Genomic DNA, 113213 nt, shown 5'->3' with positions numbered 1-113213 from the left:
GAGGCGGTGTACTTCGACAAGGTGCTCCGGCACAACACGTACGGGCTCAGCAACGGCACGCTGTACCGCTGGACCGTCAGCAACGGTGTGTGGCGGAACAAGGTGTCCGCACCCGGGTTCGCGTCGGTGAAGTCGATGGCGCTGATCAGCTCGACCAAGACCTACGACACGTTCCTCGCGAACACCCGTGGCGGGGCGCTGTACACGATCCACATCCCGACCACCGCGCCGATGAAACCGATCGTCAAACAGGTCCGCAGCGCCACCTGGCAGGGCTTCGAGACGCTGCTCGCGTCGCAGTGCGGCCAGTACGGCACGCTCCTGCTCGGCATCGACCGCGATACCCACACCGGCTACGTGTACGCCGTCGGCCACGCCACTGGGACCACCACGGTCATCCAGTCCTTCGGCAAGGTCGCCGGCACCTTCACCGACCCGGTCTACTTCCACTGGACCGACGGCAACCCCACCTTCAAGCCACCCTTCGGAGAGTGACCCCCTCAGACAGCTTCGACCCCGTCGACCAGCCAGTGGCCGGCCACTGACTGCAGCGTGAGGACTACCCGGGTCCGCTGCACGCTCGGCGTCTTCAAAGATTTGGTCGTCGTGGTGGTGTCGACGAACAGGAGAACGTGCGCCGTGGTTGCGTTGGCGTCCTGAACCGCGGCCTCCTTGACGGTGGCCTTGGCCACGGCCTGCTGGCTCAATTGCTGTGCGCGGATCGCGGCCACGGTCTGGGCGAACTCGGATCCGAACTTGTCCGTCGTCACCTTCCGCGTCGCTGCCGCGTAGTCATCGAGCTTGCGGTAGTCGTAGCTGAACAGGACGCCCACGTTCGTCTGCGCGGCCGCGAGTACGTCCTTGCGCAACTGCTCGCCCGGTGCGGCCTCGTCGAGCTTCTGCTGCAGGTCGTCGGCGCGCTTCTGCTGGGTGTTGGCGTCAGCCCGCACGACGGCGACAGCGGCGATCCCGGAGCCTACGGCGACTACGAGCAGTACGGCGAGAACGATGCTGATCACAACCGCCGGCCGCTGAGGCGATGAAGGATTGCTCATCCGGCCGGCCCGCGGTCAGCGGACGACGGGCAGATCGCCGGTGTTCTCGTTGTCGAGATCGGCCGGGGAGTCCGGTGCCGGGGTGTGCTCGACCTCGTCGAGTTCGATCTCTTCCTTGAACACGAACTTCCGGTACGACCAGAAGCGGAACAGGGTGCCGAGGCCGAGGCCGATGAAGTTCGCGGCGATGTTGTCGGACAGCCAGGTGTGCAGGTCCAGCACGTACCGCGAGAAGGCCAGACAGCCGGCCGCGATCAGCAGACCGATCCCGTTCAGCACGAAGAACAGCACGTACTCACGGTGCAGACCGCTGCGCTCGCGGTGCCGCCACGTCCAGTAGCGGTTCCCGAAGTACGTCACGACGGTGGCGACCGTGGTCGAGATCAGCTTCGCGGTCAGCGGCTTGTGGTGCAGCATGCCCTCGCCGGAGTCGGCGAGCACCAGCGGGTTGTTGAACACGAGCCAGTTGTAGATCGGCAGGTCGACGAACAGACCGAGCAGACCGACCAGACCGAACTTGGCCACTTCGTGCACCAGATGCTGGAACTGGCGGTACAGCGTGGTGACGAGTTTCAACGGTCTTCGGAACCTTCTGTGATCACAGGGCGACGGGAGGGTCAGCTTCCCACGGTACCCGGCGACCGGTCCCACGCCGAAATCGGCAGAGTGGCCCGGGTGTGGCGCGGTGGCCGCCGACGGACTCCTGTTGTATGGACATTAGGCTCCCGGTGTGAAGTTCGATCGAAAAGACCTCCCCGTCGGCACCCCGGTGGTCGGCATGGTCGGCGGCGGCCAATTGGCCCGGATGACGCAGGAAACGGCCGTCGCCCTCGGCATCCAGCTCCGTGTGCTCGCCGAAGGCCCCGCCGTGTCGGCCGCCCAGGCGGTCGCGGACGCGCCGGTCGGCGACTACAAGGACCTCGAGACGGTACGGCGGTTTGCCGCGGAATGTGACGTGGTGACGTTCGACCACGAGCACGTGCCGACCGAGATCCTGCACACCCTCGAGGCGGACGGGCTGAAGGTCCACCCGGGCCCGGACGCGCTCGTGCACGCCCAGGACAAGGCCGTGATGCGCGCCCGGCTCGACACCTTCGACGCCCCGTCGCCGGCGCACCAGGTGGTCGTCACTCCGGCCGAGGTCGAGGACTTCGCCAAGCGGGTCGGCGGGTTCCCGATCATCCTCAAGACCACCCGCGGCGGGTACGACGGCAAGGGCGTCTGGTTCGTCGACGGGCCGGACGACGAGGACATCGCCACCGCCTTCGCCAGCGGCGTACCGATCCTGGCCGAGGAGAAGGTGGACTTCGTCCGCGAGCTGTCCGCGATCGTGGCGCGCTCGCCGCACGGGCAGGCGGTCGCGTACCCGATCGTCGAGTCGGTGCAGAAGAACGGCATCTGCGTCGAGGTCACCGCACCGGCGCCCGGCCTGGCGCCGGAGCGGGCCGCGCAGGCACAGCAGACCGCGCTGCGGATCGCCGGTGAGCTCGGCGTGGTCGGCGTACTCGCGGTGGAGATGTTCGAGGCACGTGACGGTCGGCTGCTGGTGAACGAGCTGGCGATGCGCCCGCACAACACCGGGCACTGGTCGATCGACGGCGCGGTCACGTCGCAGTTCGAGAACCACCTGCGCGCAGTACTCGACCTGCCGCTCGGATCGCCGGCCGCGCGAGCGCCGTACACCGTGATGGTCAACGTGCTCGGCGGCGATGTCGAGGACATGCACCGCGGTCTGCTGCACTGCATGGCCCGCGACCCGGGGCTGAAGGTCCACTTCTACGGGAAGTCGGTGAAGCCGGGCCGCAAGATCGGTCACGTCACTGCGTACGGCGACGACCTCGAAGAGACCCGCGAACGCGCGCGGCACGCGGCGGCGTACCTGACCGGCACCATCGACGAATAGGACAGGACAGACAGTGATTGGCATCGTGATGGGGTCGGACAGCGACTGGCCGACGATGAAAGCCGCGGCCGAGGTGTGTGTCGAGTTCGACGTGCCCTTTGAGGCAGACGTCGTGTCCGCGCACCGGATGCCGACCGAGATGATCGACTACGGACGGTCAGCCCACGAACGAGGGCTGAAGGTGCTGATCGCGGGCGCCGGCGGCGCCGCGCATCTGCCCGGCATGCTCGCGTCGGTGACGCCGTTGCCGGTCATCGGCGTACCCGTTCCGCTGAAATACCTCGACGGAATGGACTCCCTGCTGTCGATCGTGCAGATGCCGGCCGGAGTCCCGGTTGCAACGGTGTCAATCGGGAACGCTCGGAATGCGGGGCTGCTCGCGGTCCGGATCCTGGCCGCGACGGACGAGAAGTTGCGGGACAAGATGCTGGCATTCCAGGAATCGCTGGCCGAAGTGGCACGAGGGAAGGGCAGTACGGTGCGTGACGGGGCGGCAGAGTTGCGTAAAGCCTGAGGTGGTCGCTGGTTTCCACAGGATGGGGGCGGGTAGTCGTGAGATCCCATTGGTTGTCGTCTAAGGTCGTCGATCGTGACTCCGCCCACTGATTCGGACACGCAGCGCATACCGGTCCGCTATTGGATCTGGTTGTTCGGCGCGCTCGTCTCCTTGCTCGGTGACTTGACGATGACGTTTGCCATCGGCTGGTCCGCCACCCGTCACGGCGGCGGTGTCGCCGGGCTGATCCTGCTTCTCGCGGCGGCCCCACGAGCCGTGCTCCTTCTGATCGGCGGTGCGGTCGGCGACCGGTACGGCGCTCCGCGGGTGTTGCTGGTGAGCTGCGTGGCGATGTTCCTGGTGACTGCGGCTCTGGTTCCCGCGACCCGTGCCGTGGGGGAGCCGATCTGGCTCCTGGTCGTCCTGGCCCCGGTGGTCGGCATCATCGACGCGTTCTTCCTGCCCTCGTCCCGGTCGATGCCGCGCCTGCTCGTGCCGCCGGAGCAGGTGCCGCGGGCGCTGGCGAGTTTCCAGGTGGCGGGAGTCGTCTTCGCCGTCTCCGGTACTGCGGTCGGCGGCGTGCTGGTCAACTGGGCCGGCTTGTCCGCGGCGGCGGGCTTCGACGCGATCACCTTCGGCGTCATGATCGTCGTGCTCTACCTGCTGCGCGGCACCACTGCCCCGCACGGGTCGAGGACAACCACCATGTTCCGCTCGATCGTCGACGGCGTCCGGGCGGCGTTCGTACGGCCGCTCACGCGGGCGCTGCTGATCACGATGACGATCGCCGCGGGCCTGCTCATGCCGATGGATGCGCTGCTCCTGCCGCTGCTGGCCCGCGACCATCACTGGGACGCGAAGACGGCGGCCATCCTGATCGCGAGCCGCAGCATCGGAGTCGGCGTCGTGTCGATCCGGATCCTGATGCGCGGCGCCTTCCAGCGCCCGGGTGTCGTCGCGATGCTCGGGTTGTTGCTCGCCGCGGTCGGATTCATCGGCCTGTCCCAGGTCACTCCGCTCCCGCTGACCATTGCCGCCGCTGTCATCAGCGGCATCGGGGTCGGCACCTTCACCGGACATGTCCTGCCGCTGCTGATGAACTCGGTCGAGCGCGAGTATCAGTCCCGGCTGCAGTCGGTCATCGTGCTCTGCCAGAGCCTCGCGCTGGTCGTGATGAACCCGATACTCGGCAGCCTCGCCGACGTCGAGAGCATCCGGATCACCGGCGTCTGCCTCGGCATCGGCGTCGCCATCGCGCTCATCGGCCTGGTGGCACTCAGCCGCCCCGTCATCCGCAGCGCGCGGGTCGCGTAGCTACGGCCTTCCCGGCGCTCGGTACGTCCAGCCGGCGGCGCGCCAGGCTTCGGCGTTCAGGTTGAGGCGGGCGTCGATGACGACCGGGTGGGTGACGAGGCCGCGCAGTGCGGCTGGGTCGAGTTCGCGGAACTCGGGCCACTCGGTGAGGTGCAGTACGGCGTGGGCGTCGCGGCAGGCCTCGACCGCGGTCGGGGCGTAGCGCAGGGTCGGGCGGACGCGGCGGGCGTTCTCCATCGCCTCCGGGTCGTAGACGGTGACGTTCGCGCCGTGCAGCTGGATCCGGCCGGCCACGTCGAGCGCGGGCGAGTCGCGGACGTCGTCCGTACCGGCCTTGAATGCGGCGCCGAGGACGGTCACGTTCTTGCCGACCCATTCGCCGCCGAGCATCTCGTGGGTCAGGTCCACGATCCCGGCGCGGCGGTGCTGGTTGATGTCGTCGACCTCACGCAGGAACGTGATGACCTCTTCGACGCCGAGCTCGCCGGCGCGGTGCATGAACGCGCGCAGGTCCTTCGGCAGGCAGCCGCCGCCGTACCCCGGGCCGGCGTTCAGCATGCCGCGGCCGATCCGCTTGTCGTACCCGAGCGCGTCGGCGAGCAGCGTCACGTCGGCGCCGCTCGCGTCGGCCATCTCGGCGAGCGCGTTGATGAACGAGATCTTCGTGGCCAGGAAGGCGTTCGCGCCGCCCTTCACCAGCTCCGCAGTCGGCAGGTTGCACACGACAACTGGCGTACCTTCGCCGATCGGGGTGGCGAACACCTCGCGCAGCCGCGTCTCGGCGGCCTCGGACTGTACGCCGAACACCAGCCGATCCGGGTGCAGCGTGTCGTCGACGCCGTGCGCCTCGCGGAGGAACTCGGGCTGCCAGGCGATCTCGACGCTGGTGCCGGCCGGTGCCTCGGCGTGGAAGCGGGCCTCGACGATCTTCGACGTACCGACCGGGACCGTGGAGCGGCCGACGACCAGCGTCGGCTTGGTCAGCAGCGGCGCGAGCATGGTGACGACCGAGTGCACCTGGGCCAGGTCGGCCGCCTCGCTGCCCTCGAGCTGCGGCGTGCCGACGCAGATGAAGTGCACGTCGGCCCAGTCCGCGATCTCGCGGTAATCCTTGGTGAACCGCAGCCGGCCGGAGTCCACGTGCTTCTTCAGCAGCGGGTCCAGACCGGGCTCGTACAGCGGCGCCTTGCCGTCGTTCAGCAGCTTCAGCCGGTGCTCGTCGATCTCGACCCCGATGACGTCGAAACCGAACTCGGCCATCCCGGCGGCGGTGTTCGCGCCGAGGTAGTTCGTGCCGATGACGGCGATCCGCAGGGGGCGGGAGGTCGCTTCACTCATGTCGGGGACTCTACCCATCGTGGTTATCAGACGGTGACCGGCTCATGTCTGTGGAGTGCGCTCTTGCTCACTTTCGGGGTACGACGCCCTGTCCCGGCGAGTTGTTCGTCGTACTGTGTGACTCGTGAGTAACTCATTCGAGCTGTACGCGCTGTCGGAGGAGCACCAGGCGATCCGGGAGGCGGTCCGGGACGTCTGCGACGCCAAGGTCGCCCCGCACGCCGGGGACGTGGATGAGCTGGCCGAGTTCCCCAAGGCGTCGTACGACGCGCTGAAGGCCTCGGACTTCCACGCGCCGCACATCCCGGAGCAGTACGGCGGTGCCGGCGCGGACGCCCTCGCGACGGTGATCGTGATCGAGGAGGTCGCCCGGGCATGCGCCTCGACCTCGCTGATCCCGGCCGTGAACAAGCTCGGCTCGCTTCCGCTGTTGCTGTCCGCCTCGGACGAGGTCAAGCAGCGCTACCTGCCGCCGGTCGCCGCGGGTGACTCGATGTTCTCGTACTGCCTGTCGGAGCCCGAGGCGGGATCGGACGCGGCCTCGATGAAGACGCGGGCGGTTGCCGACGGTGATTCGTACGTGCTGAACGGCGTGAAGCGATGGATCACGAACGCCGGGGTGTCGGACTTCTACACGGTCTTCGCGGTGACGGATCCCGACGCGCGCTCGCGGGGGATCTCGGCGTTCGTGGTCGAGAAGTCCGACGACGGAGTTTCCTTCGGCGCGCCGGAGAAGAAGCTCGGCATCAAGGGCTCGCCGACACGCGAGGTGTACTTCGACAACGTGCGGATCCCCGCCTCGCGGATGATCGGCGACCCCGGCACCGGGTTCTCGACCGCGATGGCGACGCTGGACCACACGCGGGTGACGATCGCCGCGCAGGCGCTCGGGATCGCGCAGGGGGCGCTGGACTACGCGCTCGGGTACGTGAAGGAGCGCAAGCAGTTCGGCAAGGCGATCGCGGAGTTCCAGGGCCTGCAGTTCATGCTCGCCGACATGGGCATGAAGATCGAAGCCGCCCGACAGCTCACGTACGCCGCGGCCGCGCGCTCCGAGCGCGGCGACGCCGACCTCACGTACTTCGGTGCCGCCGCCAAGTGCTTCGCGTCCGACGTGGCGATGGCGGTAACCACCGACGCCGTACAACTCCTCGGCGGCTACGGCTACACCCATGACTACCCGGTCGAACGCATGATGCGCGACGCCAAAATCACCCAAATCTACGAAGGCACCAACCAGGTCCAACGCATCGTCATGGCCCGCCAACTCCTGAAGGGCCTGTAAACCGCTGGCTGAGTCGCGGGTTACGGGAGGACGTGGCCGGCGGCGGTGTAGAGGTGGTACCACTCCTCGCGGGTGAGCTTGAGGGTGGCGCCGGTGGCGGATTCCTTCACGCGGGATGGGTTGGTGGTGCCGATGACGATCTGCATGTTGGCGGGGTGGCGGGCTATCCAGGCGATGGCGATGGCGTCGGGAGTCACGTTGTACGCGGCCGCCAGATCGTCCAGCGCGTCGTTCAGAGGGCCGTAGTTTTCGCGGTCGCCGATGAAGACGCCTCCGGGTGGCGGCTTCTGGACGGAGCCCCAGGTCTGGATCGTCATGTTGTTCAGGCGGCTGCAGTCGAGGATGCCGAGGTCGCGGTCGGCGGACTGGTCGAGGCCCATGATGTTGGCGGCCAGGCCCTGCGCGACCAGGGCGGCGTTCGCGATGCTGAACTGCAGCTGGTTGGCGACCAGCGGCTGACGGACGGATCGGGCGAGCAGCTCGATCTGGCCCGGAGTGTGGTTCGAGACGCCGAACGCCGCGACCTTGCCGGCCGAGTGCAGTTCGTCGAAGGCCTTGGCGACCTCGTCGGGCTCCATCAGGGTGTCCGGGCGGTGCAGCAGCAGAATGTCGAGGTGGTCGGTCCGGAGCGCGGTCAGCGACTGCTCGACGCTCGAGACGATGTGCTCATAGGAGAAGTCGAAGTACCCGGAGCGGATGCCGACCTTGGACTGGAGCGTGATCTGGTCGCGCTCGGATGCAGGCACTGCTTGCGCGTCGCCGTACCGCTGTTCGCAGCCGTGAGAGCCGCCGTAGATGTCGGCGTGGTCGAACATCGTCACGCCGGCATCGCGCGCCGTCCCGACCAGCTCGCGGATCTCGGCGTCGCTGAGGTTCTTAATCCGCATCAGGCCCAGCACGACCCGCGACACGGACATCCCGGCTTTCGTCAACTCAACCGTCTCCATGACAGCTGGTTGTATCACCTACCGCCGAACACGGCGCGGACCATCTCGAGGAAGCCGTAGCCGTTGTGGCTGTCGGCAAGCAGCGCCGAGCCTTCCGTCCACTCGTTCCACGCGTTCACCGTGATGATCGGGTGCGGCTGACCGTGGCGTTCGAGGAACGACCGGGCCATCAGCAGCCCCTCCTTGAACTCCTCCGGCGACGGATCGAACGTCGTCGTCCACGGGTACCGTCCGCGGACGAACTCGCGATCCTGCGCGGTCCGCGGCGACGCGTCCCACCCGACCGTCACATTCGGATAGAACGGTACGTCGAGCTCCGCGGCGTACCGCTCGTACTCCGCGAACGCGGCCGCGCGCAGCGGGCGGATATCGGCGTGCGGGAACTCGAACCTGCCGAGGTCGGCGTGGTGGACCCAGACGTACGACGTCGCGGACCGGAACCCGAGCTTCCGTACCAGCTCGGCGGGATCGTCGAGCGTGATCGCCGCCGGGAGGACGCCGATACCCCACACCACCGCATCCAGATGAAGTCCCGCAAAGCCGGCCTCCCGCGTCTGCTCGTCGAACCACTGCAGCGCGTCAGCCGTCTCCTCGACGCCACCGAGCCCGACGATGAGGTTGCCGAGTTCGTAGATCGTCAGCCAGGGCCGGCCGTCGACAGTCAGGTAGTTCGGGCGCGCGAAGTACGCGTCGATGACATGCCTGGCCAGCCGCTCGAAGGCGGCCCGATCGATCGCGCCGTTCTTGAGCCGTTGCGGCGACTCGTTGGCGGGATCGTCGTGCGGGAAGATGTTGACGAGTTCGTGGTTCGCCCACATCAGCGCGAACGTGATGTCGTCACTGTTCCGCGCGGCGAGCAGGCCGTCGTCGAGCGCGCCCTGGAGATAGGGCCCGTCGTCGTACCAGTAGTAGTCGACGAGAAAGCCGTCGACGCCGTACTCCTTGGCGAGGCGGATCTGCTGTTCGGCCGCGGCCGGGGTTGCCTCGTCGAAGCGCCCGTCACGGGGAATGCGTGGCTGCCGGTGCCCGTCGAAGCGTGGCTTCGCGGCCTCGAGCAGCCTCCACTCGTCCCAGCCCTCGCCGAACCACTGCGCATTCCGCGGATCGGCGTGCCAATCGGGGAAGTAGTACGCGAGGACCTTCGGCCGCTCAGCCACGCTGCGGATCCGCACCGGCTTCCTTGCTCACCCGGTCGCCTACTTCGAGCTGTTTCCACAGCTCCCGGGGCACCTTGACCTTCTGCTTCTCGCCGCTCTCGAGCTCGACCTCGAGCCTGCGGTACAGATTCGAGCCGTCGAACATCGCCCGCGACTTCTTCACGACGACCCCGCTCCAGGCATCCTCGTTGGCCATAAGTACTCCTCCGATCACGGCGAGTGGTCGAGTCGAGCCTAGCCCGCGGCGAGGTTCAGCAGTCGGTCCGGCCAGCCGGGGTCAGTGGTCCCGATGCGACGTTCACGCGTTCTCCTGGTGGTCGGCGCCGGGTGGGTTGTTCGTGAAGTGCTCCGGACGGATCAGCACCGCCGTACGCCGGTCCGCGACCATCTCGCGGTCGTACTCCTCGAGGTCCGGATGAACGCCGCCCGCCGCCGCGTAGATGTCGCGCAGCAACACCCGCAGACGCTCCGCGTCGATCCCGGCGAGCGGATCGTCCGGGCCGGCCAGCTCGACCGATCCGCTGACGCCGATCCACTCCCAGCCCGCGCGGAACACCAACGTCGCATGCGGGGTCCGCCGCAGATGAGTGAGCTTCGCCGTGTGTCCGCGCGCGACGAACGCCACGACCGGTTCACCCGTCAGGGGATGGTCGAGGACACCGGCATTGACCACCGAGGCGGCCGGCTCGCCGGACCGGCGCTGCGTGATCGCCACCGCCAGGAAATGATCCCGCCGCCCGAGTTCGTTGATCCGCTCAAGTCCTTGCATGCCACGAAGCTAACGGACCGTGGTCCGGTTATCAAGTGGCCAGAGCGTCGGCTGGATCGCCGGGTCCGTGTAATCCGGGTCGGGGTTCTGCCGGACGAGGGTGTCGTTGGGATGAGCCGAGCCGGGACGCCATCGGTTGTTCGCCGGCTGCAGATGAATCGCGATCGATCGGCGCGGCGCCGTACTCAGGTTCGCCGAGCTCCCGTGCACAGTCCGGCAGTGATGGAAGCTGACCTGTCCGCGCTTCATCCGCGGTACGACGGGCGTCGGGTCGAACCCCTGCGCCGCGATCGACGCCTCCAGCCCGGCATTGTCCTGCGAGAAGAAGTCCAGCCCGGTCACGGACCACCGATGGCTGCCGGGCAGGAACCCGACCGCCCCGTTCACCTCATCCACGTCGTGGAACCCGACCCAGGCGGTGAGCATGTCGTCCGACGTACACGACTGCCAGTACTGCCGATCGGTGTGCCACCCGACCTTTGCCGAGCCACCGGGCGGCTTGAACAACAACTGGTCGTGCCACAACCGGATCCCGTCCGCGCCGGACAACGCGGCCGCCGTCGCACCGATCGCCGGGTGCCGTACCAACGCGGCCAACTCGTCGACCCGCAAGGACGAGTAGTCGTTCTTCCGCAGTACGTCGCCGTCCGCCGCCTGCCACCCTCGCGTCGCGGGCAGATCGGGCAGCGTGTGGTCGTGGTCGCCGGCGTAGAACCGCTCCATCCCGCGCTCGGCCGCATCGAGTACGTCGGACGGCACGATGACCGGCGAGATCCAGTAACCGTGCTCGCGGTAGAAGGCGATGTCTTCTGCTCCAGGTAGCTCCATGCGGACCAACCTAGGAATCGAGAGACCGGTACGGCGTTGCCGATGTTCAGGCAACTGGACACAATCTTCAGGTGTCGTTGCATCGACCCAGCGGGCTCCGTGCCGGATTCCACGCCGAGGGATTCGCGGGGGAGAGCGGTCTGCTGCATGCCGGCGAGCAGTGGGTGCCCGAGGAGTTCCTGATCGAGCCGCACCAGCATCCGGTTTGGGAGATCTACCTGCAGCAACACGGCAGCACGCACTGGGCCGCCGGAGGCGAGAGCTACGTCCTCCACCCGGGCCATCTCTTCGCCGTACCTCCCGGTGTCACTCATCACCTGGCCGGCCGTTCCGGCAACCACCATTTCTACTTCGCCGCGATCGACCGCGAACTCGTCGTACGACGCCGGCCCGCGCTCGCGCTGCCCTGGCCGAAGACCGTCGTACATCGTGAAGCGGGTGAGCTCGCGCACGCCTTCGCGCAACTGGTCCGCGAGGTCACCACCCGCTACGAGTACGCCGACACGGGGTTGACGCTCGCGGTCGACCACCTGATGTTGGCGGTATCCCGGTGCTTGGCCCCGGCTGCTGTACCGCAGCTTGCGATGCATCCGGCGGTGCGGGCCGTGAAACGCCTGCTGGACCAGGAGTTTCACGAGCGGTGGACCCTGCGGGAGTTGGGTGACCGAACCGGGCTCGCACCGGCATACCTGGCCGAGCTGTTCACCGCCGAACTCGGCCAGCCGCCGCACCGGTACCTCAACGAACGCCGGATCGAGCGCGCCCGGCAACTCCTCGAGACCAGCGACATCACCATCACCGCGCTGGCCGTCAGCCTCGGATTCAGTTCCAGCCAGCACTTCGCCCGGGTGTTCCGTCAGCTCACCGGGACCACCCCGACGGCGTTCAGATCGTCACCAGCGCGGTGACGCCCAGCGCGACCCCGACGAGATAGGTGCCCATGGCACCGACATCGCGGAGCGGGCCGTGGGTGGCCAGAGAACGAGACGTCAGCATGCCGGCCGCGTGCACGGTCCGGACGAACACGGCCGCGATCGCGAGGACGTCGACCACCCAGCTGTCGGACAGGACCGAGCAGACCAGCAGCAGCACGATCATCGTCGGGATGTACTCGGCCGCGTTGCCGTGCGCGCGGACCGCGATCAGCAGCTTGTCGGACGGATCGGTCGGCATCTGATTGCCGCCTCCGCGCAAAGCTCGGTTGCGAGTGACGTTGGCGCCGAGCAGGAACAGCAGGATGCCCAGCAGGGCGATGCAGACAATGGTGACGGTGTCGAGATTCATACGAGTACTCCTTCGAACAAACGGCTCACAATGGTGTGACTGAGTTGGGTGCCGAGCAGGGCGTCGGTCTTGTGCATGCCGCCCGGGCAGGTGACGTTGACCTCGATCAGCCGGCCGCCGATCACATCGAGACCGGCGATGGCGAGACCGTGCTTGCGCAGGACGGGTCCGAGAGCGGCGACGATCGCGTGGTCGTCCTCGTCGAGTTCGGCCGGTGCGATCGGTGGCCCGATCCGGAAGTCGTCGACGGCCGGCCGGCGAAGTACTGCGCCGACGATGTCGCCGTCGAGCAGGAACAACCGTTTGTTGCCATGCGCAACAGCCGGCAGGTACTGCTGGGCGATAACCTGCCGCCGGCCGCCGTGGCTGGCGGACTCCAGGAGTGCGACCGCGCCCTGGTCGTCGTGCACGAGCCAGACGTCGAGTCCCGCGAACCCGTCGACCGGCTTGACCACCGCCGTTCCGACGCGGGCGACGAACGATCGCAGCTCCGAGGGATCCGCACCGACATAAGTGGCCGGACAGAGCTCGGGGAAATGCAGCGCGATCAGCTTCTCGTGCATCGCCCGGATGCCTTCCGGCCGGTTGATCACCCGCGTGCCGGCCCGCTCCACCAGATCCAGCAGGTACGTCGTGTGCAGGTACCGCGCATCGACCGGCGGATCGATCCGCAGATGCACGAGGTCGAGCGACGCAACGTCGACAACGGCGGTCTCGAGCTCGTCCCACCAGGTCGCATCGACGATCCACCGGTGGTCACCACCGACCGCATGCCGCGGCCGCAGCCGGATCCGTCGGGCACGAGCCCGCACCCGCCCGTCGACAACCGCGAGCTCCTCCGGCCCGCAACACCAGACGTCGGACCCCAGCTCCTGCGTCGCGCTCATCAAGCCAACGCTCGCGTCGATATCTCCGACCAGCCCGACCAGCGGATCCGTGATGAATAGCACGCCACTCATGCCGCCACCTCCTGCCGCGCAGCAGCCAGGCCGCTCGCCGCGGCCCTCCAGTGTTCGGCCAGGCGTGTCCGCTCGGGTTCCAGAGCGCGAAGGACGCTTCGCCGGTGCGCGTCGTCGTACATCAAACCGGCGAGTACGGCGATCGCGCGCTCAACGCCTACCGAGTCCTGGGCGTCGAGGAGCCGGACCTCCAGGTACCTGCCGCGTGGACGCACCGGCGGAAACAGCGTGCTCAGGTGCGCCGCCGCTCCATCCAAGAACCTCGTCGCCCCGGCCGCGAAGGCGGTGTAGGAGCTGACCGGATCGCCACGAAGTACAAGGTCGTCGAAGCCGGTGCGCGTCGGATCGACGTCCAGCCACGTGCTCAACCGCTCGCCATCGCGTGCAAACGCCGTCGCCAGGAACGGCGCGGCGAGATTCAGTACCCGCCACTGCTCGATCCCCGCCGCGCCCGGCCACCAATCCAGGCAGATCTGCGTCGACGCGGTCCGCCGCATCATCCGCCGCCCCGCCGGCCCGATCGTGTCGAAGTGCCGCTGCATCGCGACGTACCGCGAAGAGGTCAGCTGCAGCGGCACATCGGTGCGCGGATCCACCGGGATCGTCAGCAACGTGATGCCGTCGCGGCTCAACCGATTCCGCAGGTCCGCCGTCAGCGCACCGAGATCCCCGACCGGATCGAGCGACGGCGGCAGGCTCAGTTCGAGTTGGCCGCCCGGTTCGAAGCTGATGTACGGCGCCGCGACCGCGCCGGCCGCGGCCCGGCGTACCCGCTCGATCGGGACCACGCCGCCGTCCACGTCGGCGACCACGTACTCCTGCTCGACCGCGACCCGGACCGTCCGCCGGCGCCCCCGCGCGAATAGGCCCGCAACCACTGGGTGAAGCTCCATGGCATCCATCGGGCCCTCCCTGATACTGTAAGGATTCCTGTCGAAATATTGGAAGGTATCCTTACGACATGTCAAGGGGTTATGGCGAACCACATCTCGATCGCAAGCCGTTGATCGCTCTGGTCGACCGGGCCAACCGGGCGATGCAGACCGACATGGTCCGCCGTGCCCACGCCGACGGGCATGCCGAGGTGAAGATGGCGCACAACTCCGTCTTCGGCACGTTGCACGCCGAGGGCGCCCGGGCCGCCGATATGGCGGTGCGCGCCGGGATCACGCGGCAGTCGATGGGCGAGATCATCCGCGAGATGGTCGGGCTCGACTTGCTGGAGATGCAGTCCGACCCCGCCGACGGCCGGGCCAAGATCGTCAGGTACTCCGAGCACGGTCTGGCCGTGGCCGGTGACGGCTTCCGGTACCTGGGTCAGCTCGAGCGTCGCTTCGCCGAGGAGTTCGGTGAGCAGGAGTACGAGATCGCCCGGGACGTGCTGGCCCGCCTGGTCGACGTACTCGACCGGTTCGCCGCCGAGGAGTCTCAGGCCTCGTCGTCGGTCGGAGGCAAGGTCGGGTAGTCGACGATCGGGTAGAGACCGACGGTGAAGCCGTACGTCGTGTCGCCGGACCGGGGGAGCTGGTCGAAGCTGTGGATCAGCCGATCCACCTGCTGCCAGAACTCCGCCGCGCGCTCCTCCGGGATCCGGGCATGCCGGATGAACGAGCGCATCTCGCCCGCGTCGTACGCCGGTTTGGACTCCTCGGCCGCGACCTCGAAGTCGTTGAAATCATGGGGCAGCATCCCGTCCGGCCCCTGCCGGCCGAGTCCGACGTAGAACATCCGCGCCGCGCGGCCGTAGAACCGCTCCTCGATCGCCCGCACCCGCCGGGTCCGGACCACCCGCAGGATGCCCGCGTCGGTCAGCACCTTCACGTGGTGCGCGACCGTGCTCTTCGGCCGGCCGACCGCGGTGGCCAGCTCGGTCACCGTCGCGGCCCGCTCGTGCAGCAGCCCGAGAATCGTCGTCCGCAACGGGTCGCTGATCGCCCGCACCTGCTCCGCGGTGGTCAGCTCGACGGTGTCCGCGAGCTCGTAATCGGGGACCGAACTGTTGATCGGCATAGTCTGAATAGACTAACATCGCGGTTTGTTCGAGATATCTGGATCATTGGAGCCGACAATGGCTGAGATCGTTCTGTACCACCACTCGCAGGGCCTGACCGATGGGGTGAAGGCGTTCGCGGAGGAGCTTCGGCAGGCGGGTCACACCGTCCACACGCCCGACCTGTACGAGGGCAACACGTACGCGACCATCGAAGAGGGCATGGAGTACGCGCGTGCGACGGGCTTCGGGACGATCGCCGAGCGCGGTGTCGAGGCGGCGCAGAAGCTGCCGGCGAATGTCGTGTACGCCGGCTTCTCGCTCGGCGTCGTGCCTGCCCAGCAGCTGGCGCAGACCCGGCCGGGGGCGGTCGGGGCGTTGTTCTACTACTCGTGCCTGCCGGCGGAGGAGTTCGGCGCCTGGCCGGAGGGCCTGCCGGCGCAGGTGCACGCGATGGAGGAGGACCCGTTCTTCGCCGAGGAAGGCGGCGACATCGACGCCGCGCGCGCCCTGGTCGCCGCCAACAGCTCCGTGGAGCTGTTCCTGTACCCCGGCAAGGAGCACCTCTTCGCAGACTCGTCGCTCCCCGGCTACGACGAGCCCGCGGCCAAGCTCCTGATGCAGCGCACCCTCGACTTCCTGGGCTAGTGCCGATGGCGGGTTGTTTCGCCAATGACGCGTAACAACCCGCCATCCGCGCAAAAAGCCGCTAGCCGGCGACGGCCCGGGAAACCGGGCATAGGCGGCTAAAGTGCTGTAGATGATCAACGGAGCGCATGTGATCATCTACAGCACTGACGCCGAGGCGGATCGGGCGTTCTTCGCCGACGTGCTGGAGTATCCGTCGGTGGACGCGGGATCCGGCTGGCTGATCTTCAAGCTGCCGCCCGCCGAGGTGGCGGTGCATCCGGCGGAGGCCGCGTCGCACGAGCTGCTGTTGATGTGCGACGACCTCGAGCAGACGACGGCCGACCTGACCGGCCGCGGGGTGGAGTTCGAGCCGGTCGAGCGGATGCGCTGGGGTGTGCTGACGTCGTTCCGGCTGCCCGGTGGTGGCCGGGTCGGATTGTACGAGCCGTTGCATCCGCAGGCGCATGATCTCTGAGTTCCGGATCGCGGTACCGGACGCGGAGGTCGTCGCGCTGCGGGAGCGGCTCCGGCAAACTCGTTGGCCTCGGCAACTACCTGGACAAGGGTGGGAGCGCGGCGTCCCGGTCGATTACCTGCAACGGGTCGCGGAGCGATGGGCGGCGTACGACTGGCGGGTCTGGGAAGCGCGGCTGAACGAGTATCCGCAGTACACGACCGAGATCGACGGGCAGACGATCCATTTCCTGCACGTGCGATCACCGGAGCTGGATGCGTTGCCGCTGGTGCTGACCCATGGCTGGCCGGGATCGGTGGCGGAGTTCCTCGAAGTGCTCGGGCCGCTGACCGATCCGTCGGCGTACGGCGGGAATCCGCGGGACGCGTTTCATGTCGTCGCGCCGTCCGTGCCGGGGCACGGCTTCTCGCTCCCGTTGCAGGACGGTTGGAACCACGGGCGGATCGCGCGTGCCTGGGCGGAGTTGATGAGTCGGCTCGGCTTCGAGCGGTACGGCGCGCAAGGTGGCGACACGGGATCGGTCGTCTCGCCGCTCCTCGGACAACTCGATCCGGAGCACGTGGTCGGCGTACATATCAACGGCGGCCTGGCGTTCCCGGAGGTCGAGCCAGGTGATGTCCGGACCGAAGTCGAGCGAGAGCGGTTGGCCGCGGCTGAGCGGTTGCGTGCGGTCGGGACCGGGTACGCCGACCTGCAGGGGACGCGGCCACAGACCGTCTCGTACGGGTTGAGCGATTCGCCGGTCGGGCAGCTGGCGTGGATCCTGGAGAAGTTCTGGGAGTGGACCGATCCGGAGCGCGCGCTGCCGGAGAAGGCAGTCGACCTGGATCACCTGCTCACGGATGTGTCGATCTACTGGTTCACCAACAGCAGCGCGACGTCCGCCAACCTGTACTACGAGAACCGCCGCGCCGCCGACGCCATCCGGCCGAGTGTGCCGACGGGCGTCGCGGTCTTCCCGACGGATCCGGCCATCCGCCGCGTGCTAGATCGCCGGCACCACATCGTCCATTGGTCGGAGTTCAGCCGTGGCGGGCACTTCGCTGCCCTCGAGGCTCCCGATCTGCTCGTCGACGACATCCGGGCGTTCTTCCGGCTGGTCCGGTAGGCGGGCCGGCGCGACGAACGTGAGCAGCGTGCCGTCGCGCTCCACGCTCGCGTCCGGCCACCGACGACGGACCATCCGGATCGACCGTTCGTTGGCCGCACTCACGACGAACAGAAAATACTTCGCGCCGGCTGCGATCGCGTCCGCGGCGGCGATCGCCAGCATCCGGATCCCCAGCCCGCGGCGCTGATCGTCCTCACCGATGACAGCTGCGAGCTCGGCCGTCGACTCACCGGGCCCCCAGGCCCACATCGCGTGGCCGACGATCATGTCCTCGCGCGTTGCCACGAAGGCCGCGCCGGTCGGGCACAGCAGGCGGAGCAGCAGCGCCGCGCGCGGCGGAGAACCGATCGCGGTCTGGAAGCGGAAGTAGCGGCTGAGGTCGGTCAGCCCCGACAGCATCGTGGCCAGCCCGTCCGCGTCGGGTTCGCCGGCGCGACGGACGAGTGGCGGTCTCGCCTGAGTCTGGTTCACGGATTCAGCGTTACCTGCTTGGCTGAGTCTGTCAAGCGGACTTATCATGAACCCATGAGTGAACGAAGTGAACTCATCATCAAGCACAGCGTGCTTCGTGCCTCATCGGCGCCCGGAGCGAAGCGAGGACGTCGATGAGCCTGGCGGTCAGTGAGCAGATGCCCGAGGCGATGGCCTGGTCCACGGAGAACTGCACGATCTCGCGGGTGATGGAGATCCTCGGTGACAAGTGGACTTTTCACGTCCTCCGCGAGATCTTCGTCGGCGTGCGGCGGTTCGAGGACATCCGCGCCCGGGCCGGCATCCCGCGCCAGGTCCTCACCGAGCGCCTTGCCGCCCTGATCGAGCGCGGCCTGATCCGCCGGCATCCGTACCGGTTGCCCGGACAGCGCGAGCGGTCGGAGTACCGGCTGACCGAGGCCGGGATGGACCTTTACCCGGTGCTGGTGGCAATGATCCAGTGGGGCGATCAGTACCTTCCGCTCGCCGCCGGCGCACCGATCGAGCCGCGCCACCGCGGCGACTGCGGGGAACGTGTCACCGTGACCATGCACTGCGAGGCCGGCCACGAGCCGGCCCCCAGGGAAGTTGCCTTCCGCCCCGGGCCGGGCGCCCAGCGGCGCTAGGGCAGTCGGTCGATCGCCTGACGGATCAGGTTTTCGGTTTCACGGGGCTGCGCGGCAGTGATCGAGACGGCGTCCATCGTGACGACGTACGTGTCGAGTTCCTCGCGCTTGTCGAGGTAGACCGCGCTGGTCAAGTGTTCGATGTAGACGATGTCCGGAAGGTCGGCGTCGTTGAAGCGGAGCAGGGTGAACGCGCCGCCGGTCGCCGTGTAGCCGCCCTTGGAGAACGGGATGATCTGCAGCGTGACGTTGTGCCGTCGCGACGCGTCGATCAAATGCTCGAGTTGGGCTTTGAGGATCGCCGGGCTGCCGATCGGACGTCGGAGCACCGCCTCGTCGATGACTGCCCACAACCGCGCGGGACGTTGCCGCGTCAGCACGTCCTGGCGGCTCATCCGCAACGAAACAAGGCGATCCTGCTCGGCCCGCGACAACGGAAGGTCCTGCCGGCCGAGCTGTACGACGGCCCGCGCGTACTCCGGTGTCTGCAGCAACCCGGGCACGAACTGCAACTCGAACGTACGAATGAGGTCCGCCGCCATCTCCAGGCCGAGATACGAGTGGAACCACTGCGGCGTGAGGTCGTCGTACCGTTGCCACCAGCCAGGGTTGTTGGCCTCGCGGGCCAACGTCAGCAGGCGATCGCGCTCCTGTTCGTCCTCGACCTTGTAGAGCGTCAGCAGGTCGTCGACGTCGCGCACCTTGAACCCGACCCGGCCGAGCTCGAGCCGGCTGATCTTGGACTCCGAGCCGCGGATCGCCCAGCCCGCGTCGGTGCGGCTGATCTGGGCTTCCTCGCGGAGACGACGCAGATGCACGCCAAGCATGATGCGCAGGGCGGTCGGACCGCCGTACGCCCCCGGCTCGGTCACCTGATGCCTCCCAGCCGCTGTCCCCGTGGTGTCCCGGTGCAACAGCTGATCATTTCACAACAGATAGTGACCTCGTCCAGCCCGACGCGCAGATACGGTGTGTCCAACGGGCCCTACGGTCAGTAGAGTCGGCCTCACAGATTTCCGACCACTCTCTGCGAGGTCCACCCGATGCCCGATGCCAAACAGGCACCCAGCTCCATCCCGGTCGGCGTCGACACCAGCCGGGCCAGCATCGCCCGGGTGTACGACGCCTTCTTGGGCGGCAAGGACAACTTCGAGGTCGACCGCGAGGTACTGCGCGGGGTCCAGGCCGCGGCGCCGCAGGCCCAGGACCTGGCCTGGTCGAACCGGAACTTCCTGATCCGCGCCTGCCGGTTCCTGGCCGGCCAGGCCGGTATCACGCAGTACCTCGACTGCGGGTCCGGTCTGCCGACCGCCGAGAACACCCACCAGGTCGTGCAGCGGATCCAGCCCGAGGCCAGGGTGCTCTACATCGACAACGACCCGGTGGTGCTCGCGCACGGCCGCGCGCTGCTCGAGGAGAACGAGAACACGCTGTTCGTCAGCGCCGACATCTTCGATCCGGACGAGGTGCTGAGCAAGCCCGAGGTGCGTGACTTCCTCGACTTCAGCCAGCCGATCGCCGTGGTGCAGGCCGGCACGCTGCACCACTACATCGGCACCGAGGGCGCGCAGATCATGCAGAAGTACGTCGACGCGGTGGTGCCCGGGTCGTACACGGTGATTTCACACTTCTACAACCCGGAGACTCCGGAGCACTCCGAGGTCGCCCGTAAGATGGAGGAGAAGTTCATCCACAGCCCGATGGGCAGCGGCCGGTTCCGCACCCGCAAGGAGCTGATGGAGTTCTTCCCCGATCAGGAGCTCGTCGCGCCAGGCCTGGTGCTCTGCGACGACTGGTGGCCGGACGGCCCCCGGCTCAAGCCGCTGAACCAGGTCGAAGAGTGCATCGTCGGCGGGGTCGGCCGCAAGGGCTAGTACGCCGTGACGCCCGGGACCGTTCGCCGGTCCCGGGCGTCGTGCTGTGTCAGAAGGTCCAGCGCTGCGCGGCCGAGTTGTTGCAGGCGGCAACGGTCACCGGGTTGCCGAGGGCAACTGGTGCGGTCAGGCAGAGGCCTGCCGCACGGATGGTGCCGTCGCCGGGTTGCGTCCATTGCTGATTGGCGCCGCCGTGGCAGCTGTAGAGGATCACGGCACCGGCCTGGGTCGCGCTCGAGTCGAGGCAGCTGAACTGGGCGTGGAAGGTCTTGTTCTCCGCATGTACCCAGTTCTGGTTGTCGCCGCCGGTGCAGCTGTACAGCAAGATCGTCGTGCCGTCGGAGCCGGAGACGTCCAGGCAGCCGCCGCTGCCGCGGATGTCGCCGGAGGCCGAGTTGCCGATGCCGTTCTCCTGGACGGCGGTCGATCCGTTCAGCGTGACTTGGCTGTCCGCCGCACAGCCGGTGCTCTCCGAGCTGCCGGTGAAGTGCGCGGTGAGACTGCCGCTGGTCGGCAGGTTCATCGTCAGCTTCGAGTACGGCTCGTCGTCGCAGGTGGCCTTGTCGTTGTTCCAGTCGAAGTACTCGGTCCAGCTCACCATTCCCGACGTACTGATCGTGTTGCCGGAACCGGTTTGCAGGCTGCCGAGTTTGAACGACGTACCGGCGGTCAGGTCGCGGACGGTCACGCCGTACCAGCCGCTGCCTTCGCTGGCGACGGCGAACGCGTAGGTGTGGCCGGGTGCCGGAGCGCGGTCGAGGCGGCAACTACCGCCGGTGCCGTCCTCCTGGAACTTGATGCAGTACGTGCCGGCGTCGCCGGCGCGCATGTCGGTGGAGTTCCAGAGCGAGTAGAGGAACATGCCGCCGCCGTCACGGTGGGTCTGCATGCCCGTGTATCCGCCGACGTCACCGCCGGTGAAGTCGAACTGGTTGGACCAGTAGACGTTCGCGCGCCCGGGCGAGTTGTTGATCGTCATCCGGAACTCGGCCTGCGTGAGCGACGCGGTGTCGAACGTGTAGTTGACGTAGGTGCCGGGCGTGACACCGATCGCCGACGCACTACCCGGGACCAACGCGGCAGCAAGACCGAGAAGGGCGCACAACAGTAAGGATTTGAGTCTCATCGGGGGGACTACCTCCAAGCGAAGCGGGGCGGACTTCGACCAGAGAGCTCTCTCGACTTGATGATGCGCAGATGTGCGCGGAGATGTCCAGAGGTGAGCGGTTAACGTTACACATGCTCGGAAACGAGCGTCGCTGCTGTGCCTTCCTCCAGGGCTTGGAAGATGTGCGGGAGGTCGCCGGGGTACGCGATGTAGTCGCCGGGGAAGAGTTCGATCGGGTCGTCGGTGGGGCCGACGAGGGCTCGGCCGGAGCCCAGGACGACGTGCTCGACGACGCCGGGCATGTGGGGTTCGGACTTCCGGCCGGGGCCGGGGGAGGCGACGATGCGGTAGATGTCGCGGCGCGCGTTCGGTGGGCTGGAGGCGACCAGGGTGGCGCTGTAGTCGGCCTGGTCGGAGTAGATGGCGGGGCCTTCTCCGGCGCGGATGATCTGGACCTTCGGGCGCGGCGGATCGAGCAGTGCCGCGAACGGCGTGTCGAGCGCAACGGCCAGCGCCCACAGGGTTTCGACGCTGGGGTTGCCGGTGCCGGACTCCAGTTGCGACAGCGTGGACTTGGCGACCCCGGCGCGTTTCGCCACCTCGGTCAGGGAGAGCCCGGTGCGGGCCCGGTGCCGGCGCAGGGACGCGGCGATCACGTCCAGTGGTGCCCTGTTGTCCATCGCGTGTTCGCTCCATCGGTCTACCCGTTCGGCTTGACGAACGGCGTGTTGTTGTTCATCATAATGCTCATGCGTTCGATCTGGCGAACACTCGACCGGGGACTCGCCCGCGACATCGGCCTGGTCTGCCTGGCCGACGGCGTCGTGGGCCTCTCGTACGGCGCGATCAGCGTCGGTGGCGGCCTGCCGTTGTGGGTGCCGATCCTGCTGTCGATCGTCGTCTTCGCGGGCGCGTCGCAGTTCCTGTTCGTCGGGATCGTCGCGGCCGGTGGGAGTCCGATCGCGGCGATGATCGCGGGGCTGCTGGTCAACACCCGGCACATCCCGTTCGGCCTGGCGGTCAGCGACGTGATCGGCAGCGGGTGGCGGCGGTTCGCGGGCAGTCACGTGATGACCGACGAGAACGTTGCCTTCGCGATGGGGCAGGACGAGCTGGAGCAGAAGCGGGCGGCGTACTGGGCCGGCGGCATCGGCATCTTCGTCTGCTGGAACATCGGGGTCGTCGTGGGCGGGTTAGCGGGTTCGGTCATCACCGACACGGACGCGTTCGGGCTGGATGCGGCGTTCCCGGCGGTGTTGCTCGCGTTGGTGCTGCCCGCTCTGCGCGACCGCTCGACGCGGACGGCGGCTCTTGTCGGTGTCATGGTCGCCTTGGCCGGAACGCCGTTCCTGCCGGCCGGCCTTCCGGTGCTGTGTGCGTTGGTGGGGTTGTTGTTCTACCGGGCGCCCAAGGGTGCGTTGGAGGTGAGTCGATGAATACCCCGGTGCTGTTGGTGGGGATCATGGTGCTTGCTATCGGCACCTTTTCGCTCAGGGTCGCGGGGCCCGCGCTGCGGAGCCGGTTCGAGGTGCCCGAGCGGGCGCAGCAGGTGCTGGCGGTGGCTGCGATTGTGTTGCTGACCGCGCTGGTTGCGACCTCGGCGTTGATGGATGGGCACGGGCCGGCGGGCGTTGCACGGCCCGCGGGAGTGCTGGTCGGAGGCGTGCTCGCCTGGCGGAAGGCACCGTTCGTGTTGGTGGTGGTGGCGGCCGCCGCGACTGCGGCGGGGCTGCGGTTGCTCGGCGTGCCGTAGGTGGGCCGAGCCGGCACGCGGCAGTCCGCCGAACAGGTACCGTGCGGGCATGACCATGCAGCCCGGCCTGCCGATGCCAGCGCCGAAGAAGTCGGTACTTCCGATGATCGCCATCGCCTGTTTCGTCGTCGGTGCGGTGCTGGTCGGGTTCTTCGTCTGGCGGATCGTGGTCACGGCGCCGCAGACGCCGCAGCCGATCGAGTCCGGGCGGGTCGAGCTGAAGGAGGAGGGGCTGACGATCTACTCGTCCGTCCCGGTGCTGACGCCGCCGTGCAAGGCCCAAGACGCCGACGGCAACGACGTACCGCTCCAGCGGGAGACCGGCTCGGAGACGATCACGATCAACGGCAACAGCTGGTACGTCGTCGCCCGGTCGGAGCATCCCGTGCCGGCCGGGGTCTACAGCATCTCGTGCACTGACGACCAGACCAGCGCGACGTACGCCGCCGGCCCGAAGTCGTCGGTCGTGGCGTTCGTGCTGTCGATCCTCGGCGCGGTCTTCTCGTTCCTGATCTTCGCCGGCCTCGGCATCGTGTTCCTGATCATCTGGGCCGTCCGCAAGTCGCGCCGCAACCGCCCCACCCAACCAGGTGCCCCAGGCAACTACCCGCCCCCCGGCAACTACCCGACCCCGGGCTACCCCTATTCCGGCCATCCCCAACCGGGCTATCCACAACAGCCGAGCCCGACCTTCCCGCCGCCCCCGCCGTACAACCCCGGCCCGAACCCCGACCGCCCCCAGGACCGGTGACCGCGATGGATCTGGAGTGGGCGGGGTGTCGGAATGTTCGTGATGTGGGTGGGTTGCGGGCTGCTGACGGGCGGGTCGTGCGTGCGGGCGTGCTGATTCGGGCCGACAGTCTGCAGTACCTCACCGACGACGGTGTCGACGCCGTACGGCGGGCCGGGGTGGGGCGGATCCTTGATCTGCGGGGCGATGGCGAGGTCGCGGAGTACCCGACGCCTTTCACCGGTACGCCGTTGGCGGTGCGGCAGGCGTTGCAGGATCCGGCGGATCCCGATCACGGGCAGCCGACGATCGTCGAGGCGTGCACGTGGATGCTCGATCGGCGGCCGGAGCTGTTCGCGGCCGCGGTGAAGGCGATCGCGGACGAGGAGGACGGCGCGGTCGTCGTGCACTGTCACGGCGGGAAGGACCGGACCGGGATGGTCGTCGCGCTGGCGCTCAGCGTGGCCGGCGTACCCGAGGAAGAGATCGTTGCCGACTACTTCCTGACCCAGGAGCGGCTCGCGCCATGGCTGGAGGAGCAGTTGGCCGCCGAGCCCGACGTCTCCAAGCATCCGGAGATGATCGAGTTCCGGGACACCCGGGCCGAGTCGATCGTCGCGATCCTGCGCCACCTCGACACGAAGTACGGCGGACCGGAGGCATACCTGCGGCACGGTGGTCTCACCGACGAGGATCTGAGCAAGCTGAGAGCCCGCTTAGTGAGCTGACCTGCGTCACAGCGGGATCACACAGCGCAGTACATTGGCGCAATGCCGACCGCCGCAGAGCCGACCGGGATGACAAGCCCGGCCGAGCTGGCCGAACGCTACGGACTCTCCAAGAGCTCGATCCGTCCCCCGCTCAGCTCGTATCTCCGTGAGCTGTGGAGCCGTCGCCAGTTCGTCCTCAGCTACGCCACCGCACGCACCTACGCCATGTACGCCGGAGCGCGCCTCGGCTCGATCTGGCAGGTGCTGACGCCGCTGCTCAACGCCGGGGTGTACTACCTCGCCTTCGGTGTCCTGCTCGGCACCAAGAACGGGATCGACAACTACGTCGCGTTCCTGCTCAGCGGGATCTTCGTGTTCACGTTCACGCAGCGCTGCATGACCGAGGGCTCGCGCTCACTCGCGCTGAACCTGTCGCTGATCCGCACGCTGCACTTCCCTCGCGCGACGCTCCCGCTCGCCTACGTGCTGAACGAGCTGAACCAGATGCTGGTCTCGCTCGCGATCCTGTTCGTGGTGGTCGGGTTCACCGACGGCCCGGCGTGGCGCTGGTTCCTGATCGTGCCCGCGATGGTGCTGCAGATGATGTTCAACATCGGCATCACGCTGGTCTTCGCGCGGATCGGGACGTTCGTCTCCGACATCACCCAGCTGCTGCCGTTCGTCACCCGCACCTGGCTGTACGCGTCCGGCATCTTCTTCTCGCTGCCGTCCAAGCTGGAGCAGCTGAACGCCCCGAGCTGGGTGGTCCAGGTGCTCGCGTTCAACCCGATCTCGGCGTACATCGACATCGTCCGGCGATCGCTGCTCCAGGAGCACAAGCAGAACGAGCTGCCGCACGCCTGGACCATCGCGATCGTCTGGTCGTTCGTGATGCTGGCCGGCGGCTTCTGGTACTTCTGGCGGGCGGAGGATCGTTATGGCCGTGGCTGATTCGATGTCTAGTTCAACGGCCGAGCCCACTGTCATCGCCGACCGCCTGGACATCATCTACAAGGTGATCGCCGGCCAGGGCGGCAAGGGTACGGCGGCCACCGCGCTCCGGCGGATCCTGAAACGTCAGGACCGGCCGACGATCCGCGAAGTCCACGCGGTCAAGAGCGTGAGCTTCACCGCGAACAAGGGCGATGCGATCGGCGTGATCGGCCGCAACGGCTCCGGGAAGTCGACGCTGCTGCGCGCGATCGCCGGCCTGCTGCCGCCCGCGTCCGGCGCCGTCTACACCGGCGGGCGGCCGTCGCTGCTGGGCGTGAACGCGGCGATGATGAACGACCTCACCGGCGACCGCAACGTGGTCCTGGGCTGCCTCGCGATGGGCATGTCCCCGGCCGAGGTCCAGCGCCGGTACGACGAGATCGTCGAGTTCTCCGGAATCGGCGATTTCATCGACCTGCCGATGTCGACGTACTCCTCGGGGATGGCGGCGCGGCTGAAGTTCGCGATCGCGTCCGCGAAGACGCACGACATCCTGCTCGTCGACGAAGCGCTGGCCACCGGCGACGCCGAGTTCCGGGTGCGGTCCGAGCGCAAGATCAAGGAACTCCGCGACCAGGCCGGCACGGTCTTCCTGGTCAGTCACAGCCTCGAGGTGGTCCAGGAGACGTGCAACCGCGCAATCTGGCTGGACGCGGGCGTACTCCGCCTCGACGGCCCGGTCAAAGAGGTCGTCGAGGCCTACATCGCGTCGACTCGGGCCGGCTAGACGGCGTTCGGTTTCTCGCGGAGGCCGATCAGGAAGCCGAGGCCCCACGAGATGTGCATGGTCGCGCAGACCAGCGGCATCCAGAAGAGGGCTTTCCAGGGCAGGTAGCGGCCTTCCATGGCCGAGCCGAAGATCAGTAGCAGCGCGTAGCCCAGCGGAGCGATGAAGCCGAGGTCGAGCCAGCTGACGCCGGTGGCCAGGCCGATGATGCCGAGGATCGTGCCGACGGCCAGCAGGATGACGGCGACCGGCGGTGCGAGGTACCGCTTGTTGGCGGTCTCCGGGTGCCGGCGGATGACCTCGCGGCGCCACTGGCCGGTGTGGAAGAACTGCTTCGCCACCGCGGACAGCGACGAGCGCGGCCGGTAGGTGACCGAGAGGTCCGGGGTGAACCAGATCAGCCCGCCGGTCTTGCGAATCCGGTAGTTCAGCTCCCAGTCCTGGGCCCGGTGCATGGTCTCGTCGAAGCCGCCGACGCGCTCCAGCGCGGCCCGCCGGAACACGCCGAGGTACACGGTGTCGGCCGGTCCGGCCTTGCCGCCCTGGTGGAACGTGGACGCGCCCAGACCCAGCCGGGAGCGGTACGCGCAGGCGACCGCCATCTCCGTCGGGGTCCGGCCCTCGGCCGCCATCACGCCGCCGACGTTGTCCGCGCCGCTCTCCTCCAGCACCTCGACCGCGCGGGTGATGTACCCGTCGGTCAGCGCGCCGTGCCCGTCGACCCGGACCAGGATGTCGTGCTTGGCGTGGGCGATGCCGACGTTCAGCGCGGCCGGGGTCTTGCCGGTCGGGTTCGGGACGATGGTGATCCGGTGGTCCTTCTCGGCCAGCTTGTCCGCGATCTCCTGGGTCCGGTCCTTGCTCGGGCCGATCGCGAGGACGACCTCCAGCTCACCGGGGTAGTCCTGCTCCAGGACGCGACCGGCCGCCTCCTCGAGATGGCGTTCCTCGTTCAGCACGGGCATCACGACGGATACGGGTGGCCAGTGGGACAGCGGCATATCAGGTCAGGCCTTACAGATCGATGCGACGTCGTCGACGCCGGTGGCGGGTGTGGTCGGTGAGGTGGTGGGTTTCTTCGTGGAGCTCGGCTTCTTCGTCGTACTGCTACTCGGGTTGCTCGTGGTACTACGCGGAGTGGTCGAAGTCTTACCGTCTCCTCCTGAGCCGCCCTTGTCCAGCGATTCGGACTTGGCGATCGCCTCGGCGACCTTCGTCCGGATCAGCGCGAAGTCCGGGTCGCCGGTGTGGATCAACGGCGGGACCGCGGAGAAGCTTGACACCGGGAGCTTCTTCGCGTCCAGCGCGAGATCGGTGAACGTTCCGAGCTCACCGGCCGGAATGTCGGTCTTGACCACCTGTTTGCTGGCCGAGGCGATGCCCTGGAACTTGGTCAGCACGGTCTGCGGCGACAGCTGGTTCAGCATCGCGGACATCACACATTTCTGCCGCGCCATCCGCTCGTAGTCCGACGACTCGGCCCGGGACCGGGCGAACCACAGCGCGTGGTAGCCGTCCAGGTGCTGGTTCTTGCCGGGCTCGATGTAGCCCTTGATCGGGGAGCTGCCGCCGCCGATCGGGACCCGCTTGCCGATGTCCAGCGTGATCCCGCCGACTGCGTTGAGCAGGTCGCGGAACCCGGCCAGGTCGATCAGCACGAAGTAGTTGATCTTCAGCCCGGTGACGGCCTCGATCGCCTGTGTGGTGGCGGTTTCGCCCGGGTTCGGGTCGCCGGGGAACAGGGCCTTGTGGTTGGCGGCGTACGTGTAGACGGCGTTGAGCAGGCACTCGGCCGCGCACTTGTCCCACTTGAAGCCGTCGGGGAACTGCTTCGCCATCGCCGTACCGGCCGGGAACGGCACCTTGGCCAGGTTCCGCGGGAGGCCGATCAGGACGGTCCGGCCGGTGTCCGCGTCGATGCTGGCCACCGTCATGCTGTCCGGCCGGGTGCCGATCCGGTCCGCGCCGGAGTCGCCGCCCATCATCAGAACGTTGTAGCGGCCCTTCTCTGCCTTCGAGGACTTCCCGCTGCCGAACACACTGGCGACGAAGTCGCGCTGGGTGTTCACGATCACACTCGCGTAGATCAGAGCGCCGACGACGACGAAGATCAGCGCGCCGTCGAGGATGCTCGTGATCAGGCGGTGATTGCGCTCCAGCGTGAGCGGCTGCGCGATCCGGTACGCGTCGATGAACAGCGCCGCCCAGCCGACCGCGAGCACGATCAGGGTGATCTGCACCAGCCGCAGCGTCCCGGGCCGGGCCAGGAAGTTGATCGTCCCCGAGCGCCAGATCAGGCCGAGGAGGATCAGGAACACGATGATCGCGATCAGGCCGAAGACCACCCGCCAGGCCCAGCGGCCGGCCCGCCGGCTGCCTGCGACGATCTGCGCCGATCCGGGCAGGATCAGCGTCATCAACAACAGGGTCAGCGCCCGCTTGAACCGGACCGGTTCGCGGAGATTGCGCAGGTCTGGCTTCTCCTGCGGCATGACGTCCTTCCGTTCTCCAACCGGTCTGATTCCGACCGTACCTTGTCCCTCACTGTCACTTTGGTATGACGTGCCGCAGTACGCGCTGGTTCGGGCGGAGGCGGATCCGGAGACGAAGAGTAGCAGCCCCTTCACTCAGCGCAGGAAAACCCGTGCGCTCACCCTCCTTCACACAGTTGTGATGGTCGGCGACGGATCGATGCGTTACGAAGTCCTCCAAGTACAACCAGTGAGGAAACCGCCCCATGAACCCGATGAAACTGTTCCGCTCCGTCCTGGCCGTCACAGCGGTCGCGACCACCACCCTGCTCGGTACGACGTCCGCACACGCCGCGGCGCCCGGTACCGACTTCACCGGCATCGCCGCGCTGAGCAACTGCTCGGCATCCCTCGTCCGGTACGCCGAATCGGTCAGCACCGACAAGGCGCTCGTGCTCACCAACGGGCACTGCTACGAGGGCGGGTTCCTGCAACCCGGCCAGGTCCTGGTGAACAAGGCGTCGACGCGTTCGATCACGCTGCTGAAGCCGGACTCCAGCCGCGCGGGCACGGTCCGCGCCGACAAGATCCTGTTCGGCACGATGACCAAGACCGACATGATCGTGTACGAGGTCAACGAGACCTACGCGTCGATCAGGAGCCGGCTGAACGTCACCCCGCTAACCCTGGCCAAGCAGGGACCGGCCGACGGCGCCGGGATGGCGGTCGTCTCCGGTTACTGGAAGCGCATCTACACCTGCTCGGTGCAGGCGACGATCCCGCAACTGCGCGAGGGCGACTGGACCTGGCAGAACTCGATCAAGTACCAGCAGCCCGGTTGCGAGACGATCGGCGGTACGTCGGGATCACCCGTGGTCAGCACCACGACCGGCGAGCTGATCGGCATCAACAACACCGGTAACGAGGACGGCGAGCGCTGCACGGTGAACAACCCGTGCGAGGTCGACGCCAACGGCAACGTCACGGTCGACCAGGGCGCGGCGTACGGCCAGCAGACCTGGTGGCTCTACACCTGCCTGACCGCGAACCGCACGATCGACCTGAACCGGTCCGGCTGCGAACTTCCGAAGCCGGCCCGTCGCCGCTGACTGTCCGTCATCAGGACGTGCGGGGTGACGCAGACCACTCCGATATCCGGTAACGTCGCCCCGCATGGCAGTCGACTCCTCCACTGACCACGTCACGACCACCAACTGGCCGAGCCCGTTCGGAGTGCGGACACGGCTGGTTGCGGCCAGTGCGCTGATGCTCTTCACCGAGCTTGCGCTGATCCGGTGGACCGGCTCGAACGTGGTCCACCTCAGCTACTTCTCGAACTTCGTGCTGCTCGGCTCGTTCCTGGGCATCGGGATCGGCGTCCTGCGATCCGGCCGCGCGAAACGGCTGCCGTACTACTCGCCGATCATGCTCGGCCTGCTGGTCCTGGTGATCGCCTGGAAGCCGGTGACGGTCAACCGGGGCAGCTCGTCGAGCGTCATCTACTTCACCAGCCTGAACACCACCGGCCCGCCGGTCTGGGTGATCCTGCCGATCGTCTTCATCGCGGCTGCGGTGGTGCTGGCCGGTCCGGCGGAGTTGGTCGGCCGCTGTTTCGCCGAGCTGCCGCGGCTGACGGCGTACCGCTTCGATCTGATCGGCAGCCTGGCCGGCATCGTCAGCTTCACCGCGCTGTCGTTCCTGGGCGCGCCGCCGATCTGGTGGGGCCTGATCGTCACCGTCGTCTTCGCGGTGCTGATGATCCCGCGGTCGGCCGGATCGGGTCGCCGGGCGGTTGCCACCGGGTTGAGCGCCGCGATGGTGCTCGTGCCGCTGCTGGTGATGCTCGGCGTGCTCTTCCACGAGTCGACCCGCTCGGACCTCAGCTGGTCGCCGTACTACAAGGTGAAGACCAAGCAGTACACCTACGAAGGCGTCCCGCTGCTGACGATCACGGTGAACGGCGTACCGCACCAGCAGGCGATCCCGGCCGACGCGCGGTTGCAGTGGGAGCCGCAGTACGGGCTGCCGTACGAGCGGGCGAACGTCGGGAAGACGCCGAAGAACGTGCTGATCATCGGCGCCGGTTCGGGGTCGGATGTCGCGATCGCGTTGAAGAAGGGCGCCACGCACGTCGACGCGGTCGAGATCGACCCGCGGATCCGCGACCTCGGCAAGGCGCTGCACCCGGACCGTCCGTACCAGGACCCGCGGGTGACGTCGCACATCGACGACGGGCGCGCGTACCTGTCGCGGACCGACAAGAAGTACGACCTGATCCTGCTGGCACTGCCGGACTCGTTGACGCTGGTGAACGGCGCGAGCTCGCTGCGGCTGGAGAGCTACCTGTTCACCAAGCAGGCGTTCGAGAGCGCGAAGGACCACCTGAACCCGGGCGGGGCCTTTGCCATGTACAACTACTACCGCGAGACGTGGCTGATCGACCGGCTCGCATCCACGGCGCAGGAGGCCTTCGGGCACAAGCCGTGCGTGGACAAGATCGGTGACGGCCTGCAGCAAGCCGTGGTGACGGTCGGCCTGACCGAGCAGGACCAGACGTGCGCCGCCGAGTGGCCCGGCCCGTCCGCGATCACCCCGCCGCCGGCTACGGACAACCGGCCGTTCCTGTACCTCTTCACGGACCGGATTCCGTCGCTGTATCTGGTCACGCTCGGACTAATCCTGGTCGCGGGCCTCGTCGGCGTCGGCATCGCGGGCGGCGGGTCGTCGTACCGGCGGATGCGGCCGTACGCGGATCTGTTCCTGCTCGGCGCCGGCTTCATGTTGCTGGAGACGAAGAGCATCACCGGGTTCGCGTTGCTGTTCGGTACGACGTGGGTCGTGAACGCGATCGTGTTCGCGGGCGTGCTGGTGGCGGTGCTGGCCGCGGTCGAAGTCACCAGACGGTTCAGGACACCACCGATCAAGGTGATGTTCGCCGTGCTGTTCGGCGGGCTCGCGTTGTCGTGGGTCTTCCCGGACAGCTGGCTGCTCAGCATGCCGGTCGGGTTGCGGGTGATCGTCGCGGTCCTGATCGCGTTCACGCCGATCTTCGCCGCGAACGTGATCTTCGCGAAACGCTTCACCGACACGGCGGACGGCACGGCCTCCTTCGGCGCGAACCTCCTGGGCGCGATGCTCGGCGGCTGCCTGGAGTACGCCGCGCTGATCATCGGCTTCCACGGCCTGCTGATCATCGCCGCGTTGCTGTACGCCGGCGCCTTCCTGCTCACCCCCAAAGCCCGCTCACTCGCCCGATCCAGCTGACGTGGTGTCGTTGATTGGTACGGGTTCGGCCCGTTTGCGGGGGTCCTGGTGGGTCCGGATGGCAGGATCTGAGACATGACGTGGCTTGTGACTGGTGGTGCCGGGTACATCGGAGCGCATGTGGTGCGTGCGTTCCGCAACGACGGGATCGACGTGGTCGTCATCGACGACCTGTCGAGCGGGAAGGCGGAGTTCGTACCCGACGGTGTGCCGTTCGTCAAGGCGAACCTGCTGGACGGTACGGCGGTGCGGGAGGCGCTCGACGGCGTCGACGGCGTCGTACATCTCGCCGGGTTCAAGTACGCCGGGGTGTCGGTGGAGCGCCCGCTGCACACGTACACGCAGAACGTGACGGCGATGGTGTCGCTGCTCGAAGCGATGGCGGAGAAGTCGGTGCACAACATCGTCTTCTCGTCCAGCGCCGGGGTGTACGGGACGCCGAAGGACGAGGTGGTGACCGAGGACACCGAGCCCGACCCGCAGTCGCCGTACGGCGAGTCGAAGCTGATCGGCGAGTGGCTGCTGCGCGACCAGGCCGCCGCCGCGGAGTTGCACCACACCTCGCTGCGCTACTTCAACGTGGTCGGGTCGGGCGATCCGACGGTGTACGACGCCAGCCCGTACAACCTGTTCCCGATCGTCTGCAACCTGCTGACGCAGGGCAAGGTGCCGCAGATCTATGGCACCGACCACCCGACCCCGGACGGCACGTCGGTCAAGGACTACGTGCACGTCGCCGACCTCGCCCGTGCCCATGTCGCAGCCGCCCGCGCGCTCGAGTCCGGCAAGACGCTCGAGTCCGTCTACAACCTGGGCAGCGGCACGGGGACGTCGGTGCGCGAGATCATGGACGCCGCCCGCCGGGTGACCGGCATCGACTTCACCCCGACCGAGGGCCCGCGCCGGCCGGGCGACCCGTCCCGCGTGGTCGCGAACGGCGATCTCGCCGCCCGCGACCTCGCGTGGAAGAACACCTACACGGTCGACGAGATGTTCGCGACCGCCTGGGAAGCCTGGCCGAAGGGCTAGTAGCTCTTCTTGTAGGCGCCGTTCGTCGACAGGTCGATCATGCCCGGTCCGGTGAGTACGCCGCCTTCGACCGGCAGGGTGTGACCGGTGATCCAGGACGCGTCGTCGGAGGCCAGGAACGCGACCGCGGCGGCGATGTCCTCGGGCTCGCCGACGCGGCCGAGCGGGTACATCTTCTCGAAGCGCTCGAGCGTGTCGGGCTGGTTGTCCCAGTTCGGCGTCCGGATGGTGCCGGGGGCAACGACGTTGAAGCGGACGCCGAGGTCGCCGTACCGCGCTGCGTAGTTGACCGTCATCGCGATCTGGCCGGCCTTTGCTGCGGCGTACTCGATGTTGCCGAAGGCAGCCAGTCCGTTGACCGAGCTGATCGTGACGACGTTGCCGCGGTTCTTGACGAGCTGCGGGAGCGCCGCCTGGATGCACCGCGACGCACCGACCAGAGTCAGGTCGAGCTGTGCGTGCCACTCCTCGGAGGTCGAGTCCTCCGGCGCGGTTGACACGATGCAGCCGCCGGCGTTGTTCACCACCACGTCGAGCCGGCCGAACCGCTCGACCGCGGCAGCGACGGCTGCGTCGACGTCGTCGCGGTTGGTCACGTCGACTCGCAGCGGGAGCGCCTGCTCGCCGATCGAGGCCGCGACCCCGCCGACCCGCTCCTCCTGGAGATCGGTCACCACCACCGACGCGCCTTCGTCGGCCAGCCGCCGCGCGACCGCGGACCCGATGCCCTGCGCCGCCGCCGTGACCAGCGCGACCTTTCCTTCGAACCGACGCACGCTACCCCTCCGTTGTCACTCGAGAACCCGGTCGACCTTCTCGTCCGCGACCCGGCGCTCCAGCTTGGCGGCGTCTAGGTTGCGGCAGAGGACGATCGAACCACCTCCGGCGATCACGCCGACGAGCAGTCCCAGGCCGTCCCGGTCCGTGAGCGTCCGCTGAACCAGAATGCGATCGCCGATCGGTTCCGCCGTACTGATCAGATCCTCGTGCGTGAGGTCGTCGTACGCCGGGGAAGCGGGCGTCGGCGGGTCGAACGGGACGAAGACGTCGGGGTGGTTGTAGACCTCCGCGCCGTAGTCCTGGATGCCGTTCGGGAGGGGTTCGCGGAAGCGGCCGCCGAGCGGGAGGAGCGCGGAGGCAACGGTCTCGCGGTCGCCGCGGACGGCGAAGTCGGGGCCGGTGATCGCGAGGGTGCCGGTCTTGCTGGTCAGCGAGGCGCCGACCGACCACGTGGAGAGCGCCCAGACGACGCCGAGCCAGTGCGGCGGGAGGCCGATCGCGACGGTCTCGCCGGCCTCCAGGTCGTACTCGTCGACCAGCAGGTTCGCGGTCTTCGCGACCCAGTTCGCGGTGGTGACCGCGCTCAGCTCGATCCGCTCGCCGGTCGCGTCGTCGTAGTAGGTGAGGAACGGGGCGCCGCCGTCCCGGCGGACCGCGGCCGCGAACAGCTCGGGGAGGACTCGTGACATATGGCCCACCCTACGGTTCGTACCCCGGCGTACCGTGGTGGGGGATTTTCTCGAAAGAAGGCTTGTCATGGTGCCACTGCTCGCGCTGCCCGAAGGCGGCGAATGGATCGTCATCCTGGTCATTGTGGTCCTGCTCTTCGGCGCGAAGAAGCTGCCGGAGCTGACCAAGAACGCCGCCCGCGCAATGAAAGAATTCGAAAAGGCCCGCCACGGCGACGACGACGACGAAACCCCAGCTCAGGTAGCCCCTACCCAAGCCCAGCCCCAGGCGGTCCAGGCAGCCCAGGCAGCGCCCGTCCAGGCGACCCAGGCACCGCCGGCCCAGGCGACCCAGGCAGCACCCACTCAGGCGCCCCAGGCACCGCCTGCTCAGACGGCGCAGACGCAGCCGGCTCAGCCCCAGCCAGCCCCTACCCAGCCGCCTGCAGGCGACCAGCCGGCTCGTCCCACCGACGTCGAGGGCGGCACCGCCCAGTAGCAGCCCGGACTCACGTCGGCGCCGTCAGGTTGGTGGGTTGAGGTCGAGGGCGGCGGTTCGGAGGGCGGCGGCCAGGTGGGCGGCTGGTTCTGGCAGTCGGCCGGGTAGCCGGGCGATGATCGTCCGGCGGAGTTCTTGCGGGCCGCCGCGGACTGTGACTACTCGAACACCGGGTGGTACGGCGGATGCCATTGACGCGGAGACCGTGGTCAGACCGGCGCCGGCGGCGACCAACTGGAGTTTGGCCAGCCAGTCGCGGACCGTGTGAGCGATGACCGGACGCTCGTCCAGGCCTGGCCAGACCCCCATCCACAGTTCGCTGGATGACGTGGGTCCGGCGATCCAGCGCTGGCCACGGAGGTCGGCGACGTCGACCGAGTCGTGTGCCGCCAGTGGGTGCCCGGTCGGGACGGCCAGTCGCAGGCTCCGCTCGGCGAGCGTCTCCAGCTTCAACGCGGGCGACTCGGCATCCGGCGGGCGGAACGGCGGGGCGGACGCGATCAGCGCGAGGTCGATCGTCCCGGCCCGGAGCGCCCGGACCAGGTTCGGTGTGGACCCTTCCCTGGTCGTCACGGTGATCGCCGGGTGCGTACGCCGTACCGCGCTGATTGCCCGCGGCAACAGAACCGCGCCGGCACTCGGGAACCAGCCGAGCCGCACGGTCCCGCCGTCGACCGGTAGACCGGCGAGCTCGCGTGCGGTGGCGTCGAGCTGGTCGAGCACGGCGGCGGCATTCCGCAGTACGACCTGACCGGCCGCGGTCAACGCGACACCTTCGCGGCGGCGTTCCAGTAGCTGGTTACCCGCGGCCCGTTCGAGGCTTGCGATCTGACGGGAGATCGCGGACTGCGTGTAGCCGAGCGCCGATGCCGCAGCGGTGAACGTACCCCGCTCCGCCACCTCCCGGAACACGCGCAACGCAACGAGCGAGACGTCGGTGAAGTCCATGACATCTACGCATACCACCTGTGCCGAACTTTCGCTGGAGTCATACGACCCTCAGACCTACGTTGGCCTCATGACACAACCACGCATCGCCCTGGTCACCGGAGCCAACCAAGGCATCGGCTATGCCCTCGTCGAAGAACTCGCCACCCGCATCAACCCAGAAGACCTCGTCCTCCTCACCGGCAGAAACCCAGACCGAGTCGCCGCCGCCGTCGATCAGCTCAACCACCGCGCACTCCGGGCCCGGGTTGAAGGGCGGGTGCTGGATGTGACGGATGAGGGGGCGGTGCGGCGGTTGGCGGAGGAGTTGGGGGTGGTGGACATTGTGGTGTCCAACGCGGTGGGGCCGTTGGAGCCGGGGAAGACGCCGGGGGAGCAGGTGGACGGGTTTGTGGATGTGGCGAATCTGGGGGCGCAGTACATCTTGCGGGCGTTCGGGCCCAGGTTGCGGGCTGGTGGGCGGTTGATTGTGGTGGCTAGTTCGTTGGGGACGTTGGAGCAGCTGCCGCAGGAGTTGTGGGGGCGGTTCGACGGGGTCGCCTTGGAGGATGTGGAGAAGGTTGTGGAGGAGTGGCGGGCGGCGGTGCACCACGGTACGGCGGCGGCGCAGGGCTGGCCGGAGTGGATCAACCTCCCGTCGAAGGTCGCTCAGGTCGCGGCGGTCCGCGCCGTGGCGGCCGAGCGGCGCGAGCAGGATCTTGCCGACGACACCCTGGTCGCGTCCGTTTGTCCGGGACTTGTGGATACCCGCGCATCGCGGCCGTGGTTCGACGACTTCAGCCAAGCGAAGTCACCCAAGGACGCCGTTCAGCCGATCGTGGACCTGATCCTGGCCGACCACGTCGACCCGGCGCTGTACGGCGAGCTGGTTCGCGACGGCAAGGTCGTCGCCTGGAAGCCGTCAATCTCTCAGTAGGACATCGCGCACGGAGAGTAGTTGAGGCCGCACGGACCCCGCAGTACTGCAATCGTGGGAGTTCTCATAAAGTCGTCTCATGCTGATCCTGGCCGGCCTGGGCCTGATCCTGGTGCTGACCGTTGCCACCGGCTACTTCGTCTCCCAGGAATTCGCGTACGTCGCCGTCGACCGGAGCCGCCTGCGCACGCTGGCCGAGGACGGTGACGCGTCGGCCGCACGCGCACTGAAAGTCACATCGCGGCTGTCGTTCGTCCTGTCCGGCGCCCAGGTCGGCATCACGATCACCGCACTACTGGCCGGGTACTTCGCGGAGCCGTATCTCGGCGCGGGCCTGGAGGACCTGCTCGGTTCGGGCGGCGTACCGGATGCCGTGAGCACGTCGATCTCGGTGATCCTGGCGTTGCTGTTGGCAACGATCATCCAGATGGTGCTCGGCGAGCTGGCGCCGAAGAACCTCGCGATCGCGAAGGCCGAGGCGATCGCGCTGCGGCTGTCCCGGTCGACCCTGTGGTACCTGCGCCTTGCCGGCCCGGTGATCCACCTGTTCGACTCGGCGTCGAACCGGATCCTCCGCCGGGTCGGCATCGAACCGGTCGAGGAGCTGCCGCAGGGTGCGACCCCGAAGGAGCTCGACCGGATCATCGAGACGTCGTACGAGCAGGGGCTGCTGGACCAGGACACCATGCGACTGCTCGATCGCGGCCTCGACTTCCGCGGCCGGACGGCGGGCGAGGCGATGGTCCCGCGCGTCGACGTGGTGACCATGCATCGCGACGAGCCGCTGACCCGCGTGGTCGAACTGCAGGACACCGGGCACAGCAGGTTCCCGGTGATCGGCGACTCGGTCGACGAAGTGGTCGGCGTGGTCGCGATCGGCGACGTGGTCGAGCTGGAGCCGGCCGACCGGGCCGCGATCGCCGTCGGTTCGTTGGCCTCGCCCGCGGTCGCCGTACCCACCACGCTGCCGCTGCCCGGCGTACTCGAGCGGCTGCGGGTCGCGCGCCGCCAGCTCGCCATCGTGGTCGACGAGTACGGCGGGTTCGCGGGGATCGTGTCGCTCGAGGACATCGCGGAAGAGCTGGTCGGCGAGATCCGCGACGAGGACGATCTGCCCGAGACCGGACTGGTGCAGGGCAGCGACGGGTCGTGGGTTGTGCCCGCTCGCTGGCGGCTCGATCAGGTCGAGGAGATGACCGGCGTACAACTGCCTGAGAGCGACGACTACGAGACGGTGTCCGGCCTGGTGATGGCGCGGCTCGGTCGCATCCCGCTGGTCGGCGACGAGATCACGGTAGAGCTGCCGCAGCGGATCGACCACGACGGCCGGCCGATCCCGGCCGAGTTCGTCCGGCTAACCGTGCAAACCATCGAACGCCGGGTGCCCGGCATCGTGGTGATGGAGCGGACGGCATGAGTACGACGTGGGCCCTCATCATCTCCGCCGTACTGCTGGCACTGAACGGGTTCTTCGTCGCCGCCGAGTTCTCGCTGGTCGCCTCGAAGCGCCACCGGCTCGAGGAAGCGGCGGCGTCCGGCAGCCTGGCCGCCCGGGCCGCGCTCGCCGGGGTCAGCGAGTTGTCGCTGATGCTGGCCGGCGCCCAGCTCGGAATCACGTTGTGCACCTTGGGACTCGGGTCGTTGAGCGAGCCGGCGGTCGCGCACCTGCTGCACCCGCTGTTCGAGCTGGCGCACGTCCCCGAGGGTGTCGGACATGTGATCGCGTTGATCATCGCCGTCGGCGGGATCGGTCTGCTGCACGTCCTGCTCGGCGAGATGGCGCCCAAGTCGTGGGCGATCAGCAATCCCGAGCGGTCGGCGTTGGTACTGGCGATGCCGTTCCGCGCGTTCACGTGGATCTTCCGCCCGCTGCTGATCGCCCTCAACTGGCTCGCGAACCTGTGTCTGCGGCTGGTGAAGGTCACGCCGCAGAACGAGATCGCCAACGCGCACGGCCCGGACGAACTCCGGCTGCTGATCGAGTCGTCGCGTGAACACGGCACGCTCGGAGAGCCCGAGCACGAACTGCTGACCGCGATGCTCGCATTGCAGAACACCACGGTCGGTCAGGTGATGACGCCGATCGCCGACCTGTCGACGGTGCCCGCGACCGCATCAGCCCGCGAGGTCGAGCTGACCAGCCGGCGCGAGGGCCACTCGCGGCTCGCGGTCGTCAGCTCCGGTACGACGATCTGCGGCATCGTGCACGTCCGCGACGCGGCCCGCGCGACCACCGCCGGCGACACGAACGCGCGCGCCTCCGACCTGATGATGGCGGCGCTCGAGCTCGGCGACCGGACGCCGGTTGCGAAGGCGATCCGCACGATGCGCGACGAACGCGCCCAGCTCGCCGTGGTCTGCGGCGGCGACGTGGCGATCGGCGTGGTGGCCTTGGAGGACCTCCTGGAAGAGGTCATCGGCGAGTTCGACGACGAGACCGACCCGATCGTCAGCGCATCCAAGCGTGACTAGCCCGGCTACCTTGTAGGCAGAAACCGACACGGAGGAGGGGTGGCGTGGCGATCAGCCGGATTGGGCTTGTGGTCCACCAGGGGCGGCCGGTTGCGGTGCAGACCGCGGAGACCGTGCGGAAGTGGGCGGCCGACCACGGCATCGGCTGCACCGACATCGACGTCTGGAAGGACCACAAGGAACGTCGCAGCGGGACCGACGAGCTGCATCACGCCGGCGACCCGGACCTGGTCGTCACGCTCGGCGGCGACGGCACGTTCCTGCGTGGGGCCCGGATCGCGGCGAAGAACAACGCGGCCGTGCTCGGGGTCGATCTGGGCAAGGTCGGGTTCCTGACCGAGGTGGCGTGCCGCGACGTCGAGCCCGCGCTGGAGGCGGTGCATCACGGCGGAGCGACGTACGAGGAACGGATGACGCTGACCATGCGGGCGTCGCGACCGCTGGAGATCCCGCACGGGATCGAGTCCTTGCTGCGGTACGGGCACGGCCCGGCGCTGCCGCCACCGCCGGTACGGCACGAGATGGCCGAGGGCGACGGGTGGGGCATGGCGCTCGACGTCACCGCGCTGAACGACGTGGTGGTGGAAAAGCTGGCGCGCGATCACCAGGTCGCGCTCGGCGTGTACCTGTCGGGCCGGCTGCTGGCGTCGTACTCCGCCGATGCCGTGATCGTGGCGACGCCGACCGGATCGACGGCGTACAGCTTCGCGGCCGGTGGACCGATCCTGTCGCCGAACACCGAGGCGATCGTGTTCACTCCGGTTGCTCCGCACATGACCTTCAACCGAACGGTCGTCGCGGCGCCGGACGAGCCGATCGCGCTGCGCGTACTGCCGCATTCGGGGCAGGCCGCGGTGAGTATCGACGGGCAGTTGCGCGGCGTACTCGATCCGGGGGACTGGATCGGTGTGTACGGGTCGCCGCAGCGGTTGCGGCTCGTGCGGCTGCGGCCGACGGACTTCTACGGACGCTTGCGCGACCGCTTCAAGCTCACCGACGCACCGGCGACGGCGCTCGACGGCGAACCCGAACTGTTCTGGCAACCGGCCGATTCGCCGATCCCGCCGGACCTCAAGCACCTCCGGATTCCGCAACCACCTGGTGACGACCGGTAGGGTCTCTCCTCATGCGAAACGTGGTGATCCTGGCGGGTGGTTCGGGGACGCGCTTGTGGCCGATGTCGAGAGACGACAGGCCGAAGCAGGTGCTGCCGCTGGCGGCGGGACAATCGCTGCTGCGGGTGGCGTTCAACCGGCTCCGCGGACTGGTCGAGCCGGAGAACATCTACGTCTGCACGGTCGGTGCGTACACGGACGTCGTACGCAAGGAACTGCCTGAGCTCGGCGAGCACAACATCATCGGCGAGCCGGCTCGGCGCGACACCGCGAACGCGGTCGGGCTCGCGTCTGCTGTCGTGGCGCGGAACGATCCCGACGCGGTGGTCGCCTTCGTCGGATCGGATCACCTGATCAGCCCGGAGGACGAGTTCCGGGCGGCGATCGAGCACGGGTTCGAGGTTGTCGAGGCTCGCGGGCGGTCGCTGGTCACGTTCGGCATCGAGCCGACGCATCCGCACACCGGGCTCGGGTACATCGAGCGTGGCGACGCGATCGACGGCACGCGGGCCTTCGTCGTGGACCGGTTCCGGGAGAAGCCGGACCGGGAGACAGCGGAGGAGTACCTGGCCACGGGGCGCTTCTGGTGGAACTCCGGGATGTTCGTCTGGCAGGCGTCGACGGTGCTTTCGGTGCTCGACTCGCTGCTGCCTGAGTCGGCGGCCAAGCTGCGCGAGGTCGCGTCGGTGTGGGACACGTCTGAGCGGGAGGCGACTCTCGCGGAGATCTACCCGAACCTGCAGAAGATCTCGGTCGACTACGCGGTGATGGAGCCGGCCTCGCAGGGCAAGGTCGATGCGGACGTGGTCGTCGTACCGATGCCGGTGCACTGGCTGGACGTGGGTTCCTGGGCGGCGCTGGCCGACACGTACGCCGCGGACGCCAACGGCAACCGCACCGACAGCATCACGCTGAGCTGCCTACTCGACTCCCACGACAACATCATCGTCACCGACGACCCGGACCACCTGGTGGCTGCGGTGGGGCTCCGCAGCCACATCATCGTCCACACCCAGGACGTCACGATGGTCTGCCCGCTGTCCGACGGCGAGCGCGTGAAGGATCTCGTGGCCCGAGTCCAGTCGGACCACGCGAACTACATCTAGCCGCCGTTGGGCTCCTGGGCGTCCGTGGCCGGGTACTTCTCCAGGAACTGCTTCAGTGCGTCGCCGCTGACCGAGCCGCAGAACTGGCGGTGACCGAAGGACTTCTGGTCGGCGCCGGGGCCGCTCCAGTGGGCGAACGCGAGGTTCTTGCCCTCCGGCCAGCCCTTGCCCTCGGACTGCTTGTACGGCGCGGCGATGAACTTGCCGGACGAGCTGTCGGGGAGCTTGGACTTGGAGAGCTTCTCGATCTCGTCGATCTGGTTCTTCGGCAGGGTGTCGCGGTACCAGAGGATCGTGTAGCCGTGCTCCAGGTTGTGGACCAGGTTCTCCACCGGCGGGCGGTCGCTCGTCGAGTAGAACTTCTTGTCGAAGGGCGCCCAGACCGCGTAGTGCGGGCCGGAGGAGGGCGGGGAGACGGAGTAGAGGATCTTCTCGCCGTCGGGGCGGTGGTCCTGGCTGCCGCCGGCCGCGTCGTTGGTGGCCGGGTCGCAGGAAGCCGCCGAGGCGGCCACGCCGAAGTCGGTCAGGGCCTGGTTCTTGGTCCGTGAATCCTGCACCAGCTTGATCGCCGGGTAGGCGATGATCGCCAGGCCGACCACGATCGAGCACACCACGATGATGATGGTGCGGCGGCGGTCCGACCGGGACTGCTCGCGCTGCATCCTCTCGATCATCTCGCGGCGCGACTGCTTCTGCGACGACGCTTTACCCACAGTGTTGGTCTTCCCGGCTAAGGGCGGCCACCGCGCCGCCATGCGAAGGCAGTGTACGAGGCAACCCTAAGAAGTTGCCTAGAAAACTACCGCGACCGTGAGCCGAACGTGACCGTCGCCTCAGCGCCCGGTCCCGGCCGCACCGTCACGCCGTACCCCTCAGCGTGCAGCAGTACGGCGAGCTTCTCGGCGATCACCCCGACGGTCACCGGCTCCACACCGAACACCGTGACAGCGTTGTCGCCCAACTCGAGCCGTACGTCGTCCACGTCGCGCAGCAACCCGGCCCACACGGCCGGATCCACCTCGCGCGGACCGGACGGCTCCTTCCGCGACAGCACGGCGGCCCGCGCGGCCTCCCGCGTGCCCAGGCTGAACATGTCGAACTCGGCGTCCCGCACCAGAGCCCGTGCACCCGGTCCGTGCTCGCCGACGGGAAGTACGGCGTCCTGCAGCCCACGCAGTACTGCGACGGGCACTCCATCGGCCTTGCCCTTCACCAGCTCACCCGCACTGGCGATCTCGTCCGCCAGAGCAGGCTCCGTCACGGCAAGGACGTTCCCATGGCTGTCCGTCGTACCCCGCAGGTCCTCGATGACGCGCACTCCGGCCGCACCGATGGCCAGATCGGTCTGACCGTTGCGCCACGGGCGGCCCAGTGTGTCGGTCACCACGATGCCGACGTTGACGTCGTACCGCTCGTTCAGCGCGGTCCGCAGCACCCGCGCCGACTCGTCCGGGTCGACCGGCAGCAACAGAACCGTGCCAGGCGCCGTGTTGGACGTGTCGGTGCCGGCAGCAGCCATCACCAGGCCGTGCCGCGTCTGCACGATCCGGGTCTCACCGCGCTGCGCGACGACCCGCACCAGCTCGGCGTCGATAGCCTCCTGCCGGGTGCCGTACGTGAGCCGGCCCTCCGCTTTGCTGACGATCTTCGACGTGACCGCGACGACGTCTCCGTCGCGCAGGTCGGTGCCGTCCGCGATCAACGCGGCCAGGTCCGCCCCGGCCGCCACCTCGGGCAGTCCGGTCACCGGGAAGATCTCCAGGTGCTTCCTCATCGCCGCACGGCCTCCGCGAGGTTGAGTGCCGCGTCAGCCATCGCGGCGGTCTTGGTCTCGTCCGTCATCCACAACGGGACGGCCTGGACGTGAATTCCGGCGCCGGCGATCGAGTCCGCCTGCATCGCGTCCGACGTGTCGATCAGCCACCCGTCGAGTACTCCGCCGGTCGCACGCGAACCGTAGTACCGCGCGACTGCCGACGCTGTGGACGCTACACCGACCGTGGCGAGCACCTTGTCGGCCATTCCGCGGACCGGACCGCTGCCGATGATGGGCGACAACCCGATGACCGGAGCCTTCGTCTCCCGGACCGCATCCCGTACGCCGGGGACGCCGAGGATCGTTCCGACCGACACGACCGGGTTGGACGGCGGGATGATCAGTACGTCGCAGTCCGCGATCGCCTCGAGTACGCCGGGAGCCGGCTTGGCCTTGTCCTGGCCGACGGCGACGATCTGGTGCGCGGTGATCTCGGCGTGCCAGCGGACCCAGTACTCCTGGAAGTGGATGGCCTTGCGCCGCCCCGGCTGATCCGGGTCCTCCACCACGACGTGCGTCTCGATCCGGTCGTCACTCATCGGCAGCAGCCGCACCGGGAGCTTCCAGCGCGTGCAGAGCGCCTCCGTCACCGCACTGAGGGTGTAGCCGGCGTCGAGCATCTGCGTGCGCACCAGGTGCGTCGCGACGTCCCGGTCTCCGAGCCCGAACCAGGTGGGCTCCACGCCGTACGCCGCGAGCTCCTCCTTGATCACCCAGGTCTCGTCCTCGCGGCCCCACTTACGTTCCTCCGAGATGCCGCCGCCGAGTGTGTACATCACTGTGTCGAGGTCGGGGCAGACCCGCAGCCCGAACAGGGTGATGTCGTCCGCGGTGTTCCCCACGACGGTGATCTCGGCGTCCGGGCGGGCCTGGAGCAGCCCGCGCAGGAAGGTGGAACCGCCGATGCCACCGGCCAGCACTGTCAATCGCATGGGAAGAGTCTGCACGAGTCGTCAATGCGTCGAACCACCGCGGGACTATGCTGCGGTGGGTCCGAACCATCCGCACAGCTCAGTTGTACGGCCCCCCAACATCCGAGGAGCCCTCGTGGTCACCGACGCAACCAAGAAGCTCAGAGAGCCGGTCGCGTACATCCTGCTCGCATTCGCCGGCCTGCTCGCGCTGGCCTCGCTGATCCGGCTGTTCGTCGGCGGAGCCGGCTTCACGGCCGCCGCAGGCACAGTGCAAGGCGTAGTCACCCCACCCTCGATCTCCGGGCTGGTGATTCTCCTTGTCCTGGTCGGTGCCGTCTGGCTGGTCAACGAAGATGAGCGGACCCCGAACGCGCGCACCGTCGCCCTCGCAGCGCTCGTCATCATCGGCGTCACCGGCCTGATCGGCCTGATCACCGCGTTCGCCGGTTTCAACGAGACCAGCACGGCCGGCATGAAGATCGTCGGCTTCATCTACGCGCTCGGCGGCCTCGCGCTGTACGGCGCTGCCGGTCTCTACATCCTGAAGACCTTCCAGTCGCTGCCCGCGCCGGTGCGCGCGCCGAAGCCGGGTCAGTTCCAGCAGCAGGGCCAGCAGTACGGCCAGACCGCTCCGTACGGTCAGCCGGGCTACCCGCAGCAGGGCCAGCAGGGTTACGGCCAGCCAGGCCCGCAGGGCCAGCAGTACGGCGGCCAGTACGACCAGGGTCAGGGCCAGTACGGCGGCTACGCGGCGGCCGGTGCGGCCGGCGGGTACGTCGCGGGCCAGGGCGAGCAGCAGCAGTGGCCGCAGGAGCAGGGCTGGAACCAGGGCGAGCAGCAGGCCTGGTCGGCCGGTGAGGCCGAGACACAGCACTCCGCACAGCACTCTGCCGGTCAGCCGCAGGGTGACCAGGCCTGGACCGCCGAGGGCCAGGGCGCCGAGCCGACCCAGCCGTGGAGCTCCGAAGGCCAGCAGCAGTGGGGCGGACAGGACGCGGCCCAGGGCCAGCAGTGGCCGCAGGAGCAGCAGTGGGGCGGCGCAGACGCCGGCCAGCAGCAGTGGGCCGGTCAGGAGTACGGGCAGGCCCAGCCGGCTCAGCCTGGTCAGCAGGAGTGGGCCCAGCAGGAGCACCCGGTGACGGAGGAGGGCTCGCACGAGCAGTCCGACGCCGCGCCGCAGGCATGGCAGCAGGAGCAGGCCTGGCAGGCCGACGAGACGCCGGCCGCCGAGCAGCAGCCGAGTGCCTCGGAGCCCGCGCCGACCGAGCCCGCCGACGAGACCCGGGTCGACCCGCGCGTCGAGCCGGACAAGAACGACCCGAACCAGCAGGGTCAGGGACAGCAGGGCTGGTGGTCCCAGCCTTCCTGACAGGGCAGCGTTCCTGACAGGGCAGCTTTTCCCAGCAGGGCAAGGGGTCCGGATCGGCAAGCCCTTGCCCGAGCTAGCGGGAAAATCCCGGCAGAATGAGGTTTGAGCCCGGGTACCCAGCGCGAGAGGCCTGTATCTGCAGGCCTCTCGTTCTTTTGCGGGCATGTTGCGGATGATCCCAATAGCAGAGCACGGCTTGACTTTCGTGGATTGCAGGAATGTAATTTCAACCGTGTCGTTCGTTGGACACTCGGTATCGGGGACCGTTGCAGAGCGCAGGACGGACGAGGTCAGGCATGTGGACCGCAAACCCACATGTACAGGGGAACGAACAGGGTCGAGGAGGTCGTACCGTGACAGAGCTGATGGCGATTGTCGACGGTGAGGCGATCGAGGAGGAGCCGAACTGGCAGGAAAGGGCGTTGTGCGCCCAGACCGATCCAGAGGCTTTCTTCCCGGAGAAGGGCGGTTCCACCCGCGAAGCCAAGAAGGTGTGCCTCGGCTGCGACGTCCGGGGCGAGTGCCTCGAGTACGCGCTGCAGAACGACGAGCGCTTCGGGATCTGGGGCGGCCTGTCGGAGCGGGAGCGCCGCAAGCTGAAGAAGAAGGCCGTCTGACCGTAGGTAACCAGAGCACCACAACATCAGGACTTCCGCGAGGCCCCGGGCGAACGTCGCCCGGGGCCCGCGGCTTTCCATGCGCTCGGCGGGCGGCTGTATGGTGAGTCCTCGCCGGGACCTGCGGTCACGGTGACCGTCCGCAAGCATCGAGGTGTCACAGCTCCGCATGGAACAAGAAGCTCCGGCCGGCTGGGAATTCTTCGACTCCGTCGATTTCCCGACCGATCACATCGACGACCCGATGGGTCGTCCGCGGGTCCGGCATGTCGTCACCGCGGTGGTGGTGGGTCACGAGGGTGCGGCCTGGCTGCCGCGCCTGTCCGAGGCACTGTGGGCGCTGAACCCACGGCCGGACCGGCTGATCGCGGTCGACACCGGATCCACCGACGAGACCGCCGAACTGCTCGCCGCGATGCCTGGCGTCGAGCCTGTGGTCAGCGTCTCGGCCCGCACCGGTTTCGGTATGGCGGTCGCCCGCGGCCTCGAGGCACACGGTTTCGCGCCGATCCCGAGCGCCGTCGGTCCGTACGGCGATGACGGGCACATGCCCGTGGTCGAGTGGCTGTGGCTGCTGCACGACGACTGCGCACCGGCGCCGAAGGCCCTGGAGAAATTGTTGCTTCAGGCCACTATGTCGCCGGCGACCGGCGTCTGGGGCCCGAAGCTGCGGCTGTGGCCGCGTGATCGCGAGCTGCTCGAGGTCGGCGTCACGACGTCGCTCGGCGGCCGCCGCGACACCGGGATCGAGAACGGTGAGCTCGACCAGGGCCAGCACGACCAACCGCGGAACGTCCTCGCGGTCAGCTCGGCCGGCATGCTCGTACGTCGCGACGTCTGGGAGGCGCTGCACGGTTTCGACCCGCGGCTGCCGATGTTCCGCGACGATATCGACTTCGGCTGGCGTGCCAGCCGTGCGGGGTACCAGGTCGGTGTCGCACCCGACGCGGTCATCTACCACGCACAGGCCGCCGCGACCGGCGAGCGGGCGCTGGCCGGCACGAGACGGCACGCGTACCAACTGGACCGCGCGCATGCCTACTACACGGTTCTCGCGAACGCGCCGGGCAAGCTGCTGCCGCTGCTGATCCTGCGGTTCCTTTTCGGCACAGTGCTCCGCTCGATCTGGTTCTTGATCGGCAAGACGCCATCAGGTGCCGTCGACGAGTGGACTGCCTTGCTGGGCACGCTGCTGGCCGGTGGCTGGACACAGGCCCGCAAGAACAGACGCAATCTCGACCAGGTTCCGTACGACCACATCAAGGGCCTGTTCTCCCGGTCGGTGCACGCACTGCGGCACAACCTGGAGGAGACGACCGGCACGATCTCCGAGCGGATCCGTGAAGCTTGGGCGGACGAGCCGGAAGAGCAGGTCGTCACCACTGCACGGCGAGCGAAGTCCACTGCCCGCGTGGCGGTCGACCAGCCGCGGTGGCGCCGTCAGCTGATCCGCCGGCCGTTCCTCGGCGCCTGGGTGGTGCTGGCGATCGGTGCGCTGATTGCTGCGCGCGATCTGATCGGCGGCGGGTTCCTCCGGTCCAACCTGTTGCTCCCGGCGCACGAGAACATCGCGGCTCTGTGGCACGCAGCGGCTTCCGCTCCGCCCGGTGTGACTCCGCCTGCTTGGCTGGCGCAGCTCTGGGCGTTCTCGACGGTGATGTTCGGTCCATCCGGTGCGACGAACATCCTCCTGCTGGGCGCCGTGCCGCTGGCCGCTCTGGCTGCCTGGGCGATGCTGCGTTCGTTCGTCGTCGACCGCGTCGCGCGGGCGTGGGGCGCAGCGGCGTACGGGCTGGCAGTGTTCACGAACGGCGCTATCTCCCAGGGGCGGCTCGGGACATGCGTGGCAGCGATCGTCCTGCCCCTGCTCGGTGCGGCCGTACACACTGTCGCTCGGCGTCGGCGCGTCTACGTTCAGGGCAGTTGGCGGGCCGCGTGGTTCGCCGGCATCTGTCTGGCCGTGCTGTTCGCGTTCACGCCGGCCCTTGGTCTGCTGATCGCGGTCATCCTGGTGCTGGGTGCAGTGTTCGGGCTCGGCTGGCGTCGACAGGGCCGGCAGTTGGTGTTCTCCGTCGTGCTGGGTCTGCTGCTCGTCCTGCCGTGGACCATCGACCTGGTGCAGCATCCGTCCAAGCTCGGCCAGGAGGCGGGCGGTCCGCCGACCGCTGCGGTCGGTCCGGGCAACAGCCTGCAACATCTGCTGACCGGTACGCCGATTGGTGCGCCGGCGCCGTGGTGGTTCGCAGTACCGCTGATTCTGGTCGCGTTGGTCAGTCTGCTGCGCGAATCTCGCCAGCGGTACGAACTGCTCGGCTGGTTCGCCGCACTGGCTGGTCTGGCGGGCACGCTGGTTGCCAGCCGGCTGGGTGGTGGCAGTGGGCCGTTGATGTTCCTGATGACCGCCGGCTGGATCATCGCCGTCACGGTTGCGTGGGACTCGGTCGGCAAGTCCACCGAGATCATCGTGCAGGGCGTGCTCGGCATCGTCTTGCTGACAACCGTCGTGACGGCGGGCTTCTGGCTGGTGCGTGGCACCGACGGTCCGTTGTGGAGCGGGCCTGCGCAGGACCTCCCGGCGTACCTGGTGTCTTCCCAGGATCCGCCGGACAACCAGTCGATCCTGGTCGTGCGGAAGGCGCCGGCCGGCCAGATGCGGTTCTCGCTGGTCAAGGACGGCGGACCGCGGATGGGTGCGTTGGAGGCGGCGCCGACCCCGGCGCAGACCAAGCCGATCACTGATGTGCTCGCGACCCTGGGTGGTGGCGGTAGCGGCGAGGAAGGCCGGCAGTTGGCCGCTCTTGCGATCGACTACGTGTACCTGCCCGGCCCGGTGGACCCGACGTTGGCGTCCACGCTCGACTCCTTGCCCGGCCTGACCAGGGCCAGCGCGAACGACGGCGATGCCGCGTGGCTGGTGGACCGGTCGAAGATCGACGGCAAGACGCCCTTGCACGACCAGACACACACGATGTGGCGCATCCTCGGCCTGATCGGCTGGATCATCGCGCTGGTGTTCTGCCTGCCGACAGTTCGCCGCACGGTCGCAGTACCGCATGGCACCCACGCCAGGAGGGACCCGCGGTGAGCCCGTTGTTGTCCGACCCGCGTCTCCGGCTCGGGGCCGTCATCGCTGCCATGGCTGTGCTGGCCGGGCTCGGCGTCGTCACGCATCCGAAGAAACCCGACACGAGCCCTGCAGCCGCGACCGAGCCGGCTCGCACAGTGGTGAACCGTACGGCGCTGTCGTGCCCGGTGCTCGCAGCCGGCGGCAAGCTGGCCAGCGTGGTGAACGGAGTGTCGCCGACACTGCCCGAAGGTACGCCGACAGCAACGGGGAGTGCCCAGCCCCTGACGATCGCTCCACTGCCGGCCACGTCCAATCCGGTCGGTTCGATCCTGAAGCGTGGCTTCATCGGTTCGAGCCCAGTGGTCGTGAAGCCGGAGCCGCTGTCCATCGAAGGCACCGGACCACTCGCCGCCGGGACAGTCGGCACGAGTACGACGACCGCTGAGGAGGGTGTGAACTCCGGTATGGCGAGCGTGCCGTGCCAGCAGCCCGGATCGGACTTCTGGTTCGTCGGCGCATCCGGTGCGAGTGATCGGCGCGACGTACTGGTTCTCACGAACCTGGACAGCATCAACGCCGAGGTGAACGTCACCGTGTACGCGCGGACCGGTCAGCAGGACCTGCCCGCCGCACGAGGCATCGTCGTACCGGCCCGTGGCACGGCCTTTCTGTTCCTCAAGCAGGTTGCTCCGAACTTGCGGGACATCGCCATGCACGTGGAGTCGACCGGTGGTCGCGTGGCGGCCGCTGTGCGCTCCAACGCGTCCACCGGCAACAGCGTGCCTGCTGGAGTGGACTGGCTGAACACCTCGGCGGCGCCTGCCACCAAGGTCTTCGTCCCCGCGGCTGCGCCGGGTGGTGGACTGCGGATCCTGTCGATCGCGAACCCGTCGGACCTGCAAGCGAGCGTGAGCCTCACGATCAACGGGCCGAACGGGTCGTTCAAACCGGCTGGTTACGAGACTGTGCCGGTCGCGGCCGGCTCGGTGAAGACGATCATGCTCGACCCGGTGCTGCACGGTGATCCCAGTGCGATCACTCTGACCTCGGATCAGCCCGTGACCGCGTCGATGCGGATGACGGACGCGGCCCGGTCCGAGTTCGCGTCGATCGGGTCGGCTGATGCGCTGACCGGCCCGGCGTACCTGGTCCTGCCGGCGCACAAGCAGCCGGTCGTGCTGCAGGTGACCGCGCCCGGGAAGACCGGCAGCGTCAAGTTCGAGCTGCGCGACCTGGCCGGGCGGGCGTTGATCACGCGTGCGCTCGACGTGGTCGGTGGTGCGACGTCGCAGGTCTCGCTCCCGGCGCAGCCGCGACCGACGTACCTGATGGTGCAGCAGACGCGCGGGACCGTTGTCGCCGGCGTCACGCTGATGCCGGCGGCGAAGCCTGCCAAGGACGACGTGGCGCAGGTGGCTGCGTGGCCGTTGACCACGTCGCTGGTGTTCCGTGCGCAGCTGGGTGCCCAGCCGGACGTGAGCGCCGCTCTGCGGTAGCTCAGCCTTCGGAGGTGTTGGCGCCGGGGTCCTGGAGCATCCGCAGGTGGCGACGGCGAGCGATCTCGACAGGAGCCCCCGGAGCACCCGCTCCGGGCTCACGGCGCGGCAACGGGCGCGCTGCTTCGCGGACTGCGTTTGCCAGGGCTTCGAGGTCGTCGGAGGACGGACCGGCCGCTGCGGGGTCCGGAGCGAGCCGGATGACTTCCCAGCCGTTCGGAGCGGTCAGCCGGTCGGCGTGGTCGGCGCACAGGTCGTAGCAGTGCGGCTCGGCGTACGTCGCGAGTGGACCGAGGACACAGGTCGAGTCGGCATAGACGTAGGTGAGCGTCGATACGGCAGGCTTCTGACATCCGGCGCGCGAACAGATCCTGGCGATGCTCACGCACAGACGTTACCCCCACTAGGCTGAGCGCGTGACCGAGGCTCGCCGTCATCGCAGGCACATCGACCGCCACGGCCGCGGCATGCTCGGCCCGATCAGCCGGCCGAGCAAGTTCGCGCCGCGCGGTCTGCCGTTGCAGCGGTCCGCCGCCGCCCAGTTCGACGAGGTGGTCGCGATCGAGGTGACCCGGCTCGAGAAGCGGCTGCCGCAGGTCGTCGCGCGGGTCGAGTTCGCGATCGAGGACGTGCCGAACCTCGACCTGGACGCCACCGAGATCCCGCTCACCCACGCCACCGGCGGCACCTCGCACGAGCCGTACCGGATCGTCGTCTTCCGCCGCCCGATCGAGCTCCGCGCCGAACGCTCCGGCGCCGGCCTGTCCTGGCTGGTCCGCAGCGCCCTCGTGCTGGAACTGGCCGACGTCCTGGCCCTCTCCCCGGAGCAGATCGACCCCGACTTCGACGCCGACGACGACTGACACGCCCCCTCTCCCACCCCTGTTCGATTGTGTTCCGTAGTGTGGGAAGGGGTTTGTGTCCAACGTTGTCATCGGGAGAGGATCGTAGGTGTGAACGATCAAAGACTGCGGGTCGGAGTTGTCGGGCTGGGTTTCGCCGGGCGGACGGCGCTGGAGGCGTTCTCCGAGCTGCCCGACGTCGAGGTGGTCGCGCTGGCGGGCCTGGAGAAGGACATCCTGACCAGCCTGGGCGAGAAGCACGGCGTACCGCATCTCTACGAGAAGTGGGAGGACCTGCTCGAGACCGAGGGCCTGGAGGCAGTCAGCATCGGTACGCCGACGCAGCTGCACGCCCCGATCGCGCTCAAGGCGCTGGAGAAGGGCCTGCACGTGCTGTCCGAGAAGCCGCTGGCGCGGACCGTCGCCGAGGGTACGGCGATGGTCGAGGCGTCCAAGGCGGCCGGCCGGGTGCTGAAGGTGGTGTTCAACCACCGCGAGCGCGGTGACGTCATCGCGCTCAAGCATCAGATCGACGAGGGTCAGCTCGGCCGGATCTACTACGCGAAAGCGCACTGGATGCGCCGCAACGGCATCCCCGGGATGGGTGGCTGGTTCACCAACCGGGAGCTGTCCGGCGGCGGTCCGCTGATCGACCTCGGCGTGCACATCCTCGACATGGCGCTGCACCTGCTCGGCGAGCCGCAGGTGACGACGGTCTCGGCGAACACGTTCGCGGAGCTGGGGCCGCGCGGCCGCGGCAGTTCGAGTACGCCGGATCGCCCGACCGTGGACACGCTCGGCTCGAAGTTCGAGGTCGAGGACCTGGCCACGGCGTACCTGCGGCTGCAGGGCGGCGGAGCGCTGCAGCTCGAGACCAGCTGGGCGACGTACCGGGCGCCGGGGGACAACTTCGGCATCGAGCTGTTCGGCACCGAGGGCGGCGCCAAGATCGAGGTGCAGAACTACACCACCGAGGACACGCTGCGGATCTTCACCGATGTCGCCGGCGTCGCCGCCGAGGTGAAGCCCGCGACCGGCGCGGGGCTCGGTCACCGCGGCGTGGTGCGGGAGTTCGTCCGGATCGTGAAGTCCGGCGAGTGGGAAGGGCAGAACGGGTCCGAAGCGCTGCTGCGGACCGAGGTCATCGACGCCTGCTACGCCTCGGCGAAGGCGGGACGAGAGGTTGTGCTGCATGACTAGGACAGCTCAAGGTCCGATCCGCGTCACCGTCTGGGGCGAGAACGTCCACGAGAGTCGCGACGAGTCGGTACGCAAGGTCTACCCCGACACCATGCACGGCACCATCGCGGCCGCGCTGCGCGCCAAGCTGGGCGCGGACGTCGTCGTACGGACCGCAACGCTGCAGGATCCGGAGCACGGTCTGACCGAGGAGGTGCTCGCGGACACCGACGTACTCACCTGGTGGGGGCACGCCGCGCACGGCGACGTCGACGACGCGATCGTCGAGCGGGTCCAGCAGCACGTGCTGTCCGGCATGGGCCTGATCGCGCTGCACTCCGCGCACTTCAGCAAGATCTTCATCAAGCTGATGGGTACGACGTGCTCGCTCGACTGGCGCGCCGAGAACGACCGCGAGCTGATCTGGACGGTCGCGGCCGGCCACCCGATCGCGCAGGGCATCCCGCACCCGCTGGTGATCGAGCGCGAGGAGATGTACGGCGAGCTGTTCGACATCCCGCAGCCGGACGAGCTGGTCTTCGTCAGCTCGTTCACCGGCGGTGAGGTGTTCCGCTCCGGCTGCTGCTACCGGCGCGGCCAGGGCCGGGTGTTCTACTTCCGTCCCGGTGACCAGGAGTACCCGACGTACCACCAGGACGAGGTCCAGCAGATCCTCGCCAACGCGGCCAGGTGGGCGGCCCCGGTCGTTCCGCGCCAGCTGCCGACGGTGCACCACCGCAAGGACATCGGCTGGTTCGAGAAGGCCTGAAATGCAGGTTCGTGTGTGGGCCGGATAGGGTCCACGCATGGCTGACGTTGCGGCGATCTTCAAGGCGTACGACGTGCGTGGGGTCGTCCCGGACCAGTTGGACGAAGCGGTGGCCCGGGCGACCGGCGCCGCGTTCGTCGAGGTCCTGGACGTCCTCGCGGGTCCGGGGGCGGTCGTGATCGGGTACGACATGCGACCGTCCAGCCCGGCCCTGGCGGCGGCATTCGCCGAGGGGGTGACCAGCACCGGCGCGGATGTGATCGACATCGGCCTGGCCTCCACCGACCAGCTGTACTTCGCGTCCGGCCGGCTCGACCTGCCCGGGGCGATGTTCACGGCGAGCCACAACCCGGCGAAGTACAACGGCATCAAGATGTGCCGCGCGGGCGCCGCTCCGGTCGGCGCCGACTCGGGTCTGCGCGACATCGCCGACCTGGTCGCGAAGGCCCTGACCGAGGGCCCGGCGACGGCCCCCGCAGCGGGACATGTCACGCACAAGGACCTGCTGACGGCGTACGCCGATCACCTGCACGACCTGGTCGACCTGAGCGGCATCCGCCCGCTGACCGTGGTCGTCGACGCGGGCAACGGCATGGGCGGCCACACCGTGCCGGCGGTGTTCGCCAAGGGGCCGGTGACGATCATCCCGCTGTACTTCGAGCTCGACGGCAACTTCCCGAACCACGAGGCGAACCCGCTCGACCCGAAGAACCTGGTCGACCTGCAGGCCAAGGTCCGTGAGACGGGCGCCGACCTCGGGCTCGCGTTCGACGGCGACGCCGACCGCTGCTTCGTGGTCGACGAGAAGGGCGACCCGATCTCGCCCAGCGCGATCACCGGCGCGGTCGCCGTCCGGGAGCTGGCCAAGCACCCGGGCTCGACGATCCTGCACAACCTGATCACCTCCAGGGCCGTTCCGGAGCTGATCGCCGAGCACGGCGGCGTTCCGGTCCGGACCCGGGTCGGGCATTCGAACATCAAGCAGAAGATGGCCGAGACCGACGCGGTGTTCGGCGGCGAGCACTCCGCGCACTACTACTTCCGCGACTTCTGGCGGGCCGACACCGGCATGCTGGCCGCGCTGCACGTGCTGGCCGCGCTGGGGGAGCAGGACAAGCCGGCCAGCGAGCTGTTCGCGGAGTACGAGCGGTACGTCGCGTCCGGCGAGATCAACAACAAGGTCGCGGACGCGGCGGCGACGGTCGCGGCGATCGAAGATACGTATTCTGGCCTCGACGGCGTGACCGTCGACCATCTGGACGGGTTGACCGTGTCGGCGGGACAGTGGTGGTTCAACGTCCGTGCGTCGAACACGGAACCGTTGCTGCGGCTGAACGTCGAGGCCTCGGACCGGTCCGAGATGGAACGTGTCCGTGACGAAGTACTGGCCCTGATCACCGGCGCATCGGTGGAGGAGAACTGAATGGCAGTCAATCTGGACCCGGACCTGCTGAGCATCCTGGTCTGCCCGAAGTGCCGCTCGGAGTTCCGCGTGGACGACGAGGCCAACGAGCTCGTCTGCACGAACGCGTCGTGCGCGCTGGCCTACCCGGTGCGTGACGACATCCCGGTGCTGCTGATCGACGAAGCCCGGGACACCAGGGAAACCGCCGCGACAGAGAGCTGACGGGAAGCTGATGAGCGTCTTCGACGACACCCGACTGGACGACCCGGCCGCCCTCGAGGCGGCAGACCACCTGCTCCGCCGGCTGGCGATGGCCGGGGCCCGGATCCGGGCCGAGCTGGAGGCGTCCTCCGACGTGCTGTCCGCGCTCCAGTCCGACGGCTTCCGGCCGCGGGCCGTGGTAGCGGCCGGCCGCGACGCGCGGCTGGTGCGGGCTGTGCTCGAGCCGGTCTGCCCGGTGCCCTTCCTGGCGTGGCCTGGTCCGGGGCTGCCGGGTTGGGCCGGTCCGTTGGACCTGGTGGTCGTGCTGGGCGGTGCCGCCGAGGACCTCGACGCGGTGTCGGCCGCCGGCGAAGCGGTACGCCGGGGTTGCGGGCTGATGGTGGCTGCGCCGGAGGACTCCCCGGTGGCGATCGCGTCCGCCGGACTCCGGCACGCGATCCGGCTGCCGTCCCAGTCGGACGACCAGCTGGCTGCTGCCGTCGCCGTACTGCAGGCGCTGCACCAGATGGAGCTGGGGCCGGAGGTGGACCACAAGGCCGTGGCGGCGCTGCTCGACGATGTAGCGATCGAGTGCTCGCCAAACAACGACGTGGCATCCAACCCGGCGAAGGATCTCGCTCTGGTGCTGGCGGACGCGTTGCCGCTGGTCTGGGGTGGCTCGGTGCTGGCTGCGCGTGCTGCCCGCCGCGTGGTCGAGGCGCTGCGGCTGGCCAGTGGCCGGCCGGCGCTGGCTGCTGATGCGGGTCATCTCCTGCCGGTGCTCAATCAGCCGCCGCGGGACCTGTTCGCGGACCCGTTCGACAAGCCGGCCGAGCTCCGGCCGGCGCTGATCATCCTCGACGACGGTATCGAGGAGGCCGGTGTCGCCGAGCACCGCCGCAAGCTGGAGTCCAAGGCGGAGGCACACGACGTTCGCGTGCACACGATCACGCAGGCCAACGGCACAGATGTCGCCCGGTACGCCGCTCTGACCCAGCAGGGCCGGTACGCCGCGGCGTACCTCGGGATCGGCCTCGGCCGGCACGGTATGGCGACCGTGGACGACCCGGCCGGGTCGGGGAACCCTTCGGAGGACCTGGCGTGGTAGTGCGGCTGCAGAACACCATCCGGGACTACGCCTGGGGCTCGCTGACCGCGATCCCCGAGTTGCTCGGCGTGGAGCCGGACGGGACCCCGCAGGCCGAGATGTGGATGGGCGCGCACGAGTCCGCGCCGTCGGTGCTGCCGAACGGCGACACCCTGTACGACGTGGTGTCGGACGACCCGGCCGCGGTGCTGGGCGAGGAGACGGCCGAGCGGTTCGAGGGCCGGTTCCCGTTCCTGGCCAAGCTGCTGGCGGCGGGGCAGCCGTTGTCGATCCAGGCGCATCCCTCCCGGGACCAGGCGATCGACGGGTACGAGCGGGACGAGGCGGCCGGGATTCCCCGCGATGCCGCGGACCGGAACTACAAGGACGCCTGGCCGAAGCCGGAGATCCTGATCGCGCTCGGGCCGTTCGACGCGCTGGTGGGCTTCCGTCCGCTGGACCGGACGATCGCTCTGCTCGAGGCGCTGGCGCCGACCGGGTTCGGTGAGCTCACGGACCGGCTGCGCGACGGGAAGCTCCGCGAGGCGTTCACCGAATTCATGAGTGCCGACCGGGACGCGATCCGTCCGCTGGTCGGCGCGCTCGGCGAGGCCGTAGTGCAGTACGTCGGGGACGCGTTCGAGCTGGAGCGCGAGACGCTGTCGAAGTTGTGTGCCGACTTCCCGGACGATCCCGGCGTACTCGCGGCATTGCTGCTGAACCGCGTCCGACTGGAGCGGTTCGACGCGGTGTACCTGCCGGCGGGGAACGTGCACGCGTACTTGCACGGCCTCGGGTTCGAGGTGATGGCGAACTCCGACAACGTGTTGCGTGGTGGCCTGACGCACAAGCACATCGACGTACCGGAGCTGGTCTCGGTGGTCGACTTCGAGCCGCTCGAGGACCCGGTGCTGACGGCCGATGACGAGGGTATCTACGAGACCGGCTGCCCGTACTTCGCCATCCAGCGGGTCGATCTGGACGGTAGCGAGCGGACCGTCGACGGAGTCGGACCGCGGATCATCTGCTGTGTCGCGGGCACGATCGATGCTGCGGGCAAAGAGTCTTCGGTGACGTTGTCCACAGGCCAGTCCGCGTTCGCCGCGGGACCCGAAGGACCCTGTATCTTGCGTGGTTCCGGCACGGCGTTCGTCGTGTCCGCACGCTGATCCCTGACGGAGGACCTGAACAACCATGGCTGGTGGCGGAAACAAGGCCGTTATTGCGGCTTTGCTGGCGAACACCGGGATCGCGGTCACCAAGTTCGCCGCCTGGGCACTGACCCAGTCGGCGTCGATGCTGGCCGAGGCGATCCACTCGCTCGCCGACGCGGGCAACCAGGTGCTGTTGCTGGTCGGCAGCCAGCGGGCCAAGCGGTCCGCGGACGAGCTGCACCAGTTCGGGTTCGGCCGGGAGCGGTATGTCTACTCGTTCATCGTGTCGATCGTGCTGTTCAGCGTCGGCGGTCTGTTCGCGCTGTACGAGGGCTATCACAAGGTGCACGACCCGCACGGGATCGACAACTGGAAGTGGGTTCCGGTCGCGGTGCTGGTGCTCGCGATCCTGATGGAGGGCTTCTCGTTCCGGACCGCGATCCACGAGGCGAACAAGATCCGCGGACACGTGCCCTGGGTCCGTTTCGTCCGCAACGCCCGCGCCCCGGAGCTGCCCGTCATCCTGCTGGAGGACTTCGCCGCGCTCACCGGTCTGGTGCTGGCGCTGATCGGCGTCGTGCTGACGCTTGCCACCGGCAACGGTGTGTTCGACGGTCTGGGGTCGATGGCGATCGGCGCGCTGCTGGTCTGCGTGGCGATCTTCCTGGCGATCGAGATGAAGTCGCTGCTGCTCGGCGAGTCCGCGACCCGCGAGTCCCAGGACCGCATCGTGGCCGCTATCGAGAACACGCCCGGTGTCCAGCGCCTGATCCACATCAAGACTCTGCACCTCGGTCCGGAGGAGGTGCTCGTCGCAGCCAAGGTCGGTGTCGAGCCGACCACCGATGCGGCCGTCGTCGCCGAGACCATCGACGCGGCCGAACGCGCCATCCGCGCGGCCGAGCCGATGAGCCAGCACATCTACCTCGAGCCCGACGTCTACGTCGAGAACCACGTCCCCGACGAACGCCCCGCCGTCCCCGAAGCCCCGTCCCACTGACCCCCCTCGCGTCTGGTGGGTACACCCACCGCCCTGTGGGTTGGCCAACCGGAATCCGGTTGGCCAACCCACGCTCTGGTGGGTATACCCACCAGACGGGAGGGGGTCAGCGGGGACGGGGTGGGAGGACGCCGGAGCGGCCTAGCCAGCGCAGCGCGCGGTCGCGGTCGATCTGGGCCTGGGTCGGGGGTGCGGTGAGGCGGCCGGTGCGGTAGCCGAGGTTGCGGATGTCGGCGGCCACGGAAGGCTCGGCGAGCGCCCGGAGCGCGAACGCGAGCGCGGCCGGCGTCACGTCGTACCGGCGTTCGAGGTCGAGTGCGAGCTGGACGGCGGCCAGGTCGCGGTCGTCGTACTGGCGCTGGGCGGTGTGCTCGGACCGGGATCGCGGGAGCAACCCGAGCGCCTCCCGGTAGCGCAGCATGCGTGGAGTGGTACCCAGCTGGCGAGCGGCCTCGGTGATGCGCATATCTCAATCTTGACATTTCGGTGTCAAAATCGCGCCCGGAGCGATCAAACCGCGTGGCTCGCCCCTCTAGGCTCATGCGAGTACCAATCACAGTCTTCAGGGGAGCGGCATGACCTTCGACTACAAGGTGGCGGATCTCGGCCTGGCCGAGTTCGGGCGCAAGGAGATCCGGCTGGCCGAGCACGAGATGCCCGGCTTGATGGCGATGCGCAAGCAGTACGGCGACAGCAAGCCGCTGTCCGGGGCCCGGATCATGGGTTCGTTGCACATGACGATCCAGACCGCGGTGCTGATCGAGACGCTGGTGGCGCTCGGCGCCGAGGTGCGCTGGGTCTCCTGCAACATCTTCTCCACCCAGGACCACGCTGCGGCCGCGGTCGTCGTCGGGCCCGAGGGTTCGGCCGACGCCCCCGCCGGCGTCCCGGTGTTCGCCTGGAAGGGCGAGACACTGGAGGAGTACTGGTGGTGCACCGAGCAGGCGCTGACCTGGCCGGGTGACGAGGGCCCGAACATGATCCTCGACGACGGCGGCGACGCCACGATGCTCGTCCACAAGGGCACCGAGTTCGAGAAGGCCGGCGCCGTACCGGACCCGTCGACCGCGGACTCCGAGGAGTACGGCGTCGTCCTGAAGCTGCTGACCCGCACGCTGGCCGAGTCGCCGTCGAAGTGGACCACCATCGGTCAGGGCATCAAGGGTGTCACCGAGGAGACCACCACCGGCGTGCACCGGCTGTACGAGATGCACAAGGCCGGCGCGCTGCTGTTCCCGGCGATCAACGTCAACGACTCGGTCACCAAGTCGAAGTTCGACAACAAGTACGGCTGCCGGCACTCGCTGATCGACGGCATCAACCGCGCCACCGACGTGCTGATCGGCGGCAAGGTCGCGGTCGTCTGCGGGTACGGCGACGTCGGCAAGGGCTGCTCGGAGTCGCTGCGCGGCCAGGGCGCCCGGGTGATCGTGACCGAGATCGACCCGATCTGCGCGCTGCAGGCCGCGATGGACGGCTACCAGGTGAGCACGATGGACGACGTCGTCGGGATCGGCGACATCTTCGTCACTACCACCGGCAACAAGGACGTCATCACCGCCGACCACATGGCGGCGATGAAGCACCAGGCGATCGTCGGCAACATCGGCCACTTCGACAACGAGATCGACATGGCCGGCCTGTACAAGACCCCCGGTGTCGAGCGGGTCAACATCAAGCCGCAGGTCGACGAGTTCCGGTTCCCGGACGGCCACACGATCATCATTCTGTCCGAGGGCCGCCTGCTGAACCTGGGCAACGCCACCGGCCACCCGTCGTTCGTGATGTCGAACTCGTTCACCAACCAGGTCCTGGCCCAGATCGAGCTCTTCGTGAAGACCGCGGAGTACCCGACCGACGTCTACGTGCTCCCGAAGCACCTGGACGAGATGGTCGCCCGCCTCCACCTGGACGCGCTCGGGGTGAAGCTGACCGAGCTCTCCAAGGAGCAGGCGGCGTACCTCGGTGTACCGGTCGAAGGCCCGTACAAGTCGGAGCACTACCGCTACTGATTCCCCCCACGGCAAGCGCCCCACAGGTCTTCCTGTGGGGCGCTTCGCTTTGTGTCAGGACCACCCGGCTTCGTTGCTGCCCGGAGTGGCCCAGCCTTGGGCGTTCACGGTGACCGGGCGGGGGCCAGGAGGCGGCGGGGGCGGGATGAAGGGAGTCGGTGCGGGCATGGGTGGCTGTGCGCCGTACGGGCTGGGTGGGGCGAAGGGGCCGGCGGGGACGGCGTACGACGGGTTCGTGAACGGGCCGGTCTGCGCCGGGCGGTGGGTGGAGAGGCGGATGAGCTCGCGGCGGCGGCGTTCGGCCAGGACCGCGGAGAGGTACGCGGGGGCGATGATCGGGACTGGTGGAGCCGGAGCCGTTACGGCGGCCATGCGGGCGGCCAGTGCGTCGCCGAGCGCGATCTGTGCGCCGGGCAGGAGATCCGTGTAGCGGGCGAGGTAGTCGCGGGCCGAGTTGGCCAGGTCGTCGGACAGGCGCGAGAGCTCCAGCGACTGCGCCCACTGGACCAGGTGGCCGGGGACGAACAGCGGCGGTGACGCCATCGGCTGGTGGCGTTCGCGGATGACGACCGTACCGGCGACCATGTCACCGATCCGCTTGCCCTGCTTGTTCATCAGACTCGACACGATCCCCGGACAGGCCGCGAACCACGGCGCGAAGTCGACGAAGAACCACATCAGCGTCCGCACCAGTGCGTGGCGGAACCGGATCGAGCTGCCGTCGTCACGGACCACCTTCAGTCCGAGCACCATCTTGCCGATGGTCCGCCCGCGGGTCAGCGTCTCCATCAGGACCCGATAGCCGACCGCCACGAGCAGTACGACGATGAAGATCAGCGCGACCGCCAGAGCCTCGCTGGACTCGCTCCCGAGCAGGAACCCGGCCAGCAACGAGACAAGCACCACCAGGACGACGCCCTGCAGCGCCACGTCGATCGCACACGCCAGCGCCCGCGTCGGCATCCTGGCGATCCGCACCTGGAGGACGACCGCTTCGCCGGTGACCAGCTGAGACACGTCGTCGCCCCCTCCTGCCTAGACACTGCGTCCGGCTAGTCTGCCAGCAGTCGGGTGGAGGAAGGGGGTAGCTGTGGACGTCGAAGCGTTCGTATCGGTGCACCAGCCGCAGTGGGACCGCCTGGCCCACCTGACCCGTCGCCAGCGCCGCCTGTCCGGTGCGGAGGCCGAGGAGCTGGTCATTCTCTACCAGCGCGTCGGCACCCACCTGGCCGCGCTCCGGGCCGCCGGCGCGGATCCGGTGTCGATCGGTCGCCTGTCCGGCCTCATTGCCGACGCCCGCGGTGCGGTGACCGGTGCGCAGGCTCCTGTCTGGCGGGACATCTCGAAGTACTTTCTGGTGAGCTTCCCGGCCGCGCTGTACGCCTCCAGACGCTGGTGGCTCACCATCGGTCTGCTGTTCTACCTGGTGGCGGCCTGGACCGCCTGGCGAGTGCTGGCCCACCCAGAGGTGATCGACTCCATCGGCACGCCGGACCAGATCAAGCAGTTCGTCGAGCACGATTTCCAGTCGTACTACTCGGACAACCCGGCGCAGGACTTCGCTCTCCGTGTCTGGATCAACAACGCGACTCTTAGTGCCGCCGCACTCGCCCTGGGCATCCTCCTGGTCCCGTCCGTCCTCATCCTGTGGGACAACGCGATCAACCTCGGTCTGAGCGCCGGTCTGATGATCGGCCACGACGAGGGCGGCCTGTTCTTCAGCCTGATCGCACCGCACGGTCTGCTCGAGTTGACCGCGGTGTTCGTCGCGACGGCGGCCGGACTGCGTCTCGGCTGGTCCTGGGTCGCTCCCGGCCCCCGCACTCGAATGCAGGCGGTTGCCCAGACAGGACGCGCGACGATCGGTATGGCGATCGGTCTGGCCGCAGTACTCCTCGTCACCGGTCTGATCGAGGGCTTCGTGACACCGTTCCTGCCGGCCCCGGTCCGCGTGACGATCGGCATCCTCGCCGAGTTGGCCTTCTTCACCTACGTCTGGACCCTTGGTCGTCGCGCCTATCGTCACGGTGAGTACGGCGATATCGACGAAGCAGACCGGGAAGCCAGCGCACCTGTCTCCGCCTGATCGTTTCGCGCAGGGCACCGGGAGGGGTATGAGCACCGCCCAGGAAGTCAGATACAGCCGGACGTACGACGTCGGGATCACCGTCGGTCTGATCGCGTACGGCGTCGTACACATCCTGATCGCATGGATCGCACTGCAACTCGCGTGGGGCAAGTCCTCCAAGGAGGCCTCGCAACAAGGCGCGCTGCAGGAACTGGCCGCACAGCCGCTCGGTGGAGTCCTGCTGTGGGTCGTCGCCATCGGCATGTTCGCGCTGGTCGTGTGGCGGGTGCTCGAGCTCGTCTGGGGTCATCTCGACACCCAGAAGAAGGTCTCGTCCGTGGGGCGGGCGATCGTCTACCTGGTGCTGGGCATCAGTGCGGTGAAGGTCGCCGTCGGTTCTGGCGGGTCGAGCACCGGCGGACAGCAGACGCTTTCCGCCCGGATCATGGCTCACGGTGCGGGGCGGTTCCTGATCGTCGCGGTCGGCGTCGCGATCATCGGGATCGGCTGCTACCAGATCTACAAGGCGATCACGAAGAAGTTCATGGAGGACCTGGTCGGCGGGGTCTCCGAGGTGACCATCCTGCTCGGCCGCATCGGGTACGCCGCGAAGGGCGTCGCGTTCGTGGTCGTCGGCATACTGTTCGGCTGGGCCGCGATCAGCTACGACCCGAAGAAGGCCGGTGGTCTCGACACGGCGCTGCACACGATCAAGGACCAGCCGTTCGGATCCGTGCTGCTGACGGTGCTCGCGATCGGTATCGCCGCGTTCGGGTTCTACGCGTTCAGTTGGTCGAGGAACGCCCGGAAGTGAGCTCGTCGGAGCGCCCGCTCGCGATCCGCGACCACTGCGAGATCGGCCGTCCGTCGATGGTCTTCGGCAGCACCGGGTTCTCGGTTGCCCACTGTTTGGGCCAGCCGTCCGGCGAGTCCTCGAACGGCTCCTGGCGTCCGTACACCGTCAGGTCCATCAGCGCGTAGTTGTTGTCCATCACCTCGACGCCGCGCATGGTCGTCCAGTACGTCTCGAAGACGCGGTCGCCCTGGCGCACGTACGAGATCAGGTACATCTGCCCGATGTTCCGCCCGACCAGCAGCCGCTCCAGCGAGCCGACAGCGGAGTACCACGGCATCGTCCAGGCCATGAAGTCGCGGTACGCACGGCTCTCGGCGTACGGGCCTTGGGCGAAGACGGCGAACGTGATGTCGCGCGAGTGCAGGTACGAGATCTCCTGCACTTGTCCTGTGCACCAGGTGCAGCCTTGGCACTGTTCTTCAGCCGGATGGCCTGTGTGCCACATGAAGTAGTAGGCGAGGAGTTGCTTGCGGCCTTCGAATGCTTCGAGCAGGGTGACCGGACCGTTCGGTCCGGTCACCGTGATGGTCGCGTCGACCTCGACCATCGGGAGCCTGCGTCGTTGGGCTGCAATCGCGTCTGCTTCTCGCGTGTGGGCCTTCTCCCTGGCGCGCAACTGGTCGAGGTCCGCGTCGAACGTTGCCCGATCCACCACCGGCGGGAGTGCCGTGCTGTCGTGAACTGCTCGTTCGTGTTCTCTCATACTGGCCACGTCGGAGCCGCTACCCGGTTCTCGACGCGGTCAGGCCGGAAGATCGCGCCGACGCAGTCCGACCAGACCCGCGAAGCCCACGACGACAGCGATCGCGAGCAGAGTGATCAGTGGACCTGCGGACACAGTTCCACCCGGTAGCGACGGGAGGTGGGTGAACGGCGAGATGTTGCGGATCCAGCCGGCTGTGGCGACACCCGCGCTCACGAGGCCGATCAGAATGCAGACAGCTGGTCCGGCCCACGAGATCATCGACGCCTGCGGGAAGAACCCGAAGATCGCGATGGCAATCGCGGCCAGCACCCACACGGCGGGGAGTTGTGCGAGCGCCGCGCCGATCAGTCGCGGGAGTTGCCCGCCGACGTCGCCGATCGCGACGCCGTACGCAAGGCCTTCGGCCACACCTGCCGCCAGCAACGCGACCGCCGGCCCGAGCAGGCTGAAGACGAGATGACTCGCGGCCCACTGCCAGCGACTCGTCGCGGTCGCCAGCACGGGCTCGGCCCGTCCGCTGCTCTCCTCGACGCGCAGTCGCAGCGTTGCCTGCACGGCGTACGCCGACGCGATCAACCCGACCAGCGTCATCACTCCAGCCAGGAACGAGTCGATCAATCCGGCCGAGCCGCCCATCCGCTGGAACATCTCCTGGATGGTCGGATCGTCCTTCATCATGTCGCCGACACCCTTGGCGACACCGCCGAACAACAAGCCCAGCAAGGCGAACCCGACCGTCCAGGCCGCGAGGAGACCGCGGTGCAGTCGCCAGGCGAGCGCGAGTGGGGAGCCGAGGGTGCCGTCTGCGGGGCCGAGCTTGTCCGGCAACAGTCCGGCGCCGATGTCCCGTCTGGTGGCGAGAACGACGGCTGTCGTTGTGAGTGCGATGGTTGCCACGAGCATCAGTGCTCCCAACCACCAACGGTTCTCGGCGTACGGGTGGATCCGCTGTGCCCAGGCGATCGGCGACAGGTACGACAACCAGGCGAGCGGCCCGTCCGTGTGCGCGCTGGTGTCGCCGGCTGCCCGCAGTACGTAGGCGCCGCCGAGCACGCCGATCGCGATGCCACGCGCCGTACCAGCACTGGCCGTCAACTGCGCAGCCACGGCACCAACGGCCGCGAAGAACCAACCGGTGCCGGCGTAAACGATGCCGATGGCAACTGATCCTGCCAGTGGCAGGTCCTGACTGTGCATGCCCAAGGCAAGTAGCACGCCGAGGGTAAGGTTTGCGCCGAAGACTGTGATCAGCGCCGCCGCCAGTTGTGCGTGCCGTCCGATGACGGTTGCCCCGAGCAACTCACGACGACCGGTCTCCTCCTCGACCCGGGTGTGCCGGATCACCGTGAGCAGGCTGATCAGTCCGACCATCACCGGGACGAATCCGAGGCGCCAGGTGACGAATTCGCCGAGGCTGGGCCCGGACAGTTCGCCGTACAAGGTGATGAAGCCGGCGTTGCTCGCGTACTTGATGCGGGAGTCCGGCGTCGGGAACAGATCGCCGTACTCCTTCACGTAGCTGACCGAGATCGCCACGAGCAGCACGATCCACAACGGCAGGATGATCCGGTCGCGGCGCAGGATCAGCCGGATCAGCCCGCCGGTGCCCGCCAGGCTTTTCATTGCACGGCCTCGGGTTCGTACAGCCGCAGGAACAGCTCCTCCAGCGAGGGCGGCTGGCTCACGAGACTCCGTACGCCGATCTCCGTCAAACGTCGCAGTACCGTGTTGATCTCGTCCGTGTCGACGTCGAACTGGACGCGTCCCTCGGTCTCCTTGAGGTCATGTACGCCGGCCAGCTGGGCCAAGCCGTTCATCGGTCCGACCAGCTCGGCCTGGATCGACGTACGCGTCAGGTGTCGCAGCTCGGACAGGGTGCCGCTCTCGACCGCGCGGCCGGCCCGGATGATCGTGACCCGATCGCAGAGCGCCTCGACCTCGGACAGGATGTGGCTGGACAGCAGCACCGTCCGACCGGTCTCCTTCACGACTTCGCGGAACACTTCCTCCATCAACGGATCCAGGCCGCTCGTCGGCTCGTCGAGCAGCAGAAGCTCGACGTCGGACGCTAATGCGGCGACCAGCGCGACCTTCTGGCGGTTGCCCTTGGAGTACGCGCGGGCCTTCTTCCGCGGGTCGAGGTCGAAGCGCTCGAGCAACTCGGCCTTGCGCTTCTTGTCGATGCCGCCGCGCATGCGACCGAGCAGGTCGATCGCCTCGCCACCTGACAGGTTCGGCCAGAGCGTCACGTCACCGGGAACGTAGGCCAGGCGGCGATGCAAGTCGGTCGCGTCCGACCAAGGGTCGCCGTCGAGGACCCGCGCGGTCCCCTCGTCCGCGCGGGTCATGCCCAGCAGGATGCGAATGGTGGTTGTCTTCCCCGCGCCGTTCGGGCCGAGGAACCCATGCACCTCACCGGTTCGCACCGTGAGGTCGAGACCGTCCAGGGCAAAGGTCTGCCCGAACGACTTGACCAGACCTTCCGTGCTGATCGCAGCCGGCATGATCACTTCTCCTGTTTCCGAATCTTCTCGACTTGTTCCGGAGTGAGTAGCGGGATCGTGAAGACCTCCATCAGGGCCTGACCGATCCGGTTGTAGCCCGCCGGGGTGGTGATGTCCTCGCCGAGCGCCTTCGAGACCTGATCGCGCAGGATGAGGACGCTGAGCTTGATCGCAGCCAGCGCGGCGGCGTACCCGCGGGGATCCTTCGGGGTGATGCCGTACCCGGCGGCCCAGGCCTCGACCGCGTCGACCCCTTCGAGGAACAGCGCGGTCGCGGTCTCGGAGCCGTCCATCATCGAGCGAACGAGGTACAACTGCAGCGGAAACGCGATCGGATGCAGCGCGAGCGGATCCAGCCCGGTCAGGTCACCGTCCTGCGTGAGCTCCGCGCCGATCTGGATCATGCGCTCTTTCGCGTACCGGTCACAGGCGTCCCGCAACGCTTCCTTCGACCCGAAGTGATGCCTGACGAGCCCGGACGACACCCCCGCCTCCGCGGCGATATCCCGGATCGAGGCGCCTTCGATCCCTCGCTCCCCGAACAACGTGATCGCCGCATCCCGAATCCGAGCCCGCGCCGTCAGATCCTCCGCCGCCCGATCCACAGCCCACTCCTCTCCCTACACACAAAAGCAAACTACTACACGATCGTGTAGTCAAGCCGAACGTGTCTCTCTTGGGTGTTTCCCCGCGTGCTCCACAGGCGCTTTCTTCGTCGCTTCGCTCCTCAGCGCACCCGCTCCACGCCCCGCCAGCTCCCGGCTCAGCGCCGTACACCCTTTCCGGCCACCCCCCGGGTCTAGCGGCCAACGCCGGACTTGCCGGCTGTCGCCGGCCGATGCGAGCTGCCGCTCGCGGTGAAGGTGGTTCCCTGGGCGTGCCGCGAGTCGTGAGGACTGGCTGGTGAAATGCAGCCAATCGTCACGACTCGCGCTTGGGGAGGCGGACCAATCGCCACGACTCGACTCGAGTCGGCCTGCTCAGGGGTGATGCCGAAGGGGCGGTCCGGCTGTTGAGGGGATCGCGCAGGCCTACCGCGGTGGCTGGAAGCCGCCGAGCTTTGGTTCGAGTAGTTCGGCGAGTCTCAGTGGGGTGCGGTCCTCGAACAGTGGGCCGATGAGTTGCACGCCGACCGGCAGACCCTCGGGGGACGGGCCTGTTGGGATGGCGGTGGCGGGGAGGCCGGGCATGGTGGGGACGCCGGCCCAGACGAGTTGGTTGAAGTACGGGTGGTCGACGCCGTCGATGTCGATCCGGCGTTCCAGTGGGTTGGGGTTGTGGTCGTGCGGGAACGCGGGGGTCGGCGTGATCGGGCACACCACGACATCGAACTCGGCGAAGAGCTCCCGCCAACCCTGACGGTGGATCTCACGGCGGTTGTTGGTCTCGATCCAGTCGCGGTGGCTGAACACCATCGCGCGCAGCTGCGCCGCGTCGAGACTCTGGTCGTCCGGGCTCAGTGCGGCGGCGCGGGTCCGCAGCTCCGCATAGGCGTCGACGGGAAAACGTGCGACAGATCCCGAGAACAGCAACTGCATGTAAATCAAGGCGCCTTCGGTCAGATCGGGTAGCAGCGGAGTATGCCGTTCGACACGGGCGCCGCCGTTGGCAAGCGCGTCGGCCACCCGGTTCACGCCGGCCCGTACGGCGGACCCGGTCGGGATGAGCGGGTGCTCGTCGACGACCAGGACCCGGAAGTCGCTCAGCCGCTCGTGACGTGCGGGCGGCAGCTTCACGTCGTACGCAAGGCCGTGCGTCAGCGGGTCCGGTCCGGCCATGACGTCGAGCAGGAGCGTGAGGTCGCGGGCAGAGCGCGCCATCGGACCGACGACGGCGAGGTCGAGGTCGATCGGCCAGGGCGGTGCCGGCGGCGCGACCATGCCGCGGGTTGCCGCCAGTCCGAGGGTCGGCTTGTGCGCATAGATGCCGCAGAAATGCGCCGGGGTACGCAGCGAACCGGCAAGGTCGGAGCCGATGGACAGCGCGCCGAAGCCGGACGCGAGGGCCGCCGCTGATCCGCCGGACGAACCTCCCGACGTACGCTCGTGATCCCACGGATTGTTGGTGGTGCCGTAGAGCTCGTTGAAGCTCTGGATGTCTTGCAGCCCCAATGGCACGTTGGTTTTACCCAGCACGACCGCGCCCGCCGCCTTGAGCCGCGACACCTGTTCGGCGTCCTCGGCCGGCACATAGTCCCGGTGTTGCGGCATACCCCAGGTCGTGGGCAGCCCAGCCACGTTGTACGACTCCTTGACCGTCACCGGAACACCGAGCAGCGGGCGGTCCTCGCCGCGGGCGCGCGCCTCGTCGGCATCACGCGCCGCGGCCCGCGCACGCTCGAAGTCCGGCACGCAGATCGCGTTGATCGCCTTGTCCTCGCGCTCGATCCGCGCAATCGCCTCATCGGTCAGTTCCGCCGAACTCACTTCACCGGCTCGCAGTGCGGCCAGCAACTCTTCGGCCGTCCGAAAAATCCACTCCATGAATTGGACGCTAACCAGCCCCGATCGAAGCCACGAAATACCACTTCACGCAACGGGACAGAACGCGTCTTTCCTGACCGAACCAGCTCCGCCCCGCGCACAGTCACCCGATAGACGACCTTGTGGCCTTCACGCAGCCCGACGATCAGCCCGGCGTCACGCAGGATCCGCAGATGCCGGCCGACCGTACCCAGCGACAGCCCAAGCTCTCGAGCCAATTCACTCGCCGTCCCCGGACGAGTCAGCCGTGACAGCAGCTCCGCACGCCCACGTCCGATCAGCCGTTCGAGCGCGACCCGACCCTCGGTCGGCAACTCGACTGCCGCGCGCCGGGCTTCCGCATGGTTCTGGTGGTTGACAATAGTTAACAAATGGTAGAACTATTGCGATATGGCGGAAGATGCTGTGGATCGGTTTTTCGAGGTGTTAGCGGATCCGACGCGGCGGCAGGTTGTGCGGTTGCTGGGGGAGGGGCCGCGGCGGGCGGGGCAGTTGGCGGTGGCGACGGGGGCGTCTTCGCCGGCGATGAGCCGGCATCTGCGGATCCTGCTGGAGGCCGGACTGGTGGCCGATGAGCGGGTGCCGGACGATGCCCGCGTTCGTGTCTTCCGGCTCAATCCGGAGCCCGTGGTCGCCGTCCAGGCCTGGCTGGATCAGGTCCAGGCGCATTGGCGTGACCAGTTGGGCTCGTTCAAGCGCCACGTCGAGCAGAAGGAGTCCTGATGACCGAGCAGTCCGTCGAGGTCGCGGTCGAGGTACCCGTCGCGCCGCCGGCCGCGTTCAAGATCTTCACCGAGGAGATCGACCTGTGGTGGGTACGCGGGCCGATCAACTTCTGGGATTCGGCCCGCGCGATCGAAGTACGCATCGAGCCGGGCGTCGGCGGCCGCATCCTCGAGGTGTACGCCGATGACGCGCTGGAACGTGGCGTGATCACGGCCTGGGAGCCGGGTGAACGCCTGGAGTACCGCAGTTCGGTCGACGACACCGAGACCACCATCACCTTCGCTCCGATCGACGGCGGCACGCGGGTCACCGTGGTCGAAGCGCTGGTCGAGGGCGGCACCAGGGCCGACTACTCGTGGCAGAACGTCCTGTACTGGTTCCCGGCCTGGGTCACGCGCCGCGACACCGCGCCGTCGACGCCCCGCGAGGTCGGACGGCTTGCAATCGCCTTGTCGTACGACGATCCCGCCGCCGCGGCACGCTGGCTGCACACCGTCTTCGGCTTGGAGACGTGGGACCGCATCCCCGACGAAGGCCGCCAACCGAGCTGGATCGAGCTCCACGCCGGAGCCTGCTCGATCATCCTCCTCAAACGAACCGAACCTGGCCCGCCGGCCGCGGATCATGCCGCGTGGGTGTACGTCGACGACCTCGACGCGCACTTCACGCACAGCCAGGAGAACGGCGCCACGATCGTCCAGGAGATCCATCAGTACGGCTTCCGTTCGTACGAAGCCGAGGACCTCGACGGCCATCGCTGGACCTTCCTCCAAGCCCGCCCGACCCAACCCTGAAACGAGTCCTGATGACCGAAGCATCAGCCACCGCGTCCATCGAGGTCGGCGTCGATCCGGCGACCGCGTTCAAGGTGTTCACCGAGGACATCGACCTGTGGTGGGTCCGCGGCCCGATCAACTTCTTCGATGCGGCGCGCGCGACCGCAATGCAGATCGAACCGGGTGTCGGCGGACGCATCCTCGAGGTGTACTCGCCGCCGGACGACGTCCTCGAACTCGGCAAGATCACCGACTGGGAGCCCGGCGCGCTCTTCGCGTACCGCAGCTCGGTCGACGACACCGAGACCCGGATCGACTTCGAAGCGATCGATGAAGGTTGCCGCGTCACCGTCGTACAGTCGCTGCTCCCGGGTGGCGAGAAGGCGTTCTACTTCTGGCGCAACGTCATCCACTGGATCCCGGAGTGGCTCGAGCGGCGGCACGACGTGCCGCGTGAGGCCGATCGACTCGCAATCGCCTTGTACTACGAGGATCCGCCCGCAGCCGCCCGCTGGCTGCACAACGCCTTCGGCCTCGAACCCTGGAACGGCAGCGACCCGTCGTGGATCGAGCTGCAGGTCGGGTCGCGCTCGATCATGCTGTTCAAGCTGACGGAGAAGCGTGTCGCCCAGCTGGACCATGCTGTCTGGGTGTACGTCGACGACCTCGACGCCCACTTCGCCCACAGCCAGGAGAACGGCGCCAAGATCCTGTCGGAGATCCACCAGCACGGCTACCGCTCCTACGACGCCGAGGACCTCGAAGGCCACCACTGGACCTTCACCCAAGCCCGCCCCGCCATGCCATGACCGAAGAGCCACTGGCCGGTGGACGGATGACGCCAGGCGTCGTGCGCGTCGGTCGCACCGTACGCCGCCCTGCCGGTCCGCTGACCGCAGAACTCCTGCATTTGCTGGAAGAACGAGGCTTCACCGCCGCCCCGAAGCACCTCGGCGTCGACGAGTCCGGCCGCGAGATACTCACGTACCTAGACGGTTGGGTACCCGCCCGCTTCCAACGCTGGTCCGACGAGCAGGTCGCCGGAGCGGGCTCGTTGTTGCGCGCCTTCCACGACGCCACCCGCAACAGCCGCTTGGCAGCCACGCACCCCGTCATCTGCCACCACGACCCAGGCCCCAACAACTTCGTCTTCCAGAACGATCTCCCAGCCGCCCTCATCGACTTCGACTTGGCCGCTCCCGGCGACCCGCTCGAAGACGTCGGGTACGCCGCCTGGACCTGGTGCATAGCCTCCAAACACGGCGACCCCGTGCGCCAGGCTCACCAGGTCCGCGTCCTGGCAGACGCCTACGGCCTACCCGCCGCCGACCGTGCACACCTCATCCACGCCACCCTCACCCGCCAACTCCAGAACGCCGACTTCTGGACTCGAACCCCCTGTGACCCAGCCGATGCAGCCGAACGCATCGCCTGGTCCCACCGCGAACACAACTTCACAGCCGCCAACCGCGACACCTTCGAAGCGGCGCTGGCGACAAGCCTGCCCGCGTAGCACGCCGGGGGCGTTTACAGGCGGCCGGCCTTCTTCAGCGACAGGTAGGTGTCGGCGAGGGTGGGGGCTATGTGGTCGGGGTTTTCGTCGACTACCGTGACGCCGGCGCGGGTGAGGGTGGCGGTGAGGCGGTCTCGGTCGAGGCGGGTGCGGGCGGCGGATGCTGCGGCGTAGACCTCAGGTAGGTCGGTGCGGGCGGACTCGAGTTCGGTCAGGCGCGGGTCGGCCACCGACGCCAGTACTACGACGTGCCGCCGTAGGAGCGGGCCGATGACAGGCAGCAAGGACTCCTCGATGACGGCAGGGTCCAGACCGGTCAGCAACACCACGAGCGACCGCTGACCCAACCGCTCCAGCACCTGCGACACAACAATGCGGAAGTCCGTCTGCACGAGCTCGGCCTGGACGTTCGCCAGCGCGTTCACGAACGACGGCAGCACATCCTGCGGTGCGGGACGCCGTACGTCGGCACGCACCGCGCTGTCGCATGCCAGCAACGAAACCCGGTCCCCGGCCCGCGTGGCCAACGCGGCCAGGAGCAACGCGGCGTCCATCGCATGGTCCAGCCGCGGCGCATCCCCGACCCGCCCCGCAGACAACCGACCGGAGTCGATCACGATGACGACCTGCCGATCCCGCTCCGGCCGCCAGGTCCGCAGTACGACGTTCCCGCGCCGAGCCGTGGCCCGCCAGTCGATGCTGCGTACGTCGTCCCCAGGCACATAGTCGCGCAGCGAATCGAACTCCGTCCCCTGCCCGCGCACCAACAACGCAGTACGCCCGTCCAGCTCCCGCAACCGCGCCAACCGCGAAGGCAGATGCTTCCGGCTCTTGTACGGCGGCAAAGCACGCACCGTCCACGGCACCTCGTGCGATCCCTGCCGCCCCGCGAACCCCATCGGCCCGAACGCCCGCACAGTCACCCGCACCGCATGCCGATCGCCCCGCCGAGTCGGCACCAGATGCGTCACCAACCGCCGACGCTCGCCAGACGGCAGGTCCAGCTTGTGCGGCGGGTCCTGTACGCCGGCCGAAGGCGGCCAGGCGTCCCGCAACCACCCGCGCACCCGCCGACCCGGGTTCGTCACCAGCAACTGCACAACGGCCTGCTCACCAAGCCGTACGGCGTTGTCCCCGTTCCGGCTGAACTGCAGCCGCCGTGGCGAACCGGCCAGCAGCATGTCGACCCCACACACCACCAGCACAACGGCAACGACCAGACCGACCCCAGTCCACGACGGCATCACCAGGGCAACGAACACCACGCCGGCCGCAGCCAGCACCCCAGCCCGCCCGGTGAGCACCATCAGCGCGGCACCGGCACCGTGGCGAGAACGCTCTCCAGTACGGCGTCCGCGCTCACACCCTCGAGCTCGGCCTCAGGGCGGACCTGGACTCGATGCCGAAGGCAAGGACGCGCCATCGCCTTCACATCATCCGGAATCACGTAGTCCCGCCCGGACAGCCACGCCCACGCCCGCGACACCGCCAGCAACGCAGTAGCGCCACGCGGCGACACCCCGAGCTGCAGCGACGGAGACTGCCGCGTCGCACGGCACAGGTCCACCACATAGGCCAGTACGTCGTCCCGCACCGCAACCCGCCGTACTGCGTTCTGTCCGGCCAGCAAATCCTCCGGTCCGGCCACCGGGCGTAGCCCAGCCGCCTCCAGGTCCCGCGGATCGAACCCCTGTGCATGACGGGCGAGTACTGCGATCTCCGCATCGCGCGGCGGGATGTCCAGCGTCACCTTGAGCAGGAACCGGTCCAGCTGGGCCTCCGGTAACGGATAGGTGCCCTCGTACTCGACGGGGTTCTGCGTCGCGGCCACGACGAACGGCATGGGCAGCTTGCGCGGCTCACCGTCCACGGTGACCTGTCGCTCTTCCATTGCCTCCAGCAACGCCGCCTGCGTCTTCGGCGGTGTCCGGTTGATCTCGTCCGCCAGCAGGATGTTCGTGAACACCGGCCCGGGACGGAACTCGAACTCCGAGGTCTTCGCGTCGTACACCAGCGAACCGGTGACATCACCCGGCATCAGGTCCGGGGTGAACTGCACGCGCTTGGTGTTCAGCCGCATTGCCATCGACAGTGCTCGCACCATCAGCGTCTTCGCCGTACCAGGCACGCCCTCCAGCAGCACGTGGCCGCGGCAGAGCAGGGCGAGCACCAGTGCGGTCACCGCAGTGTCCTGGCCGACCACCGCCTTGCCGATCTCGGTCCGCAGCGCGACCAGCGCCAGCCGGGCCTGTTCGGCGGTGACTTCGGTAGTCGTCACGGTTTCCGTACCTCCTGCGTCAGTACGTCGAGTTCATGGGACAAAGACATCAGAGCAGCGTCAGAGAGCGGCGGCAGGCCGTAGAGCAGTTCGTACAGCATGATTGGGTCCCGCCCCGTCCGCGCGGCCACTGTCGCCACGACTGCCGACGGATCGGCCCGCCGTGGGATGCCGTGCGCCTTGTGCAGCTGGCCGAGCGCTGACTCGCGCAGTGCCGCCGCAGCGCGGTCCCGAGCCCGTGAGCGTCGATAGAGCCGGGCCCGGCCCTCCGTCGTCTCCGCCGCGTGCACGATCACCGGCAGCCGCTCAGCCACGACCGGACCGAGCCGCCGTCCACGCCAGATCGCCACGACCAGTACTGCGAACGCCAACGCCCATGCGATGTAGCGAACATCCGGCGGAATCAGCGGCGCACCACCGGAGTCACCGGTGCCGGTGCCCGTCGACTCGAACTGCGGCAGGTACCAGGTCAGGTCCTGGTGCGTGCCGATCAGGTCGAGCGCCAGTGCGGCGTTGCCATCGTCGGCCAGCTGAGCGTTGGTGAACGACGTCGGCGTACCGACAACATCGACAATCCGGTCGCCGACCTCCAATCGGACCACGGTGTTGTTGATGCCATCGCCGTAGCAGGCGACGGCCGCTGGGGGTGCGCTGTACGTCGGCCCGCTGACAGTGACCGTGCCTGCTCGAACGGCGGCCGGCAGGTCGCACCCAGCCTCTCGACTGCGTGACGACAACACATCGCCCGTCTGCTGCACACCCGGCGCCAGGATCTCCAGCGCTCGGCTACCGGGCCGAATGAGCACCAGGTGGCTCCAGCGAGCCTGAGCGATCCGCTCTAGGTCAGGGCGACCGAGCGAGCCGGCCGGGCCGATGATGAGCGCCTTGCCCTCACCTGGCTGTACGGCGTCGTCCAGCGTCTCGGTGCTGTGGACGTCGACGCCGTGGTTCTTCAGCAATGCAGCCAGCGCCCGCGCCCCGTCCGAGTCCGTGGAATCCGGACTGAACGGCCCTGACGTCCGTGCCGAGGTAGCGATCAGGACGACGATCGCAGCGAGCACAATCAGCCCAGTCACAAGCAGTGGCGTCCTCAGCACTCGCCAGCTCTCACCGGCGCTCCGCCCGAGCGGCGTGCTCATACACTCACCCGAGCAGTCCGTGCCGCGTCGTCAGCAGCGACAACAGCGGCGTACCGCTCCGGCGTCCCCGGACGGTTGCCGTAGACAACTTCTGTGAAGACGAGCGCGGCCGGCTGCAGCGGTTCCCGCAGTACGGGCGCGATCCGCGAGGCATCGGCAACCACCTCGTACGCCGTACGTCCTGCCCGCTCGTCGAGCACGGTCCGCTCGGTCAGCTCCGCGACGCAGGCGCGGAACCGGCTGCGGATCGCCTGCGCGTAGTCCCCGGACGCAACCTCCCGCTCCGCCAGCGCGCGGTACTCCGCCGCGCTGGCGGCCCGGGCTGTGTCGAAAACGGCCTGCGACTTCACTCTGCGGCTGGTGCGCAGTACTCCGGCTCGCCAGAGGACTACGAGCACCACCAGCACGAGCAAAGCGATCAGCATGGCCAGACCGGCGTGCCCGTTAGGAGATGAGCCGGTCAGGCTGTTCAGCAGGTCGCCGATCCAGTCCAGCACCTTGCCAATCGCCCTCTGGATCAGCGAACCGCCGGAGTCCCGGTACGTCGACTTGGACAGCTCCTCGGCCGCCTCGCGCGCGGCGCGCTCCCTGTCGATGTCGACGGGCGGCTCGTGCAGGAAAAGGATCACGCAGTCTCCTCGACGCGCAGGGCCGGACGCATCCACAGGTCGAGACCTTCCCGCCGTACCCGAAGATCCAGGTAGATCAGGGCCTGTACGGCGGACATGAAGGCCAGGCTCGCGATCAGCGTCATCAGCGTGAGGATCCCCACGGCCACACTGACGACAACGGCCACCACCGTCGCCCCGGAGCTGTCGGCCCACGAGCCGAGCGTGAGAACCAGGGCCGTGATCCCGAACTGCAGCGCGTAGCCGATGATCTGCACGACCAGCCCGCCGAACAGCAGAATCCCGAACACCCTCCAGAACTTGCCCTTCACCAGCTGCCAGGACCGCCGCAGCGCTCCCCAGACACCGACCCGGACGGGAATGTAGAGGCCGATGTCCGGCGCGTGCCGGCCCTCCATCAGTACGACGGTCCCGGCCAGCACCAGCCTGATCCCGAAGACCAGCACGAGGACGCCGCCGACCAGCATCATCACGACGGCCACCGCACCGGCCGCGTCGGACGAGATGGCCGCGTCCGCGCCGGCACCGATCCCGAGTACTGCGAGGCCCCAGCCGCCGATCAGCAGCATGAACGACAGCGACTGCATCAGACCGACAACAGCCAGTGCCGGCAGCGCTGGTCGCACCAGCCGCATCAGTTCACGCGGACCGACCCGGTGCGCCAGCTGACTCCGCACCGCGGCCAGAGCGATGATTCCGGACAGCATGCTCGACACGACCGAGAACAGGACCACCTGGACGCCGTACGTGAGCAGAAGGGCCGCACCGGCCTGTCCGAACGGGTCGTCGGAGCCGAAGAACCCGGGAAGCCCACCCGGTACGGCGACCTCGGTCAGCACGGCCTGCACCGCGACCAGTGCGATCCCGGCGAGCACCGGAAGGCCGAGCATGATCGTCTTGTTGTCGGAGATCGTCCGGGCGGCGTTGTCGAGCAGATCCGCCGGCAACCACGGCCGCAGCGGCTCGGTGGCCACGTCGTCGTGCAGGTGCATGTTCTGCTCGGCCACTGCGTCCCTCCTCCCCGGATGAAGCCCCTGAACCGTCCTACGGCCCGGCACGTGAGTTGTGGTGAACCCCGGCCGTGCACCATGATCCCGGATGATCACAGCCCAACTCGGGGGTCACACGGCGATCCGGCGTGTGCACTACCAGGGGAATGGGACACTATCCGTAGTGCGTACGGCCTGGCACCCCGCCGGGCGCACACCGATCGGTCGGGACCGGACGGCAAACGGATCGGCAAACGGAGCGGCAAGGAGTAGGGCGTGGCAGACGGTAACCGGACGATGCGGGGCCGCATCCTCATCGTCGACGACGACACCGCGTTGTCGGAGATGCTCAGCATCGTGCTGCGCAACGAAGGCTACGACACCTATCTGGTCGCAACCGGTGACAAGGCGGTACCGGCATTCCGGGAGTTCAAGCCCGATCTGCTGCTGCTCGACCTGATGCTGCCCGGGATGGACGGGATCGACGTCTGCCGGGCGATCCGGGCCGAGTCCGGCGTGCCGATCGTGATGCTGACCGCCAAGAGCGACACCGTGGACGTGGTGCTCGGCCTGGAGTCCGGCGCCGACGACTACGTCGTGAAGCCGTTCAAGCCGAAGGAGCTGGTGGCCCGGATCCGGGCCCGGCTGCGCCGGATGGACGAGCCCGGTCCGGAGTCGCTGACGATCGGCGACCTCACCATCGACGTGGCCGGCCACTCGGTGAAGCGGGCCGGCGAGACGATCCAGCTGACGCCGCTGGAGTTCGACCTGCTGGTCTGCCTGGCGTCGAAGCCCTGGCAGGTGTTCACCCGCGAGGTGCTGCTGGAGCAGGTCTGGGGCTACCGCCACGCGGCCGACACCCGGCTGGTGAACGTGCATGTCCAGCGGCTGCGCTCCAAGATCGAGAAGGACCCTGAGCACCCGGAGATCGTGGTCACGGTCCGCGGGGTCGGATACAAGGCGGGTGCGGACTGATCGAGTACGGACGCGGCCAAGAGTCGCAGGCTGCCACTGGTGACCCGGCAACCGACCCGGTAGCCGAGCAGCACACCGGACAACACACCGGGCAGCACGCTGGTCCACAGCAGGCGCAGTCGACGGCACCTCAGGAGCAGGAGGCGCCGGGGTCCCGCGGGACGGAGCTCGAACTGACCGTCACCGCGGCGGACTGGTCTGCCCAGCCGCAGCCGATCTGGCGGACGCATCCCAAGCACTGGCCCGACATCTGGCGCCGCTCCATCCAGGCCCGGATCGTCACCGGCACCTTGCTGATGTCGACGCTGGTCCTGATCCTGGTCGGCTGGGTGATGATGAGCCAGGTGACCGACGGCGTCCTCGAGTCACGTCGCACCAGCGCCCAGGCCGAAGTCCGGGCGCAGCTGGCACAGCTGTCGATCACGATCGACGCCGCGAACCGCAACACCATCAACCAGCAGTTGTCCGAGCTGGTCCTCGGCTCCAACCGCCCTGGTCTGTACGACGTTCTGCTGGTCCCGACCGACCAGGCGGCCTCCAACGCGATCCGCTACACCGGCCTGGTCGACAGCGACTCGATCCCGGAGGCCCTGGCGTCCTCGGTGATGAGCGACGACTCGAAGCTGTGGGACACCTACACCGAGATCAACTACCGCGATGCGCCCAGCGTGCCAGGGCTGGTGATCGGCTCGCAGATCCGGATCAACTCCACCGGCGACCGGTACGCGATCTACTTCCTCTTCCCGCTCACCGCGCAGCAGGAGACGCTCGACGTCGTACAGCGCGCTCTGGTGACCGCAGGTCTGCTCCTGATCGTTCTGCTCGGTGCTATCGCCTGGCTGGTCACCCGGCAGGTCGTCACGCCGGTCCGGATGGCACGGCGGATCGCTGAGCGGCTCGCGGCAGGCAAGCTCGAGGAGCGGATGCAGGTCCGGGGGACGGACGACCTCGCTCGCCTGGCGGTGTCGTTCAACAAGATGGCCTCCAACCTGCAGCGGCAGATCCGCCGGCTGGAGGAGCTGTCCCGGCTGCAGCGCCGGTTCGTCTCCGACGTCTCCCACGAGCTGCGGACCCCGCTGACCACCGTCCGCATGGCCGCCGACCTGCTGCACGAGACCCGCGACCAGTTCGACCCGATCAGCCGTCGCTCGGTCGAACTGCTGCAGAACGAGCTCAACCGGTTCGAGGAGCTGCTCGCCGACCTGCTGGAGATCAGCAGGTTCGACGCGGGCGCTGCTGCCCTCGACCTGGAGGACGTCGACCTGCGCGACATCGTCAGCCGGGTACTGGAGAACCACGAGACCCTGCTGCACCGCAAGGGCTGCGAGGTCCAGCTGGACATGCGGGAGCCGTGCCGCGCCAAGGTGGACTCGCGCCGGATCGAGCGGATCTTGCGCAACCTGATCGGCAACGCCATCGAGCACAGCGAAGGCCTGCCGATCCGGATCAGCACGGCGTACGACGAGGACGCTGCCGCCGTGGCCGTCCGCGACCACGGTGTCGGGTTCCGCCCCGAGGAAGCGGAGATGGTGTTCAGCCGGTTCTGGCGGGCCGACCCGGCCCGTGCCCGGACCACCGGAGGCACCGGCCTCGGACTGTCGATCGCACTCGAGGACGCCCGGCTGCACGGCGGTCGGCTCGACGCCTGGGGTTCACCGGGCGACGGTGCGTACTTCCGGCTCACGCTGCCGCGCCGGCCGGATACGGCGCTCACCGGTTCGCCGCTGCCGCCCCGGCCGCCTGACGCCACCCGCGTCGTGACCGAGCTCGTCGACGTCGGAGCGCCGTACCAGAAGCTGAACGGCGGTGAGGACCGGTGAGGCACAGGTTGCTCGTGGTCCTGCTGGCCGCCATAGCACTGCTCGCGGGCTGCGCCGCCGTACCCACCAAGGGCACTATCCGCAGCGGGGAACGGCAGGGACGCGCACAGGACCTCGGCGGTGTCGGTGTCGAGGCGAAGCCGCCGCGGGCGAACGTCAGCGAGATGGCGATCGTCAGCGGGTTCCTGGAGGCCATGTCGGACTCGCAGGCCTTCGACGTCGCCCGGCAGTACATGACGCCGGAAGCGGCGGCGAAGTGGCAACCCGAAGCGCAGACCGTGGTCTACGACCAGAGTCCCGAGTCGCTCACGCGCGTGGGTGACGGGGTCAAGCTGACCGCCTTGAAGATCGCCACCATCGGCGAGCGCGGTGAGTGGATCCCCGCGGCGGCTACCGACCGGGCCGACTTCTTCTTCAAGCTGAAGAAGATCGACGGGCAGTTCCGCGTCGACTCGGTCCCGCCGGGTGCGTACCTCGGCAGCAACCAGGTCGACCTGAAGCTAGCGCCTCGCGACCTGTACTTCTTCAATCCGAGCCTCAAGATCCTGGTGCCCGACCCGGTCTACCTGCCGCAGAACCTCTCACCCGGCCAGGGCGCGACGCAGCTGATCCAGGAGCTGCTGAAAGGCCCGACCAGCCGGCTCGGCAACGGCGTGGTCACCCTGGCCCCGCCGGGTACCGAGGTGCAGGTGTCTGTGCCAGTCGACTTCGGCGTGGCCACTGTGGCGCTCAACGACACCGCGGGCGCGTTGCGAGACCAGGACCGCCGGCTGCTGGCCGCTCAGATCGTCTGGACGCTGAACCAGCTCAACCTCCGGGCCAAGATCACCGTCGGCGGTGCACCGCTGCTCCCGGACGACCCGGACGTGCTGCCGTTCGCCAACTTCAACCAGTTCGACCCGCAGGTGTCGGCCGGGTCCCAGACCAAGCTGTACGGCTTGCAGCGCCAGAAGGTGCAGCGGATCGTCGGCATGGACGGGGCCTCCGACATCGCCGCCCAGCCGCTCAATTCCAGTCCGCTGTGGGCGCACAAGGCCCAGTCGTTCGCGGTCAGCTTGCGCGGTGAAGCCGGGGCGATCGTCACCGCGGCCGGGAACGAGGTCCTGTACGGGCCGCTGGACACCACCGACAAGGACGCCAACGCCATCCCGATCAAGGTCGAGGGCCAGACGCTGCAGCCGAGCTTCGACAACCAGGACAGCCTGTGGATCCTGGACCGGGCCACCGCGCCGCACCCGCGGCTGCGGGTCCGCGATCACGACGGCCGGCTGACCTCGGTGGCGGTCGACTTCAAGGGCGACATCCCGCTCGACCTGCGGATGGCGCCTGACGGTGTCCGGGCCCTCCTGGTGATGAAACCGAAGTCCGGCGGCCAGAACTACGTGCAGACCGGCACGATCCAGACCACCGGCAGTGGCAAGCAGCTGGTGCTCACACAGCTCCGTCAGCTGCGGCTGGCGCTCAACAACATCACCGACGCGGCCTGGAACAAGCAGGGCATCGTGGTCATCGGAGCCAGCAACCTGACCAGCAACTCGGTCCGGCAGGCCTGGCTGGTCAACACCGACGGCTCCAGCCTGCAGCTGCTGCCCGGTTCGACGCCGGACTTCAGGCCGCAGTACGTCGCCTCGAACCCGAACAAGGACACCCTGCCGGTGATCGAGGACGACGTCGGCCGGATCCACTGGCTCAGCCGGGACCTGATCTGGGTCTCGCCCGACTCCGTCGGCGGCGGCCCGGCGGCGATCACCCCGACGTACCCCGGCTGACAGTTGTCCACAGGCCGGCGGCCGGGTGGTTGCGGTCGGCGGCCGGTTCGCGGATGGTGGTGCGGTGCCGGTCCGGGACGCGTTCGTGGATCTCGTCCTGGGCGGCCGGTGCGCGGGCTGCGATCGGCCCGGTGTAACTCTCTGTGATGGTTGCCGGGGGCTACTGACGACGCTGACTCCGTTCCGTGCATGGCCCGATCCGCCCCCGCCCGGACTCCGTACGCCGACCGCCGCCGCGCCGTACGCCGGGGAGCTGCGCGCGCTGATCTTGGCCCACAAGGAGCACGCCCGGTACGCCCTCGCGAAGCCGCTCGGCCGGTTGCTGGCGAGCGTCGTCCGGACCGCACTGGGGGACCGGCAGGCGACCTGGTTGTGCCCGGTGCCGTCGTCACCGGCAACGGTCCGGCAGCGCGGGCACGATCCGCTCCGGCGGATTACGAAGGCTGCCGTCAGATCCCTGCGGAGACAGGGAATCGACGCCCGCCCGGCCGACGCGCTGCGCGTCGTACGGCGGCCCGAGGACCAGGCCGGGCTGTCCGCGGAACGCCGTACCGCCAACCTGGACGGGGCTTTCGGGCTGCGTTCGCGCTGGGCTGAAACGCTGATCGATCAACCGGTCTTGCTGGTCGACGACGTGATCACCACCGGTTCCACGCTCAGCGAAGCCTGCCGTGCCTTGGAATCCCGGGGAATCCCGGTCCTCGGCTGCGCCGTTCTGGCCGCGACCCAACGGCTGCCGCCGTCTGGTTCATGAGAACTTCCCTACCGGTTTTCGCCGAAGCCGACTAGCGTTGGCCTATGACACCCGCAGGGGCTTGTCGGGCAGTGGAGTGGCGCAGGACCGGATCAGCCGGATTCCTGGCCGCGGAGTCCGACCGGCTCGACCGCGGGTGTTCTCGTTTCGGGCGCCCCAATCGCCACCGACAGAGCGAGGACACGAAAGATGGGGGCCCGCTGACGTAACAGAGAGTCGCCGATCGATGGAGGTTTCCGTGGACGTCGTTGTCAAGGGTCATCACTGCGAGGTCAGTGACCGCTTCCGGCAGTACGTCGAGGAAAAACTCGAACGGATCGAGAAGGTCGATCACCGGGTACTGCGTTGCGAGGTGGAAGTCAGCCAGGAAAAGAACCCGCGACAGCACGATCGGGCGATGCGTGTCGAGCTCACCATGTACACCAAGGGACCCGTGGTCCGCGCAGAAGCCTGCGGCGAGACCAAGCAGGCGGCATTCGACGTCTGTCTGGACCGGCTCCGGTCCCAGGTCCGCAAGGCGGCCGATCGCCGCCGGGTGCACCGCGGTGAGCGCGGCCCGGAGGGCCTGCGGCACGTGAACGCGAAGCAGCCGCTCAACGGCGCTGCACCGGTAGTGGAGGAACCAGTCGCCGAGGACGAAGTGGCGACACACAAGTACGGATCTGTCCTGGTCACCGGCGAAGGACCGCTGGTGATGCGGGAGAAGACCCACACCGCCAAGCCGATGACCCTGGACCAGGCGCTCTACGAGCTCGAACTGGTCGGGCACGACTTCTACCTGTTCGTCGACGCCGACGAGAACCAGCCCTGCGTCGTCTACCGTCGCCGCGGCTACGACTACGGCGTGATCCGCCTGGCCGTCTAGAGTCGCTCGCGAGCGGCAGGAAAACGGGAGGAATTACCCAGGATCGCGGGCCGGGCAAACCCGGCCCGCGGTCTTTTTCACGCCGCTTTGACGGTTGTTCCGAGAATGACGAATCAGTCATCGGCGGCACCCGCGCAGCCCTTTCCCGAGGTGTGCGTGGCGGCGTAGTTTCCCAGCGTCCGGAAGGATTCCTGGTACCTGGGAGCCGGTTGTCATGTCTCGCCACACCGTCTCGGCGCGCGTCCACGGGCCGCTGTCCAGGTTCGCGTGGTTCGTGCTCTACCTGGACATCCTGCTGATCCCGCTGGCGCTCGCCTGGGGCGCAATCGGACCGGTGGAGTCGAGTGTGGGCGGTGCGGTCGAGCTCAGCGCCGGGCTGGTCGCCTTCTCGGCCCTCGTGGTGGCCGTCGTGCTGCCCGCGCGGCTACCCATGCTGATTTCGGCGTTCGGGATCGAGACCATCCTGACCGTGCACCGGTTCATCGCGCTGGTCGCCGTGGTGCTCGTGTTCGTGCATCTGGTCGCGGTGCTGATCTTCGATCCGCGCCACCTGTCGATCCTCGCGGTCTGGCACACGACCAGGGCGGCGCGGGCGGCGGTGACGTCGACGGTGGCGCTGGTGCTGATCGTCGTACTGGCCATGCGGCGGGCCCGGCTGCAGCCGCGGTACGAAGGCTGGCGATTGGTGCACAACGGGCTGGTCGCGGTGGTTCTGGCCACCGCCTGGCTCCATGTCTGGTGGTTGCGGCATCTCGTCTCGCACACCCTGCTGGCCGTCTGGTTCGTCCTTTCCGGCGTGCTGGTGGCAGGGCTGGCCGCGCGCCGGTGGATCTGGCTTCCGATCCGTGCCCGCCGCTACGCGTACGTCGTGGTCTCGGTGCGGCCGGTGCCGGGCGACGGCGTCACGCTGGTGATCCAGGCGGACCGCCACCCCGGGCTGCCGTTCGTCGCCGGGCAGTTCGTCTGGCTGAAGATCGGTTCGACCCCCTTCGTGTTCGAGGAACATCCGTTCAGCATCGCGTCGACGGCCGAGCACCCGGACCGGATGGAGTTCACCATCAAGGCGCTCGGGGACTTCACCGAGCTGCTGGTCGGGCTGCGACCGGGCCGTCGTGTCTACCTGGACGGCCCGTACGGCGGATTCACCATGAGCGGTCTCGACAGCGTGCCGGGATTCGTGCTGATCGCGGCCGGTGTCGGCATCACCCCGCTGCTGAGCATGCTCCGGACGATGGCCGACCGGGAGGATCGACGCCCGGTCCGGCTGATCGTCTCAGCGCGTCGGCCGCAGGACCTGATGCTGCTCCCGGAGGTGGAAGAGGTCCGGGCTCGGCTGAACCTCAAGGTGGTCGAGGTGGTCAGCGAACCCGGACCGGGGTGGACCGGTGAGACCGGGCGGATCAACCACGGCGTACTCAGCCGCTGTCTCCCGCGCCGGCCACACCGGCTGCACTACTTCCTGTGCGGCCCGCAACCGATGGTCACCTCGGTCAGCCACGACCTCGCCGCCCTGGGTGTCCCGCTGCGCCGCATCCACACCGAACGCTTCGGTGCGGTCTAGCTGTCGATCTGTGCCTGCAGCTCGGCCGCGTACGTCGCGACCTCGGCGTACACGCCCGGGTTGCCGGCGTCCGCGCAGCCGACGCCCCAGGAGACGACGCCGAACAGACGGCCGTTCAGGACCAGCGGGCCGCCGGAATCGCCCTGGCAGGAGTCCTTGCCGCCTTCCTCGTAGCCGGCGCAGATCTCGCCGTCGGCGGTGTAGCCCTCGCTGGCGTACGCCTTCCCGCAGTACGCGTCACCCAGCACCGGCACGTCGACCTTCTGGAAAGTGTCCTCAGGTCCGGTGCCCTCCGTGGAGCCCCAGCCGTAGACGACTGAGGCCGCACCGGCCGCGTCGGCTGTCTTGTCGGTGTTCAGCGGCAGCGTGTCCACGCCGTCGAACGGGGTCGCCAGCGTCATCACGGCGACGTCGTGAGCCGGAGACTTGCCGTACTCCGGGTCCACCGAGATGCTGGCGATCCTGGACGTCTTGCCGGCGGACTGGGTCAGCACGTCGCGGCCCTGGATCGCTGTGTACGTGCTGACTGCCTCCTGCGCGCAGTGCGCGGCGGTGACGATCTTGTCTGCCTTGACCAGCGTCGAGCCGCACCACTGGCCGCTCGGGGACGGTGAGCCGCTGTTGTTCAGGGCGACGGCCCAGGGTGTGTCCGCGGTGTGCGCGACGGTGCCGCCGACGATCCGGGTCGTGGGTCGGTCGGGCGACTGCGCGGCCGACGCGGAGCCGGCTACAGCCACCGCACCGAGGGACGCCGCGGTCAGTACGCCGGCCGCCAGGGCAGCGCGGACCACCTGCTTGTTTCCTGTCATGCCTCACTCCAGGGAGATAGGGGCCACGCGGGCGGGTGGCCTCCTCGCAGGCTCTCCCGAACACCGTCCGTAGCGCACCTCCCACTTTCGGTAACTCCGGAGTTATGTCCGACGCGCAGGAGCCGACTTTGAGCACCCACCAACCGTTCCGGCGCCGCGGAAACGGTTGGTGGGTGCTCAAAGTCGGGGTGGCGGGGAATGTCGGTGGTGCCGGGCAGAATTCGGTACATGACGACGCAGCTCCAGCTCTCGACGGCTCAGGCGCGCCGGGTGGCGCTCGCGGCTCAGGGGTTCACGGATCCCAGGCCCAAGGGCACTCCGGACATGCGAGCCCTGGGCCGGGTGCTGAGCCGCATCGGGCTGATCCAGATCGACTCGGTCAACGTGCTGAGCCGCACGCAGTACCTGCCGCTCTACTCCCGTCTCGGTCCGTATCCGCGCGACCTGCTCGATCGGGCCGCCGGCAAGGCGCCGCGACGACTGGTGGAGTACTGGGCGCACGAGGCGTCGCTGATCCCGGTCGACACACATCCGCTGATGCGCTGGCGGATGGCGCGGGCGACGACCGAGGCCTGGGGTGGTCCGCGGTCGATCGCGAAGGAACGGCCGGATCTGGTGAAGCAGGTGCTGGCCGACGTCCGCGACCACGGTCCGTTGACCGCCCGGGAGATCGACGACGACGTCGAGCGCACCAAGGACAACTGGGGCTGGAACTGGTCCGACGTGAAGCGGGCGCTCGAGTTCCTGTTCTTCGCCGGTGACATCACGGTGGCCCGCCGCAACCAGCAGTTCGAGCGGCTGTACGACGTACCGGAGCGGGTGCTGCCCCGCGATGTCGTGGAGACGCCGACCCCGACGCTCGACGAAGCGCACCGTGGCCTGGTCTCGATCGCGGCGCGGGCTCACGGGGTCGCGACGGCGCAGTGTCTGCGGGACTACTTCCGGACCGCGCCGGGGCCGACGCTGCAGGCGATCGCAGAGCTGGTCGAGGAGGGCGAGCTGGTCCCCGTCCGGATCGACGGCTGGAAGCGCCCGGCGTACTTGCACAAGGACGCCCGGCTGCCGCGCCGGGTGAACACGCGAGCCCTGGTCAGCCCGTTCGACTCGCTGGTGTTCGAGCGCACGCGGACCGAGGTGCTGTTCGACTTCCGGTACCGGATCGAGATCTACGTCCCGGCGGAGAAGCGCATCTACGGGTACTACGTGCTGCCCTTCCTGCTGGGTGATCGGCTGGTCGCCCGGGTGGACCTCAAGGCCGACCGCGCCGGCGGCGTGCTGCTGGTCCAGTCGGCGCACGCCGAGCCGAAGGCGCCGGTGGAGACCGCCGAGGAGCTGGCCGCGGAGCTGGTCCAGCTGGCCGGCTGGCTCGGGCTGGACCAGGTCAGGGTGGCCGGTGGCGGTGACCTGTCGCCAGCGCTCAGTGACGCCCTGCGAGGATTCTGAGAGCCTGCTGGGAACTTTCCGGCCCGCTTGAGCGTGGGTCGGATAACCCTGTGACAGTCGCGGGGGCACGCTGCGGGCGTGGCTTGGCACACCCGGCCCCGTACGATGGGGGACGCACGCCTTCCCGCTGGGTCGGCCGTGCCATGCGGCGTCGCCCGCTTCCAGGCAGCAGCAGCAAGGAGAGAACTCCCCACCATGAAGGTTGTCGACAAGGTCCTGCGGATCGGCGAGGGCAAGATCCTCCGCCAGCTCCAGGGCATCGCGAAGATGGTCAACTCCATCGAGGACGACTTCGTCGCCATGTCCGACGAGGAGCTGCGCGGCCAGACCGCCGACTTCAAGCAACGTCACGAGAACGGGGAGTCCCTCGACGCGCTGCTTCCGGAGGCCTTCGCGGTGGTCCGGGAGGCCGCGAAGCGGACCCTGCACCAGCGCCCGTACGACGTGCAGATCATGGGTGGCGCGGCGCTGCACCTGGGCAACATCGCCGAGATGAAGACCGGTGAGGGCAAGACCCTGGTCGGCACCCTCCCGACGTACCTGAACGCGCTGTCCGGCAAGGGCGTGCACGTCGTCACGGTGAACGACTACCTGGCCAAGTACCAGGCCGAGTGGATGGGCCGGGTGTACCACTTCCTCGGCCTCGACTACGGCGTGATCCTGCCCGAGATGTCCCCGGCCGAGCGCCGGATCGCCTACAGCAAGGACATCACCTACGGCACCAACAACGAGTTCGGCTTCGACTACCTGCGCGACAACATGGCGGGCAGCATCGAGGACTGCGTCCAGCGCGAGCACAACTACGCGATCGTGGACGAGGTGGACTCGATCCTGGTCGACGAGGCCCGGACCCCGCTGATCATCTCCGGCCCGGCCGAGGACTCCCAGCGCTGGTACGTCGAGATGGCCCGGATCGCGAACGTGCTGAAGGCCTGGACGCTGGCCGACGAGGCGGAGCTGAAGCGGACGAACCCGCGCGTCACCGACCTCGAGATCGACGAGACCAAGCGCCGGGTCGCCGACTACGACGTCGACGAGAAGAAGCGCACGGTGGCGATCCTCGAGCGCGGGATCGAGAAGGTCGAGGACCGGCTCGGCATCGACAACCTGTACGAGTCGGCCAACACCCCGCTGATCAGCTACCTGAACAACGCGCTGAAGGCCAAGGACCTGTTCCACCGGGACAAGGACTACGTGGTCGTCGGCAGCCCGGGCCAGGAAGAGGTCCTGATCGTCGACGAGCACACCGGCCGCACGCTGCACGGCCGGCGCTACAACGAGGGTCTCCACCAGGCGATCGAGGCCAAGGAAGGCGTCGAGATCAAGGAGGAGTACCAGACCCTCGCGACGATCACGCTGCAGAACTACTTCCGCCTGTACACCAAGCTGGCCGGCATGACCGGTACGGCGATGACCGAGGCGAACGAGTTCTCCAAGGTCTACAAGCTCGGCGTGGTCCCGATCCCGACCAACAAGCCGATGATCCGGGTCGAGGAGCGGGACCTGATCTACCGCACCGAGGACGCCAAGTTCGACGCGGTGGTCAAGGACATCGTCGAGGTGCACGCGACCGGACAGCCGATCCTGGTCGGCACCACCTCGGTGGAGAAGTCCGAGCGGCTGTCCCGGCAGCTGCTCAAGGAGAACATCCCGCACGAGGTGCTGAACGCGAAGCAGCACGCCCGTGAGGCCGCGATCGTCGCCGAGGCAGGCCGGAAGGGCGCGGTCACGGTGGCCACCAACATGGCCGGTCGTGGTACCGACATCATCCTCGGCGGCAACCCGGAGTTCCTGGCCGACAAGGAGCTGCGAGCCCGCGGCCTGGACCCGGCGGAGGACGCCGAGGAGTACGAGGCGGAGTACCCGAACCTCCTCGAGCAGTTCGAGAAGCAGGTGAAGGAGGAGCAGGAGGAGGTCCGCGCACTCGGCGGCCTCTATGTCCTCGGCACCGAGCGGCACGAGTCCCGCCGGATCGACAACCAGTTGCGCGGTCGCGCCGGCCGTCAGGGTGACCCGGGCAAGTCCCGGTTCTACTTGTCGCTGGAGGACGACCTGATGCGGCTGTTCAAGCGCGAGATGGTCGACTGGGCGATGTCGCGCAACAACGACGACACCCAGCCGCTGGAGAACAAGGTCGTCACCAAGGCGATCGCGTCGGCGCAGGCCCAGGTCGAGGCGCAGAACTTCGAGACGCGGAAGAACATCCTCAAGTACGACGACGTGATGAACCGCCAGCGCCACGTCGTGTACGACGAGCGCCGCCGCGTGCTCGAGGGCGCCGACATGCGCGACCAGGTGCAGGACATGCTCGAGGAGACCGTCACCGGGTACGTGCAGGGTGCGACCGCGGACGGGTTCGCCGAGGACTGGGACCTGGACGCGCTGTTCACCGCGATGCGGACGCTGTACCAGACCGAGCTGACCGAGGAAGACCTGATCGAGGAGGCCGGCGGCGAGAAGGCCGGCCTGACCCAGGACTTCCTGATCGAGCGGTTCATCGAGGACGCGACTGCGGCGTACGAGCGGCGCGAGGAGCTGCTCGGCGAGGAGGCGATGCGCGAGCTGGAGCGGCGCGTCGTGCTGAGCGTGCTGGACCGCAAGTGGCGCGAGCACCTGTACGAGATGGACTACCTGCGCGAGGGCATCGGCCTGCGCGCGATGGCGCAGCGCGACCCGCTGGTCGAGTACCAGCGCGAGGGTTACGACATGTTCGCGTCGATGATGGAATCGATCAAGGAAGAGTCGGTCGGCTTCATCTTCAACGTCGAGGTCGACATCGAGGCGATGCGGGCCGAGATGGAGCTGGCCTCCGAGGCGGCGCTGGCCGACGAGGACAACCTGGCCGGCCGCCGGATCGAGGACATCCTCACCCCGGGTGCGCCGGTCGCGGAGTTCCCCGGCCGGACCGAGGGCGGCGACGACGAGCGGCTCCAGGAGACGCCGCGGCCGCGGGACACGCCGCGTCTGCGCGCCAAGGGCCTGAGCACCGAGAGCCGCCCGCAGCGGCTGTCGTACTCCGCGCCGACCATCGACGGTGACGACGAGGTCGCGCGGCACGAGGACGCGGTCGAGGACGGCAAGCTCGAGTACGCCGGGACTCCGCGCAACGCGGCCTGCCCGTGCGGCTCCGGCAAGAAGTACAAGCGCTGCCACGGCGACCCGCAGTCGGACGTCTACAAGTTCTGAGCAGCACGTAACGAAAGGGCCGGTCCAGGCGGACCGGCCCTTTCGCTGTGCTCAGAGGGTTTTGAGGTCGACGGCGTCGGCCATCACCCGGTAGCCGGCCGCGTTGGGGTGCAGGTGGTCGCCGCTGTCGTACTTCGGCGCCAGCCGGGTCGGATCGGCCGGGTCGGCGAGAGCGCTCGCGAAGTCGGCGACGGCGTCGAACTCGCCGCTCGTGGTGATCCAGGCGTTGACCGCCGTCCGGAGCTGCGCGCTGTGGGCGGTGTAGACCGAGGCGCCGCGGAAGGGAGTCAGGGTCACTCCGACGACGCGGATGCCGCGGGAGTGCGCATCCTCGATCAGCGTGCGGTAGCCGGCGATGAGCTGCGCGGGAGTGATCGCCGGGTTCGGCGTCGTACAGGACGTCGCCGCGATCTCGGGGTACCCGAGGTCGTTGATGCCGATCAGGACCATCGCGGTCGTCGTACCGGGCTGGTCGAGTACGTCGCGGTGGAACCGGGCCAGACCCTTCTCGCCGTAGCAGGCGGAATCGGTCAGCAGCCGGTTGCCGCCAAGTCCGGCGTTGAGGACAGGCATCGGCCGGCCCGCGGCGGAAAGGCGCGCGGCCAGCAGGTCCGGGTACCGCGTACCTGGTGCGCTGGTGTAGCCGTTCGTGATCGAGTCCCCGAACGCAACCACCGAACCGCCGCCCGTTGGGGTCACGTCGACGCCGGCCAGGAAATACCAGCCTCCGCTTGTCTCCCGGTACGCCGTCCCGCTGGTCTCCATGAGCTTGTCGCCCGCCGCCCGGTACGACGCTCCCGTCGCGCCGAACTCGTGGAAGGTGGCCGGACCGGTCGCCCGGGCGAAGTACAGGGTGATCGCGAGCTGACTTCCGCTGGTCAGGCCGGACAGTGCCACGGCGTCGCCGACGACCTGACCGCCGGCCGGGATGCTGACCGACTCCGCGCCTCCGAACCGCACCGGGCGCACCGAGCCAGACACGACCGCCGCGCCCTTTGCTGCCTTGGCCACGGTCGCACCTGCCAGCTTGAGCGGCTGTACGCCGTACTGATTGCTGATCCTGATCCGTACGTCGGAACCACCCGAGCTCAGCCGGATCACCTGGCGCACCGACTGGTTGGCGAAACCCTGCTTGGACCAGTTCTGGTTCGCATTGGGCTGCTGTAGCGCGGTCATCCACGCAGTCCTCCACGCTGGTGCTGCCACAGGCGGTGTCTGTCGCGCCGTGGCCGGCACCAGCGACGTATGAGCTGCCACGACCAACAGGACAGCCAACGCTCCCGCGAGCGCGCACCAACTCCGCATCAACCGCACGTCAGGGTTCCTTTCGTCACTCTCACGATGCGCAGGGGCCCGCCGAGGTTGTGATGGGTGATGATGAGCACATGTGGCTGACGGAGAGGTTCGGGCTGTCCGTGCCGGTGGTCGGTGCGCCGATGGCGAATGTGAGTGGCGGCCGGCTGACCGCAGCGATCTCGGCGGCCGGTGGACTGGGGATGCTCGGCGCCGGCTCCGCGGTGACGGCTGACTGGATCCGGACCGAAGGCGCCATCGCCGCGGAGAGCGGGAAGCCGTACGGGATCGGGCTGATGGCGTGGTCGGTGCAGGAGCGCCCCGAACATCTCGAGGCCATGCTGGAACTGAAGCCCGCGCTGGTCTCGCTCAGCTTCGGCGACTACACGCCGTACGTCGGGACGCTGCAGGCCGCCGGGATCGTCGTCGCGACCCAGGCAGGGACGGTCGCGGATGCGCGCGCGGCGATCGATGCGGGCGTGGATGTGATCGTGGCCCGCGGCGCGGAGGCCGGCGGGCACGGGCGGAACGCGGTGGCGACGCTGCCGTTGCTGCAGGCAATCCTCGACCTGACGGACCTGCCCGTGCTCGCGGGCGGCGGGATCTCCGGAGCGCGCGGTCTGGCTGCTGTGATGGCGGCCGGTGCTGCTGGTGGCTGGATCGGGACCGCGTTCATCACCTGCGTCGAGGCGCAGACCAAGGAATCGGCGCGTCAGGCGATCATCGCGGCCGACGAGACGGCCACTGTCTACGGCACGGTCTTCGACGCGGCATCGCGGGCCGGATGGCCGGACGAGTTCGGCGGCCGGGCCCTGCGGAACGCGTACTTCGACAACTGGGAAGGCCGCGAGGACGAGTTGAAGTCGGACGACACCGGTCATGCCGAGTACGTGGACGGGTCGAAGACCGCCGACCCGGCCCGGGCATCCATCTACGCGGGCCAGGGCGTCGGGGCACTGACCGGTCAGCCGACCGCGGCCGAGGTGGTCGAGGAGTTCGCGACGTACCGCGACTACTTGAGGGCCGCCCTCAACGACGGGTCCAAGTAGTTGTTGTGAGCAACGACCAGATCGTTGCACAGGGCCCAGATCTGTTCGACCGGTAGCGTGCCGGCCGTCGCCGGGTCGACCATGACGGCCTGGCGGATCGCGCGGGGATCCTGGTCGATGGCGGCCTGGACGGTCAGCTCGGCGACGTTGAGGTACGAGCGGTTGAGCGCGGCGCACTGGGGTGGGAGATCGCCGACTGCGGTGGGTCGGACGCCCGTAGCGTCTACCAGGCTGGGGACCTCGACGGTGGCCCCGGACTGCAGATTGGTGATCAGGCCGGTGTTGGGGACGTTGGCGTAGACGGTGCGGGGGGTGCCGGTCACGATGCTGTGGATGATTTGCGGGGCGTACTCCATAGTCGGGTCGACAGTCAGCGGCTCGCCGGCCTTCAGGGCGCTGCGGGTCTGCTCGTAGGACGCGAGGTTCTCCGCGACGATCTCCAGGTAGGCGCCGATCGGCAGCCGCAGCCGGTCGACTTCCGAAGCATGGCCGAGATACCACGGCACGTACTCCGAGGAGTGTTCGCTCGTCTCCGTCGGATAGAACCCGAGCCGCCGGTACATGTCGACGCGCACGCGCCGCAGCAGCTCCGGGTCCGCGGCGATCGCCTCGTCCAACCGGTCGTACAGGTTCTCGGTGCCACGTTCGAACCGCAGTACCCAGGACTGGTGGTTCACGCCGGCAGCCAGGTAGGTGACGTCCTCGTACGGCACGCCGACCAGCTCGGACAGGCCGTGCATCGTCCAGTACACCGAGTGGCAGAGGCCGACGACGTTCCGCACGCCGAGGGCCTTCAGGAACCAGACGTTCATCACCATCGGGTTGGTGTAGTTCAGCAGCCACGCGTCCGGGCAGACGTCGGCGATGTCGGCCGCGAGCCCACGCAGGACCGGGAAGGTCCGCAGCGCGCGGAACACGCCGCCGACGCCGAGCGTGTCCCCGATCGTCTGCCGGATCCCGTACCGCGCGGGGATCTCGAAGTCGATCTTCGTCGCCTCGTTCATCCCGACCTGGACGATGTTGATCACGAAGTCCGCGTTCTCCAGGGCCGCGCGCCGTTCGAGGTGTGCGGTGATCTGCACCGGCCGGCCCTGAGCGAGGTACGACGCGGCCGCTGCCGCCGTGTCGAGCCGCTCCGGGTCGATGTCGTGCAGCGCGATGTGCAGCGGACCCAGGTCGAGGTCGAACAGGTCGGCCAGCAGACCCTGGGTGAACACGACGCTGCCCGCGCCGATGAAAGCAATCCTCGTCATGCTGTGGCTTCTTCCCAAGTCGGTTGAGCGGCGGTTCCGCCGGCGGCGCGGGTGGAGAGCGAACCGCAGGCGGCCGCGATCGCCAGGGCGCGGTCGGGTTTCATGCCGTTGAGTACGGCGGCCACCCAGCCGGCGTCGAAGCTGTCACCCGCGCCGACGGTGTCGACGGCCTCCACCTTGACCGCCGGTGCGGTGATGACCTTGGAACCGTTGTGGGCAAGAGCGCCTTCCGCGCCGTTCTTCACCACGACGAGCGGACCACGACGGGCCAGGATGCCGGCGGCGTCCACCACCGAGTGATGGCCGGTCAGCGCGAGGGCCTCGGCGGCGTTGGGGAGGAAGTAGTCGGTGACGCGCAGGATCGGATCGAGAACCATCCGGTCCCACTTGCCCGCCGGGTCGTCGTTCGGGTCGAGCGAGGTGGTCGCCTTGGCGGCCTTGGCCTCCTTGAAGATCCCCGCCAGCCCGACCGCCAACTCGGGCAGCAGATAGAACGAGCCCGCATGCACATGCCGCGCCGAGCGGACCATACGGTTTGGTATGTCGTCCGCCGTGACGGCCGGCAGGCAGCCGGTGGAGGTGAGGATGGCGCGATCGTCGCCCGACGTCAGGATGGTGGTGAGCGGGGTCGGGAGCGACGGGTCGGTCACCAGCGCGGACACGTCGACCCCGCGCTCGGCAAGCGCCGTACGGACGAATTCGCCGGCCGCGTCGTCACCGACCCGGCCCGCGAACGCGACGCGCAGTCCGAGCCGCGCTGCGCCGCACGCCATGATCGAAGCCGAGCCGCCGAGCACGAGCGAGCCGGAAGGAACCAGCCGTTCCTTCTGCCCGAAGAGGATCGGTTGCGCGACCGGCCCGACCACAACGTCAGGGTTCGCGTCACCGATCACGAGAAGGTCGAAAGTCATGGATCAGCCTTTGAGTCCGGTAGAGGCCAGAGAGCGGATGAACGCCTTCTGGGCCAGGAGGAAACCGAGCAGCACGGGCAGCACGGTGATGACGTTGCCGGCCATCACGGCCGCCCACTGGGTGTGATGCTGGCCCTGGAAGGTGGTCAGGCCGAGCTGCAGCGTGTACGTCGAGTCGCTGTTGATCGCGATCAGCGGCCAGGTCAGGTCGTTCCAGGTCGCGAGGAACGTCAGGACGGCGACGGTGCTCAGTGCCGGCCGCGCCAACGGGAGCACGATCGAGATCAGGATCCGCAGCCGGCCGCATCCGTCGATCCAGGCCGCTTCCTCGAGCTCGCGGGGGAGCGAGACGAAGAACTGCCGGAACAGGAAGACCGACAGCGGCGTGACCAGCGACGGCACGATCAGCGCGCCGAGCGTGTCGATCAGCCCGAGCTCCTTCATCACCAGGAACGTCGGGATCATCGTCAGCTGGAACGGGATCACCATCGTGGCCAGCATCAGCCCGAGCACGACCTTCGACCCGGCGAACCGGATCCGTGCGAACGCGTACCCGCCGAGCGAGCCGAGCACGAGGTTCGCCGTCACCGCGACCGCCGAGACGATGAACGAGTTCAGGAACCATCGCGGGAACAGCGCGTTCCCGAGCACGTACCGATATCCGCCGAGATTGATCCCGTGCGGCCACAGCGCCGGTGGGAACCGGTTGATCTCGGCGTTGCTCATCACCGAGCTCACCAGCAACCAGACCAGTGGCAAGGCAAACAGCAAGGCCAACGGCGCGAGGACGAAATGCCAAGCACTGAAGGGCAAACGTTTCATCGGGAGGCCACCCTTCGGCGGTAGACCTGCAGGACCACACCGACCACCAGCAACGCAACCGCCAGGGTGTACGCCGCTGCCGCGCTGTAGCCGGCTGTGAACGTCTTGAACGCCTTCTCCCAGATGAAGTAGACGATCACCGTCGTCGATCCGAGCGGCCCGCCCTTCGTGGTGACGAACACCAGATCGAACACCTGCAACGCGTTGATCGTCTGGAACAGCACCAGGAAGATCGTCACCGGCGTCAACGCTGGCAGCGTCACGTGCCGCAGTACACCCCACCGCCCGGCGCCGTCGATCCGCGCTGCCTCGACCAGCTCGCTCGAAACTCCTTGCAGGCCGGCCAGATAGACGATCACGCAGAACCCGGTCCCGCTCCACAACGAGATCGCGACCAGCAGATAGAGCGCCTGGCCCGGATCGCTGAAGAACCCTTGCGCCGGCAACCCGAGCTTATGCAGCACCGAGTTCGCGACGCCGAACTCCGGGTCGAGCACGAACGAGAACAGCACGCCCTGCGCCGCGGCTGACACCACGAACGGCACGAACACCAACGTCCGGTACAACCCGATGAACGCGATCTTCCGGTCGAGCGCGATCGCGATCGCCAACCCCGCGATCACACTGAGCGGCACATACAGAACCGTGTAGATCAGCGTATGCGAGACGGCCGATCCGAACGTCGGATCCTTCAGCAACGCCTTGTAGTTCGCCAACCCGACCCATTCGCTGGGCGACACCAGATCGTTGACCTGGAACGACAACAGCAACGACCACAACACCGGTACGACGCTGAGCCCGAGGATGATCACCACCGATGGACTGACGAACGCCCACCCGGTCGCACCCTCGGTCCGGGCCCGCCGTTTTGCGGCCGCCCGGCTCCGCGGGTCGACCGTGAAGGTGCCGACCACGCTGGCCATCAGCTCGGCACCGCCAGCACCTGGTTGCACTGGTCAACGGCCTGCTTCAGCGCATCCGCAGGGCTCTGCTTCCCCAGCAGTACGGCGGCAATCGCCTCGCCCATGTGCTGCGAGATCTGCGGGTACGTCGTGATCGTCGGCCGCACCTTCGCGGTGTCGAGCGCCTTGACGAACACGTCCAGCCCGTTCGTCTCGGCGGAGTGCTTCTTCCACTGCGGCAGCTCGGCGGTGGCCTTGGTGATCGGCAGGCTGCCACCCTTCATGTCCCACTGGATGTCCTGCGCAGGCTCGGCCAGCCAGGCGACGAACTCGGTGGCCGCCTTCACTTTCGCCTTGCCGTTGTCGAAGACTGTCCAGGTGTCCGGCCCCGAGATCGTCAACGGCTTCCCGGAGTACGACGGCAGCGGTACGACGCCGTAGTCGAGACCGTTGTCCTTCAGCTCCGGGAGCTGCCAGGGGCCGGTGGCAACCATTCCCATCCGTCCGCCGAGGAAGACCTGGTACAGCTGCTCGCTGCCGGGCTTGGGGTCGACGTACAGCGACTTGTCGGTGCGCAATCGATCCAGCGTCTGAAGGGCTTGAGCGCCGACCGAGTCGAACCCGACCTTCTTCCCGTCGCCGCTGACGACGTCGCCGCCGAGGTCCCAGATCATCGGCCAGATCCGCCAGACGGTGTCCTCGTCGCCGACGCCCGGCCAGCCGGTGCCGAAGATGCCCTTCGCCGGGTTCGTCAGTTGCTTCGAGGTGGCGACGAAGTCGTCCCAGGTCCAGCCGTCCTTCGGCGCCGGTATGCCGGCCGCGGCGAACAGTTTCTTGTTGTAGACCACGCAGAGCGAGTCGAGCAGGGCCGGCGCGGCCCGGACCTTGCCCTTCACGCTGACCGCGTCCTTCGCGGCCGGCCAGTAGTCGTCGATCTTCAGGGCGCCGGTCAGGTCGGCGACCTTCGGGCTCTTGGTCAGGCTGGCGAGGTCCGATCCGAAGATGTACGCGATGTCCGGGTAGGACCCCGCCGCCAGACCCGCGGTGACCTTCTGCAGCATGCTGTCCGCGGTGACCCCGCCCCCGCCGCCGACCACCTTGATCTTCGGGTGACTGCTGTTGAACGCGGTGATCAAGGAATCGATCGCGGCCTTACCGGTGTCGACCTGACCGTGCCAGAGGTCGAGCGTGACGACACCGTTGGCATCGGCGCCTTCGTCGTCGTTCTTGCCGCACGCGGCAAGAGATCCCGCGACGGTTGCGGCGGCCGCGGCCCGGAGGACGTCGCGGCGGGACAGAGTTCGAGCATGCATGAGGGTCTCCAGAGCGATGGAGGAGGGATTCAGCAGGTCTTGCGGACGTATCCGGAGTCACCCGGAGTCGAGACGTCGACGTCGCGCTGCACGATCGTCAACGTCCCGCCGTACTGCGAGCAGGCCGTGGACCGGCCGCTGTCGGTGTACTCGATCACGATCACGTTGTTGCCAAAGGCATCGACGTAGTCGCCGCACTCGTTGTACTGGCCGCATTCCTCGGCGACCGCGAAGTCCAGGCCGACCGCCTGCCGGGATCCGGCCAGCTCGACCGTGTTCTTCTGCGCGATGGCCAGGTTCTTGGAGTGCGCGTGGGTGGCGAGCAGCGTCAGGTACGCCTTCGCGTTGGCAGCGGTGAGCAGCTTCTTCGAGCGTGTGTAGCTGTCGTAGTTGTCCGGCTCGATCGCCTTGTACCCCTTGGCCGCGCAGCCGTCGATCCAGCCGTTCACCTTGGCCGCGATCCGGTTCCGTTTGTCCGCCGTACGGACGTCGAGCAGCGGTTCGCCCCAATCCTGGTCGATGACGAGCCTGCCCTTGGCGTCGCGGAGCAGCAGGTCGGAGTCCCACTGCCCTTGTTCGCCGGGCTGGACCTGGAAGGCGTTGACGTAGCAGATGTTGTAGAGACCGGCTGCCGGTGCGGCGGTCCGGTCGCGGGTGACCACCTGGACGCCGGCGGGCGGCGTGTAGGCCCCGCCGATCTGGTAGTCGAACTTGGCGTGCGTCGGCGGCAGGGTGACGGCCGCGTCGGCGGAGGTGCGGGTGAGGACGGTTCCTGTGACTGCCAGGGCCGGCGTCAACATGGCCGCGACTCCGGCGAGGAGGCGGCGAGAGAGTCTGGACACGATTTGCTCCATCGGTCCCGGGGACGCGACCCCGCCTCGGGCCTCACCTGAACCCTGGCGCCGGAAAACCGGACTTCAGGCCTCGGCCTGCTACCGGCTGGGTGCGTCGCTGCCGAACAAGTTAAGCGACGGGACGACCCTGCGGTCAAGGGGAAACTTGCAAACAAGTGCGCGAATTCCCGCTGATAGCGCGGCACTGCGCATGGCAGGGGCCGATCATCGTCACTTCCGCCGCCTGCGCCCAACTCTTGACGGATGGATTTAAACCGGTTTAAGTTCTGTTTAAACCGGTTTAAACGGAGGATCGAGTGAGCAAGCGACCGACGATCGCGGATGTGGCCCGGCGGGCCGGGGTGTCCAAGGGCTCGGTGTCGTTCGCGCTCAACGGGCGGCCCGGGCTCGCGCAGGCGACCGTCGACAAGATCCTCGCGGCCGCCGACGAGCTCGGCTGGCGGCCGAGCAACCGGGCCCGTTCGCTGTCGGTCTCGAAGGCGTTCGCGCTCGGCCTGGTCATCACCCGGGACCCGGCCGTGCTGTCGTCGGACCCGTTCTTCCCGGCGTTCATCGCCGGGGTCGAGAGCGTTCTGTCCACACGTGGTCAGGCGCTGGTTCTGCAGGTCGTCATGGCCGGCGAGTCCGAGCAGGACGGGTACCGGCGGCTCGCGCGGGACGGGCGGGTCGACGGGGTGTTCCTGTCCGACCTGCGGCACGACGATCCGCGGATCGATCTGCTCGTCGAGCTCGGTCTTCCTGCGGTCACGCTGAACCGGCCGGACGGCGAGTCGCCGTTCCCAGCGGTCATCCTGGACGACCGGCCCGGGACCCGGGCCGTCGTCGAGCACCTGATCGAGCTCGGTCACACCCGGATCGCCCAGGTCGCCGGTCCGCCCGCCTTCGTACACGCGACCGCCCGCACCACCGCCTTCGTCGAGACCCTGGCCGCGGCCGGGCTCGAGCCGTTGACCGAGACCGGTGACTTCACCGCCGCGGGCGGGATCGAGGCCACGCGCCGGCTGCTCGCGCTCCCGAAGCCGCCGACCGCGATCTTCTATGCCAACGACCGGATGGCGATCGCCGGTCTCGGCGCCGCCCAGGCGTCTGGTCTGACCGTTCCCGACGACCTGAGCATCGCCGGGTTCGACGACAGCGAGCTCGCCGAGTACGTCCATCCCGGCCTGACCACCGTCCGCGCCGACCCGTTCGCCTTCGGCGAGGCGGCGGCCCTGACGCTCAACCAGCTCGTCGACGGTGCGGCCGACGTACCCGACACCGAGCTCCCGCCCGCGCAGCTCATCGTCCGCGGCTCTACCGCATCCCCCGCGGTGTAGTCCCCCCGTGTAGTTCCCTGGAGGAAACATGAAGTTGCAAGCTGGACTGCTGGCCGTTGTCCTGGCCGGCTCGCTCGTCGCCTGTGGCGACAGTGGCGGCGGCTCTGGTGACGCCGACGCCGCGGCCAAGGCGCGTGGCCCGATCACGATCTGGTATTCGAACAACGCCGAGGAAGTGGCGTGGGGTAAGCAGATGGTCGCGGCTTGGAACGCGCAGCATGCGGATCAGAAGATCACCGCGCAGGAGATCCCGACCGGGAAGAGTTCCGAGGAGGTCATCGGGGCGGCGATCACGGCCGGGAATGCGCCGTGTCTGATCTTCAACACCTCGCCGGCGTCGGTGTCGCAGTTCCAGAAGCAGGGCGGTCTGGTGCCGCTGGACTCCTTCCCGGACGGCAAGTCGTATATCGAGGACCGGTCGGGGGATGTGGCGCAGCAGTACAAGTCGACGGACGGTAAGTATTACCAGCTGCCCTGGAAGTCGAACCCGGTGATGATCTTCTACAACAAGAAGGCCTTCGCCAAGGCCGGCATCACCACCCCCGCGCTCAGCACCTACGACGACTTCCTGGCGACGTCGCGCAAGGTGGTGGCAGCGAAGGCGGCCAAGGTCGCGATCTACCCGGCGCCGAGCAACGAGTTCTACCAGTCGTGGTTCGACTTCTATCCGTTGTATGCGGCCGAGACCGGCGGCAAGCAGCTGATCGAGAACGGCAAGTCGACGTTCGCCTCCGACGAGGGCAAGAAGGTCGCGCAGTTCTGGCGGACGATGTACCAGGACAAGCTCGCTTCGCCGGAGAAGTACACCGGGGATGCGTTCGTGGACGGCACGTCGGCGATGGCCGTGGTGGGTCCGTGGGCGATCGCGACCTACAAGGGCAAGGTCGACTGGGGTGTCGTCCCGGTCCCGACCTCGTCCGGTAAGCCGGCCTCGGAGATTCACACGTTCTCCGATGCGAAGAACGTGGCGATGTATTCGGCGTGCAAGAACCGTGGCACGGCGTGGGATGTGTTGAAGTTCGCGACCAGCAAGGACCAGGACGGCAAGTTCCTGGCCGCGACCGGGCAGATGCCGCTGCGCAAGGACGTGGCGACGACGTATGCGGACTATTTCGCGAAGAACCCGGACTACAAGGTGTTCGCCGACCAGGCCTCGCGCACAGTCGAGGTGCCGAACGTGGCGAACTCGATCACGATCTGGCAGACCTTCCGCGACGCCTACTCCAAGTCGGTCATCTTCGGGCAGCAAGACGTCGGCCAGGCCCTCGACGAGGCCGCGCAGAAGGTCGATCAGCTCGTCAAACAGTCATGAGGCGCGGACCGCTCACCCGAGTGATGGGTGAGCATCCGGTCGGGACTGCGTTCGTCACGCCGTACGTGGTGTTCCTGGCCGCGGTGTTCGCCTATCCGCTCGGGTTCGCCGTCTACATGTCGTTCCATGACTACTTCTTCGCTGCACCCGGGGCGGTGGTGGATCGTCCGTTCGTGGGGTTCGAGAACTACGTGACGGTGTTGACGGACCCCGCGGTCCAGCGGTCGTTCGTCAACGTGGTGATCTTCTTGGTGATCAACGTCCCGCTCACCGTCGTACTGTCACTGGGACTGGCCAACGCGCTCAACGCCGCGATCCGCTGGCGCACGTTCTTCCGCGTCTCCTACTACGTCCCCTACGTGACCGCGAGCGTCGCGGTCGTCGGCGTGTGGCTGTTCTTGTTCAACTCCAACGGCCTGGTCAACTCCATCCTCGGACCCCTCGCCCCCGACCCGTCCTGGCTGGTCAACTCCAAGCTCGCGATGCCCACCATCGCCATCTACGTCACCTGGAAACAACTCGGCTTCTTCATCCTGCTCTACCTCGCCGCGCTGCAGAACGTCTCCAAAGACCTGTACGAAGCCGCCGAGATGGACGGCGCGGGGCGGTGGAAGTCGTTCCTCAACGTGACTGTGCCGGGCGTCCGGCCGGCGACCACTCTGGTGGTTCTGGTGGCGACGGTGACTGGGGCGAACCTGTTCACCGAGCCGTATCTGTTGACCGGAGGCGGCGGACCGGACGGAGCATCGGCCTCGCCGGTGCTGATCATGTACCAGCGCGGGATCGAGCAAGGCCATCCCGACGTCGGCGCGGCGATCGGCGTGTTGCTGGTGATCGGCGTACTGCTGGTCGCGCTGATCGAGCGGCGGTTTGTGGGGAGGGAGGAGGACTGATGAAGGTCAAGTTCGTCGCGCTGCTGCTCGGCGCTTTCGTGTTCCTGTTTCCCTTCTACTACATGCTGATCGGCTCGTTGCAGGCCGAGCCGGATCCGTCGGTCAGCGGTGCGTTCCCGAAACCCGGGAACCTGACGCTGCACAACTACACCGAGATCAACAAGTCGATCCACCTCGGCCGGTCGCTGATCAACTCCGGCATCTTCACCGGCGGCGTGATCCTCGGGACCCTGGTCTTCGGCGTGCTGGCCGGCTACGCCCTGGCGCGGTTGCAGTTCCGCGGCCGCGGGCTGGTGTTCAACCTGATGCTGCTCATCCAGGTCGTGCCGTTCCAGTTGCTGACGATCCCGTTGTATGTGCTGATCGTGCGCAGCTACGGGCTCGCCGACTCCTACTCCGGGATGATCCTGCCGTTCCTGATCAACTCCACCGCGGTGTTCGTGTTCCGCCAGTACTTCCTGCAACTACCGGCCGAGTTGTTCGACGCCGCCCGCATCGACGGAGCCTCCGAGCTGAGCATCCTGTGGCGCATCGCCGTACCGCTCGTGCGGCCGGCGCTGCTGACCGGCGTGCTGCTCACCTTCATCGGACCGTGGAACGAGTTCTTGTGGCCGTTCCTGATCACCAAACAACAAGACCTGCAACCACTAGCCGTCTCGCTGTCCAACTACCTGACCACCGTCTCCGCACGCGCCGCCAACCCGTTCGGCGCCGTGCTGGCCGGGGCCTGCGTGCTGGCCGCACCGGCGGTCACCCTGTTCATCATCTTCCAGCGCCGGTTCATCTCGACGAACCTGTCGTCCGGCGTCAAGGGCTAACTCCTACAGCGCTAACTCCTACAGTGCCAATTCTTGAAGGGCTTCTCGTGACTGTTCCCTACACGCTGACTCGGGTCGGCGTACTGATGACCGCCGAGCCGGGCAACGAGCTCGAGGCCGAGGGCGTGCTGAACCCGGCGACCGGGCACACCCCGGACGGTACGCTCTACCTGCTGCCGCGCCTGGTTGCTAACGGCAACATCTCTCGCGTCGGCCTGGCCCGCGTCGAGCTTAAGGACGGCGTGCCGGTAGGTGTCGAGCGCGAGGGCGTGGTCCTCGCGCCGGACGAGGGCTGGGAGCGAGGCAAGAACAACGCAGGCGTGGAGGACCCCCGCGTCACCTTCGTCCCGTCCCTCGGCCTCCATGTAATGACGTACGTCGCTTACGGCCCGCTCGGCCCGAAGCCGGCGCTCGCGGTGTCAGAGGATCTGCGCGCGTGGCGTCGGCTGGGTCCACTGCACTTCGAGTACCAGCCCGACCTCGACACCGACCTCAACCTGTTCCCGAACAAGGACACGGTCTTCTTCCCGGAGCCCGTGCCCGGCCCGGACGGCGAACCGTCGTACGCGATGCTGCACCGGCCGATGTGGGACCTCGGCTGGTTCCGCGAGGGCGAAGGCGTTCACCTGCCGGCCGGTGTGACCGACGACCGGCCAGGCATCTGGGTCTCGTTCGTGCCCGTGTCAGCCGTCGAGGCCGACGTGCGGAACCTCGTTCATCTGCGCAATCACCGACTGGTCGCGATGTCGGAGTACCCCTTCGAGGAGCTCAAGATCGGCGCCGGACCGGCGCCGCTGCGGATCCCCGAGGGCTGGCTCGTGATCCATCACGGCGTCACCGGCGAGCAGCCGGAGGGCTTCGACCCGACGACTCAGAAGGTCTGCTACGCCGCCGGCGCGCTCATCCTCGACGCGGAGGACGTCACCCGCGTCATCGCTCGGACCACCGAACCCCTCATGGTCCCCGAGACCGACGAGGAGAAGATCGGCACGGTCGGCAACGTCGTCTTCCCGACTGCGATCGAGCAGGTCAACGGCACCCAGTACGTCTTCTACGGCATGGCCGACGCCGCCATCGGTGTGGCCAGATTGGACCGCCTGCCATGAAACCGACCCGCCGCACCGTCATCGGCGGAGCCCTCGCAGTAGCCGCCGCGTCAACCGTCACCCTTCCCGCCTTGGCGTCCAGCCGGCTGTCCAACCTCGCGCACCTCGACTTCCTCCGCGCGTCGGTGACGCCTCCGGCCGCCCCCGGTCACACCACCTTCGGCAGCGGTCCGGTCGGCGTGCTCTGGACGTACGCCGACCGCCAGGCGGACGGCTCGTACAAACGCATCGGCGGCGGCACCTACGACGCCGCGACGAACACCTACGGCCAAGGTGCCTACAACGCCGACGACATCGCCCGTGCCGCGGTGGTCTACCTGCGTCACTGGAAGCAGTTCCACTCTGACGCTTCGCTGGAGACCGCCCGCGGGCTGCTTCGCAGTCTCACGTTCCTGCAGTCACCCAACGGCAACGTCGTCCTGTGGATGCAGCCCGACGGCACGCTCAACCCGAGCGCCGATCCCGTCGAGCTCCCGGACCCGTCCGACTCCGGCCCGTCCTACTGGCTGGCTCGCACGGTCTGGGCGTTGGGGGAGGGGTACGCCGTCTTCCGCACAACTGACCGCGGGTTCGCGAGGTTCCTCCGCGACCGTCTCGAACTCGCGATCGCCGCACTCGAGCGTCAGGTACTGGTCCGCTACGGCCAGTACAACGTGGTCGACGGCCGCCGTCTCCCCGCCTGGCTGATCGTCAACGGTGCGGACGCGACAAGCGAAGCGGTGCTCGGGCTCTCGGCGTACGTCGAAGCCGGCGGCTCAGCCTCCGCTCGCCGGGCGCTGACCCGCTTCGCCGAGGGCATTGCTGCGATGGCGGCCGGGTCGACGCGCGAGTGGCCGTTCCGTGCGCTGATGCCGTGGGGCGAGTCGATCTCCGACTGGCACGCGTGGGGCGCCCAGATGCCCTCCGCCCTCGCGGTCGCGGCTCAAGCTCTCGACGCACCCGAGCTTCGCGCCGCTGCGATGGGCGACACCGCGGGCTTCACCCCACTCCTGATGACTGCCGGCGGTCCTGACAACGGCTGGCTTCCGACGCCGATCGATCGCACCCAGATCGCGTACGGCGTCGATGCCCGCCTGCAAGGCTTGCTGTCCGTCGGGCTCAAGCAGGTCGCGGCCTTCGTCGCCGCGTGGTACTTCGGCGCCAACCGCGCCGGCCAGCCGATGTACGACGCGACCACCGGGCGCACGTACGACGGCATCTCCGGCGACGGCACGATCAACCGCAACTCCGGTGCCGAGTCGAGCATCCACGGCCAGCTGTCGATGCTCGCCCTCGACGCCCACCCGGACGTCGCCCGCCTGACGGGCACCCCGTCGTACGACGGCCTGCAGATCGTCGAGGCCGAATCCGGCACCGGCGGTCAGGTCGTCACACCACCCTCGGCCTGGACCGGCGAATCCCAATGGAGCAACGGCTCCTACCTCTCCCTCGACGGTACGGCGACCTGGACCGTGCCGGCGTCATCGCAACAGCGACTGGTCCTCCCGGTCGTCAACCTCGTCGACACCCCTACTCCCGCTCGCACGACCTGGACTTCTGGGGTTAGGACACTTGGCACTCTGACGCACGTCTGCGGGCCGCAAGGCATCTCCGCCGCACCCGGCGCGTTGCTGCCGCTGACGCTCGCCAACCCACTTCCGGCCGGTGCCACCACCGTCACCGCGAAGGCGCAAGGCACGGCTCAGCTGGATGCGCTGCTCCTTCTGCCGACCGTCAGCAGTCTGCGGATCGGGGATGCTGTGTTGCTGGCCAGTGTGGATACGCATGCTCGCGTGATGAGTGTGCCGGGGAAGCGTTCCTACACCTACGACGCGTCCGGAAGGTTGGTTGCCCGAGGCAACGCTTCGCGGGCGCTCGTCGTACCCGGCGGCTTTACCGTCGTGCTCGGCTGAGCGCCTCGGCACACCAGTCGGCGACGTACATCAGCGCCTGACCGCGTTGGTGGAACAGATGCCGGCCGTCGACCTGGCGGTGGTAGGCGTTGTGGGCGGGGTCGGACGCGCGGCCGAGCAGACCCGGCAGCAGCCACGCGTACTTGACCCCGGACGCCATCACCGCCAGCCGCACGTCATCCGAATCACCGCGCCAACCGGCCTCGTGCAGACCGTCGAGGTAGTTGGCGATGCATGTCTCGGCCAGCTCGGGCAGGCGTTCGACCGGCCAGAACATGTCGAACACCGCGTCGGGGATGTAGTTGCCGATGTCCTCGCCGAGCGCGCCGTCACCGGTGAACGCCCAGTCGAACAGCGCGAGCTCACCGCTCGGTCGCTGGATCACGTTGGAGACCCAGAAGTCGAGGTGACAGGTGGCGCGGGGGAGGCTCGCGACGAGGTCGAGGAGTGCGTCGCGCTGAACCATCAGCCGAGTCCAGGCTTCGCGCAGCTGGCCGGGCCACGTCTCGCGGATGAGCGGCTGCTGCCAGGCGGCGTCGTCGGTCAGCAAGTGCCAGGGCACCTCGCGGGTCGTCGAGTAGTCGCGCAGAAATCCTCTGGACATCCACGGCCGTTCGGACAAAGGCTGCGCCTGCCACCGCCCGAAGGCTCGCGTGAGTGCCGCGTGCTCGGCGAGGCTGAACTGGGTGCCCGATGTCCCGCCGATGTCTTCCATCAGGAGTACGGCGCCGTCCGGCCACTCCTCCACCTGCGCCTCGGGCAGCACGAGCCCGGCGTCCGCGAGCCGGCCGCGCAGCTCGTCGTCCTGGTACACCTCGAGCTCACGCCGCCAGTAGTTCCAGTGGCGCGGGTCGGTCGACGCGGCCCACGGGCCGGTGGTGTCCGATGGGCTCTGGAGCTGCTTGCGTACGGCGGTGCGGCCGTCGGCGTACGTGATGCGCTCTACGGTCGCCGTCACCGCGTTAAGCGGGTTGTGGCGCAGAGTCGCCGTACCGACTTCCGGGTGACCGGTCATGAGAAGCAATGCTGACATGCGGGCGTGGCTCAGCCCAGCAGCGTCTTAGGTGGTAGACCGGTCAGTGCTTTGACGTCGCGGGTGAAGTGCGCCTGGTCGGCGTACCCGGTGAGCGTGGCGACGTCGGCGAGAGCCAGGCCGGTGCGTGCGTGGTCGAGGGCAACGTTCATCCAGAGCACCCGGTCGAGCATCTTCGGTCCGTAACCGAACGCGTCCAGGCAGCGTCGGTGCAGTTGTCGCTCACTCAACCCGATCGTCGCTGCCAACTTGGAGACACCGGCGCTGCCGCGGAGCAGCCCGCCGCGGACATTGCGCAGTACGTAACTGATCAGCCGGTCCGGCGGTTCGTCGACGAGCTTGGCGACCTCGACATCGAGCGCCACGGCCGGGTCGGGTGACGATCTGATCCGGTCCAGGAGTTGTCTGCTCCGGGTCGGGGACCACAGGTCCGCCAGGGGGACCCGCTCGTTCAGCAGCTCGCGAGCCGGTACGCCGAGGAAGCCCGGCGCGGCACCCGGCGCGAACCTGATCCCGGCGTACCGCGTCCCGCGTGGGGCACTGCCTGTCCACGCATGACTGTCCGGCCCGGCGACGATCAGGTCACCGTCGATCAACAGCACATCCATGCAGCCGTCGGGCAGGATCCGGTACTCCCCACCCTCGGCCGTCCGCGTCCACAGGTCGGCCCCCGGGACGCGCGCAGCACGCTCCCGATACGGCTCGACCGCGACTGTCATACCGCCAGTCTGCTACGCGCCGCCGACAGTTTCTTGCTGAGTTCCTGCTGAGCTCTTGGTCAGTGCGGGAGCACGACGTCGAGGACCGGTACGTCGACCGGGAGGTACTTGACCAGGGCAACGTTCTCGCGGATCAGCTCGTCGCGCAGCGCCGTACCCGTGCGGCGGTCGATCACGGTCCGCCAGATCTCGTTCCGCCGGAAATAGTCGGCGCCGACCCGGAGGAACCGCTCGTTCTTCGCGAACACCCGGTACGACGACTCGGCCGGCACGTCGGCGAGGATCTCGCCCTCGAGGTAGCGCTCGCCGACATCGACGTGCAGCTGGAACGTCTGGTCGGTGTCGTTGCGGAACTGCAGGTCCACGTAGTTGTAGACGATGCTGCAACCCACGCCCCACGGCAGCACGCGGCCGTTGTCCGGGAACGGGTCGAAGCTGTGCGTCGACCGCTGCGTCACGGTCAGCGGCGAGTGCAGCACCATCCAGTGCAGGAGGTTGGCGAGCTGGCAGATGCCACCGCCGATACCCGGCCGCGCCTGGCCGTTCGACAGCCGCATGCCCTTCACGTAACCCTTGCGCCGGGTCGCGTTGCCGACCAGCTTGTTGAAGGAGAACGTCTCACCCGGACGGATCAGCAGCCCGTCGACCTGTGCGCAGGCAAGCTTCAGGTTGGTCACCTTGTTGTGCTGCATCCACATCTCGGTCTCACCGAGCTGGCGCAGCAACAGCGACTTGTGCCGCTTGATCCTGATGGGCAGATCGGTTGCCGCGCGCGTTCCGGCGTACGGCGTGCTGGACCTGATCCACTCGAGCCGCTTGAGCACACGGTGATACCGCACCGCCAGGGGGTAGAGCAGCGGCACCCGCTCGCTCCACCGGCGATGGTTCACCGCGGGCAGCACCCGGGCCCGCTCCGCGTCGCTCAGCTCATGCACCGCGACCCGCCACGGCGTACCCGGCGTCACCCCAGTCGACTCCGGCGCCTGCAGCGGTGTGGCGATCGTGGTCTCGGACATCATTCCCCCGAACGAGTCGGCCGGCCCCGCGGCCGACCTCGGTTACCGTACGCCGCCGCGGATCCATTCAGATGACAGCAACCGCTCGATCCGATTGCGCTCGATATGACGCCGGACGACACCCAGGAGTTCGGATCCCAGCCGATCTCGAGCGCGGTACAGACCCAGCGGTTACGCGTTTTCAGCCGATCTCGAGCGCGGTGCAGACCCAGCGGTTGCGCCGGATCTCCATCCGCAGCGCGATCGCCCGCGACCGGTCGCCCCGACGTACATGCGCCGCCACCTCCGCGATCGACGGCTCCGGCATGAACACCCGCACCGACTGCACCGCGCTCTTCCCCTTCGCGCCGCGAGTCATCGCGGTCGTATTCAACCCGAGCAGCCGAACCCGCCGATTCAACTCCATGAACACCTCGTCGTCGGTATACCGCACCAGTTGCGAAATCGGCCGATCCCCTGCCAGCACCTCAGCCACAGCCTGAGCCAACCGCCCACCCCAAGCCCGAGCCTCCGGCACCCGAACCCCAACCCCACCGGACCGAGCAGCTTCACCCTGCCGAGCAACCTCACCGGGTCGACCAACCTCACTGGACCGGGCGGCGTCGGCGGGCCGAGCGACATCGCTGGACCGAGCAATCTCACCGGGCCGGGCGACCGCGCGTGGCCCGGCGACCTCCGTAGATCGGGCAACCTCACTGGATCGGGCAAGCTCGCTGGACCGAGCAACCTCGCCGGGCTGAGCAACCTGACCGTGCCGACCAACCTCACCGGACCGCGCGGAGTCGGCGGCCCGGACGACCTCGCTGGTCCGAGCGATCTCACCGGTTCGGGCGATCTCACCGGACCCGGCGGGCTGACTGGGTCGTGCGACCTCGTCGGGGCGAGCAACCTCACCGGGGCGGGCGACCGCGCTAGGCCCGGCGATCCTGCTTGCCCCGGCGACTTCGCTGGGCTCGGCAACCTGGCTGAACCGGGCGGCCTCGCTGGGTCGAGCACCCTCGCTCGGCGTGCCGACTTCGCTGGACGTGCTGACCTGGCTGAGCCTGGCAACCTCACTGGGCCTGGCGACTTTGCTGGGCCCGGTGGGCTTCGTGGCGTGCGGCGGCTGAGCCCCGTCAGGTTGCCCAGCCGCCTGCTTGTCGGCCGGCACGACCGTGAGTTTGCGGGCCTGCGGCTGGCGGGTTGTGAGGGCCGCGATGCTCGACGACCGCCGCAGTGCGTCCGTGACGCCGAGCCGGGTGATCGCCTGCAACCGCAGCGCCAGCGCGCCATCCGACAGCTCACCGGCGTACCGGGCCGTCGCAGGGACGACATGCTCGCCACGCACCGACCGCAGCCGCGGCCGCGCAACAGAGGCGAGCACATCCGGGGTCGCGGTGCGTTCGTTCGCCGCGGAAGTCGGGTTGGTGACGGCCATGAGAGCCTCCATCGGTTCCGGTGCTGAGGTCGCGTTCGTTGTGGCGCGGTTCGGGGACTGGCTCATGTCACGGCTCCTGATGGGTGGGCGGGAGGTGGCCGGTGGACGCGGGCGGCACGCGGAGTACCTGCCCAGGAAGAATCAGGTCGGGGTCCTCACCGATGACCTGCCGATTCACGGCGTACCAATCCGGCCACCGCGCGGCGATCGCTTCATCCGTGGCGCCAGGCCCCAGCTCCCGAGCGGCGAGACCCCACAGCGAGTCCCCTTCACGTACGACGACCCGCACAGCCCCACCAGCTCGCACCGCGGTGTACCGAGTAGGAGCCCCATCAGTAGGCCGATCCGGCACCCCCACCCGCATCCGCCCACTCACAGCCGCCCGACCAGACCCCTTGCTCCCGGGCTCCACCCCAACATGCAGTCCCGATGCCGGCTCGGTAACTCGCCAGCTGTCGGTGGAGTCCTGGTCAGACTGGCTGGAGCCCTGCTGGCCCTTGGCCGACTCCTGCTGCGCCTGCGCGGAGCCCGGGTGCGCCGCGGCGGTCCTCGCCGCGTCACCGCCACCGATCCGCAACTCCGAGGCCGGCTCGGTAGCTCGCCAGGTGTCAGTGGAGTCCCGGTCGGACTGGCTGGAGCCCTGCTGGCCCTTGGCCGACTCCTGCTGCGCCTGCGCGGAGCCCGGCTGCGCCGCGGCGGTCCTCGCCGCGTCACCGCCACCGATCCGCAACTCCGAGGCCGGCTCGGTAGCTCGCCACGTGTCGGTGGAGTCCTGGCCGGACTGGCCGGAGCCGTGCTGGGCCTTGGTGGAGCCCGGCTGCGCCGCGGCTGTCCTCGCGGTGTCGGCGCCACCGATCTGCAGCCCCGAGGCCGGCTCGGTCGAGGCCCAGGTGCTGGTGGAGTCCCGCTGAGATTTGGCCGACTCCCGCAGGGGCTTGGCCGACTCCTGGTGGGACTGGGCCGAGCCCGGCTGGGCCGCGGCTGTCCTCGGCGCGTCGGCGCCACCGATCTGCAGATTGGAGGCGGCCTCCGTCGAGCCCCACGTGCTGGTGGAGTCCTGCTGGGATTGCGCGAAGGGCTGCTGGGCCGCGGTTGTCCTGTTGGCGTCGGCACCGCCGACCTGCAGGTCCGAGGTGGGCTCGGTGGCTCGCGAGGCGCTGGTGAGGTCCTGGCGGGACTGGGCGGAGCCCGCCTCGGTTGCGGTTGTCTTCGGCACGTCGGCGCGGCCGATCTGCAACTCCGAGGCCGGCTCCGTCGATCGCCAGGTGCTGACGGACTCCTGCTCGGACTTAGCCGACGACTGCTGGGACCTGGTGGCCTGCTCGGCAGTGGCGGGCCCGTTTGTGTCGGCACCGCCGATCTGCAGGTTCGAGACCGGCTCCCTCGAGCGCCAGGAGTCGGTGGAGTCCTGCTGTGTCGCGGCTGTCCGGTGGGCCTCGGCGCCGCCGAGATGGAGGGTGGGGCGGGGGTTGGTGGGGCGCCAGTTGGAGTCGGTGAGGTGGATGGTGGAGGGGGGCTCGGTCTGGTTCCACTGGAGGACGTGGGAGCTGGGGCCGGGGGTGGCCTGGGCCGCGCCGACGGTGAGGGGCGTGACGGCGGCTACGCCGAGACCGGAGCGCAGTAGGGCCCGCGCTGTCTTCGTGGTGATCCGTCCGGCAACCGCACCTGCGAGCGCCCCGACTACGCCGGGGATCTGCTCGAGGACCGTCGTCACGACCGCGAGCACCAGCCACACGTACGCGATCCATGCGACTGTCCCGACCGCGAGCACGGTCAGCGAGTCCAGGTCGTACGTCCGCGCGCCGCTGATCGACCCGGCGGTCACCCACCGCAGCAGCAGGCCGACACCGACCAGCGCCAGCACGGCGAGGATGCCTTTCAGTGCCCGGATCATCGCGTTCATCCCGCTTCGCTCCCGACCTATGAGTTTGCTTTAGTTTGCTTTGGCTTGACCACTATAGACCGGTTCTACGCCTACTTTGCAAGTCCTTAACTCACGCAGCGTCGGATTCCCATGCGGAGGGTGACGGCCGACCAACGCGACAGCACCCTGGGACCGGTAGGTTCGCGGTCATGCGGTGGGATGCGTTGTTCGCGGACCTGGAGTCGCAGTTCGAGGCGCTCCAGGACACAGATCTGTACGGCGAGGTGGCCGACAGGATCCGCACCGAGGTCGGGAAGATCACCGTCCTCGACCGGCTCCGCGGCGCGGTGAACACCGTCGTACGCGTCGAACTGAACGACGCCGAGCCCATCCGCGGCATGCTCAGCCGGGTCGGGAAGGACTGCCTGCTGCTCGAGACCGAGCGCTACGAGGAGTGGCTGATCCCGGTCACCGCACTCGTCGCCGTACACCGATTGGGCCCCTGGGCCGAGCCAGCCGGCCCCGTCGAGGGCAAGCTCGGGCTCGCGCATCTGCTCCGGGGAATCGCCCGTGACCGCTCGCCGGTCACGCTGTTCTGCAGCGGCGGCGGCCCCGTCACCGGCACCATCGACCGCGTCGGCGCAGACTTCCTAGAACTCGCCGAGCACCCCCTCGACGCCCCGCGCCGCCGCTCAGAGGTCTACAACGTCCGCCTAGTCCCCACCCAATCCCTCCGAGCCCTCCGCCGCCGCTGACCGCCGCCGCTGACCGCCGCCGCTGACCGCCGCCGCTGACCGCCGCCGCTGACCGCCGCCGCTGACCGCCGCCGCTGACCGCCGCCGCTGACCGCCG

General features: G+C 68.3%; 112 protein-coding genes and 1 pseudogene (1 of these 113 cut by a window edge). 62 read left to right on the top strand and 51 right to left on the bottom strand.

From position 1 onward, the window contains the following. Positions 1 to 495, top strand: partial view of a hypothetical protein gene (locus EV653_RS19820; RefSeq protein ID WP_166679495.1) — the 3' portion only. 426 nt of this gene lie to the left of the window's left edge; 495 of the gene's 921 nt are visible here — the last part of the coding sequence; the start codon falls outside the window, past its left edge; it ends in the stop codon at positions 493 to 495. Positions 496 to 500: 5 nt separating this feature from the next. Here EV653_RS19820 and EV653_RS19815 read toward each other — a convergent pair whose 3' ends face one another. Then, the gene (locus EV653_RS19815; RefSeq protein ID WP_134105223.1) at positions 501 to 1019 is read right to left on the bottom strand and encodes a hypothetical protein; all 519 of its coding nucleotides are present in this window, start codon (positions 1017 to 1019) and stop codon (positions 501 to 503) included. A 51-nt stretch (positions 1020 to 1070) separates the two neighbouring features. Then, positions 1071 to 1631, bottom strand: coding sequence for a GtrA family protein (locus EV653_RS19810; RefSeq protein ID WP_134105222.1), 561 nt, complete (start codon positions 1629 to 1631; stop codon positions 1071 to 1073). Positions 1632 to 1785: 154 nt separating this feature from the next. Between EV653_RS19810 and EV653_RS19805 the strand changes: the two genes are divergently transcribed. The 3 genes from EV653_RS19805 (at position 1786) to EV653_RS19795 (ending at position 4768) form a co-directional block, all read left to right on the top strand. Then, complete coding sequence (locus EV653_RS19805; protein ID WP_134105221.1) at positions 1786 to 2958, top strand: 5-(carboxyamino)imidazole ribonucleotide synthase; 1173 nt, start codon at positions 1786 to 1788, stop codon at positions 2956 to 2958. A gap of 28 nt (positions 2959 to 2986) precedes the next feature. After that, on the top strand, positions 2987 to 3472 hold the full coding sequence (gene purE, locus EV653_RS19800; protein WP_134106607.1) for a 5-(carboxyamino)imidazole ribonucleotide mutase: 486 nt from the start codon (positions 2987 to 2989) through the stop codon (positions 3470 to 3472). A 75-nt stretch (positions 3473 to 3547) separates the two neighbouring features. Continuing rightward, a complete protein-coding gene (locus EV653_RS19795; protein WP_134105220.1) occupies positions 3548 to 4768 on the top strand; it encodes an MFS transporter in 1221 nt (406 codons plus the stop codon). On the opposite strand, the gene EV653_RS19790 is transcribed toward EV653_RS19795, so the two are convergent. Then, positions 4769 to 6106, bottom strand: a complete 1338-nt coding sequence (locus EV653_RS19790) for a UDP-glucose dehydrogenase family protein (RefSeq protein WP_202871749.1) — start codon at positions 6104 to 6106, stop codon at positions 4769 to 4771. Between the two features lie 124 nt (positions 6107 to 6230). Between EV653_RS19790 and EV653_RS19785 the strand changes: the two genes are divergently transcribed. After that, positions 6231 to 7391, top strand: a complete 1161-nt coding sequence (locus EV653_RS19785) for an acyl-CoA dehydrogenase family protein (protein WP_134105219.1) — start codon at positions 6231 to 6233, stop codon at positions 7389 to 7391. A 20-nt stretch (positions 7392 to 7411) separates the two neighbouring features. On the opposite strand, the gene EV653_RS19780 is transcribed toward EV653_RS19785, so the two are convergent. The 5 genes from EV653_RS19780 to EV653_RS19760 form a co-directional block, all read right to left on the bottom strand. Then, entirely contained in the window at positions 7412 to 8338 is a 927-nt protein-coding gene (locus EV653_RS19780; RefSeq protein ID WP_134105218.1) for an aldo/keto reductase, read from the bottom strand. A gap of 14 nt (positions 8339 to 8352) precedes the next feature. Beyond that, positions 8353 to 9495, bottom strand: coding sequence for a glycoside hydrolase family 99-like domain-containing protein (locus EV653_RS19775; protein WP_166679494.1), 1143 nt, complete (start codon positions 9493 to 9495; stop codon positions 8353 to 8355). Continuing rightward, the gene (locus EV653_RS19770; protein ID WP_134105216.1) at positions 9488 to 9691 is read right to left on the bottom strand and encodes a DUF7489 domain-containing protein; all 204 of its coding nucleotides are present in this window, start codon (positions 9689 to 9691) and stop codon (positions 9488 to 9490) included. The genes EV653_RS19775 and EV653_RS19770 overlap by 8 nt, the downstream gene beginning before the upstream one ends. 102 nt (positions 9692 to 9793) lie before the next feature. Next, positions 9794 to 10264: a pyridoxamine 5'-phosphate oxidase gene (locus tag EV653_RS19765; protein WP_134105215.1), complete on the bottom strand. Its 471-nt coding sequence runs from the start codon at positions 10262 to 10264 to the stop codon at positions 9794 to 9796. A 9-nt stretch (positions 10265 to 10273) separates the two neighbouring features. Then, on the bottom strand, positions 10274 to 11092 hold the full coding sequence (locus EV653_RS19760; RefSeq protein ID WP_134105214.1) for a phytanoyl-CoA dioxygenase family protein: 819 nt from the start codon (positions 11090 to 11092) through the stop codon (positions 10274 to 10276). A 71-nt stretch (positions 11093 to 11163) separates the two neighbouring features. Between EV653_RS19760 and EV653_RS19755 the strand changes: the two genes are divergently transcribed. Further along, complete coding sequence (locus EV653_RS19755; protein WP_134105213.1) at positions 11164 to 12000, top strand: helix-turn-helix transcriptional regulator; 837 nt, start codon at positions 11164 to 11166, stop codon at positions 11998 to 12000. Here the strand turns inward: EV653_RS19755 and EV653_RS19750 are convergent. From EV653_RS19750 to EV653_RS19740, 3 genes are read right to left on the bottom strand one after another with little or no spacing between them, the layout of a single operon-like run. Then, the gene (locus EV653_RS19750) at positions 11978 to 12376 is read right to left on the bottom strand and encodes an MAPEG family protein (protein ID WP_134105212.1); all 399 of its coding nucleotides are present in this window, start codon (positions 12374 to 12376) and stop codon (positions 11978 to 11980) included. The two genes, EV653_RS19755 and EV653_RS19750, sit on opposite strands and share 23 nt — an antisense overlap. Next, on the bottom strand, positions 12373 to 13335 hold the full coding sequence (locus EV653_RS19745; RefSeq protein ID WP_134105211.1) for a glutathione synthase: 963 nt from the start codon (positions 13333 to 13335) through the stop codon (positions 12373 to 12375). Before EV653_RS19745 ends, EV653_RS19750 begins: the two co-directional genes overlap by 4 nt. After that, complete coding sequence (locus EV653_RS19740) at positions 13332 to 14237, bottom strand: glutamate-cysteine ligase family protein (protein WP_134105210.1); 906 nt, start codon at positions 14235 to 14237, stop codon at positions 13332 to 13334. Before EV653_RS19740 ends, EV653_RS19745 begins: the two co-directional genes overlap by 4 nt. A gap of 59 nt (positions 14238 to 14296) precedes the next feature. Here EV653_RS19740 and EV653_RS19735 point away from each other — a divergent pair, with 59 nt between their 5' ends. Continuing rightward, positions 14297 to 14800: a MarR family winged helix-turn-helix transcriptional regulator gene (locus EV653_RS19735; RefSeq protein WP_134105209.1), complete on the top strand. Its 504-nt coding sequence runs from the start codon at positions 14297 to 14299 to the stop codon at positions 14798 to 14800. On the opposite strand, the gene EV653_RS19730 is transcribed toward EV653_RS19735, so the two are convergent. Continuing rightward, the gene (locus tag EV653_RS19730) at positions 14764 to 15345 is read right to left on the bottom strand and encodes an ArsR/SmtB family transcription factor (RefSeq protein ID WP_134105208.1); all 582 of its coding nucleotides are present in this window, start codon (positions 15343 to 15345) and stop codon (positions 14764 to 14766) included. The two genes, EV653_RS19735 and EV653_RS19730, sit on opposite strands and share 37 nt — an antisense overlap. A 58-nt stretch (positions 15346 to 15403) precedes the next feature. On the opposite strand from EV653_RS19730, the gene EV653_RS19725 reads away from it, so the two are divergent. From EV653_RS19725 to EV653_RS19715, 3 genes are all read left to right on the top strand, one after another. After that, the gene (locus EV653_RS19725) at positions 15404 to 15973 is read left to right on the top strand and encodes a dienelactone hydrolase family protein (protein WP_134105207.1); all 570 of its coding nucleotides are present in this window, start codon (positions 15404 to 15406) and stop codon (positions 15971 to 15973) included. A gap of 112 nt (positions 15974 to 16085) precedes the next feature. After that, a complete protein-coding gene (locus EV653_RS19720) occupies positions 16086 to 16430 on the top strand; it encodes a VOC family protein (RefSeq protein ID WP_134105206.1) in 345 nt (114 codons plus the stop codon). Further along, positions 16420 to 17538, top strand: a complete 1119-nt coding sequence (locus EV653_RS19715) for an epoxide hydrolase family protein (RefSeq protein WP_134105205.1) — start codon at positions 16420 to 16422, stop codon at positions 17536 to 17538. Before EV653_RS19720 ends, EV653_RS19715 begins: the two co-directional genes overlap by 11 nt. A gap of 78 nt (positions 17539 to 17616) precedes the next feature. On the opposite strand, the pseudogene EV653_RS42510 reads toward EV653_RS19715, so the two are convergent. Continuing rightward, positions 17617 to 17940 (bottom strand): annotated as a pseudogene (locus EV653_RS42510) (GNAT family N-acetyltransferase); the annotation flags it as partial. A gap of 206 nt (positions 17941 to 18146) precedes the next feature. On the opposite strand from EV653_RS42510, the gene EV653_RS19705 reads away from it, so the two are divergent. Next, positions 18147 to 18638 (top strand): winged helix-turn-helix transcriptional regulator, encoded by a 492-nt coding sequence (locus EV653_RS19705; protein WP_238159903.1) that lies wholly within the window; start codon positions 18147 to 18149, stop codon positions 18636 to 18638. Here EV653_RS19705 and EV653_RS19700 read toward each other — a convergent pair. Further along, positions 18635 to 19510 (bottom strand): helix-turn-helix domain-containing protein, encoded by an 876-nt coding sequence (locus EV653_RS19700; protein ID WP_238159902.1) that lies wholly within the window; start codon positions 19508 to 19510, stop codon positions 18635 to 18637. The two genes, EV653_RS19705 and EV653_RS19700, sit on opposite strands and share 4 nt — an antisense overlap. A 171-nt stretch (positions 19511 to 19681) precedes the next feature. On the opposite strand from EV653_RS19700, the gene EV653_RS19695 reads away from it, so the two are divergent. Continuing rightward, entirely contained in the window at positions 19682 to 20512 is an 831-nt protein-coding gene (locus EV653_RS19695; RefSeq protein ID WP_134105203.1) for an SAM-dependent methyltransferase, read from the top strand. Between the two features lie 49 nt (positions 20513 to 20561). Here EV653_RS19695 and EV653_RS19690 read toward each other — a convergent pair whose 3' ends face one another. Together EV653_RS19690 and EV653_RS19685 are read right to left on the bottom strand one after the other, a co-directional pair. Next, complete coding sequence (locus EV653_RS19690) at positions 20562 to 21638, bottom strand: RICIN domain-containing protein (RefSeq protein ID WP_134105202.1); 1077 nt, start codon at positions 21636 to 21638, stop codon at positions 20562 to 20564. 107 nt (positions 21639 to 21745) lie between these two features. Then, entirely contained in the window at positions 21746 to 22300 is a 555-nt protein-coding gene (locus EV653_RS19685) for a helix-turn-helix domain-containing protein (protein ID WP_134105201.1), read from the bottom strand. Between the two features lie 69 nt (positions 22301 to 22369). Between EV653_RS19685 and EV653_RS19680 the strand changes: the two genes are divergently transcribed. Genes EV653_RS19680 through EV653_RS19655 form a run of 6 tightly spaced genes read left to right on the top strand, consistent with a single transcriptional unit; the run spans position 22370 to position 26533 of the window. After that, positions 22370 to 23056 (top strand): AzlC family ABC transporter permease, encoded by a 687-nt coding sequence (locus EV653_RS19680; RefSeq protein ID WP_134105200.1) that lies wholly within the window; start codon positions 22370 to 22372, stop codon positions 23054 to 23056. Continuing rightward, on the top strand, positions 23053 to 23373 hold the full coding sequence (locus EV653_RS19675; RefSeq protein ID WP_134105199.1) for an AzlD domain-containing protein: 321 nt from the start codon (positions 23053 to 23055) through the stop codon (positions 23371 to 23373). Before EV653_RS19680 ends, EV653_RS19675 begins: the two co-directional genes overlap by 4 nt. Positions 23374 to 23422: 49 nt before the next feature. Next, positions 23423 to 24124 carry a hypothetical protein gene (locus EV653_RS19670; RefSeq protein WP_134105198.1) on the top strand — a complete coding sequence of 234 codons (702 nt, stop codon included), beginning with the start codon at positions 23423 to 23425 and terminating at the stop codon, positions 24122 to 24124. Positions 24125 to 24168: 44 nt separating this feature from the next. Continuing rightward, a complete protein-coding gene (locus EV653_RS19665; RefSeq protein WP_238159901.1) occupies positions 24169 to 24831 on the top strand; it encodes a tyrosine-protein phosphatase in 663 nt (220 codons plus the stop codon). A 42-nt stretch (positions 24832 to 24873) separates the two neighbouring features. Then, a complete protein-coding gene (locus EV653_RS19660) occupies positions 24874 to 25764 on the top strand; it encodes an ABC transporter permease (RefSeq protein ID WP_134105196.1) in 891 nt (296 codons plus the stop codon). Positions 25765 to 25768: 4 nt separating this feature from the next. Next, the gene (locus EV653_RS19655; protein WP_202871748.1) at positions 25769 to 26533 is read left to right on the top strand and encodes an ABC transporter ATP-binding protein; all 765 of its coding nucleotides are present in this window, start codon (positions 25769 to 25771) and stop codon (positions 26531 to 26533) included. On the opposite strand, the gene EV653_RS19650 is transcribed toward EV653_RS19655, so the two are convergent. Together EV653_RS19650 and EV653_RS19645 are read right to left on the bottom strand one after the other, a co-directional pair. Further along, a complete protein-coding gene (locus EV653_RS19650) occupies positions 26530 to 27534 on the bottom strand; it encodes a glycosyltransferase family 2 protein (protein ID WP_134105194.1) in 1005 nt (334 codons plus the stop codon). The genes EV653_RS19655 and EV653_RS19650 overlap by 4 nt on opposite strands. Before the next feature lie 6 nt (positions 27535 to 27540). Then, positions 27541 to 29025, bottom strand: a complete 1485-nt coding sequence (locus EV653_RS19645) for an LCP family protein (protein WP_134105193.1) — start codon at positions 29023 to 29025, stop codon at positions 27541 to 27543. A 245-nt stretch (positions 29026 to 29270) separates the two neighbouring features. On the opposite strand from EV653_RS19645, the gene EV653_RS19640 reads away from it, so the two are divergent. The 3 genes from EV653_RS19640 (at position 29271) to galE (ending at position 33297) form a co-directional block, all read left to right on the top strand. Then, positions 29271 to 30113: a S1 family peptidase gene (locus EV653_RS19640; protein ID WP_238159900.1), complete on the top strand. Its 843-nt coding sequence runs from the start codon at positions 29271 to 29273 to the stop codon at positions 30111 to 30113. Positions 30114 to 30177: 64 nt separating this feature from the next. Beyond that, entirely contained in the window at positions 30178 to 32268 is a 2091-nt protein-coding gene (locus tag EV653_RS19635) for a spermidine synthase (protein WP_134105192.1), read from the top strand. 75 nt (positions 32269 to 32343) lie between these two features. Then, entirely contained in the window at positions 32344 to 33297 is a 954-nt protein-coding gene (galE, locus tag EV653_RS19630) for a UDP-glucose 4-epimerase GalE (RefSeq protein ID WP_134105191.1), read from the top strand. On the opposite strand, the gene EV653_RS19625 is transcribed toward galE, so the two are convergent. Continuing rightward, entirely contained in the window at positions 33294 to 34073 is a 780-nt protein-coding gene (locus tag EV653_RS19625) for an SDR family NAD(P)-dependent oxidoreductase (RefSeq protein WP_134105190.1), read from the bottom strand. The two genes, galE and EV653_RS19625, sit on opposite strands and share 4 nt — an antisense overlap. Before the next feature lie 15 nt (positions 34074 to 34088). Next, the gene (locus EV653_RS19620) at positions 34089 to 34766 is read right to left on the bottom strand and encodes a TIGR03089 family protein (RefSeq protein ID WP_134105189.1); all 678 of its coding nucleotides are present in this window, start codon (positions 34764 to 34766) and stop codon (positions 34089 to 34091) included. Positions 34767 to 34833: 67 nt separating this feature from the next. Here EV653_RS19620 and EV653_RS42505 point away from each other — a divergent pair, with 67 nt between their 5' ends. Then, the gene (locus tag EV653_RS42505) at positions 34834 to 35244 is read left to right on the top strand and encodes a twin-arginine translocase TatA/TatE family subunit (RefSeq protein WP_134105188.1); all 411 of its coding nucleotides are present in this window, start codon (positions 34834 to 34836) and stop codon (positions 35242 to 35244) included. Positions 35245 to 35268: 24 nt separating this feature from the next. Here the strand turns inward: EV653_RS42505 and EV653_RS19610 are convergent, their stop codons facing one another. Then, the gene (locus tag EV653_RS19610; RefSeq protein WP_134105187.1) at positions 35269 to 36192 is read right to left on the bottom strand and encodes a LysR family transcriptional regulator; all 924 of its coding nucleotides are present in this window, start codon (positions 36190 to 36192) and stop codon (positions 35269 to 35271) included. Positions 36193 to 36262: 70 nt separating this feature from the next. On the opposite strand from EV653_RS19610, the gene EV653_RS19605 reads away from it, so the two are divergent. The 5 genes from EV653_RS19605 to EV653_RS19585 all read left to right on the top strand — a co-directional run bounded on the left by EV653_RS19605 (position 36263) and on the right by EV653_RS19585 (position 41801). Then, complete coding sequence (locus tag EV653_RS19605; RefSeq protein ID WP_134105186.1) at positions 36263 to 37108, top strand: SDR family NAD(P)-dependent oxidoreductase; 846 nt, start codon at positions 36263 to 36265, stop codon at positions 37106 to 37108. 79 nt (positions 37109 to 37187) lie between these two features. Next, on the top strand, positions 37188 to 38525 hold the full coding sequence (locus EV653_RS19600) for a hemolysin family protein (RefSeq protein WP_134105185.1): 1338 nt from the start codon (positions 37188 to 37190) through the stop codon (positions 38523 to 38525). After that, a complete protein-coding gene (locus EV653_RS19595; RefSeq protein ID WP_134105184.1) occupies positions 38522 to 39580 on the top strand; it encodes a hemolysin family protein in 1059 nt (352 codons plus the stop codon). The genes EV653_RS19600 and EV653_RS19595 overlap by 4 nt, the downstream gene beginning before the upstream one ends. A 44-nt stretch (positions 39581 to 39624) precedes the next feature. Further along, positions 39625 to 40695 carry an NAD(+)/NADH kinase gene (locus tag EV653_RS19590; protein WP_134105183.1) on the top strand — a complete coding sequence of 357 codons (1071 nt, stop codon included), beginning with the start codon at positions 39625 to 39627 and terminating at the stop codon, positions 40693 to 40695. Between the two features lie 11 nt (positions 40696 to 40706). Continuing rightward, positions 40707 to 41801 (top strand): mannose-1-phosphate guanylyltransferase, encoded by a 1095-nt coding sequence (locus tag EV653_RS19585; protein ID WP_134105182.1) that lies wholly within the window; start codon positions 40707 to 40709, stop codon positions 41799 to 41801. Here EV653_RS19585 and EV653_RS19580 read toward each other — a convergent pair. Genes EV653_RS19580 through cofD form a run of 3 tightly spaced genes read right to left on the bottom strand, consistent with a single transcriptional unit; the run spans position 41798 to position 44549 of the window. Next, positions 41798 to 42556: a DUF3105 domain-containing protein gene (locus EV653_RS19580; RefSeq protein WP_238159899.1), complete on the bottom strand. Its 759-nt coding sequence runs from the start codon at positions 42554 to 42556 to the stop codon at positions 41798 to 41800. The genes EV653_RS19585 and EV653_RS19580 overlap by 4 nt on opposite strands. A 44-nt stretch (positions 42557 to 42600) precedes the next feature. Beyond that, entirely contained in the window at positions 42601 to 43575 is a 975-nt protein-coding gene (locus EV653_RS19575; protein ID WP_134105181.1) for a coenzyme F420-0:L-glutamate ligase, read from the bottom strand. Continuing rightward, a complete protein-coding gene (cofD, locus tag EV653_RS19570) occupies positions 43572 to 44549 on the bottom strand; it encodes a 2-phospho-L-lactate transferase (RefSeq protein WP_134105180.1) in 978 nt (325 codons plus the stop codon). The genes EV653_RS19575 and cofD overlap by 4 nt, the downstream gene beginning before the upstream one ends. Positions 44550 to 44664: 115 nt before the next feature. On the opposite strand from cofD, the gene EV653_RS19565 reads away from it, so the two are divergent. The 4 genes from EV653_RS19565 (at position 44665) to EV653_RS19550 (ending at position 51080) form a co-directional block, all read left to right on the top strand. Next, a complete protein-coding gene (locus EV653_RS19565; protein ID WP_134105179.1) occupies positions 44665 to 45900 on the top strand; it encodes a hypothetical protein in 1236 nt (411 codons plus the stop codon). A 365-nt stretch (positions 45901 to 46265) separates the two neighbouring features. Then, entirely contained in the window at positions 46266 to 46517 is a 252-nt protein-coding gene (locus EV653_RS19560) for a WhiB family transcriptional regulator (RefSeq protein WP_020389877.1), read from the top strand. Between the two features lie 169 nt (positions 46518 to 46686). Next, a complete protein-coding gene (locus tag EV653_RS19555; protein ID WP_134105178.1) occupies positions 46687 to 49602 on the top strand; it encodes a glycosyltransferase family 2 protein in 2916 nt (971 codons plus the stop codon). Beyond that, positions 49599 to 51080, top strand: coding sequence for a DUF5719 family protein (locus EV653_RS19550; protein WP_134105177.1), 1482 nt, complete (start codon positions 49599 to 49601; stop codon positions 51078 to 51080). The genes EV653_RS19555 and EV653_RS19550 overlap by 4 nt, the downstream gene beginning before the upstream one ends. Before the next feature lies 1 nt (position 51081). Here EV653_RS19550 and EV653_RS19545 read toward each other — a convergent pair whose 3' ends face one another. After that, positions 51082 to 51465: a DUF3499 domain-containing protein gene (locus tag EV653_RS19545; protein ID WP_134105176.1), complete on the bottom strand. Its 384-nt coding sequence runs from the start codon at positions 51463 to 51465 to the stop codon at positions 51082 to 51084. Positions 51466 to 51496: 31 nt separating this feature from the next. Between EV653_RS19545 and EV653_RS19540 the strand changes: the two genes are divergently transcribed. From EV653_RS19540 to EV653_RS19505, 8 genes are all read left to right on the top strand, one after another. After that, complete coding sequence (locus EV653_RS19540; RefSeq protein WP_238159898.1) at positions 51497 to 51943, top strand: metallopeptidase family protein; 447 nt, start codon at positions 51497 to 51499, stop codon at positions 51941 to 51943. A gap of 90 nt (positions 51944 to 52033) precedes the next feature. Next, on the top strand, positions 52034 to 53122 hold the full coding sequence (locus EV653_RS19535) for a Gfo/Idh/MocA family protein (RefSeq protein WP_134105175.1): 1089 nt from the start codon (positions 52034 to 52036) through the stop codon (positions 53120 to 53122). Next, entirely contained in the window at positions 53115 to 53870 is a 756-nt protein-coding gene (locus EV653_RS19530) for a ThuA domain-containing protein (protein ID WP_134105174.1), read from the top strand. Before EV653_RS19535 ends, EV653_RS19530 begins: the two co-directional genes overlap by 8 nt. Before the next feature lie 37 nt (positions 53871 to 53907). Further along, on the top strand, positions 53908 to 55293 hold the full coding sequence (locus EV653_RS19525; protein ID WP_134105173.1) for a phosphomannomutase/phosphoglucomutase: 1386 nt from the start codon (positions 53908 to 53910) through the stop codon (positions 55291 to 55293). Next, positions 55294 to 55497, top strand: a complete 204-nt coding sequence (locus tag EV653_RS19520; RefSeq protein ID WP_130444460.1) for a Trm112 family protein — start codon at positions 55294 to 55296, stop codon at positions 55495 to 55497. Positions 55498 to 55507: 10 nt separating this feature from the next. Then, positions 55508 to 56584 (top strand): SIS domain-containing protein, encoded by a 1077-nt coding sequence (locus tag EV653_RS19515; RefSeq protein ID WP_134105172.1) that lies wholly within the window; start codon positions 55508 to 55510, stop codon positions 56582 to 56584. Beyond that, positions 56578 to 57732 (top strand): mannose-6-phosphate isomerase, class I, encoded by a 1155-nt coding sequence (gene manA / locus EV653_RS19510; RefSeq protein WP_134105171.1) that lies wholly within the window; start codon positions 56578 to 56580, stop codon positions 57730 to 57732. Before EV653_RS19515 ends, manA begins: the two co-directional genes overlap by 7 nt. Positions 57733 to 57757: 25 nt before the next feature. After that, the gene (locus EV653_RS19505; RefSeq protein WP_134105170.1) at positions 57758 to 58717 is read left to right on the top strand and encodes a cation diffusion facilitator family transporter; all 960 of its coding nucleotides are present in this window, start codon (positions 57758 to 57760) and stop codon (positions 58715 to 58717) included. Between the two features lie 106 nt (positions 58718 to 58823). Here EV653_RS19505 and EV653_RS19500 read toward each other — a convergent pair whose 3' ends face one another. Beyond that, on the bottom strand, positions 58824 to 59183 hold the full coding sequence (locus EV653_RS19500) for a MerR family transcriptional regulator (RefSeq protein WP_130444468.1): 360 nt from the start codon (positions 59181 to 59183) through the stop codon (positions 58824 to 58826). 109 nt (positions 59184 to 59292) lie between these two features. Here EV653_RS19500 and ahcY point away from each other — a divergent pair, with 109 nt between their 5' ends. After that, entirely contained in the window at positions 59293 to 60729 is a 1437-nt protein-coding gene (ahcY, locus tag EV653_RS19495) for an adenosylhomocysteinase (RefSeq protein WP_134105169.1), read from the top strand. 54 nt (positions 60730 to 60783) lie between these two features. Here the strand turns inward: ahcY and EV653_RS19490 are convergent, their stop codons facing one another. Continuing rightward, positions 60784 to 61746 (bottom strand): RDD family protein, encoded by a 963-nt coding sequence (locus EV653_RS19490; protein WP_238159897.1) that lies wholly within the window; start codon positions 61744 to 61746, stop codon positions 60784 to 60786. A 73-nt stretch (positions 61747 to 61819) separates the two neighbouring features. Between EV653_RS19490 and EV653_RS19485 the strand changes: the two genes are divergently transcribed. Together EV653_RS19485 and EV653_RS19480 are read left to right on the top strand one after the other, a co-directional pair. Then, positions 61820 to 62815 (top strand): stage II sporulation protein M, encoded by a 996-nt coding sequence (locus tag EV653_RS19485; protein WP_134105168.1) that lies wholly within the window; start codon positions 61820 to 61822, stop codon positions 62813 to 62815. Between the two features lie 28 nt (positions 62816 to 62843). Continuing rightward, the gene (locus EV653_RS19480) at positions 62844 to 63611 is read left to right on the top strand and encodes a DUF1206 domain-containing protein (protein WP_134105167.1); all 768 of its coding nucleotides are present in this window, start codon (positions 62844 to 62846) and stop codon (positions 63609 to 63611) included. Here EV653_RS19480 and EV653_RS19475 read toward each other — a convergent pair. From EV653_RS19475 to EV653_RS19450, 6 genes are all read right to left on the bottom strand, one after another. Next, positions 63583 to 64356 (bottom strand): DUF899 family protein, encoded by a 774-nt coding sequence (locus tag EV653_RS19475; RefSeq protein ID WP_134105166.1) that lies wholly within the window; start codon positions 64354 to 64356, stop codon positions 63583 to 63585. The two genes, EV653_RS19480 and EV653_RS19475, sit on opposite strands and share 29 nt — an antisense overlap. A 39-nt stretch (positions 64357 to 64395) precedes the next feature. Further along, complete coding sequence (locus EV653_RS19470; protein ID WP_134105165.1) at positions 64396 to 65982, bottom strand: ABC transporter permease; 1587 nt, start codon at positions 65980 to 65982, stop codon at positions 64396 to 64398. Further along, complete coding sequence (locus tag EV653_RS19465; protein WP_134105164.1) at positions 65979 to 66863, bottom strand: ABC transporter ATP-binding protein; 885 nt, start codon at positions 66861 to 66863, stop codon at positions 65979 to 65981. Before EV653_RS19465 ends, EV653_RS19470 begins: the two co-directional genes overlap by 4 nt. 2 nt (positions 66864 to 66865) lie before the next feature. Then, positions 66866 to 67468: a TetR/AcrR family transcriptional regulator gene (locus EV653_RS19460; RefSeq protein WP_134105163.1), complete on the bottom strand. Its 603-nt coding sequence runs from the start codon at positions 67466 to 67468 to the stop codon at positions 66866 to 66868. A 426-nt stretch (positions 67469 to 67894) separates the two neighbouring features. Continuing rightward, a complete protein-coding gene (locus tag EV653_RS19455; protein WP_134105162.1) occupies positions 67895 to 69346 on the bottom strand; it encodes an amidase in 1452 nt (483 codons plus the stop codon). Then, entirely contained in the window at positions 69286 to 69717 is a 432-nt protein-coding gene (locus EV653_RS19450) for a winged helix-turn-helix domain-containing protein (RefSeq protein ID WP_134105161.1), read from the bottom strand. Before EV653_RS19450 ends, EV653_RS19455 begins: the two co-directional genes overlap by 61 nt. A gap of 19 nt (positions 69718 to 69736) precedes the next feature. On the opposite strand from EV653_RS19450, the gene EV653_RS19445 reads away from it, so the two are divergent. The 4 genes from EV653_RS19445 to EV653_RS19430 are packed head-to-tail and all read left to right on the top strand — an operon-like array spanning position 69737 to position 72361. Next, positions 69737 to 70069: an ArsR/SmtB family transcription factor gene (locus tag EV653_RS19445; protein ID WP_134105160.1), complete on the top strand. Its 333-nt coding sequence runs from the start codon at positions 69737 to 69739 to the stop codon at positions 70067 to 70069. Next, entirely contained in the window at positions 70069 to 70866 is a 798-nt protein-coding gene (locus EV653_RS19440) for a VOC family protein (protein WP_134105159.1), read from the top strand. Before EV653_RS19445 ends, EV653_RS19440 begins: the two co-directional genes overlap by 1 nt. An 11-nt stretch (positions 70867 to 70877) precedes the next feature. After that, entirely contained in the window at positions 70878 to 71657 is a 780-nt protein-coding gene (locus EV653_RS19435) for a VOC family protein (RefSeq protein ID WP_134105158.1), read from the top strand. Continuing rightward, positions 71654 to 72361 carry a phosphotransferase gene (locus EV653_RS19430; RefSeq protein WP_134105157.1) on the top strand — a complete coding sequence of 236 codons (708 nt, stop codon included), beginning with the start codon at positions 71654 to 71656 and terminating at the stop codon, positions 72359 to 72361. The genes EV653_RS19435 and EV653_RS19430 overlap by 4 nt, the downstream gene beginning before the upstream one ends. Positions 72362 to 72375: 14 nt before the next feature. Here the strand turns inward: EV653_RS19430 and EV653_RS19425 are convergent, their stop codons facing one another. Genes EV653_RS19425 through EV653_RS19405 form a run of 5 tightly spaced genes read right to left on the bottom strand, consistent with a single transcriptional unit; the run spans position 72376 to position 77414 of the window. Further along, complete coding sequence (locus tag EV653_RS19425; RefSeq protein ID WP_134105156.1) at positions 72376 to 73668, bottom strand: DUF58 domain-containing protein; 1293 nt, start codon at positions 73666 to 73668, stop codon at positions 72376 to 72378. Next, on the bottom strand, positions 73668 to 74639 hold the full coding sequence (locus EV653_RS19420) for an AAA family ATPase (protein ID WP_134105155.1): 972 nt from the start codon (positions 74637 to 74639) through the stop codon (positions 73668 to 73670). The genes EV653_RS19425 and EV653_RS19420 overlap by 1 nt, the downstream gene beginning before the upstream one ends. Beyond that, positions 74636 to 75715 carry a DUF4350 domain-containing protein gene (locus EV653_RS19415; protein ID WP_238159896.1) on the bottom strand — a complete coding sequence of 360 codons (1080 nt, stop codon included), beginning with the start codon at positions 75713 to 75715 and terminating at the stop codon, positions 74636 to 74638. The genes EV653_RS19420 and EV653_RS19415 overlap by 4 nt, the downstream gene beginning before the upstream one ends. Positions 75716 to 75774: 59 nt before the next feature. Continuing rightward, positions 75775 to 76407, bottom strand: a complete 633-nt coding sequence (locus tag EV653_RS19410) for a DUF4129 domain-containing protein (protein ID WP_238159895.1) — start codon at positions 76405 to 76407, stop codon at positions 75775 to 75777. After that, complete coding sequence (locus tag EV653_RS19405; protein ID WP_238159894.1) at positions 76404 to 77414, bottom strand: hypothetical protein; 1011 nt, start codon at positions 77412 to 77414, stop codon at positions 76404 to 76406. Before EV653_RS19405 ends, EV653_RS19410 begins: the two co-directional genes overlap by 4 nt. Before the next feature lie 279 nt (positions 77415 to 77693). Between EV653_RS19405 and mtrA the strand changes: the two genes are divergently transcribed. The 6 genes from mtrA to EV653_RS19375 all read left to right on the top strand — a co-directional run bounded on the left by mtrA (position 77694) and on the right by EV653_RS19375 (position 85140). Next, positions 77694 to 78371: an MtrAB system response regulator MtrA gene (mtrA, locus tag EV653_RS19400; protein WP_130445425.1), complete on the top strand. Its 678-nt coding sequence runs from the start codon at positions 77694 to 77696 to the stop codon at positions 78369 to 78371. A gap of 173 nt (positions 78372 to 78544) precedes the next feature. Then, positions 78545 to 80191: an MtrAB system histidine kinase MtrB gene (mtrB, locus tag EV653_RS19395; protein ID WP_255511052.1), complete on the top strand. Its 1647-nt coding sequence runs from the start codon at positions 78545 to 78547 to the stop codon at positions 80189 to 80191. Then, complete coding sequence (locus EV653_RS19390) at positions 80188 to 81960, top strand: LpqB family beta-propeller domain-containing protein (RefSeq protein WP_134105152.1); 1773 nt, start codon at positions 80188 to 80190, stop codon at positions 81958 to 81960. The genes mtrB and EV653_RS19390 overlap by 4 nt, the downstream gene beginning before the upstream one ends. 64 nt (positions 81961 to 82024) lie before the next feature. Beyond that, positions 82025 to 82714 (top strand): ComF family protein, encoded by a 690-nt coding sequence (locus tag EV653_RS19385; protein WP_238159893.1) that lies wholly within the window; start codon positions 82025 to 82027, stop codon positions 82712 to 82714. A 238-nt stretch (positions 82715 to 82952) separates the two neighbouring features. Further along, entirely contained in the window at positions 82953 to 83579 is a 627-nt protein-coding gene (gene hpf, locus EV653_RS19380; protein ID WP_202871747.1) for a ribosome hibernation-promoting factor, HPF/YfiA family, read from the top strand. 214 nt (positions 83580 to 83793) lie between these two features. After that, positions 83794 to 85140, top strand: a complete 1347-nt coding sequence (locus EV653_RS19375) for a ferredoxin reductase family protein (RefSeq protein WP_134105150.1) — start codon at positions 83794 to 83796, stop codon at positions 85138 to 85140. Here EV653_RS19375 and EV653_RS19370 read toward each other — a convergent pair. Then, a complete protein-coding gene (locus tag EV653_RS19370; RefSeq protein ID WP_134105149.1) occupies positions 85137 to 85949 on the bottom strand; it encodes a S1 family peptidase in 813 nt (270 codons plus the stop codon). The two genes, EV653_RS19375 and EV653_RS19370, sit on opposite strands and share 4 nt — an antisense overlap. Before the next feature lie 228 nt (positions 85950 to 86177). Between EV653_RS19370 and EV653_RS19365 the strand changes: the two genes are divergently transcribed. Then, positions 86178 to 87392: a winged helix-turn-helix domain-containing protein gene (locus EV653_RS19365; RefSeq protein ID WP_134105148.1), complete on the top strand. Its 1215-nt coding sequence runs from the start codon at positions 86178 to 86180 to the stop codon at positions 87390 to 87392. Between the two features lie 195 nt (positions 87393 to 87587). Continuing rightward, positions 87588 to 90578: a preprotein translocase subunit SecA gene (secA, locus tag EV653_RS19360; RefSeq protein ID WP_134105147.1), complete on the top strand. Its 2991-nt coding sequence runs from the start codon at positions 87588 to 87590 to the stop codon at positions 90576 to 90578. Between the two features lie 51 nt (positions 90579 to 90629). On the opposite strand, the gene EV653_RS19355 is transcribed toward secA, so the two are convergent. Further along, the gene (locus tag EV653_RS19355) at positions 90630 to 91754 is read right to left on the bottom strand and encodes an SGNH/GDSL hydrolase family protein (protein WP_202871746.1); all 1125 of its coding nucleotides are present in this window, start codon (positions 91752 to 91754) and stop codon (positions 90630 to 90632) included. A gap of 209 nt (positions 91755 to 91963) precedes the next feature. On the opposite strand from EV653_RS19355, the gene EV653_RS19350 reads away from it, so the two are divergent. Beyond that, a complete protein-coding gene (locus EV653_RS19350; protein WP_134105146.1) occupies positions 91964 to 92920 on the top strand; it encodes an NAD(P)H-dependent flavin oxidoreductase in 957 nt (318 codons plus the stop codon). Here EV653_RS19350 and EV653_RS19345 read toward each other — a convergent pair. Genes EV653_RS19345 through EV653_RS19320 form a run of 6 tightly spaced genes read right to left on the bottom strand, consistent with a single transcriptional unit; the run spans position 92884 to position 98963 of the window. Further along, positions 92884 to 94173, bottom strand: a complete 1290-nt coding sequence (locus EV653_RS19345; protein ID WP_134105145.1) for an alpha-glucosidase/alpha-galactosidase — start codon at positions 94171 to 94173, stop codon at positions 92884 to 92886. The two genes, EV653_RS19350 and EV653_RS19345, sit on opposite strands and share 37 nt — an antisense overlap. Next, positions 94170 to 95084 (bottom strand): carbohydrate kinase family protein, encoded by a 915-nt coding sequence (locus tag EV653_RS19340; protein WP_134105144.1) that lies wholly within the window; start codon positions 95082 to 95084, stop codon positions 94170 to 94172. Before EV653_RS19340 ends, EV653_RS19345 begins: the two co-directional genes overlap by 4 nt. A gap of 3 nt (positions 95085 to 95087) precedes the next feature. Further along, complete coding sequence (locus tag EV653_RS19335) at positions 95088 to 95906, bottom strand: carbohydrate ABC transporter permease (RefSeq protein ID WP_134105143.1); 819 nt, start codon at positions 95904 to 95906, stop codon at positions 95088 to 95090. Beyond that, positions 95903 to 96829, bottom strand: coding sequence for a carbohydrate ABC transporter permease (locus EV653_RS19330; protein WP_134105142.1), 927 nt, complete (start codon positions 96827 to 96829; stop codon positions 95903 to 95905). The genes EV653_RS19335 and EV653_RS19330 overlap by 4 nt, the downstream gene beginning before the upstream one ends. Further along, the gene (locus EV653_RS19325; RefSeq protein ID WP_134105141.1) at positions 96829 to 98121 is read right to left on the bottom strand and encodes an ABC transporter substrate-binding protein; all 1293 of its coding nucleotides are present in this window, start codon (positions 98119 to 98121) and stop codon (positions 96829 to 96831) included. The genes EV653_RS19330 and EV653_RS19325 overlap by 1 nt, the downstream gene beginning before the upstream one ends. A 29-nt stretch (positions 98122 to 98150) precedes the next feature. Next, positions 98151 to 98963 (bottom strand): endo alpha-1,4 polygalactosaminidase, encoded by an 813-nt coding sequence (locus EV653_RS19320; RefSeq protein WP_238159892.1) that lies wholly within the window; start codon positions 98961 to 98963, stop codon positions 98151 to 98153. A 308-nt stretch (positions 98964 to 99271) separates the two neighbouring features. Here EV653_RS19320 and EV653_RS19315 point away from each other — a divergent pair, with 308 nt between their 5' ends. From EV653_RS19315 to EV653_RS19290, 6 genes are read left to right on the top strand one after another with little or no spacing between them, the layout of a single operon-like run. Continuing rightward, on the top strand, positions 99272 to 100291 hold the full coding sequence (locus tag EV653_RS19315; RefSeq protein ID WP_134105139.1) for a LacI family DNA-binding transcriptional regulator: 1020 nt from the start codon (positions 99272 to 99274) through the stop codon (positions 100289 to 100291). Between the two features lie 28 nt (positions 100292 to 100319). Further along, positions 100320 to 101603: an extracellular solute-binding protein gene (locus EV653_RS19310; protein WP_134105138.1), complete on the top strand. Its 1284-nt coding sequence runs from the start codon at positions 100320 to 100322 to the stop codon at positions 101601 to 101603. Continuing rightward, positions 101600 to 102496 (top strand): carbohydrate ABC transporter permease, encoded by an 897-nt coding sequence (locus tag EV653_RS19305; protein WP_134105137.1) that lies wholly within the window; start codon positions 101600 to 101602, stop codon positions 102494 to 102496. The genes EV653_RS19310 and EV653_RS19305 overlap by 4 nt, the downstream gene beginning before the upstream one ends. Continuing rightward, a complete protein-coding gene (locus EV653_RS19300; RefSeq protein WP_134105136.1) occupies positions 102496 to 103314 on the top strand; it encodes a carbohydrate ABC transporter permease in 819 nt (272 codons plus the stop codon). Before EV653_RS19305 ends, EV653_RS19300 begins: the two co-directional genes overlap by 1 nt. A gap of 47 nt (positions 103315 to 103361) precedes the next feature. Continuing rightward, complete coding sequence (locus EV653_RS19295) at positions 103362 to 104420, top strand: glycoside hydrolase family 130 protein (RefSeq protein WP_238159891.1); 1059 nt, start codon at positions 103362 to 103364, stop codon at positions 104418 to 104420. Further along, a complete protein-coding gene (locus EV653_RS19290; RefSeq protein WP_134105135.1) occupies positions 104417 to 106312 on the top strand; it encodes a hypothetical protein in 1896 nt (631 codons plus the stop codon). Before EV653_RS19295 ends, EV653_RS19290 begins: the two co-directional genes overlap by 4 nt. Here EV653_RS19290 and EV653_RS19285 read toward each other — a convergent pair. The 5 genes from EV653_RS19285 to EV653_RS42595 all read right to left on the bottom strand — a co-directional run bounded on the left by EV653_RS19285 (position 106293) and on the right by EV653_RS42595 (position 112400). Continuing rightward, positions 106293 to 107327, bottom strand: coding sequence for an aminoglycoside phosphotransferase (locus EV653_RS19285; protein WP_134105134.1), 1035 nt, complete (start codon positions 107325 to 107327; stop codon positions 106293 to 106295). The genes EV653_RS19290 and EV653_RS19285 overlap by 20 nt on opposite strands. 29 nt (positions 107328 to 107356) lie before the next feature. Continuing rightward, positions 107357 to 108064: a helix-turn-helix domain-containing protein gene (locus EV653_RS19280; protein ID WP_238159890.1), complete on the bottom strand. Its 708-nt coding sequence runs from the start codon at positions 108062 to 108064 to the stop codon at positions 107357 to 107359. A gap of 59 nt (positions 108065 to 108123) precedes the next feature. Continuing rightward, positions 108124 to 109080, bottom strand: coding sequence for a VanW family protein (locus tag EV653_RS19275; protein ID WP_134105133.1), 957 nt, complete (start codon positions 109078 to 109080; stop codon positions 108124 to 108126). 181 nt (positions 109081 to 109261) lie between these two features. After that, the gene (locus EV653_RS19270) at positions 109262 to 110563 is read right to left on the bottom strand and encodes an Rv3235 family protein (RefSeq protein WP_134105132.1); all 1302 of its coding nucleotides are present in this window, start codon (positions 110561 to 110563) and stop codon (positions 109262 to 109264) included. Between the two features lies 1 nt (position 110564). Further along, a complete protein-coding gene (locus EV653_RS42595) occupies positions 110565 to 112400 on the bottom strand; it encodes a hypothetical protein (RefSeq protein ID WP_134105131.1) in 1836 nt (611 codons plus the stop codon). A 170-nt stretch (positions 112401 to 112570) separates the two neighbouring features. On the opposite strand from EV653_RS42595, the gene EV653_RS19260 reads away from it, so the two are divergent. Then, entirely contained in the window at positions 112571 to 113116 is a 546-nt protein-coding gene (locus EV653_RS19260; RefSeq protein ID WP_134105130.1) for a hypothetical protein, read from the top strand. Positions 113117 to 113213: the final 97 nt, after the last annotated feature.

Source organism: Kribbella pratensis (assembly GCF_004365355.1).
Lineage (GTDB): Bacteria > Actinomycetota > Actinomycetes > Propionibacteriales > Kribbellaceae > Kribbella.
The sequence above is the reverse complement of the archived record's forward strand: the minus strand, read 5'-3'. Positions and strand labels throughout refer to the sequence as shown.

Bases quoted from the DNA above. Each gene is read 5' to 3' on its own strand.
- purE (WP_134106607.1), top strand. From the start codon at position 2,987: ATGGGGTCGGACAGCGACTGGCCGACGATGAAAGCCGCGGCCGAGGTG.
- EV653_RS19790 (WP_202871749.1), bottom strand. From the start codon at position 6,106: ATGAGTGAAGCGACCTCCCGCCCCCTGCGGATCGCCGTCATCGGCACG.
- EV653_RS19780 (WP_134105218.1), bottom strand. From the start codon at position 8,338: ATGGAGACGGTTGAGTTGACGAAAGCCGGGATGTCCGTGTCGCGGGTC.
- EV653_RS19770 (WP_134105216.1), bottom strand. From the start codon at position 9,691: ATGGCCAACGAGGATGCCTGGAGCGGGGTCGTCGTGAAGAAGTCGCGG.
- EV653_RS19765 (WP_134105215.1), bottom strand. From the start codon at position 10,264: ATGCAAGGACTTGAGCGGATCAACGAACTCGGGCGGCGGGATCATTTC.
- EV653_RS19760 (WP_134105214.1), bottom strand. From the start codon at position 11,092: ATGGAGCTACCTGGAGCAGAAGACATCGCCTTCTACCGCGAGCACGGT.
- EV653_RS19750 (WP_134105212.1), bottom strand. From the start codon at position 12,376: ATGAATCTCGACACCGTCACCATTGTCTGCATCGCCCTGCTGGGCATC.
- EV653_RS19745 (WP_134105211.1), bottom strand. From the start codon at position 13,335: ATGAGTGGCGTGCTATTCATCACGGATCCGCTGGTCGGGCTGGTCGGA.
- EV653_RS19740 (WP_134105210.1), bottom strand. From the start codon at position 14,237: ATGGATGCCATGGAGCTTCACCCAGTGGTTGCGGGCCTATTCGCGCGG.
- EV653_RS19735 (WP_134105209.1), top strand. From the start codon at position 14,297: ATGTCAAGGGGTTATGGCGAACCACATCTCGATCGCAAGCCGTTGATC.
- EV653_RS19730 (WP_134105208.1), bottom strand. From the start codon at position 15,345: ATGCCGATCAACAGTTCGGTCCCCGATTACGAGCTCGCGGACACCGTC.
- EV653_RS19725 (WP_134105207.1), top strand. From the start codon at position 15,404: ATGGCTGAGATCGTTCTGTACCACCACTCGCAGGGCCTGACCGATGGG.
- EV653_RS19720 (WP_134105206.1), top strand. From the start codon at position 16,086: ATGATCAACGGAGCGCATGTGATCATCTACAGCACTGACGCCGAGGCG.
- EV653_RS19715 (WP_134105205.1), top strand. From the start codon at position 16,420: ATGATCTCTGAGTTCCGGATCGCGGTACCGGACGCGGAGGTCGTCGCG.
- EV653_RS19705 (WP_238159903.1), top strand. From the start codon at position 18,147: ATGAGCCTGGCGGTCAGTGAGCAGATGCCCGAGGCGATGGCCTGGTCC.
- EV653_RS19695 (WP_134105203.1), top strand. From the start codon at position 19,682: ATGCCCGATGCCAAACAGGCACCCAGCTCCATCCCGGTCGGCGTCGAC.
- EV653_RS19690 (WP_134105202.1), bottom strand. From the start codon at position 21,638: ATGAGACTCAAATCCTTACTGTTGTGCGCCCTTCTCGGTCTTGCTGCC.
- EV653_RS19685 (WP_134105201.1), bottom strand. From the start codon at position 22,300: ATGGACAACAGGGCACCACTGGACGTGATCGCCGCGTCCCTGCGCCGG.
- EV653_RS19680 (WP_134105200.1), top strand. From the start codon at position 22,370: ATGCGTTCGATCTGGCGAACACTCGACCGGGGACTCGCCCGCGACATC.
- EV653_RS19675 (WP_134105199.1), top strand. From the start codon at position 23,053: ATGAATACCCCGGTGCTGTTGGTGGGGATCATGGTGCTTGCTATCGGC.
- EV653_RS19670 (WP_134105198.1), top strand. From the start codon at position 23,423: ATGACCATGCAGCCCGGCCTGCCGATGCCAGCGCCGAAGAAGTCGGTA.
- EV653_RS19660 (WP_134105196.1), top strand. From the start codon at position 24,874: ATGCCGACCGCCGCAGAGCCGACCGGGATGACAAGCCCGGCCGAGCTG.
- EV653_RS19655 (WP_202871748.1), top strand. From the start codon at position 25,769: ATGTCTAGTTCAACGGCCGAGCCCACTGTCATCGCCGACCGCCTGGAC.
- EV653_RS19650 (WP_134105194.1), bottom strand. From the start codon at position 27,534: ATGCCGCTGTCCCACTGGCCACCCGTATCCGTCGTGATGCCCGTGCTG.
- EV653_RS19645 (WP_134105193.1), bottom strand. From the start codon at position 29,025: ATGCCGCAGGAGAAGCCAGACCTGCGCAATCTCCGCGAACCGGTCCGG.
- EV653_RS19640 (WP_238159900.1), top strand. From the start codon at position 29,271: ATGAACCCGATGAAACTGTTCCGCTCCGTCCTGGCCGTCACAGCGGTC.
- EV653_RS19635 (WP_134105192.1), top strand. From the start codon at position 30,178: ATGGCAGTCGACTCCTCCACTGACCACGTCACGACCACCAACTGGCCG.
- galE (WP_134105191.1), top strand. From the start codon at position 32,344: ATGACGTGGCTTGTGACTGGTGGTGCCGGGTACATCGGAGCGCATGTG.
- EV653_RS19620 (WP_134105189.1), bottom strand. From the start codon at position 34,766: ATGTCACGAGTCCTCCCCGAGCTGTTCGCGGCCGCGGTCCGCCGGGAC.
- EV653_RS42505 (WP_134105188.1), top strand. From the start codon at position 34,834: ATGGTGCCACTGCTCGCGCTGCCCGAAGGCGGCGAATGGATCGTCATC.
- EV653_RS19610 (WP_134105187.1), bottom strand. From the start codon at position 36,192: ATGGACTTCACCGACGTCTCGCTCGTTGCGTTGCGCGTGTTCCGGGAG.
- EV653_RS19605 (WP_134105186.1), top strand. From the start codon at position 36,263: ATGACACAACCACGCATCGCCCTGGTCACCGGAGCCAACCAAGGCATC.
- EV653_RS19600 (WP_134105185.1), top strand. From the start codon at position 37,188: ATGCTGATCCTGGCCGGCCTGGGCCTGATCCTGGTGCTGACCGTTGCC.
- EV653_RS19595 (WP_134105184.1), top strand. From the start codon at position 38,522: ATGAGTACGACGTGGGCCCTCATCATCTCCGCCGTACTGCTGGCACTG.
- EV653_RS19585 (WP_134105182.1), top strand. From the start codon at position 40,707: ATGCGAAACGTGGTGATCCTGGCGGGTGGTTCGGGGACGCGCTTGTGG.
- EV653_RS19580 (WP_238159899.1), bottom strand. From the start codon at position 42,556: ATGGCGGCGCGGTGGCCGCCCTTAGCCGGGAAGACCAACACTGTGGGT.
- EV653_RS19575 (WP_134105181.1), bottom strand. From the start codon at position 43,575: ATGAGGAAGCACCTGGAGATCTTCCCGGTGACCGGACTGCCCGAGGTG.
- cofD (WP_134105180.1), bottom strand. From the start codon at position 44,549: ATGCGATTGACAGTGCTGGCCGGTGGCATCGGCGGTTCCACCTTCCTG.
- EV653_RS19560 (WP_020389877.1), top strand. From the start codon at position 46,266: ATGGCGATTGTCGACGGTGAGGCGATCGAGGAGGAGCCGAACTGGCAG.
- EV653_RS19555 (WP_134105178.1), top strand. From the start codon at position 46,687: ATGGAACAAGAAGCTCCGGCCGGCTGGGAATTCTTCGACTCCGTCGAT.
- EV653_RS19530 (WP_134105174.1), top strand. From the start codon at position 53,115: ATGACTAGGACAGCTCAAGGTCCGATCCGCGTCACCGTCTGGGGCGAG.
- EV653_RS19525 (WP_134105173.1), top strand. From the start codon at position 53,908: ATGGCTGACGTTGCGGCGATCTTCAAGGCGTACGACGTGCGTGGGGTC.
- EV653_RS19520 (WP_130444460.1), top strand. From the start codon at position 55,294: ATGGCAGTCAATCTGGACCCGGACCTGCTGAGCATCCTGGTCTGCCCG.
- EV653_RS19515 (WP_134105172.1), top strand. From the start codon at position 55,508: ATGAGCGTCTTCGACGACACCCGACTGGACGACCCGGCCGCCCTCGAG.
- EV653_RS19505 (WP_134105170.1), top strand. From the start codon at position 57,758: ATGGCTGGTGGCGGAAACAAGGCCGTTATTGCGGCTTTGCTGGCGAAC.
- EV653_RS19500 (WP_130444468.1), bottom strand. From the start codon at position 59,183: ATGCGCATCACCGAGGCCGCTCGCCAGCTGGGTACCACTCCACGCATG.
- ahcY (WP_134105169.1), top strand. From the start codon at position 59,293: ATGACCTTCGACTACAAGGTGGCGGATCTCGGCCTGGCCGAGTTCGGG.
- EV653_RS19480 (WP_134105167.1), top strand. From the start codon at position 62,844: ATGAGCACCGCCCAGGAAGTCAGATACAGCCGGACGTACGACGTCGGG.
- EV653_RS19475 (WP_134105166.1), bottom strand. From the start codon at position 64,356: ATGAGAGAACACGAACGAGCAGTTCACGACAGCACGGCACTCCCGCCG.
- EV653_RS19470 (WP_134105165.1), bottom strand. From the start codon at position 65,982: ATGAAAAGCCTGGCGGGCACCGGCGGGCTGATCCGGCTGATCCTGCGC.
- EV653_RS19465 (WP_134105164.1), bottom strand. From the start codon at position 66,863: ATGCCGGCTGCGATCAGCACGGAAGGTCTGGTCAAGTCGTTCGGGCAG.
- EV653_RS19455 (WP_134105162.1), bottom strand. From the start codon at position 69,346: ATGGAGTGGATTTTTCGGACGGCCGAAGAGTTGCTGGCCGCACTGCGA.
- EV653_RS19445 (WP_134105160.1), top strand. From the start codon at position 69,737: ATGGCGGAAGATGCTGTGGATCGGTTTTTCGAGGTGTTAGCGGATCCG.
- EV653_RS19440 (WP_134105159.1), top strand. From the start codon at position 70,069: ATGACCGAGCAGTCCGTCGAGGTCGCGGTCGAGGTACCCGTCGCGCCG.
- EV653_RS19435 (WP_134105158.1), top strand. From the start codon at position 70,878: ATGACCGAAGCATCAGCCACCGCGTCCATCGAGGTCGGCGTCGATCCG.
- EV653_RS19430 (WP_134105157.1), top strand. From the start codon at position 71,654: ATGACCGAAGAGCCACTGGCCGGTGGACGGATGACGCCAGGCGTCGTG.
- EV653_RS19425 (WP_134105156.1), bottom strand. From the start codon at position 73,668: ATGGTGCTCACCGGGCGGGCTGGGGTGCTGGCTGCGGCCGGCGTGGTG.
- mtrA (WP_130445425.1), top strand. From the start codon at position 77,694: ATGCGGGGCCGCATCCTCATCGTCGACGACGACACCGCGTTGTCGGAG.
- EV653_RS19375 (WP_134105150.1), top strand. From the start codon at position 83,794: ATGTCTCGCCACACCGTCTCGGCGCGCGTCCACGGGCCGCTGTCCAGG.
- EV653_RS19370 (WP_134105149.1), bottom strand. From the start codon at position 85,949: ATGACAGGAAACAAGCAGGTGGTCCGCGCTGCCCTGGCGGCCGGCGTA.
- EV653_RS19365 (WP_134105148.1), top strand. From the start codon at position 86,178: ATGACGACGCAGCTCCAGCTCTCGACGGCTCAGGCGCGCCGGGTGGCG.
- secA (WP_134105147.1), top strand. From the start codon at position 87,588: ATGAAGGTTGTCGACAAGGTCCTGCGGATCGGCGAGGGCAAGATCCTC.
- EV653_RS19355 (WP_202871746.1), bottom strand. From the start codon at position 91,754: ATGACCGCGCTACAGCAGCCCAATGCGAACCAGAACTGGTCCAAGCAG.
- EV653_RS19350 (WP_134105146.1), top strand. From the start codon at position 91,964: ATGTGGCTGACGGAGAGGTTCGGGCTGTCCGTGCCGGTGGTCGGTGCG.
- EV653_RS19345 (WP_134105145.1), bottom strand. From the start codon at position 94,173: ATGACGAGGATTGCTTTCATCGGCGCGGGCAGCGTCGTGTTCACCCAG.
- EV653_RS19340 (WP_134105144.1), bottom strand. From the start codon at position 95,084: ATGACTTTCGACCTTCTCGTGATCGGTGACGCGAACCCTGACGTTGTG.
- EV653_RS19335 (WP_134105143.1), bottom strand. From the start codon at position 95,906: ATGAAACGTTTGCCCTTCAGTGCTTGGCATTTCGTCCTCGCGCCGTTG.
- EV653_RS19330 (WP_134105142.1), bottom strand. From the start codon at position 96,829: ATGGCCAGCGTGGTCGGCACCTTCACGGTCGACCCGCGGAGCCGGGCG.
- EV653_RS19325 (WP_134105141.1), bottom strand. From the start codon at position 98,121: ATGCATGCTCGAACTCTGTCCCGCCGCGACGTCCTCCGGGCCGCGGCC.
- EV653_RS19310 (WP_134105138.1), top strand. From the start codon at position 100,320: ATGAAGTTGCAAGCTGGACTGCTGGCCGTTGTCCTGGCCGGCTCGCTC.
- EV653_RS19305 (WP_134105137.1), top strand. From the start codon at position 101,600: ATGAGGCGCGGACCGCTCACCCGAGTGATGGGTGAGCATCCGGTCGGG.
- EV653_RS19300 (WP_134105136.1), top strand. From the start codon at position 102,496: ATGAAGGTCAAGTTCGTCGCGCTGCTGCTCGGCGCTTTCGTGTTCCTG.
- EV653_RS19290 (WP_134105135.1), top strand. From the start codon at position 104,417: ATGAAACCGACCCGCCGCACCGTCATCGGCGGAGCCCTCGCAGTAGCC.
- EV653_RS19285 (WP_134105134.1), bottom strand. From the start codon at position 107,327: ATGACCGGTCACCCGGAAGTCGGTACGGCGACTCTGCGCCACAACCCG.
- EV653_RS19280 (WP_238159890.1), bottom strand. From the start codon at position 108,064: ATGACAGTCGCGGTCGAGCCGTATCGGGAGCGTGCTGCGCGCGTCCCG.
- EV653_RS19275 (WP_134105133.1), bottom strand. From the start codon at position 109,080: ATGTCCGAGACCACGATCGCCACACCGCTGCAGGCGCCGGAGTCGACT.
- EV653_RS19270 (WP_134105132.1), bottom strand. From the start codon at position 110,563: ATGAGCCAGTCCCCGAACCGCGCCACAACGAACGCGACCTCAGCACCG.
- EV653_RS42595 (WP_134105131.1), bottom strand. From the start codon at position 112,400: ATGAACGCGATGATCCGGGCACTGAAAGGCATCCTCGCCGTGCTGGCG.
- EV653_RS19260 (WP_134105130.1), top strand. From the start codon at position 112,571: ATGCGGTGGGATGCGTTGTTCGCGGACCTGGAGTCGCAGTTCGAGGCG.